Origin of the sequence: Sphingobium sp. B8D3A, from assembly GCF_025961995.1 — a bacterium.
Taxonomy (GTDB): domain Bacteria; phylum Pseudomonadota; class Alphaproteobacteria; order Sphingomonadales; family Sphingomonadaceae; genus Sphingobium.
The window spans coordinates 3,408,205-3,523,547 of record NZ_JAOQOS010000001.1; the positions used below are offsets into that span (position 1 = coordinate 3,408,205).

Below are 115,343 nucleotides of genomic sequence, written 5' to 3' on the forward strand. Positions count from 1 at the left end.
TCCTTGCCCGCGCGCAGCAAATGGCCGTTGAGGCCGGCACTGGCCGTCACCACCCGTGCGACCGGAATGGACACATCCACCTTCGCGGCGGAGAGCTTCGCCGGATCAATCTCCAGCGTGCCGGTGATGTCCCCGAAAATGCCGAAATAGTCGTTGAAGCCGAAGTGGTTGGCGCGCCAGCCGACGAGCGTATGGCCCGCATCAGCCTTGTAGGTGCCGGCTGCGACCCGGCTGACATCCTTCTGCCCGGGCAGTTGCGCATCATTCTGCGCGGCCAGCGGCGCCACGACCAGAATGGCCGGCAGGGCCACCAATGCGGTCGCCAGAGCGATCTTCGTTCTTTTCATCATTCCACGGTCCTCCAACCAGTCAAGAAAAGGCGTAGGGATATCGGGCGCTCAGAGCGGCGAATCCGGATTGAACAAGGTCCGCCACATATGGGCGCTCGGGCTGCTATCGAATCCGAGGCCCTCCGCGGGCTGACGGAAGTGGCGGCCGATCACATCCTCGAACGGATCGAGCGAGACCTGCGCACTGGGATCGAAGGCGTAGAGATCGTTCACGGTCACAAGGCGGGCCGCCATGTACCAGCGGTGCTTGCGGACCATCGCGAATTCGCGCTGCACATGCGGCGGCGGGACATAATCCTCGCCGAACATCTCGCGGTAGATATCGGGATAGGTGTAGCCCGTCTCCGCGTCCGGGAAGAAGCGCAGCGCGGCATGATGCCGGATGGCGAAGGCGACCTTCTCGGAGACATAAGGCTCGAAAAGCTGCGCGCTCCAGAAGCCGTGATTCGCGCGCATCATCGCCATCGACAGGTCATGGACGAGGCAGGCGAAGACGATATCCTCATCCATGTTGCGCTTGCGCGCCTGCGTGGCGCTCTGCAGGCAGTGGTTGGACGTGCTCTGAAAGCGCAGGCGAATGAAATCGGCGAGCTTGGGCTTTTCCGGCATGGGCGCCAACACGTCGACAGTCCCCTGCTCGGCGATGAAGACATTGCCGACACCCCGCCGGTAGTGGCGCGTGGGGATCTGCGCATCGACCTGCGCGACGCTGGGGAAGGTGCGCCCCACTGGACCAAGATTATCCGCCAGCGCATGTTCCAGCGCATCGGCCTTAGCCTCCGCGCTCATCGCCGCGACAGCGGCCGCGCCACCGAGCGAGGCGATGAACGCACGCCGCCCGATTCCGCCGACAATATCCTCCGCTGCTCCCGATTGCATGTGATCCCTCCCCGTCTGCCCCGAGACTTTTCAATTGACTTTGTGAACTCCATTGACGGATTTGCGAACAGATTTGTATCTGGATCATGACGTTGCACTGCGTTTTTCCGTCACTCGGAAAACTGACAGGTGCTGATTGACAGTGCTATCCGAATAGCACGCGCAATGGAGGGGAATGATGGGCGGCACGCAAAGCCGGGGCCGGATCGGCGCGGCATTTTCATGTCCATGGGTTACGCAGCACCGGGCGCACGCACCAACCTCGCGCGCCGCCTGGATGCACGCGGAATGACCAGCCCGCGCGGCTCGGCAGAGCGAGTCATCTATCTCCTCAGGCTGGTGATCGAGGGCAGCGAGCAGTTCACGCTCGGCGAGCTTGCGGAGCGGTCGGGCCTGCCGCTCAGTTCCGTCCACCGCCTGCTGCGCCCTCTGCTCACCGAGGGCATCGTCGAGCGCGGCGATGGCCAGACCTACCGCACCGGGCGCGAACTCACGCGGCTGGCCTCACAGCTGATGGCACAATTCGATCCGGTGCGCAGCGCGCGGCCGCTGCTTGCCGGGCTGGTGCGCAAATGGTCGGAGACGGCCGTGCTATGCCTCTATGCCCCGGTTCGGCGCCGCGCCGTGGTCGCCGCTGTGGCCAATGCCGCCTGCGACCATTGCCCGGCGCTGGAAGAAGGCATCGAGATCGAATTGCCTTGGGGATCGCTCGGCCAAGCCATTCTCGCCAGCCTGCCACCGGGTGAGAGCGAGGCCATCTTCCGGTCCATCACCCGCAGCCCCATCGCGGGCAGACCGCCGGCAAAGCGCGCCCAATTCCTCGAGCAGATGCGGTGCATCCGCGACAAGGGCGTCGCGCGCAATCTGGATGAGGAGCTTGGCCTCGCCGGGGTCGCAGCGCCGGTTTTCGATGGCGCGGGACGGCTGATCGGCTCGCTCGGCGTCGTCATGCCCCTGCCCCGCTTCCACGCGGCGCGCGATGCCGATCTCGTCCGTGACGTGGTGAGGGCCGCGAACAGCTTCGCAGGCCGCGCTGCCGACAGCACAGGGCGCGCCCATCCCTTCCACATTCCGGAATTGCGCCCCGATGTCCATTGAGAGGATTGACGCCATGGGGGCCCCGTCCCTGTCTGGCAGGCAGAGCTGCACACTGTGCGCAATGGGGAGAGGCGGGGTGACACATATTGGCCGATTACAGGGCAAGCGCCGTGCGCCCGATTACTGAGCCGCTGCCCATCGGCCGGGAGAGCGCGGCCGGCCCATCCCCTCTGCCCAAGGAACAGCGGGCGCCCTGGCCCTGGCAATCGACCTGGCCATTCGCAATGCTGATGGTCGTCTCCATCTTCAACTATCTGGACCGGTCCCTGCTCGGCCTCGCCTTGCCGGCGATCAAGGCGGAGATGGGCGTTTCCGACACCGCGCTCGGGCTGGTTTCGGGCGTTGCTTTCATCGTGATCTATTCGCTGATGGGCCTGCCCATCGCGTGGGCGGCCGACCGGTTCAATCGCCGTACGATCATTTCCATCGGACTCGCCTTCTGGAGCGCCGTCACACTCGCGACTGGCTGGGTTACCAACATTTGGCAACTTGCTTTCGCACGCTTCTGCCTGGGCGCGGGAGAGGCCAGCAGCACGGCGCCGGCCAATTCCATGATCGCCGACCTGTTTCACCCCACCAGACGCCCGCTGGCCTTGGCGATCTACGGCGTCGCGGCGACCATTTCGCACATCGTACTGTTCCCGGTCGCCGGCTGGATCGCGGAAACCTATGGCTGGCGCGCCATGTTCATTGCCGCCGGCGTGCCGGGCATCGTGGCAGCGCTGGTCTTTCGGCTCACGGTCCGCGAGCCGGCCCGCACTGCTGCTCGGCCGGCGCACAACCGCTCGCCGATTGCCGCGATCAAAACCGACGTGCGCGCGCTGCTTGCCAACCGCTGCTATGCCTGGATGCTGCTCGGCATGACGTTCATGGGGTCCAACATCTGGGCGACCGGCTCCTGGACGCCGACCTTTTTCCAGCGCGTCCACGGCCTGACCATGGCGGAAGCGGCGACGATCATCGGCCCCTCACGCGGTTTTCTCGGCGCGGCGGGCATTCTGCTGGGCGGCCTGCTGGTCGATCGGCTGCGCAAGAGCCAGTTGCGCTGGCGGGTCGGCATTCCGGCGCTCGCCTGCCTGGCGATCGGCCCCGCGGAACTGCTGTTTCTGCTCGGCGAGGAGACCGCGATCTGGGTGCTGGGCTTTGCCGGCGCCAGCTTCTTCACCCTGCTGCATCAGGGGCCGATCTACGCCGCCGTCGTCAATGTGGTAGCGCCCGACCAGCGCGCGCTGGCCATCGCGATGCTGCTGCTGGGCGGCGGCCTCGTCGGCAACATCATTGGCCCGACGGCGGTCGGCATTTTGAACGATGTGCTGGCGGCGGACTTCGGCCAGTCGGCCATCCGCTATTCCCTGCTGCTCATCGCGATCACGCCGCTCTGTGCCGGTGCCTGCTTCTGGCAAGCCTCGCGCCTCTACGTGCGCACCGCGAATGAGGAGGGTTGAGCAGCACTGCGCGACGAGTTGATTTCGGAAATCATGTTCGCTGCTCAACGCCGCCATGCCCTCCTTCCATATATTAGAAATCCTGCCTTCATCGCGTGACAAAAGAAAATTGATTTTGTATACCGAGACTCATGAAGGGGATTTCTGAAACGGCGCGCAAGAGAATGAGCGCGATGGCAGGAGAGGCAGCCCGGTTCGGCGGATCACGCCAGGGCGCTGCTGTGATTCTTGCGGCGGGCGCAGTTTATCTGGCCGCGCTCGGCGCTGCCTTCCCTGTGCAGGGCGACGAGCCGACCGCCGTGGCGGAGAATGCGCCGCACCCGATGATCGGCAAATACTGCATGTCCTGCCATGATTCGGAGGAGCGCGTGGCTGGCCTCTCCTTCGAGGGCATGGACTTCGACCATACCGGCAAGAATGCGGCCATTTGGGAAAAGGTGGTGCGCAAGGTGAGCGCGGGCGCCATGCCGCCGCTCAACAGCCCTCGGCCCGAGGCGAGCGAACTGGCCTCCTTTCTGGGCCAATTGACCGATCGGCTCGATTCCACGCCCGCGCCACTCCCCTCGGCCAACCTGCGCCGCCTGAACAGAACCGAATATGCCAATGCCGTGCGCGATCTCATCGGGCTGGAAATCAATCCGGCGGACTTCCTGCCGCCCGATGCCGCGACCGGCGGGTTCGACAATATCTCCAGCGTACTGACCACCTCCCCGGCGCTCATTCAGGGCTATCTCAATGCCGGGCTCAAGATCAGCAGCATCGCCACGGGCGCTTCAACGCTCGAACTGACGCGGACTGTTTACAACGCGCCCGGCAAACTCGTGCAGACCAAGCATCTGGAAGGACTGCCGCTCGGCACCCGGGGCGGGATGCGGGTCAACCATTTCTTCCCGGTGGACGGCACCTACGAGATCAGCGTGCGCACCAGCACCGGCGGGTTCATCGCCGGACGCCGGGCGCCGGCCCCCATGCCGGCCGTCAACCTCACCATCGATGGCCGCCGGGTCGCGCTGGGCAAGGGCGACAAGGTCCGCGTGAAGCTGGGCGCCGGGCGGCGCACGATCACGGCGGCGCTGCTCGACGAGGTCGCCGGCGCGGGCGTGAACGACATCTACGCCAATTATCTGACCAAGGGCCTCGTCCTCAACGTCGCGGTCAACGGGCCATTCACGACACAGGGGCCGGGCCGCAGCGCGCCGCGCGCCACGGTCTTCTCCTGCCGCCCCAAAAGCTGGATGGAGGAAAAGCCCTGCGCCCGCGCGATCCTGACGCGCCTCGGCAGCCTTGCCTTCCGCCGCCCGCTCAAGCCGATGGGCGGCGAGGTGGACGCCATCATGAAAATGTATGACGCGGGCCGGGCGCAAGGCACGTTCGAGGACGGTGTCCGCGCGGGCCTCTCCTACATTCTCGTTGATCCCCGCTTCATTTACCGGTTCGAGCAGCCGGTCGCGCAGGACAAGTTTGCGATCAGCGATCTCGACCTCGCCTCGCGCCTCTCCTTCTTCCTGTGGAGCAGCATCCCCGACCAGCAATTGCTCGATCTGGCGGCGCAGAACAAGCTCAGCGACCCGGCCGTGCTGGACCAGCAGGTCAACCGCATGCTCGCGGACCCGAGGGCGGAAGCGCTGGTCGACAATTTCGCGACCCAGTGGCTGCATCTGCGCGAATTGCGCTCGGTCCAGCGCGAGAGCCCGGCGTTCGATGACAATCTGCGCGTCGCTTTCGAGAATGAGACCAAGGGCCTCGTTCGCTATGTGATGCTGCAGAACCGCCCGATCCGCGATCTGCTCGATGCGGACTACACGTTCGTCAACGAGCGGCTGGCCCAGCATTATGGCATTAGCGGCGTGCGCGGCGACTATTTCCGCAAGGTCAGCCTGCCCAAGGACAGCGTGCGCCGTGGCCTGCTCGGGCAAGGTGCGATCCTCACCGTCACCTCCGTCGCCAACAGAACCTCGCCGGTCATTCGCGGTGCGTGGGTGCTGGAGAACATCCTCGGCGTGAAGCCGCCGCCGCCGCCGCCGGGCGTGGAGACCAATCTCGACGCGAATGCCGAGGCCACGAGCCTGCGCCAGCGCCTTGCCGTGCATCGCGAGAACAAGGTGTGCGCCTCCTGCCATAATATGATGGACCCCATCGGCCTGGCGTTGGAGAATTACGATCTGGTCGGCCAGTGGCGGACGCGGGACGGCGCCTTCCCGGTCGATGCCTCCGGCGTGATGTCCGACGGCACCAAGATCAATGGCCCGCGCGATCTGCGCAACGCCATCCTCGCCCGCTCGGACGCCTTCACCCACACCTTCATCGAGAAACTGATGACCTTCGCCATCGGCCGCGAACTTACCTTTGCCGACATGCCGGAAGTACGCCGGATCGCTCGGACCAGCGCCGGCAATGGCGATCGCTTCCAGACGATCCTGCGCGGCGTCGTCACCAGCCGGCAGTTCCGGATGCCGGCGGGCAGCCAGAAAGATCGGCTGCGCGTGTCGCCCAGCCAGTTGACCTGGAACACCAGCCGGCAGCCGCCCGCCATGATTGGGAGAAAGAAGTGATGAACGGCGATGACTTTTCGGGCGATGGCGCGGGCATATTCGACCGGCGCAGCGTGATCGCCGCCGGCTCGCTGCTTTCGCTGGCGCTCTCGTCGGGTGTGGCGATGGCCGCGGAAGCCCTGCGCGGTGACGAACTACCGCTGCGCACCACGGGTCTGGAACATATCGGCATGCTGGTGCCGGACGTGACGAAGGCCGCGCAATTCTATGGCCGCTTGTTCAATCCGGCGGTCCACAAGGAGGCCGATCCGCCGCTGCGTTATTATGTCGTGCTGGGCAAGGGCTATATCGCTCTGGGATCGCGCGCCACCGCGCCCGATCCGGCGATCGACCATTATTGCGTGTTGCTCGAGAAATACGACCGCAAGGCGATGGATGCGCGCCTCGAGCGTGAAGGGCTGGCCCCGGCGATGCGCGGCATCGTCTACGATCCCGATCACATTGGCCTGCAATTGCTGGAAGAACCGGCCGGCCTCGCCAGCACGACGGTGCCGGCCGGAAACATCGTGGAGGGCGCGCCCCTCGTCACCCCGCTCAAGATGGAAAGCATCCTGCTGCGCGTCAGCGATCTGGCTGCGACGAGCAAGTTCATGTCGCTCTTCTTCAAGGAGATGCGCGCGCCGGTGCCGGGCCAGCGCTGGTTCGCCGCCGCGAACACCCCCATCGCCATCCGCCAGACGGTGGGCCGGGAAAAGCCGGCCGTGGATGACTGGACGGTGAGTTGCCGCCGCTTCGACAGTGGCAAGGTCGCCGCCGCGCTCGCGCAGATGGGGGCAGTCATCCTCCCTTCCGCGCCCGGCACGCTGCGCCTGCTCGATCCCAATGGTTTGCCGCTCACGATGAAGATGGCCGGCTGATGCGCCGGCCCGCCCCGCCCTTTTCCGCTTGGCTCTGAGGTCTGGAGACGTCGATGACCTACCTTACCCGCAAATCGCTTTCGCGCCGAACCGTGCTTCGCGGGGCCGGCGCCTGTCTTGCGCTCCCCTTCCTGGAATCGATGATACCCGCCGCATCATCAGGGCTGCCACCGGCGCGGACGCGGCTGGGCTTCTTCTATGTGCCCCATGGCGCGGTGATGGACAGGTTCCGGCCGGCAACGTTGGGGGCCGGCTTCGAGCTGTCGCCCACGCTGCGCCCGCTTGCGGCCTTTCACGACAAGATCAACGTCATCAGCGATCTGACGCTGCCGCTCGCTTACACGCAGGATGCCTCGGCTGCGGCCAATCACAGCAGCTCCTCCGCCGTCTACCTCTCCGGCACGGCGATGACCAAGAATGTGAACAAGCTCGGCATGACGGCGGATCAGGTCGCCGCCAAGCATCTGGGCCAGGATACGCCCCTGCCCTCGCTCGAACTCGGCATCGAGGAGCCCTCGGCGATCTGCGGCGAAGGCTGGAGCTGCGCCTATCGCGACACGATCAGCTGGCAGGACGCCAACACACCGCTGCCGATCCAGCGCAACCCGCAACTGCTGTTCGAGCGCCTGTTCGGCGCCGGTGGCACGCCGGAGGAACGCGCCGCGATCTGGAGTGAATCGCGCAGCATGCTGGACACGGTGACCGACCAGACGCGCAAGCTCTCAGCCGATCTGCCGGCCGAGGACCGGCGGCGGCTCGACCAGTATCTCACCGACGTGCGCGAGGTCGAACGGCGGCTGGAACTGACCCAGGCACAGACCAGCCACGACATCGTGGTGCCGGAAAAGCCCATCGGCATTCCCGAGGATTTCGAAACGCACATCAAGATGATGTTCGATCTGCAGGTGCTGGCGTGGCAGACGGAACTGACCCGCATTTCCACATTGATGCTGGCCGTCGAGAACAGCAACCGCATCTACCCGGGCAGCGGCGTGATGGAGAGCTTCCATCCGCTCTCGCACCACAGCAACGTGCCGGCCAATAAGGACAGGCTGGCGCAGCTCAATGCCTATCACGTCTCCATGTTCGGCTATCTGCTCGAGAAAATGGCCAGCACGCCCGATGGCAATGGCTCGCTGCTCGACAACAGCATTCTGATGTGGGGCAGCGGGATGAGCGATTCCAACGTTCATAATCACGGCCCTCTGCCGATCGTCGTCGCGGGTGGCGGCTCGGGCAAGATCGCTGGCAAGCGCCACATCAGCGGCGGCGTCGGCAAGGATCGTCCGCTCTCCAACCTGCTGCTCTCCATCCTGCAAAAGGCGGGCGCACCGGTGGAAAGCTTCGGCGACAGCGACGGCACGATCGACATCTGATGCCGGCCACAAGCAAACGCATCGCGCTGGCAGGCCTGGCGCTCCTGGCGCTCGCCCTTGTCGCCTTCCTGCTGCTGCGTCCGCAGCGCCCGGTGCTGCCGCCGGCCAAGGCGCAGGAGCTGGGCGTGCAGATGGCCTCGGCGGCGCGCGACAATCAGCTAAAGCGCATGTACGAGCTGGTCGATAGCGGCGCTAATCTCGATGCCCGCTCGCCCGACGGCACGCCTGCGCTGCATTGGCTGGCGCGGCGCAACCTCGCGGACGATGTCGACCGCCTGCTTGATCTTGGCGCCAATGCGGGGCTCGCGAACGAATATGGCCTGACGCCCTTGCATGTGGCCGCCGAATTTGGCGCGTCGGCAGTGCTGCGCCGCCTGCTCAAGGCCGGCGCGCCTGTGGATACCCTCTCCCACACCGGCCAGACCGCGCTCATGATTGCCGCAGGCGAAGGGGACGGCGCCAACGTCAAGGCGCTGCTGGCGGCCGGCGCGAACCCCAATTTCACCGACAAGGCCTATGGCCAGACCCCGCTGATGCTCGCGGTGCGCGGCGGCAGCGTGGAGGCAGTGCAGGCGCTCATCGAGGCCGGCGCCAACGTCAATGCGGCCACGAAGCTGGGCAGGAAGCCCGAGTTCCGCGCGCCCGGCGAAGGCGGCGGCTCGCATGGCGATGGCATCGTGCGCGGCGGCGTGCCGCCCGAGGGTTCGCGCGCCGAGTGGCCCGGCAAGATCACCCCGCTCCACCTCGCCGCGCGCGAGGGCACGGTCGAGATGGCCAAGGCGCTGGTCGAGGCCGGCGCGAAGATCGAGCAGCCCGAGGCCAATGATGCGCGCCCGCTGCTCGTGGCGGTGCTCAATGACAATGTGCCGGTTGCCCAATATCTGCTGGACAAGGGCGCCAATCCCAACGCCGCCGATTGGTACGGCCGCACGCCGCTCTGGGCCGCTGTCGACGTGCGCAACATGGAGCTGGATACCGACACCGCCAAACAGAAGGGCGTGGATCGTTCCCGTGCGCTCAAGTTCATCGGCGCGCTGCTCAACAAGGGCGCCAACCCCAATGCGCGGGTGACGCGCTATCCGCCGACCCGCTTCTGGCTGCTGACGGCTGGCTCTCTGTCCTGGGTCGATTTCACCGGGCAGACGGCGTTTCTGCGCGCCGCCCTCTCCGGCGATGTGGACGCCATGAAGCTGCTCGCCAGCAAGGGCGCCGACCCCAATATCACGACGAACAACGGCACCACGCCGCTCATGGCCGCCGCGGGCATCAACTGGGTGTTCTTCCAGACCTTCGACGAGGGCGAGGACAAGCTGCTCGAAGCCGTGCGCCTTTGCCACGAGCGGTTCGGGCAGGATCTGAACGCGACGAATGCCATGGGGCTGGCCGCCGTTCATGGCGCTGCCAATCGCGGATCGAACAAGATCCTGGCCTATCTGGCGAGCAAGGGCGCGCGCTTCGACATTCGGGATGCCGAGGGCCGCACGCCCTACACCTGGGCGAAGGGCGTGTTCCTGGCGACGACCGCCGCAGAGCCGAAGCCGGAATCCATGAAGCTGATCGAGCAGGTCTGCGCGCGCACCGGGCAATCCTGCGGCATCAACTGACATCGTCCGGACACAGCGGACCGCATCATTCGGGGGATTTTCGTGCAGGACTTCATCTTCTTCCTCGGTCGCTTCCACGTTCTCGTGCTGCACCTGCCGATCGGCATTCTGATGCTGGCGATCGGGCTGGAGATCGCGACGCGCTGGCCGCGCTTCGCCACCCTGCGTCCTGCCGTATCGGCGACATGGCTGATCGGCGCGCTCTGTGCCTTTCTCACGGTGACATTGGGCTATATGCACGCGAGCGAGCCCGGCTTCACCGGCGAGGCGGTCAACTGGCACCGCTGGAGCGGCGTGCTGCTGGCAGCCAGCGCGCTGCTGGTCTGGGCCTGGCAGCGCGAATTCCCGAAAATCTACGACCGAGGCTGGCCACTCGCCTGCCTGATCACCGGCGGGTTGCTCGTGGCCACCGGCCATTTCGGCGGCAATCTGACGCACGGCCCGACCTACCTCACCGAATTCGCGCCCGGCCCGCTACGCTCTGGCCCCGGTGGCCGGCCTCCGGTGACCAATGTTGCCGATGCGGACATCTTCCTCGATGTGGTCCACCCCACCCTGCAGACGCGCTGCGCCTCCTGCCACAGTGATGACAAGCGCCGCGGCGCCCTCTCCATGGCGACCTACAAGAGCCTGATGGAAGGCGGCGAGAGCGGCGCGGTGATCGATCCCGGCGAAAAGCAGCGCAGCGACCTGTATCGCCGCATCACCCTGCCCGCCGACCACAAGGAATTAATGCCCAAGAACGGCCGCACGCCGCTCACCCCGGATGAAGTCGCGGTCATCGGCTGGTGGATCGAGGCCGGCGCCTTGCCGGAAGGCACGGTCGGCAAGCTGAATGCACCGGAGGACATCCGCGCCAAGATCGCCAAGGTGCTCGGCCTTTAACCGCAAGCGGCCAGACGAGACCCGCCGGGCTTGTCTTCAAAATCTCACAACGATCCCGCTGGCCGATGACGGACCCTGCCGATCCACGCCCCCGCCGCCCAGCCGTTCCAAGCCCAGCTCTCATAAAAAACGGGCGGATCGATTACCCGATCCGCCCGCCGCAATGTTGTTAGCGGGTGCCGGGGCACCCGCCCCCGTCAGAAGTCGTAACGGATCGACGCGCCGATCATGCGTGGCTTTCCGCGCACCACCGAGAGCATGTTGCGCGGCGGCGCGCCCACGCCGGTGGGCGTGAAGCTGTCGAAATAGGCGCCGCCGAAGCGGGTGGCACCCGTCGCGTAGGTCTTATCGAACAGATTGTTCGCGAAGACCGAGATCACCACCGGCACATTCTTCGGCATAAAGCGAATGCGGGCGTTGACGAGGCTATAGGCCGGAAGCTGGTACTTCGAATCTGGGTTGTCGAGGTTCAGCGTGGCCTGGTCGTCGGTGTAGCTCCAGTTCATGTTGACCGTGAACTCGCCGAATTCGGCCGGCACGTTGAGCGTTCCGCCGAGGCTCAATTGCTTGCGCGGGATATCCGGGAAGAGGAAGGGTCCGCCATTACGAACCGGATCGAGCTTGACGCCGGTCAGCGAGCCGCTGGCATCGAGCGAGAAGTTCCGCGAGAGGCGCAGGCGGCTATCCAGTTCAAGTCCGTAAACGTCGATGTCGCCGGCGTCGACAACCTGAAGGTTGAACCCCAGCGGGCAGGACGGCCCCGTCGTGCAGGTCACGCGACGCGCTGACTGCCGGTTGCCCCATTGCATGTAGAAGACGGTCGGATTGACGATGAACGCCCGGTTGAAGAGCGCCATACGCAGGCCGACTTCATAGTTACGGACGGTCTCGGGCGGCACGGTCGGCACGCCGTCGCCGCTCTGCGCCGGGCCGGGAATGTTGTCGGCGATCGAGAAGCTATAGAGGCCGGCCTTGTACGCCTTGGAAATCGTCGCATAAGCGAGGATATCCGGCGTAATCTTGTAGTCGATGGTCGCGCGATAATCGACCTGCTGCCAATGTCGCGAACTGTCGACGAAGGTCGATGTTGTGCCGGGCGCCGGTGTGAAGTCCGACGAGGCATATTCGATCGATTCGATCCGCTTGCGGTCATACGCATAGCGCAGGCCGCCCGTAAAATTGAGCCGGTCGGTCACGTGCCAGGTCGCGCTGACGAAGGCACCGAAAGAGTTGGCCACCTGCGTCGTGTCGGCGTCCTGCCGGCGGACCAGGCCGCCATCGGCATTGCCGTTAGGGCTGTTCGGATAGACGCTGGTGCCCTTGCGGGTAATGGTTAGGCCCTGCTCATCCGACTTTTCGTAGAAATAATTGAGGCCACCGACGACATCGAGCGCGCCACCGAACGGCGCCGCGTTGAGCTGCAGTTCCTGATAGAAAACCCTCGACCCGGTATCGAGCTTGCGATTTTCCGTGCCCAACTGCTGATAATCGATCACCCCGTTGAAATCGAGCTTCGACAAGCCCGAGGTCGAGGACAGGGTCACATCATCGGACAGCTCGTAGGACATTCGCAGATCGGCCTGCCAATAGACCGACGTGTTCCGCTGCACGCACTCTTCGCCGAAGTCGGGATTGAAATCATCGAGCAGGCAGATGTCGTGCTGGCGATATTTGTCGCCGGTCACCACGCGCGGATCGTTATAAGGCGCAATCGGCGCCTGACCGACGGACTTGAAGGCATCGTTGAGCCAGTCGCCATAATTGCCCTGAATGCCGACAAAGCCCGGGGCGGGCTCGATGCCCGGTCGCAGATCGAGCTCCTCGGTGACGATCGGCGACCCGTTGGCGCGGGAATCGGTGTAGAGAAAACCCAGCGTGGCACTGAAGCGGTCATTGGGTTCGTACAACGCCTGCACGCGCCCGACATAGTCCGTGGACGCGCCGTTCTTCTCGGTACCGCGCTGCACCCATCCGCCCTGATGCAGATAGGCGCCCTGCGCGCGCACGGCCAGCGTATCGCCGATGGGAATATTGATCGCGCCGACGATATCCGCCCGGTCATAATTGCCGGCCGTCACCTGCGCATAGCCTTCCGTCTCGCCGAGGCGCGGCTGCTTGGTGAAGTAACGCACCGCACCGCCCGTGGAGTTGCGGCCGAACAGCGTGCCCTGCGGGCCGCGCAGCACCTCGATCCGGTCGATATCGATCACTTTGAGAACCGAGCCGGCGGTGCGCGGCATGTAGATGCCGTCGATATACAGGCCCACGCCGCGCTCGCCGAGTGCGCCACCGCCGCCGCCGATGCCGCGGATCGTGAAGGAGGGGGTGGATGTGCTGCCGCCGCGCTGCGGGGCGATGCTGAGATTGGGTGTCTGGTTGGCCAGATCCTCCAGATCCTCAATGCCGCGGGCTTCCACCATTTCTTCGTTCACGGCGACGATCGAGAGCGGGGTATCCTGCAGGTTCATCGCGCGCCGCTCGGCGGTGACGACGATGTCATGGATGACGGAGGTCTTGTCCTCATCGTCATTATCAACGTCTTGCGCGGAAACCGGAGAGACGCCGCCCGCCCCTATCAACGCGGCGCCAGCCAATAGCAATCCATTGCGCCGCAAGGGCGCCCGTCGAACGATCTGCATGTAACCTCCCCTAGATGGAAACCTCTGGCTTCCGGCCCCGCACCTTGTCGGTGACCGAAGCAGGGAGGGGTATTGCAGGCCAATTATCGATGCACAAGAGTTTTGTTGATTTTGATAACGAAATGAAGCATCCGTTCAGGCAGATAGCTTAACGAGGTCCTGAACAGCCATAACAGTTCCCCGGAAATCAGCGGCATTCCAGCCAGAATCAGCACGTCACGCACATCTGCGCGACGCGTTCCTGCCTAAATGCCGTTGTTGATTTGAATACCGCCGAACGATCGCCGGGGACCGGTTGATCGATTGATCAGCCGCGCGCCATCGCGCGGGCATTTTCCATCAGCAAGGTGAGGACGGCGCGATAGCGGGCCTCTTCTCCCGGCTCCAGAACGCCCAGCAACCGCGCATCGCGATCGGCCTCCGCCGTGGTCAGCAGGCGCCACAAACCGCGCCCCTCCGCCGAAAGATCGAGCAGGATATCGCGGCGGCCAGGCACTTTCGTGCGGTTGACCAGCCCGATGCTCTCGATGCGCGTCAACGCGCGCACGATCTGGCTCTTGCTGGCCCCCGTCGTGCGCGTCAGGCTGAGCTGGGTCATCGGCTCGTTCTTGCCGATCAGCACCAGCATATCCGCTTCGAAAGACGAAATCGCTCCGACCCGCTTGGCCAGCAGGGTGGCGGTGCGGTTGAGGTAGGAGGCCAGCGTCGTCAACGGCGGCAGAACCATCACATGCACGCGCGCATCGGCGATGCCCGGCTCGTTCCGCTCATTGGGGCGCCGTTCCGACTTGCGCTCGGCCCCCGGCTCCTGCGTGCCGCCGGACAGCTGGATTTCCGCGTCGAGCATCGCCGCTGCCTCGTCGATCATGAAGCGGGTCGCACGGATGAAAAAGTCCCGCGTCGGCGCATCGAGCCCGCCGCAGACCTCGACGTTACGGGCGATGGCGACCGCGAGGATCTCCTCGTAGACCGCCCGGCCCTTTTCGGTGAACTCCGCCTTCGAGCGCACGTCGGGGCGGTGGACGAGGCCCTTGGCGGTCAAATGCGCCAGCGACCGACTGATCTGCGCACGCTGAATGCCCGAGAGGCGCGCAATTTGCGTGAAGGTCACCTTGCCCCGCCGGCCGATCAACGACAGCAGCCGCCGATCGAGATTGGCCAGATCCAGCTCGGCATCGATCTGCCGCGCGCTGGACATCTGCGCGGTCGCCAGAAGACTGTTGATCAGCCTGCCAAAAGGCGTGCGCTCGGGCGCCTTGCCAGCGGATAATTCCGGTTCTCGCGACATGATGCGCGTTATGCAATGAAACGCGCCAAAGCCAACCGGAAATCGCGAGCGCGGGGAGATCAGGGCGGGACACTGCGGTAGCGAACTGGTCACCAGCTTGCTGCGAAACGTGCTGCTTGGACCTGGCTCATTGCCCCGATGCTGTCCTTCATCCGAAGGACAGACGGCGCGGCGGCGCTTCCATATTGCTCCAGACATCATCTGGAGAAGAGCGGAATGCTGGCTGACAACAAGGTCATAATTACAGTCGCGATCAACGGCGGAATGCAGCAGGACCGCGATGGAGCGGTGGTGCCCAAGCAGCCGGTCGAGATCGGCGAAGCGGCCGCGCGTTGCTATGAGGCGGGCGCGGCGATGGTCCATTTCCACGCACGCGGCCCCGATGGCATGAACAGCGGTGATCCAGCGATCTATGCCGAGGCAATCCGCGAAATTCGCGCCCGCTCGCCGATCCTTGTGCAGACCACCAACGGCATTGGCGTTCGCCGGGACAAACTGACCGGGCAATTGCACTGGCCGTCGGACAAGGAGCGGCTCGGCATCCTCGCCATTGAGCCGTCGCAGGACTTGTTCGGCATCGCCGCGGGCTCGGCGGATTTCTACAATCCGGGCGGCAATTATCCGGGCGAAACGCCCTATGTGAATTCGCCCGAACTGCTCAAGAGCACGATCAAGGCGGTCTATGAACGCGGCTCGGCACTTGAATATGAAGTGGTGGAAGCCAGCGCCCTCCATCGCCTGTTGCGCTATGCCAATGAGGGCATTTTCGATCGTGATCGGGACAATATGTGGCTGCTCCATGGCGGTGGCTTCGGGGCAACGCCGGCCATCGCCCGCAATGTGATCTTCTCGATCGATGAGGGCCTGCGGCTTTTCCCCAAGGCCATCGTCGGCGTCACCGCCACCGGGCAGGACATGTTCCGCTTCGTCACCTTGGGCATCGCCATGGGGTGCGATCTCGTGCGCGTCGGCCTGGAAGACAGCCTGTACATGCCGGACGGCTCGATCGCGCGGGACAATACCGACATGGTGCGCGCCGCCGCGCAGATCGCGGCGCTCTATGGCGCAAAGCCCGCGACTGTCGAGGAAGCCCGGGCAAGGTTCGGCCTCAAATCATGAGGCCGCCTGTCCTTCGGATGAAGGACATATTTCCGCCCGCGGAGCCGCTACGTCGCAAGAATAAATAGAAACAAAGGGAGATTGTATGTCGAGCCGGCTAATCGCGCTGTTATCGGGCACAGCCCTGAGCATCATGCCCGCCCTTGCGCATGCGCAAGTCGTCACGGCTTCTGCCCCACAGGATGGCGCAGCAGGGCTTGAGGATATCGTCGTCACGGCGCAGCGGCGGGAAGAGAATCTGCAGCGCGCGGCCGTCTCTGTCACCGTCCTTTCCGGCGAAAATCTGACGACGCGAGGCGTGACCACGGCAGCGGCGCTGACCCAGGTGGCTCCTGCGCTGCAGGTAACGGCAGGAACCGGGCCCTATACCGTCCTGACGGTCCGGGGCGTCAGCAACTTTGGCGGCAATGCCTTTTCCGACCCGGCCATCGCCGTCAATTTCTCAGGCGTATATCTTGCCAGCCCCACGGCAGTGCAGGGCCTGTTCTATGATCTTGAGCGCGTCGAGGTGCTGAAAGGCCCGCAGGGCACATTATATGGCCGCAACGCGACGGGCGGCGCCATCAACATCCTGCCGCAGCACGCCCGCATCGGTGAGCGTGGCGCGCAACTCAATTTTGAAGTCGGCAATTATGCGCGGGTTGCCGCGTCCGGCGCTGTCAACCTTCCGGTCGGCGAGAACAGCGCCTTCCGCGCCGCATTCCAGATCCTGCAACGCGATGGCTTCTTCTCGGACGGGCTCGACGATGAGCGCGGTCAGGCCGTCCGACTCTCCTATCGGCTCCAGCCGAGCAGCGCCGTCACCATCGACATCGTCGGAGACTATACCCATCAGGGCGGCCGCGGCGGCGGCTCGACCGTGCGCAAGCGCTGCGGACCGGACATCTGCTATTTCGGCGACCCACGCACCAGCCTATCCCAGCAGGATGCGGCATTCGCGCCACTCGCGCGGCAGACCGACAATTCGTTCATCGACAGCGACTATTATGGGCTGCTCGCCAATGTGAATGTCGAGACCGATGCCGGCACGCTGACGCTGATCCCCGCTTATCGGACATCCAGACTGAGCTACAACAGCGCCCAGACCGGCTTCCAGATCATCGAGCAGCAGCAGCCCGAGCAAATCTCCATGGAAGCGCGGCTGGCCTCGCCATCGGGCAATCGCTTTGGCTGGCTGATCGGGGCCTACTATCTCGACACGCATGTCACCGCCCGCTCCAATACGGAAAGCGCGGCCGCCCTCACCTATAGCGATCAGATCATCGACACATCGGGCAAGACCGCCGCCGGTTTCGGCCAATTGACCTTTGCGATCGTGCCCACATTCCGCGTGACCGGGGGCCTGCGCTACACCTGGGAGCGCAAGACCAGCGACAGCGAGCGGTACACCATCCGCAATGCCCCCGGGCCAGACCCGGTCATTCCGCTCGTTCCGGTCGGCGCGCCGGCATTTGTGGTCGATCGATCGCTGACCTTTGAAGCGGTCACATGGCGTGCCGGCCTTGAGTTTGATGCGGGGCCGCGCTCGCTGATCTATGCCAATGTCGGCACCGGTTTCAAAGCGGGCGGTTTCTTCCTCGGCCCGCCGGGCGCCAACAGCTTCGAGCCGGAAAAGGTGACCGCCTATACCATCGGCACGAAGAACCGCTTCCTCGACAACCGCCTGCAACTCAACGTGGAGGCGTTCCTGCTGGATTATAAGGATCAGCAGCTCGGCTATGTGAAGCTCATTCCCCCGGCCGTAGTTCTGGTGACGGAGAATATCGGCCAGGTTCGCACCAAGGGCGTGGAGGCTGAAGCAGAACTGCTGGTCACCCCGACCACCCGGATCGGGCTGCAGGCCCAATGGCTGGATGCCCGGGTGAAAAAGCTCGTCTATAATTCGGTTTCGACCCCCGGCCCGACCTCACAATGCCGCACCGCCGGCACCACGGTCGATTGCAGCGGGCTTCGCGCGCTCAAGTCGCCGGAGTGGGTGGTCGCCGCTTCGCTGGAACAAAGCTTCACGCTCGGATCGGGCGACCGCATCATCGCGAACATCTTCAGCCGCTATGAAGGGCCGCGCGAGCTGGATCTGGCCTACACGCCGGAAACGCGCGTTGGCGGATCGACCCGCACGGACGCGGTGCTGACCTATGCGTTCGAGGGCAAGGGCCTGAGCATCAGCGCATTCGTCAACAACATCGAGGATGACGTCGTCGTCAACAATGTGGCGCCAAACCCGGCCTATTCGACCATTGGTGTGGTCGCGACGTCGCTTCGTCCGCCACGGACCTACGGCGTGCGACTGTCGGGCACATTCTGATTTCACCCGCATCGCTCCAACAGCCCGGCGCAAAAGCCCCGACGCTGCTGATCGTGTCGATCTGCGCGATGGTCTATTTTCTGGATGGGCTGGTCCATACGATCATGGGTCCGCTCGCCCCCGAATTCGCGCCGATGCTGGGCCTTGGCGATGCCGATCTCGGCCCGATCTTCTCGGCCAATCTGATCGGCCAGTGCATCGGCCTGATTGCGTTTCCCCCGCTGGCCGCGAGGTTTGGCGACCGGTGGACGGTGGGGCTGACCCTCGCCGGCTTTGGCGCCGCTCAGGCCTTGACGGGTCTGGCGAACAGTGGCGAGCAGTTGTTCTGGATGCGGCTGATAACCGGCGTCCTGTTGGGTGGCTGTCTGCCGAGTTGCCTGGCAATCGTCACGGCAGCCGCCCCCCTCGAACGCCGTGGCCTGGCGATCGCCTTCCTGTTCACCGGCTACGGCCTCGGCGCCACCATCGCGGGCATCGTCGCCATCGCCTTTACCGGACTAGGCGGCTGGCGCGTGGCGATGGGCGCGGTGGGACTGCTCTGCCTCGCGACATCCGTCATCACCATCATGGTTCTGCGGGACGCCGAGGAGGTGGCACCGCAAAGCGATGCGCCCCAGCCCAGCGCCAGCCCCTTGAGCCTTCTGGCGCCGGACTATCGGCTGGGCACGGCGATGCTGTGGCTCGTCTTCATTGCCATGCTGACCATCAGCTACTGCCTCAGCTCCTGGCTGCCGGTTCTGCTCGTCCGGCTCGGCTATGCGCCGGCCTTCGCAGCCTTGGCGCTGTCCATCTTTTCCTTCGGCGGCATCGCTGCGGCGCTCTGCATGGGGCTTTTGATCGACCGCTACGGCGCCTATCGCGTTCTCGTCTCGTCCCTGCTCATCGCAGCAGCGCTCTTCTTCGTGGCCGGCCAGATTGTGGGCGCGTCCTCGGCCTTGGTCCTTCAACTCGTGCTCGCGGCATGCGGCTTCTTTGCCCTCGGCGCGTATGGCGGCGTGAATGTCATCCTCGCCAGCTTCTACCAACCGCACCTACGATCGACTGGCATCGGATGGGCCAAAAGCGTCGGCCGCATCGGGACGGTCGCGGCGCCGGTGCTGATTGGCGCGCAGCTTGAGGCGGGCATTGCGGAGACCACCATTCTGGCCTCCTTTGCGGTGCCGGCTATCGCGGCAGCGATTGCGTTGACGGCCATGAAAGTGTTCAAGAGGCGTAGAGTCGCGACTGAGGGGCTATAATCCCAGAGGCGGCAGGAGAGCTGAATGTCCTACATCCGCAAGATCGAGGAATGGCGCGCCCCCGTCTCCATGGGTGCCATCTATGAACGCTTGCTGGAAACCGCCGGGACCGACCAGTTCGGCACCGCCGTCCATGATTCGGTCATGACCGTCACCGGTGGCGCGCGCAGAATTTACCTGTTCGAGGCGACGGGCAGAGAAACCAGCGAACTGCAATATTTCTTCGGCGAACCACGCGTGGAAGCAATGCTGCCAGCCTACAGCCAGCATTATCACAATATCGACCCGGTATGCGACGCCTATAGCGCAGCGCCGTGCGTGAGCGACCTCGCCATCCAGCGCATCCGGCCGCCGGACATCAGCTCCGATGAGTTCCGCAGGCGCTTCTTCGATCAAGCCGGCATCGTTGAGCGCGTCTCGATCATCCAGCGCGGACCACAGGCCTGGCGCGTCATCAATGTCGCGCGCCATCGCTCCACCGGCCTGTTTACGGACGGCGAGCTGGACGCTTTGGTCGGCCTGGCTCGGCTGGCGCTGCCGATGCTGCCCCTCAACCGCCGGCGCGCCCTTTCCTGCTTCTCCTCCGCCCAGCACATCGAAAGCCGACTGCGGCACTTGTTCCCAAATCTGACCCGGCGCGAGCGGCAAGTCTGCGCCCGGGCGACCGCCGGCATGTCGGTCGAGGCAACGGCGCTGGATCTGGGTATCGCGAAAACGAGCGTCATGACCTATCGAAAGCGCGCCTACCAGCGATTGGGGATCAGCAGCGTGCCGGAATTATGCGCGCTGGTGGCGCATTGAGCCTGAGCGCGCAGGGCGGCGGGTCGCCGGGTCGGAAACTGGTGGAGTTTCCTGCGAACGTCTGATTGTCGCGCGCACAGAACCCTGAATCGACGGGTGATCTTCCGGGAGGCATATATCAGCCTCAACGATGAATGGCGGAGCGGGAGGCAACTAAACGAGAACACACAAAACCATGAAATTTCGATAGTTTTTTTGTAAATTCTCGTCGATCCTCCGGCGTGATACCATATCGAGTACCATACTAGGTCGTGAACCCATAAATTGGCTTCGTTGCAGATGGGGTGGAAAGGGCCGTCTGGCGTGGTATCGTTGGCCGCATGTTGTTCATGCTGACCATCATGGCCGCAGCGAGTCTCTCTCCGCCCGAGGAACCGTTAGCCGGTCAGCTTCGCGCTGCGATTTGGAACGATCTGCAACTCAACGCCATGATTGGCAACGGTAACTGGCTGGCATCGCTTTGGTACAATGCGGGTCAGGAAGACACCAAGACGCCTGACCTCCACATTCTGGATATGTCCTGTGGCAGCAACCGCGAGGGACATCGTTGCTCCTTTACACTGTTGCGTGACGGCGGCGTGCGGATGGCCTTCAACGAAGCAGCCCCTGACCGACTCAATTGCACTGCGCAGTTCGTTCGTCAGGAAGAATCTGACGGGTGGAAGGTGAAGCATCGACCGCCGCGCGGCTCCGGGCACAGTCGGACGGACATGCAATGCAAAGCTGTGTCTGCAAGCTGATCTTTGGGCGTGCATGGACCAAACTGCGGACTTTACCCGTAATCGGAACTCTGATTCAGCGTCGGCATGAGCCGATATGATCTGACCGACTTTGAGTGGCGCGTGATCGAACCGCTGCTGCCCAATAAGCCGCGAGGCGTCCCACGTGTCGATGACCGACGTGTGCTCAACGGCATATTCTGGGTGCTGCGATCTGGCGCGCCATGGCGCGACCTGCCGGAGCGCTACGGTCCGCGCACCACCTGCTACAACCGCTTCGTGCGATGGCGAAAAGCTGGCGTTTGGGATCGGATGATGGATGCCATCACCGCTGCCCACGACGGCGACCTCCAGATGATCGACAGCACTTCCGTTCGCGCCCATCAACAAGCTGCGACGGCAAAAAGGGGGATCGAGATCATTGTCTCGGTCGTTCCCGAGGCGGCCTCACGACGAAAATTCACGCGGTCGTCGATGGGCAAGGCCTCCCGATCCGGTTGAGCCTGACCGCCGGGCAAAGTCATGACGGGCAAGCTGCTGACGATCTGCTCGAGCATGTTGGTGCCGGAACAATCGTTCTGGCGGACAAGGCCTACGATGCCGACCGCATCCGGGCGTCTCTCCGCGAGAAAGGGGCGTTCGCCAACATTCCGCCCAAGTCCAACCGACGGTCAAAGCCCTACTTCAGCACATGGCTCTACCGCGAACGAAACCTGATCGAGCGCTTCTTCTCCAAGTTGAAGCACTTCCGTAGGGTGGCCACCCGCTATGACAAGATAGCCGAAAACTTCCTCGCCATGGTCCAACTCGCCTCAATGCGGCTGTGGCTGCGTGTTTATGAGTCTACGACCTAAGGGATCGATGTCGCCGCCGCCGAAAGCTCCGGTGTAAACGAGACGCTCTACCAACTGAGCTAATCGCCCCCTCGCGGGAATTCAGGCGCCTTCGAGGTTTTTTGTCGTTCGGTCAAGAGCACAGATGCGGAACGGAAAGGCAACTTCCGACCCCAGGTGGACCTGAGAGTCCCGAACTATTCCCGAAGTCTCTCCGAAAGAGCAGGCTTGAGCCAAATGGCGGCGGATGACGAATAGGCAGACAACGTGGCAGCCAAACCGGTTTGCCGCAATCTCAGCTATCTGTCCTTCCAATGCAGCAACCTAACCGTCTAAAAATCTAACACCCAAGCGGTCCCGCAATGACCAGAGCACCTCAGCTTCGAGGATGATGCTATTGTTCAAACATATTGAGAACTTCGCACCCTCAGGCATTGCGGGCGTGTTCTCAATAATTCCTCCCGTGGCGGAATAAGACGAAATCCGCGCGCGGGCGCTTTCGCCGCGGTAAATTATCGTGACTCTGTCGGCATCGATATCAAACGGGGTGACGGCCACACCCATCTCGGTCCTCCGCTCTTCCTCCAATGCACTGGCGATCTGTGATGACGGGACAGGCCTGCCAATGAAAAAGCCTTGCACCTCATCACATCCAAGCGCTCGGACGAACTCGAATTGTTCTTTTGTCTCGACGCCCTCTGCGACCGCTTCAACTGAAAGGGCTTTAGCCAGACTGACAATCGACTTGATGATCGCGCTCCGGTCATCGCGCGTGTCCAAGCCGCCATCGACAAAGCTCTTATCGATTTTGAATTTGTCGAAGGAGATGCGCCTCAGATAGCTGAAGGAGCTAAAGCCTGTCCCGAAGTCATCAAGGACAAGTCGCAACCCTAAACTTTTGAGTTTTGCAAACTTAGCGCTGACCTCGTCGGCCGTGTAGAAAAGAACACTGCCTTCCGTAACTTCCAACTCGAGGCGTCTGGGCGATAGTCCGCTCTCAGCCAATACGCGTTCCACAACCGCTGGGAAACTGTCGGTTGCAAAGTGGCGGGGGGACACATTGACGGCTATACGAAGGTCTGAGGGCCAGCTGGCGGCATCGAAACACGCCCGGCGTAGCGCCCAATCATCCAGCATGGATATCAGGCCTGCGTCCTCGGCCATCGGGACGAACACCGCAGGCGATATCATGCCGCGCGTTGGATGCTGCCATCGGAGAAGAGCTTCGTATCCTGTGAGCTCACCCGTCGCGCAACTGATGCTGGGTTGGTAGACGAGGTGAAGACTGTCTTCTGCCAAGGCAACGCTGAGATCGGCTTCCAACTCTGTTCGGTCAATTTGACGAAGGCGCATTTCCGGCTCAAAGAAGCACGGGACGCTCGGAGTCGCATTCTCCAGCGCAAACTGTGCGCTGCGCTCCAGCTCGGAGAAATCGAGCCCGTCCCTGGGTGCTCGAGCGACCGACACCAATGGCTCCAGCAAGACGCGCTCATTATCGACCAAATAAAGGCCGGAAACTGCTCGCATGATTTCGTCAGCTCGTATGACAATCTTATCGCGATTCAACGCTGGGGGCAGCGTGATGATGAAATCGTCTCCGTCAACATGCCGCACGAACATATCAGAGCTCGCCTTCTCAAGGCGCCGACCAATCTCAGCGATGAGAAGAGCAACTTTGCGCCGACCAAAGAGCCTGACGTTATTGTTTCCAAAGGCTTTCACATAAACGATGGCTGACGGTGCTGATGCAGTTTGAAAGCTATGCGACCCTAACAAGCGCTCGCTGCTCTCGCGTGAGTACCCATAGTGATTGACCAAAAGTTGAGCGAGAATGGCAATGTTAGCGCTGTCTCGAGCTTGCCCTTCCACTAGGTGATCGACTTTACGTTCGATAGAACTGGTCGCTTTTACGATTTGATCGACGCTACGGGAAATTGTGTTTGCAATATTCTCGGCCGTTAGCTCGCGGCCGAGGATCTCACTCAATTTGGCAGAAACAAACAATCGCGCAAACGCGTCATCGGTTGAAACGACGCGCGCTAATTCTTGTCGGAACGCGTCAAACCAAGATTTTCGGCCGTTGGGAGCCGGTCGCGTCAAAAGCACCATAAAATGAACCGGCAAGTCGACGCCTACTGCTGCTTCGCACCATTTCGCGACAGAGCGTACAGTCTGATCCATCACGACCGCGTTCCAGTTGCTTTCGGCATAGGCGTCCGAGGTCAAAACGTTTGAGAGTGCGGAAATTAGATCTTCTGGAAGCGCTTCTTCTTTAGATGGGAAGCTCGCCCCCAAATGTGCGTGCAGCGCGTCTACGATCGTTCGATCAGAGTAAGTCTCACACTGACCCGCAAGCGTTTCCAAGTGATATTCAAGGCTAGCGCGATAAGCAGCGAGAATCGAGGGAACTAGGCCGGTATCATGATCCCGCGATCTGGTCCTGTCGAAGGCCCCCGACAACGACATGAGCACGCGCATAAAAAGCGCATCTGCACGATTTCCCACGATCGCCGACGCGGTACTCCCAATTGTGATGGAACTCGCAATGTTCGCAATTGCACCAGCGCAAAAGGCTGTGATCGCCTCAATCATGGACCTCTTCCGCGCCGGCTTTATGAAAAGTGCACGGCGTACTAAAGTTTTAACAGCCTTCGTTCCCGCACGGCAAACAATCAACTCCACACAATTTCTTCACCACCGGGCTGGGGAGGCCAACGGTCGGTTTGCCGAGTGGCTAATCTGCGCCCTTAAGCTGACGAAGAAAAGTTTCGCGTAGCGTCGCCATATTTGCAACTTCGCGTTGAACCGGCTCGTGCTTCCTTCGAATTTCTCAGTCTTTTAGGTGAGTGTCGGGAAAACCATAACATTCATAACATGGATGCAATTTCAAAGGCTTACGCCATAACTTCTACCATAATATTACCATAATCTGATTATGTCTTTTCAGAGTGATGCGCGAATTCAAAAAAGCTCTTTATTTTCAATGACATTATATTTTTCGACCGTCGAAGTTATCAAAAATTATGGCAAAAACATAACCTCGGAAATGGCACTTTTCTGAGGGTCTCAAGACTTTTGTACTGAGACATTATGGATATTATGTTTTCCCCGCCCCCCTGCCCCAGCTTTCGCCCGAAGAGCAAAATTCTAAAAAATCATCGACCGAATTCCGGCGCACGGAAGATGGACCGACTTTGCCCAGATGGAGCGCTTTAGGTGCATGAGTTCGCAACTTTTGCGGGGGCGGTAGAATTGCCGGCCCGCCTTAGAGCTGCGTCGATTTCCGGTTGCTAGCATAGTGCATGAATACCGACACAAAAAGTGCGCGGGCGAGGCGGGGGGAAAAGCGCGTTTCGCGGGGGGCCGGCGCGTAGAGGCGCTTGTCGGGCTGCGGATCGATGCTAGTCATGCGATCAGCGCTGGCATCGATGGAGGCCGCCATCTGCAATCACTTCCGGGCCGATCCCTCCAAGCTCTCGACGTGGGCACAATACATCGGCGCCCATCTTCCCGAGTCCGAGGTGCACGAGGCATCCCTCGATATCTGGCCCCGCAAGCCGGCGATCGTGGCGCATCATAGCGAAGGCCGAACCATCGTTGATCAGATGATCTGGGGCGTCCCGCGAAAGATGCCCGGCAAGCGCCCCGGCACGACGATCACCAAGCACATCACCAACGTCCGCAATCTCGATAGTCCGTTCTGGCGATCAATGATCGCCGCGCCGGCGCAGCGTTGCCTTGTGCCCTTCACGCAGTTTGCCGAGCCGAAGATCGGCCAAGGGCGTGAGGAGTGGTGGTTCACGATCAATCAGCAGCCGGTGTCATGCTTCGCCGGGATCTGGCGCCCGAGCGAGGCCGGGATCGTGTTCGCGTTCCTTACTTGCGAACCCAACCCGCTGGTCGCCCCGCTTCACCCGAAGGCCATGCCGGTCATTCTACATCCCAACGACTATCAGGTTTGGCTGACCGGCAATCTGGATGCGGCTCGCGCTCTCGCACAGCCCTTTCCCAGCCAGCTTATGGCAGTCGCCTGAACGTCAGGTGCGGTATCTCCGCAGAGCTTTCTTCCAGACGAGCTCATCTGGAAGCGGGAGCAAGATTGTTTCCCTGTCCTGGCTCGTTTCGATCAGCACGGGCCGCACGCGTCGGCCGCGAGAAGCGGAGCATCGCCGGCAATAAAATCTCATCCGGGCCGCGCGAAACGTGTCGTTCCAATGGCGTTGCTGAAACCACCACCATAGCCCGTGCGGATCGAAGGGCGCCGCATGTCCGCACCGGCACACCACGCGAACGGCGTTGTGCCATGCTGCCGCTTCAAAAATACACGTCGCGACCCTTATGTCGCCAACATAGCGGGCCACTTCATCGCGCAGTGTTCAGCAGCTTCGCGCATGCGAGCGCGCCAAACATAAACGGTCCCTCGTCTCGCGCGCCTGCGCGGATCTCTTCCAAAAACTGGCGGTTACCGTGGCCGCGCTCTTCCAGCGCCTTCGCGACGGCGTCGCGAATGTCGTCAATTCTGTCCATGTGCATGTTCTCCTGATAGAGAACATATGTGGAACATGATACGATTCGGTCAATGGAAGAATCTCGGGAAACTTGGCTGATGCGACCAACTGTCGTAAAAGCAAAACTGCAGGCGCCGACTCTGTTGGCCCTGCTTGGCGGTGCCCATCCCCCCCGGATATAACCGCCAAGAAAGAGGGGCGTCGCTCTGCGGCGCCCCTCAATTCTTATCCGGTAGTCGATATGCCAATCACATATCGCGTGGCCGGAACCGGACAACCTCAGTCCCGACCGCCTCATTCAAATCGAGAAAAACCGACTGCAGCGGCGCCAGCTCCAGCTCGAAAAAGGCGTCCGTCGCCTTCGTCACATCGCCAAAGCCACCCGCGTTCGCCGGCACAATGCCGAGCAGCTGCGGCGGCACCCGGTGAGCGGCCAACACATCATCGCGCGTGGTGTTCTTGATGCCAAGGAACTCATCGCTTGCGCCCATCTGCGCGATGGGCAGCAGCTTGATCCCGTTCTCTTTGCCGTTGGGAGAGTGCACGAACAGGTTCCGGAAATTGCCCGGCCCGCGCGATTTCTTGAGGGCGCTGCGCATCGCGTCCACATCGCCCTCGGCAAATTCGCCGGTCGCGTACATGATGTAGCCCGCATGGCTCCCGTTCTCGTAATAGCGGCGGCGGAACAGGGTGGCGTTCTCATTGAGCAGGGCTGACTGCAGAGCCGAGATATATTCCGGCACGCCATAGATCTCCTGATTGAGATCGGGCGCCAAAAGCTGGTGGACCGCGCCGAGCGGGAACTGCTCTTCATTCTTTAACCCCGGCACCCACCAGAAGGCGCCCGGCTCGACGCCACGCCGCGTATATTTGGCAAGCGGATGATCGAGGCGCAGCAGATCACCAAAGCGGTTGCGGATCTCCTGCGCATAGGCGTTCCCGAGCACGAGATAATCGAGCACCATACCGGCGAACACCTTGCGGCTCAGCCATGGCGTCGGCTCGAGGCTGGCGGCCAGCATGTTGCGCTTGAGCATGATCGCGCTGGAATGGTGCGGCGAGGCACGGAACGCTCGGGACAGGCCATCGAGCGAGATCGGCGGCTCATACCAGCGGCCATTGTGCCAGCATTCGATCATATCGAGCATGGTGGCCCGGCTCAGCACCGGCTCGGGATCGCCGAAGCTGAAGGCCTGCACCTCGCCCCCGATGGCCGGCGTGGCGGCGGACAGGGCGCGGGCAGTCTGGCGGCGAGATAGGCGCTTGCTCATTCGATTATCTCCATTGTGCCCTTGGGCTTTTCTTTGCCGTCGAGCGGCTCATTCATGAGGATGTGCATCGTGGCCCATGCGAGGTCCGCGTGGCCGTCATTGCCGCCGCGCCCGGCCTTGAACGTCATGCTGCGCCCGCTTGCCGTCAGCGTTTTTTTGACGGACACGAATGACGAAACGAGATCGAGCATGGAGGCATCGAATGCGAGGCGGCCCCGGCGCACCACATTCTGCGCCTTCATCACCATCTGGGCTTTCAGCTCGAGCGAATATTCGATCTTCGCGACTGTGCAGCCGGGCATGGCACCCACCTTGGCGAGGAGCTGATAAACGCCCGCGCCCACGCCCTTGGCGTCAACGCCCAGATAGGTGCAATTGTATCGGCTGAGCATCGCCTTGATGAACTCGGCCTGCTGCTCGAAATCGAGGCCGCGCAGTTGATGGCGCTCGAGGATCCTGAAAGGCTCGCCTTCTTTTTCCGGCGGCGCTGCAATCACCAGCGCGGCATTGTCGCCGTCCTCGCTCTCCTGCGGGTCATAGCCGGCCCACACCCGGCGATTGCCATAAGGACGCAGAGCGTCGGGATCGAAATCCACCCACTCCACCAGGCTATCGCAGCCGCAGGCGATCAGATCGTTGAAGCGGAAGGCCGAAAGGCTGTCATCCACGAACTCGCAGAGGAAGAGGTTGGCGAACTCGTCGGGCGCATATTCGTCCTGCAGCTCCTCGATATCGAAAAGATCGCAACCGCCGGCCTCAGCGTCGCGGATGTTGACGATGTGGCGCCACACGCGATCCGGCCCGACCGAACCGATCGCCAGCGCCGCATGGCTCACATCGATCTCGATCCGGTCGGCCTTCTTGCGCCGCTTGTTCCGGCGCTCGCCCGTCCAGTAGGGATAGGCCGGATGCGCCACGCTCGATGGCGTCGAGAAGTAGGTTTTGCGCCACTTCTTGTGCGTCGCCATGCCCGAGGCGACCTTGTTCAGCTCCTCGAATGAGTGGACCCAGAAAAACTCATCGAAATAGAAGTTGCCGTGCCGGCCCTGCGCCGTGCGGAAATTGGTGCCGAGATAGTGCAGCTCGGCCGCCGCTTCCTCCGCCGGGCGCAGATCGGACGTGATCAGCATCGGATCGCCGGTCAGCGCCACGCCGACCAGCTTGGCGAAACTGACGATATAGCTGCGGAACTGATGGGCCTGCGCCTTGGAGGCAGAGAGGAAGATCTGGTTGCGCCCGGTTTCGATCGCGTCGATCAGCGCCTCGAACGCGAAATAATAGGTCGCGCCGATCTGGCGGGACTTGAGGATCATGCGCGTGCGCTGATCCTTCGCCTCCCACCATTGGGCCTGATAATCGTACAGGCCTTCGAGGAAAATCCGCTTCAGCTCGGCGGCCTGCTCCTCTGTGAAGTGGTTCTTCTTCGCCTTCTTGCGCGGCCCGGCGTTGCGATTGGCGACCTTCTCATTGAGGTCGCCCTCATGCCCGCCCTCGGCCTGATAGCGGCGGACGCGGGCCATGGCGGTGATCGAGCGGGAGAGCGCGTCCAGCTCGGCCAGATCCGCGTTGGTTTTCTTCTCCTTGGCGACCAGCACCATGAACCGGCATTCGAGGCTGTCCTCGATCTTGCTGATCGAGGGCGCGTCATCCCAGCGGTCGCGCTGTTTCCAGCTGTCGATGGTCGCGCGCGGGATCGCGCTGCCCTTGTCGTTGACGATGCCGTGCAGCGCGAACTCATCTGCAATCTGCGCGACGCCCCAGCCACGCCAGTAGAGGCTGCGCGCATGCCGGCGCGGATCGAACTGCCAGAAGCTGGGCGGCCCTGCTGGGGCAGTGAAAGGCTGGGCAACAGTCATCGCGCCTGACCATGCCGTCCGCGCCGATCAGATCACGGTTCTCCATCGGGTGAGAAGCTCTCGCCCGATGGACTGGCTTGAGGATCCCGCCCCGTACGGCCCTTCTGGCGCCTGCACCGCCGATCCAAAGCAAGGGAACCCGCCCCCATGGCCAAGAGCAAGTTTTTCCGCATCGCCGTTGAAGGTGAAACCGTCGATGGCCGCGTGATCCAGCGCGAATGGCTCGAGCAGATGGCCGCCAGCTACGATCCCAAGACGTACACGGCGCGGATCAACTGCGAGCATATCGCTGGCTACAGCCCCGATAAGCCATTCAACGCCTATGGCACCATTCGCGCCCTGCGCACGGCCGAGGTTGAGCTGCAGATCAGCGGCCAGACCGTCAAGAAGCTGGCGCTCGAGGGCGAGATCGAGGCGAACGATCAGCTGCTCGCCATCAACAAGGCCGGCCAGAAGCTGTTCACCAGCTGTGAGATCCACCCCAACTTTGCGGACAGCGGCAAGGCCTATCTGGTCGGCCTGGCTGTTACCGATCAGCCGGCATCACTGGGCACCGAACCGCTCAAATTTGCGGCCATGACGCGCCCCAACCTGTTCACCAACGCGCTCGAAACATCGCTCGAGCTGACGGCCGAGCCGATCGAGGCTGCCGGCATCGCCGAGGCGATCAAGTCCGGCTTCGCCGGCGTCGCGGCCTTGTTCACGCGCTCGGAAGAGAAGCCCAAGGAAGAGGCGGCCCCTAAGCAGCAGCCGGCCAACGACAACAGCTTCGATGTGACGGCTTTCGCGAGCGCCATCGGTGATCAGGTCGCGGCTGCCGTCAAGCCCGCCAATGATGCGATCGCGGCGATCAATGCGCGCTTCGACGCGCTCGATGCGAAGCTCGCCAAGACGGAGCAGCCCGGCACGTTCACGCGCACGCCCGCCACCGGCGGCAGCGGCGCGGTGGTCACGGATTGCTGATCACACGCCCCGCTTCCCTTCCCGCACCCGCCCCACTGGAGCCTGACCATGCGTAACGAAACCCGCCTCCTGTTCGCCGCCTATGTGAGCCAGATCGCGCTCATCAATGGCGTGGCATCCGCAGAAACCAAATTCACCGTCGCGCCCGTTGTCGAGCAGAAGCTCGAAGAGAAGATCAAGGAGTCGAGCGACTTCCTCGGCATGATCAACATCCAGCCCGTCGTGCAGCAAAGCGGCAACAAAGTCGGCGTCGGCGTCACCCGCCCGCTTGCCGGTCGCACCAACACCGCTGGCGGCAACCGTCGCACGCCGACCGATCCCACGGACACCTCGGATGAAGGCGGCTATTTCTGTCGCCAGACCAACTACGACCATGCGATTCCCTATGCCAAGCTGGACGCTTGGCGCCACAAGCCCGAATTCCAGACCCTCCTGCGCGATGTGATCATCAAGCAGCAGGGCCGCGACCGGATCATGATCGGCTTCAACGGCATCTCGGCGGCCGCAACCACCAATCGCACTGACAATCCGCTCCTGCAGGATGTGAACGAAGGTTGGCTGCACAAGATCCGCACCAAGGCGCCCGCCCGCTGGCTCGACAGCGGCGCTCTTGTCGACGATCCGGAGAAGGCGATTTACGTCGCAGCGGGGGTTGAAGTGGTCAATGCCGCTGGGACCAACATTCCGACCGCCAAGGCCGATTACGCCAATCTCGATGCGCTCGCCTTCGACGCGCTGGATCTGCTCGACCCCTGGCACCGGGGTGACACCGATCTGGTGGTGATCGTTGGCTGGCAGCTGGTGAAGGACAAATATCTGAACCTGCTGCAGGCGGCGGGCGACACGGCCACCGAACGCGAAGCGGCCCATCGCATCCTCACCTTGCCCAAGCAGCTCGCCGGCAAGCGCGCCATCATCGTCCCCTTCTTCCCGGAGACGAGCCTGCTGGTCACCAGCCTCGATAACCTGTCAATCTATTGGCAGGAAGAGACGCGCCGCCGCCACATCAAGGATGAGCCGGCCCTCGACCAGATCGAGAATTACGAGAGCGTCAATGAGGACTTTGTGGTCGAGGATTACGGCCGCTGCGCCCTCGTTGAGAACATCGTGATGGGCGCCAAGCCGGCCTGATCCGCGGCGCCTTATCCCCTTCGCTCCAACTGACAGGACACGCACAATGAGCCTCGCTCGCCGCCACAGGGATCGCATCCTTGCCGCACAAACCGTTGCGTCCGCTCCCAATGTTGGAGCGGCCACCCCCGCCGTCGCACCTCTCCCGGCGGCGGGGGGCACTGGCGAAGGCCAGGCCAATCGAGGCGCCGCCCAGATCGCCATGCGCCTCACGCATGATCTGCGCCGCCTCCATGAGATCAAGGGCGTGGATCTCAAGATCGCCGCCAAGCGCGAAATGCTGCCCGAATATGCCGATTGGGTGAAAGGCCTGCTCGATGCCGATGCCGGCGTAGGGACGGGCGTTTCTGCCGAAGTTCTGCCCACTGTCATGGTCTGGCTGATCGACGTGGGCGCGTTTGATGATGCGCTCGAGCTGGTGCCCTTCGTTCTGCGCCACAATGTGCAGATGCCGGCGCGCTACAACCGCGATGCCGCCACGATCGTGGTGGAAGAGATCGCGGAGGCAGCCCTCAAGGCGCACAATGCAGGCGCCCATTTCGATCTGGGCGTTCTGCTCGGCGTGGCCGAGCTGACAGACGCGATCGACATGCACGATCAGGCCCGCGCCAAGCTGCGCAAGGCCACCGGCGCGCAGCAACTCTACATTGCAGAGGAAATGGAAGCCAATGCCGAAGGCCGGGCGATGCTCGAGGCGGCGCTCGTGTCCCTCAAGGCCGCGCAGGCGCTCAATGATCGCATCGGCGTGAAGGACAAGATCAAGCGCGCCGAGAAGCTGCTCGCGTCGCAGGACGCCGCTGCGGCGGCCACCACAACGCAACCCAACCACGAAGGCGGCTTAGCCGCCTGACAAGCTCGCCCCCGGCGCTCGGGGGCGGATCGCGCGAGGCGGGAGGTTTTTACAACCGAAGGGCCGCCCTCTGTCCCGATCCTCACCCCCGTAAGCCGGAGAGCCGGAAAGGACGCAGGATGCTGACGCGCTACGATTATCTGCTGCTCGCCCTAATCGGCATCATGGTCGGGGGAATGGCGCCCCTCGCGCGAGCGATCATGGCATGAGCTTCGTCGCCAAGCCCCCGGCGCCCGAGAGCGGCCCGCCGCCGGCGGAAACCGTCATCGAGAATGATGGCTTTTTCCCCGCGATCGATCCACGCGAGATCCGCGAGCTGGCGCGCATCACATCAAGCATCACCGCGCCGCGCCTGCGCGGCGCCATTCTTGCCGCAATGGATGCGACAGAGATCGATCTGCGCGCATGGGTGGCAGAGCAGACGGGGAAGGGACATGCCACGCTGGCGGACGTTCCCGCGCCGCAGCTCGGCGGGGAGAGCCGCAACCTGATCCGCTATCGCCGCATCATCGCTCTGCTCGCCAAGGCCGAGCTGATCGATCGGCACCGCGACTTTGATACCACCGCCGCCGGCGCAAGCCAGGGCGATGAACTCGATGAGAGCGTGCGCGAGCTGCGCCGCGATGCCGCGCATGCCATCCGCGACATGCTGGGCCGCACGCGCACCACCGTGGATCTCATCTGATGGCCCGCATGCAGTCCCTCACGGCCCTGCAAGGCGACACCGTGGATGCACTGATCTGGCGCGAAGCCGGGCTTGGCTCCGGCTCGATCGGCGCGGTGCTCGATGCCAATCCGGGTCTGGCCGATCTTGGCCCGATCCTCCCGCTCGGCACCATTGTCATGGTGCCGATTTCCAAGGCGCCCGAGGCAACCCGCCAGCGCCCTCTCACGCAACTCTGGGACTGATCATGGACCCCAAATCGATCCTGCCGGCCGCCGTGGAAACGATCAGCTCGCTCACGCCCGCGCTCATCGGCTCGGCCGTCGCCCAAGCGTGGAAGCCGGGCCTGAGCTGGCGCCAGCGCTTCGTGCAATGGGTGGTCGGCTCCACGGTGAGCTATTACGCCACGCAAGGCATCGTCGCCTTCACAGGCTGGAATGAGTTTGTCGCGCAGTCGATCGGCTTTGGCATCGCGCTGGTCGCATTCGACGCCACCCCACGCGTGATCGCCTCGGCCTCTGACACGCTCACCCATGCGCCGGGCCGCCTTTCCGATCTCATCTTTGGCAAACGGAAGGACTGAGCCATGCAGCTCTCGCCGAACTTCTCTCTGGCCGAATTCACCGCATCAGCGACCGCCAAGGCCCAGAAGATCGACAACAGCCCCAACGCGCAGCAGATCGCTGCGATGCAGCTGCTCTGCGCCAAGGTGCTCGAGCCGTTGCGCGCCCATTATGGCAAGCCCGTGCGCGTCACCTCCGGCTTTCGATCGCCGGCGCTCTGCCTTGCGGTCGGATCCACCACCTCGAGCCAGCACGCGCAGGGCGAGGCCGCCGATCTCGAGGTGGTCGGCGTCGATAACTTCACCGCCGCCGCCTTCATCCGCGATTCCTTGCCGTTCGATCAGCTCATCCTCGAAAATTATGTGCGGGGCCAGCACGATAGTGGCTGGATCCATGTGAGCTATCGCGCCGGGCGCCTGCGGCATGAGGCCCTCACTTATTCCCGCCGCACCTATTTCACAGGCCTTTTGTCGTGAAGTGGGCGCTTGGGATCCTCAAGGCTGCCTGGGCCATGCTGAGCGGCTCGCGTGAGACGCTGATCCTGCTGGGCCTCGCCAGTGCGGCGGCCGGGCTTTATGCCTGGGGGGCGAGCGGCCGCGCCGAGCGCGACCGCCTGGAAGCATGGGCGCAGCAGCTCTGCCTTGCCGCCGGCAGCGAGTTCACCGGCACCAAGCCCAAGGCCAAAGCCCAGCTGGACGGCTGCACCGCGCTGGTGGCGAGCCTTGCTGCCTATAAGCGGGAATCGCAGAGCATCACCGCTGCCACCCTTGCCCGCGCAGCTGAGCGCACCGAGGCGAAGGCCACCGCCGATCGCACCCTTGCAACCGCGCAGGCCACCCGCCGAACCGCCAATGTTCAAGCCATGGAGAAAGCAGATGAAACGATCGCGCCGAATGATCGCGTCGGGGGTGATTGGTTTGATCGCCTCAATGACCTTGCAGGGCTGCGCCCAGCGCCAGATTGAAACGGCGCCGGCCGTCATTGCGGTGGAAGTGAAAGACACGCCCCAGGCGGATCTGCTGGCCTGCCCGGCGCCGCCTGCGCCATTCCCGCGCGATGCCACGGCCACAATCCCGCCGGCGGTGCGATCGGCGCTCATTGCCTTTGCCACGGCCTATGCGGACACGCGCGACCAGTTGCTGCGCGTCATCCGCTGGCATGAGCCGGGCGCCTGCGCGGATCTGCGCCGATGAAAAAGCCGGCGAGCCTTCGCGCCCACCTCACCGCCTATTTGCCCGAGTTGCAGTCGCACCCGGATCGCCTCGCTATCTACGTCGAGAGCGGCAGCGTGCGCGCCCTCCAGTCGCGCTCCCATAGCTTTGAATATGCCTACAAGCTGCAGGTGGGGCTTTGGGATTTTGCCGGCTCGACCGATAGCCTCATGCTGCCGCTGCTGATCTGGCTGGAGACAGAGCAGCCCGAGCGCCTCCGTGATCGCGATGCAACGCCCTTCACCTTTGAGGCCGAGCTGCTGGACAGCGACACCAGCGATATCCTGATCTCGATCGATCTCACCGAGCGCGTGATCGCCAAGCTCCGCGAGGATGGCACCGGCTTTGACCTAGAGCACCCGGCTGAGCCGCCCACGTTCCAGTCGTTCGCCGACGTCGATAATCCGTTTCTTCAAGGCTGGGGCGGCACCGAGCCGCTTGTGGCAAGCGAAGCGCCAGGCGTCATCCTGACACCGGCAATCCCGCCAGACGCATGAGCGAGGAACTGCTCGAGCTGGAGGCGATGGCCGGCGCGATTGTGCGGGCGCTGAGCGCCGGCGAGCGCCGCTCCATGCTGCGCAAGATGGCCCAGCGCCTCGTCCTGAGCCAGCGCAAGCGCATCGCCGCCCAGCGCGCTCCAGATGGCAACGCGTTCGAGCCTCGCAAGCAAAAGACGCCTGCCATTCCGTCGCGCGGCCCGGCATGTTTCCTCTATCCATCGGGCAGCGGCGTGCGCCGCGTCATCATGCGCGGCTTCTCATGGGACAGCGATCGCAAGATGACCGGCTTCGATGTGGAAGCCGGCGGCATTCGTTCCTTCCGCTTCGACAAGGTGGTGAAGTGGCTTCCCGTGCCCGAGGAATATCGCGGGGGCGGCGGCAGCACATTGCGTCGCAAGGGCGGCCTGCGCCGCCGCGCCATGTTCAGGCGACTCTCATCCGGTCGCTATCTGCGCTCTGGCGTGGACGATCGCGGCTTTTGGGTGGGCTTTAGCGGCAAGGCGAGCGAGATCGCCGGCATCCACCAGCACGGCTTGCGCGATAAGCCGTCGCTGCGCGCTCGTGCGATCTCTTACCCCAAACGAGAACTGATCGGGGCGACCGAGGCGGATCGGGAAATGCTGATTGACATGCTGTATCAACAACTCGGCTCGACGTGATTGGGGTGATCCAAGGGCAGCTTTCGTCAATGCTGGTAAGTTTATCGGACGCCCAGAATGGCGTGGAGACCTGACATTACAAATCTGCGTCGTAGAGGGTCACAAACTTAGATGTCGTAACATCTGGCGACGTGTCGGCATCGATATTGATGATATCGATCCCATATGGTCTGCAGAGATCGTGCATCTTCACGGCGACAGCCACGATGGCAGGCACTGTCTTCTCAACCTCCAGCTTTGGATAGAGAAATCCAAAGTCCCACCCGTCGGTGTTCGCCCATCCTTCCCTGGCGAGAAAATGTGACACACTTTCCAAGTTCAAGAGGGGGCCGGAAAGATAGAACGTCAGCCATAAGCGCTTGTCAGCAAACTCTGGCATGGCTTCCACATCAGCAAAGTAAGTTCTGATCTGTTGAGAGAGCGATTTATATCGATCCATACTCGTTTATAGCGTGCGCCGCTGACATTCGCAAAATGGGCCATTGAACTGCAAATTTTAGCGCGGTCGATCTGATTCCGGGGGTAACTACTTTTGGGAGAAGGGCAGCATCGGGGAACGCCTGCAACAGGGTGGAAAGCGGACATCAATAAATGACAGGCCGCTTTGCTCCCCACGTACCTTCGACACAGCGCCTTTGTTGGCATAAGCCACTCTCGATTACCTCGGTTCGGACAAAGTGAGCACGATCTGACGGAACTTGAGGATTAAACTCCACCCACAGGAGACCGGCGTCCTTTGGCAATTCAGCGTATTGACGGAGGTATGTTTTCAGCTCAGCGTCGCTGATTTGAGTCCCGTTCCACTCAACGATTCCGGCACGAGTGACCCGTAAAACGTGGCCTTCTTGGAAGGCATTATCCGGGCCTTTGGGAATTTCCATAGCATTTGGACTACCACATCCTCCTAGCGCCAAAGCCAAGGTGAGGGTCGTTATCAGCCGCATTCGCGCATCATATTGCGAAATGGCCAGGTCCGCCATCCAAGAACTCCACCGGCCGACGGCGAACGTCCGCAATGTCGTCGTGTCCGGAAAGGCAGCTTTGAGCGCATAAATCCTAAATCGAGACTATCGGCGGAAGGCTGCACGGACGGCGGGTTTTGATGATTGCTGCGGCTGAGTGCTATGGCTGAGATGGCGTGGGAAGTGGCCTGCCAGCTTTCAAGTCGAGCAGGAATCATCTTCGCTCCGCCCCGACTGCCCGCGTTAGCTTCGCTGCAAAGTAGAGTGTGCCCCAGCCACCTACGAAGATCAGCGACCAAGTCGCATTTCCTCGGATCAGATAGTCCGCTGTCAATATTATGCACCAGAGCAACAGGGGAATTGTCCTCGCACCTAGTCGCTTAAAAGAGGTTTTTTCGTTCCCAAACAACAGCCGTCCTTTCCGCCTTTGGCTTATCCTTTCACAACGTGAGAATTTCCGCAATGTCATCGCGTCCGGACCGGCGACTTATAGTGTAAGAACCGCTCGAAGCAGACAGTAATTGTCCGAAAACCTCGACGCTGCCCAAGCCAACCTAGCACTTTCATCGGGCGAGAGCGTCTCGCCCGATGCGCCGCATAGAATAGGGCGCCAGCCTCGGCCGAAATAGCCGGCATGGCCGATGCAACTTTCACCGCAGTCGATCTTTCGCGCCTTCCCGCGCCCGATGTGATCGAAAAGCTCAACTTTGAGACGATCCTCGCCGATGCGGTAGCGCAGATGCAGGCGCGCACGCCTGACTTTGAGGCGCGGGAGAGTGACCCCGCCACCAAGCTTCTGCAAGTCACCGCCTATCTCGCCCAACTGCTGCGTCAGCGCGTCAACGATGCCGCCCGTGCCGTCATGCCGGCCTATGCCACCGGCGCGGATCTCGACAACATCGCTGCCCTGTTCGGCATCGCCCGCCTCACGCTCACGCCCGCCAACACCGCGCTGGGGATCCCGGCCGTCATGGAAAGCGATGCCGATTTCCGCAGGCGCATGGTGCTGGCGCCCGAGGGATATTCCGTCGCCGGGCCGGAAGGCGCCTATATCTTCCATGCGCTGAGCGCCGATGCCGACGTGCTGGACGCCAGCGCCACCAGCCCAAGCCCTGGCGAGGTGATCGTGTCCGTCCTCTCGCGGCAAGGCGACGGCACCGCATCGCCGGCGCTGCTCGCCACCGTCGCCACCTTCGTGTCGGATGAGACGCGCCGGCCGCTCACCGATTTCGTGAGCGTCCAGTCCGCGCAGATCGTGCCTTATGCGGTGCAGGCCACACTCACCACCTATAGCGGGCCGGATGGCAGCGTGGTGGTCGAGGCCGCGCGCCAGCAGCTTGAGGATTATGTGGCGGCCAGCCATCGCCTCGGTCGCGACATCACCCGCTCCGGGCTGTTCGCCGCGCTTCATGCCGAAGGCGTGCAGAACGTCGTGCTCTCTGCGCCGGTGGCGGACCTGATCGTGACGCGCACGCAAGCGCCGCACTGCGCCGGCATATCGCTCACCTATGCGGGCACCGGCGAATGACGGTGCCCAGCATTCTGCCATCTGGCTCCACGCCGCTGGAGAAGGCGCTTGAGCAGGTGGTCACCGGCGCGCTCGATATCCCGGCGCCGATCCGCAAGGTATGGTCGCCCGACGAATGCCCCATCGAGCTATTGCCATGGCTGGCTTGGGGCCTGAGCCTCGATAACTGGTCATCGGACTGGTCAGACGCCATCAAGCGCGAGCGCGTGCGCAAGGCGATCCCGATCGCGCGGCAGAAAGGCACCGCCGCCAGCGTGCGCAGCGTCGTGCAAAGCTTTGGCGGCTCGGTCGCGATCCGCGAGTGGTGGCAGCAGGTGCCGCGCGGGGTCCCGCACACATTCCAGCTTCTGCTCAATCTGGAACAGGCCGGCGCCCCGGCGAGCGCGGCCTTTGTCGATCAGGTCATTGCCGAGGTGAAGCGCGCCAAGCCGGTTCGCTCTCACTTCACATTCACCCAGGGCATCACGGCACGCGGCGGTATCGGCCTTGTCGCGCGCGCGAGGCCTGCTCTGCTCGCCCGGCTCAGCTGCGCCGCGCCGGCCGCCTAATCGGAGGTTCCATGGCTCTCTCAATCATTGTCACCGATGCCGGGCGTGCTGCTCTGGTCAACGCCGCGAACAACGGCACCAATCCGGTGGTAATCACACAGGCGGGTATCACTGCCACCGCCGTCGTGCCTTCGCCCGGCGCCACCGCCGTTCCCGGCGAGATCAAGCGGATCTCGACAATCTCCGGCGATGTGGTGGCCGATGACATGATCCACCTCGTGGTGAGGGACGAAACGGCCGACAGTTATGCGCTGCGTAGCTTTGGCCTCTATCTGGGCGATGGCACGTTGTTCGCCATCTATGGGCAAGCCGAGCCGGTTATGGAGAAGTCATCGCAGGCGATGATGCTGCTCGCGATCGACATTGCTTTTGCCGATATCGATGCCGCCGCAATCAGCTTTGGCGATGCCAATTTCATCAACCCGCCTGCGACCGAGGAAGCGCAGGGCGTGGTGGAGCTGGCCACGCCGGCGGAAACCGAAACCGGCGTGGACGCGACTCGCGCGGTGCATCCCAAGGGCCTCAAGGATGCCGTCACCAGCTGGCTCAATGCCCGCTTCGGCGAGGGCAATCCTTCGGCGTTCATGAAAGGGCTGCTCGCTACCGCCTCGGCAGCTGCAATGCGCGTCGCGCTCGGGATCAAGAGCGGCGCGCTCAAGGATGAAGGCGCCGGCGGCGGCCTCGATGCAGATCTGCTCGATGGTCAGCACGGCGCATATTATGCGGACATTCCCGCCCGCCTCGGCTTTACGCCATGGGGGCCGACCAATGATGGCGCCGGCTCTGGCCTTGATGCCGGCCTGCTGGCGGGCCAGCTCCCCAGCTACTACACGAATATTACCGCGCGTTTGGGTTATACACCTCTCAATTCAACGGCTTACACCGCCGCAGACGTTCGCACGAAACTCCTAACTGTGGACGGCGCCGGCTCCGGCATCGACGCCGATTTGCTCGATGGCCAGCAAGGTAGCTGGTACTCAGACGTCCCCGCGCGCCTTGGTTACACTCCGGCGAATAAGGCAGGTGAAACGTTCACGGGGGCCATCCATCTCCTGCGCGCCGGAAGTCAGGAAATACGGTTTTCGGCGGGCGGCTCGCTTGGGTGGCGGATGATTTCCGCTGTAGGTGCGGGCGCTGGCAGTCTCTATCTGCAATATAGCAACGACAGTTTTTCGTCATCGTTTGTGACCGGGCTCGAGCTTACCTCCACCGGTTATGCCGCGTCACCCAACCAAGGCGTGCTTTGGGGGGCAAGCAATGACGGCTCCGGTTCCGGCATGGATGCCGACCTGCTCGACGGCTACCACGCAGACGCTTTTCTCCGGCTCAATGGGAACACGCGGCTGCAACAAGACCGCGGTTATCTCCTCTATGCAAACGGCATCAAAGAGACGTGGGGTGAGATCGTCCTGAATGCGAATAGCTCTGGCTATTGGGATTATCCGGTGGCCTTCAGCAACTGGGTCCACCCGCAGATCAGTGTCACCGTGGTGAACGGCGAAGATAATGCCAGCCAGGTTACGGGCATCACGTCCGTGGGGCTGACCGGCATCTGGCTCTACACCGCAAGCAATTCGGCGGTCCGCATCTATGTCCGCATTCTGGGAGTGTAACAGGAGGTTGTATGAGCGATTTGGAGATTCGCGTGGGAGCGCTTGATCGCGCTTCTGCCACAGTCCCCGTGACATTTACCCAAGGCGACATTGTGCATCGCCGCGCAGTCAACGCGGTGCTGAAAAACGACGGCACACATGATCGCCCGGCCACGATCGCCCGCGTCGATGAGGTGGCGCGTGGGGTCGCCGAAAAGATCAGGATCGGTATCATCGCAGCACCCCCCTCGCCGGATGCTAAGTAAAACTGCGCCCTAGTTTGACGCGCCATCTGCCTTGGCAGAGGCTTACCGCTTCGCATCGCTGATAAGGATAGCGCCCAAGTGAATTGTTCATTCGACCATTAGATGATGATTCATCAGCATCAGTGAAACTAACATTTGTTAAGTTTGTTCTCCGGAAATGGAGAAATCAACAACCCCTTATGCACTTGTGGTCGACGATGACGCTCTGATCCTCATGCATGCCTGCAATATTCTGGAGGACGCAGGATTTCGCTGTTTCGACGCATCTGATGGGCAAGCTGCAGTCAAAATGCTCGACGGGCATGCCGCATCGATCATTTTGCTTTTTTCAGATGTCGAAATGCCCGGCGGCATCGATGGCTTTGAATTGGCACGTCATGTGGCCGGGAACTGGCCACACATCGAAATTGTCATTGCTAGTGGAAGAATAACGCCTCAGCCGGGCGACATGCCGGAGCGCGCGACATTCGTTGCCAAGCCCTTCAGCACTCAAATGGTCCACGACCATCTTCGTGCCACTCTCCCTGATGGCAAAAAGCCCGAGCCTCTCAAAACTGCAGTTTAGTCTCGAAATCCGCTGGGCTTTTCGCGCCTAAGCGTTGGAAACCGGCGGAGAATTCATGACATCAAGCAACAATGATCCTGAACGTCGTCCCTCTTCCGGTTGCGGAGGGCATTTTGCGTTAGTAGCGGTCTTGCTCGCCATTTCCGTCCTCGCGGTTGTGGCGATGCTCATTTAGTCCTGTCCCACGCTGGACAACAACAGCGGCCGCATGCCGCGGCGGTTTGCTTCCTCCAGAACGGCAGCTTGAAGCGCAGACACGCAATCGGCCGCTGCACTTCGTCGTGCCATCCAAGCCAGCTCATTATCACTCATTTTCTTTGCCATCTCGGCGCAAGCTTGCTTCAATAGGCGCATCCCGGAGTCCCGAACTCGAAGTCTGATCATGAGGCGCAACTAGCCTGATAAGCTGCGCCGCAGTACCTGTCCCTTGGGGCGAAAATCGGCCTCAACTGTATCGGTCAACGTGCCGGAACGCCTCGGATGGGTTTGAGGGGCAACAGCCCCCTGGCTACCACTGTTTGATCTCAATCATCTTCATCGGGCGAGACGTTCTCACCCGATGAAGCCCCGCGCGTGAGCGCTAACCGCGCGGCATGGTCTGGCCATGCGCAACCCTTCCGACCTTGAACAGATGACCGGCGAAGTGATCCAGCTGGGCGCGATTGCCTCCGTGGATCCCGCAAACGCCACTTGCACCGTGGCCCTTGGCGAGATCACCACCGGCGAGCTGCCATGGCTCGCCCAGCGTGCCGGCGGCGTGCGCTCATGGTCGCCGCCGACAGTTGGCGAGCAATGCGTGGTATTGGCGCCCGAGGGCGATCTGGCCAACGGGTTGGTGGTGCTGGGCCTCTACAGCAACGCGCACCCGGCACCCTCGACCAATCCCGATCTTGTCCAGTTGGCGCTAAATGACGGCGCGGTGATCGAATATGATCAGACAGCCCATGCGCTGCGCGCGACGCTGCCCGCCGGCGGCACGGCGCAGATCGAGGCGCCCGGCGGCATCACCATCAAAGGCGATGTGACGATCGAGGGCGATATCAGCCTCGAGGGCGATATCAGCATGAGCGGCACGCTGACGGCCGAGCAGGATGTGCTGGCGGCCGGCAAGAGCCTCAAGAACCACCGGCACAGCGGCGTGACGGCGGGCGGCGCGCAAAGCGGGCCGCCGGCATGAGCGGGATGGATCGCCGCACAGGCGCCCCGCTCGACGGGCCAGACCATATCCGCCAGTCCGTGAGCGACATTCTCGGCACCGCCATCGGCGCGCGCGTTGGCCGCCGTGAATATGGGTCGCTGCTGCCCGAGCTGATCGACCGGCCGATGACCGCGCCCAATATCCTGCGCCTCTATGCAGCCACGGCTCTGGCGCTCTCGCGCTGGGAAAAACGCTTGCGCCTGCGGCGTGTCCAGCTGGTTGCGGGCGATCGTCCTGGCACTGCCTCACTCACCATCGATGCCGAGCGCACGGATGCCCCAGCGCCGAACGCCCGGCTGCGCCTCACTTACCCCCTCAACGCTTAAACTCGAGGAACCGAGCAATGGCTTTCAAGCACGGCATCACCATCACCGAGATCGATACCGGCGCGCGCACGATCAGCGCCGTGGCCACCGCCGTTATCGGCCTTGTCGCGATCGCCAGCGATGCGAACGCGGCGACCTTCCCGCTCGATAAGCCCGTGCTGATCACGGATCTTGCGGATGCGATCAGCAAGGCCGGCACCAATGGCACGCTCGCCAGCTCGCTGCGCGCGATCAGCGCGATCGTGAGCACGCCCGTGGTTGTGGTGCGCGTGGAAGAGGGCGGCGATGCAGCCGAGACGGCCAGCAATGTGATTGGAGGCGACGTGGCCGGCGAAAAGACCGGCATGCAGGCCTTGCTCGCAGCGCGCGCCCAGACGATGGCTCAGCCCAAGATCCTGATCGCGCCCGGCCTCGAGACGCAGGCGGTCACCAAGGCGCTGGCCGTGGTGGCAAAGAAGCTGCGCGCTTTCGCTTATGCCCGCGTCGTCGGCGACACGGTTGCCGAGGCCGGGCTCTATCGCGCCAATTTTGATGAGCGCGAGCTGATGCTCGTCACGCCCGACTGGCTGGTCTGGGATACGGTCACCAGCGCCAACGGCACCGGCCATGCCGCTGCCTATGCCGGCGCCATGCGCGCGCTGATCGATCAGCAATATGGGCCGCAAAAGACCCTCTCGAATGTCCCGGTGCCGAGCGTTCTTGGCATCACCAAGGATTTCTATTGGGACATCGAGAACATGGCGAGCGATGTGGGGGTGCTCAATCAGGCGCACGTCACCAGCCTCATCCGCACCGATGCCGGCTATCGCTTCTGGGGCAACCGCACCTGCGCGGCGGATACCAGCCTCTATAAGTATGAGAGCACGGTGCGCGTGGCGCAGCTGCTCACCGATACGATTGCCAAGGGCATGTTGTGGGCGGTGGATAAGCCGCTCACCCCGTCGCTCACCCGCGATATCATCGAGACGATCAACGGCTTTTTCCGCCAGCTCAAAGCGCAGGGCGTGGTGCTGGGCGCCAATGCGTGGTTCGATTCCGCGCTCAACTCGGTGGAGAGCCTCAAGGCCGGCAAGCTGCGCATCGATTATGATTACACGGTGCCGCCGCCGCTCGAGGATCTCGGCTTCAATCAGCGCATCACGGACAAATATCTGGCCGATTTCAGTGCGGCGCTGAGCGAGGCCTGATCGCCCGCCATCCTCTTTCCCCGATCATAGGAGCAAATCATGGGCCTGCCCCGCACTCTCAAAAATATGATGCTGTTCAACGAAGGCTCGGCCTATCTGGGCGAAGTCAAGGCGGTGACCTTGCCGACGCTCACCCGCAAGATGGAAGAATATCGCGGCGGGGGCATGGCCGCGCCAATCAGCCTCGATATGGGCATGGAGGCGCTCTCGGCTTCCTTCACCGCCGGCGGCCCGCTGCGCGACGCCCTGCGCCAGTTCGGCGTCCAGACCGTCGATGGCGTCTATCTGCGCTTCGCCGGCGCCTATCAGCAAGATGACAGCGCCGCCGTGGACGCGATCGAGGTGGTGATCCGCGGTCGATACAGCGAAATCGAAATGGGCGATCAGGAGGTGGGCGAGCCGGGCGAGTTCAGCGCCACGGTGGCGATCGCCTATTACAAGCTGATCTGGAACGGCCGCACTGAGATCGAGATCGATCCCATCAACATGATCGAGATCGTGGACGGCGTCGATCGTCTCGCAGCCCAGCGCAACGCCATCGGCATCTTCTAAGCCTGAACGGCCCGGCCTCATCGGTCGGGCCGTGTCCCCCTTTGCCTTTTGGAGAGCATCATCATGACCACCCCGGCCGAGCCGATCCTTCGCACCGTCACCCTCGACACGCCTATCCAGCGTGGCGAGCAGTCGATCGAGAGCATCCAGCTGCGCAAACCCAAGTCGGGCGAGCTGCGCGGCCTTTCGCTGGTCGACCTCGGCCAGCTCAAGGTGGATGCACTCACCAAGATCCTGCCGCGTATCTCCAACCCCGTGCTCACGCAGGCCGAGGTCGCCAACATGGATCCGTCCGACCTGCTCGCCTGCGGTGCGGAGATCGGGAGTTTTTTGTTGCAGAAATCGCAGATGGCGGTGCTCCACGACTGATCGAGGATGCCATGGCGGATCTGGCGATCACCTTTCACTGGTCGCCGGCCGTCATGGACGAAATGAGCGTGAGCGAGCTGCTGGGCTGGCGTGAACATGCCGCCCGCCGATCAAGGCCCCCAGAGAAAACCGGAAAGCGCTAGTCATGGCATCGAAGAACCTTCGCCTGCAGGTCATCCTCGAGGGCCTCGATCGCGTGACCGCACCGCTCAAGGCGATCACCGGCGCCAGCTCCAATGCGCGCAAGGATCTGGCCGAGACGCACAAGCAGCTGCAAAAGCTCGATGCGGCACAGCAGCAGGTCGGCAAATACAAGGCGGCCGAGGGCCGCTTTGCCGCCGACACTCAGGCACTGGCCCAACAGCGAGCCAAAATGGAAGAGCTGCGCGCGACGCTCGAAAAGACCGAGGCGCCGACCAAGAAGCTGCGCAATGAGTTCGCGCGCGCTGAAAAGCAAACCACTCTGCTCACGGCCAAGGTGGATAGGGGCGGCGATGAGCTGCAGCAGCTCTCCCGGCAGCTGGGCGAGGCTGGCATTGATGTGGCAGATCTCGCGCGCCATGAGAATGATCTGGCCATCCGCACGCATGATGCCAATCAGGCCCTGAAGCGCCAGACAGAGCAGCTCGACAAGGTGGCGAAGGCACAGCGCAACACCGATCGGCTCAATGAGGTGAGCGCCAAGGCGACCGGCCTTGGCCTCGGCATGGTGGCCGCGGGCACCGCCGCCGGCGCGCCGATCGTCATGGCAACCAAACAGGCCATGACGCTCGAGGCGGTGATGGCTGATGTGCGCAAGGTGGTGGATTTCGATTCCCCGCAGGCCTTTGCTCAGATGACCAGCGATATCCTCGACATGAGCGAGCGGATCCCGATGGCGGCCGAGGGCATCGCTGCGATCGTGGCGGCCGCCGGGCGCGCGAACGTGCCCCGCGAGGAACTGCTGCGCTTTGCGGAGGATGCGGCTAAAATGGGCGTGGCCTTTGAGAGCACGGCCGAGGATGCCGGCGCGACAATGGCCAAGTGGCGGACTGCGTTCGAGCTGCCGCAAGATGGCGTGGTGGAGCTGGCCGATCAGATTAACGCGCTCACCAACACCTATGGCGGCAATGTGAGCGCCGTTACCGAAATGGTGACGCGCATCGGCCCGCTCGGCAAGGTGGGTGGCCTGGCTGCAGCCCAGATCGCCTCCATGGGCCAAGTGCTCTCGAGCGTGGGCGTTGAAAGCGAGATCGGCGCCACCGGCATCAAGAACATGATGCTGGCGCTCACCAAGGGCAGCGCCGCCACCAAATCGCAGCAGAAGGCGTTCGCATCGCTGGGCCTTGATGCCGAGCAGGTGGGCAAAGCCATGCAGAAGGATGCCGGCGGGGCGATCCTCGATGTGCTCGGGCGCCTGCAGGGGCTGTCGAAGGAAGCCCAGGCTTCCACCCTCACGCAGCTTTTCGGATCCGAGAGCGTGGGCGCGATCGCGCCGATGCTCAACAATCTCGATCAGCTGCGGGAGAACTTCGCACTGGTTGGCGATAGCAGCCGCTATGCCGGCTCGATGAACGCGGAATATCTCGGCGCGATCGCCACGGCCGAGGGCGCCACCGGCCTTGCCACCAACGGCCTCAAGGCGCTCAACATCACCATGGGGCAATATCTGCTCCCCACGGTGGTGAAGGTCGCTGGCATGGTCGCCGGTGCGGCAAAAACCATGCGTAGCTGGGCGCAAGAGCATCCGGTGCTGGCCAAGGGCATCATGATGTTCGTCGGCGCCGGCGCGGCGCTGCTGATCCTGCTCGGCACGTTGGCGCTCGGCTTTGCGGCGCTCACCGCTGCCGCCGCGCCCTTGGGAATCGCGCTCGGCCCGCTGCTGCTCATCGTGGCCGCCGTCGCCGCAGTCGCTGCTGCTGCCTATCTCATCTATGACAGCTGGGATGGCATCGTTGCCTATTTCAGCGGCATCTGGAGCGGCATTCTTGACGCGATCCGGAACGCCGTGGGGTTCCTGCGCTCTCTCGACTTCGGCCAGATCGGCCGGGATCTCATTCAGGGCCTGATCAACGGCATGCTCGGCAAGCTGGCTGCACTCAAGGAAACGATCGTCAGCGCGGCGAGCAGCGTGGCGAAGTGGTTCAAGGAAAAGCTCGGCATTCATTCGCCTTCCCGCGTGTTCGCGGGGCTGGGCGGGTTCGTGATGGAGGGCCTCGATCAGGGCCTCGCTGCGAACACCGCTGGGCCGCTGCAGCGTATCTCCCAACTATCGGGCCAGATGACGCGCGCGCTCTCCGTCGGCGCCGGTGGGGCGGCCGTGGCGATCGCTGGACCAGCTGCGGCGCAAGGAGGCGCCAGTGCATCTGCTGCGCCGGCTGCGGCACCCTCCACCTATCATATCGAGATCAAGGTGAGCGGCGTCGGCGTGCCCGAGGACATTGCCGATGCCGTGCGCCGGGCCATTGAGCAGATCGAGCGCGAGAGGCGCGGGCGCGGCTATGGCGACGATTAAGGAGGCGGCGCGATGCATCTGATGGCTCTGGGCATGTTCGTTTTCGAGATGGGGTCGCTCGCCCCCGATGACCTGCAGCGCAAGGCAGACTGGCAACATGCCCGCGCGCCGCGCATGGGCGCGCGCGATGCGGTGCAGTTCACCGGGCCGGGCACCGAAACCATCTCGCTATCGGGCACCACCTATGCCGAGCTGAGCGATGGACAGGTGAGCATCGATCAGCTGCGCGAGATGGCCAGCGCCGGTGATGCCGTTCCACTGGTAAGCGGCGCCGGCGAGGTGCTTGGCAATTTCGTGATCGAGGCGATCGATGAGCGCCATGCCTATCTGATGGCCAATGGCCGACCGCGCCGGATCGATTTCGCAATTGATCTGCTGCGCGTGGATGATCCGGCGCCCGAGGATCCCGAGGCTGCGCAATGAGCGGCCACAATATCGCTGACTGGCGCGTAACCCTCGACGGCGTCGATCTATCCGACCGGCTGCGCCCGCGCCTTGTCTCGCTTAGCCTGTCCGAGCGGCGCGACGATGAGGCCGATCAACTCGATATCGTGCTGAGCGATACCGATGGCGGCCTTGCGATTCCCAGAGAAGGCGCGGTGTTGAGCGTCGAGATCGGGTGGAAGCAGGGTCGCAATGTGCCGATCGGCCTTGTTCACAAGGGTAGCTTCAAGGTGGATGATGTGACCCATGCCGGGCCGCCCGATCAGATCACGATCCGCGCACGGTCGGCGGATTTTACATCCGAGATCCGCAACCGGCGCGAAGGCAGCTGGAAGGATACCACGCTGGGGGCGATTTTGCGCGACGTGGCGGGCCGCAATGGCCTTACCGCGAAGGTGGCGCCGGATCTGTCGTCGATCGCCCTGGCATCGATCGCACAGAGCCGCGAAAGCGATGTGGCGTTCCTGCGCCGGCTCGGCCGCGAGCATGATGCCGTGTCCACAATCAAGAGTGGAAACCTTATCTTTGCGCGCAAAGGCGCCGGCGCCACCACCAGCGGCAAGGCCCTCCCGCAAATCGAGATCCCGCGCAGCCATGTCTCGAGCCATTCATGGCAGCGGCAGAAGCGAGAGGGGCAAGAAGGCGTCGCGGCGAGTTGGCACGATCGCGGCGAGGCGAAACGCAAGAGTGTGACCGTGGGCGCGCAGAAGGACGCCAAGCGCCTGCGCAAGGTCTATCCTGACGAAGCCAGCGCGACGCAAGCAGCGATCGCCGAGCGCGACCGGCTCAAGCGAGCGCCAGCCACGCTCGATCTGACCCTCGCTCTGGGGCGCCCGGATGCGACCCCGGAAGCTGGATTTACGGTGAGCGGCTTCAAGGATGAAATCGATGCCACGAGGTGGCTGATCACCGAGGTAACGCATCGGCTCGACAAGAGCGGCGGTTATACATCGGCGTTGCGAGCGGAATGCATGCCCTAAAGGAATTTCTTACTCGAGATTTCCGGCAGATATTGGGGATCTGAACGAGTGATGATAAGTAGAAGTCATGCAAGATGCGCCCTTGATTTTTTTAAGTTATTCTTCGCCTGATCGCGATCGGGTTTTCGCATGGCATGATTGGCTGTCGGGCAAGGGGTTCGACACTTGGATGGATAAGCGCCGCATCAAGGGCGGGCAAAACTGGGATTTTGAGATTAAGCGGGCTCTTCAAAAGGCTGCGATTGTAATTGTGTTCCTCTCCGCCAACTCGGTCGATCGGCGAGGCTATGCTCAGCGCGAAATTAGGTCCGCGTTGGATCACTCGCGAGACAAGCTGATCGATGATATATATCTTATCCCTGTGATGCTGGATGAAGTACCGATTCCTCCGGAATTGGAATCTATTCACATTATTCGCCCGGCCGATGGGGATGCATTTGAATTGGTGGCAGATGCCATCACCGCTCAGCTTGAACGTCTCGGCGCGGAGATTGCCCGCATTCAGGGCGAGAGCGAACTCAGGTGGTCAATGACTACACACAGGGATAGTTGGGACGGGCTCCCTGGTTACGAGACCTCGTTTGAGCTGCCCTATTTCCAGTCAGAGGTTTATCCTCAGATCAATGAGATCACACAGAGGCTGAAAGGATGGCTTGTCGGCCAGACAATGCAGCAACGACTAGTGAAATTTGAACAGAGTCCGGCAGTTCATAATTTTGGTCAAAGTCGTTTCTTTCGGAAGAACACGTGGGACGCTTCATGCGGCGAGCCGAAATTAAAGGAAAGAGTATTAACTGTAGCATATACAGTGTGGTGGTATTACGCTGGCGCAGCTCATCCGAATTCTTGTTTTAGAACCTTCTCATTCATGTTGGACCCCCTCATTGAGCTAGGAAGCGCAGCTAGCTTATTCGTGGATGCGTCCAAGGCTCTGCCTGTGATTCAACACAGTGTCCGCGCACATTTTCTGTCGAATAAAACCGATGAAAATGAGCGAAGCGGCTGCAATGAATTCTCGAGAGAATGGGTCATCCGGGGCACGGAAGGCTGGGAAGATTTTCAGAACTTCGTATTCAGCGAATCTGGAATTGAATTTCTCTTTCCTCCCTACGCGATTGCATCGTACGCCGAGGGGCCGCAGACGGCGCTAGTGCCTTATGGCTCGCTAACGAAATTGCTCCATCCCCACATCGTGTCCGCGCTAGGTGTTGAGTATCTCGATTATTTGCCGCCCGACTGGCCTTTTCCGTCCGACGAGGGGCAATCCGAACCTGTGGAGCCTGCGAAAGCATAATCGCCAGCTCCATCATCGACACGCAGTTTCGCGGATTGCTTACGTCATCAATCGTCGATCAGCACCAAGGCTCCCGACGGCCGGTCCATGTGCGGGCGAGGCCTTCACTCACGAGCTGATCGCCGAGGGAGTGGCCGTCACGAAGCAAGACGCGGAGTTTGCGATTATACCGGTCTGCATCACGGTCCCCGACCTTGCGGACTTCAAACGGGCCATCGTTGACCAGCTCGAGAAGGCGGCGCTTGGCCTGCTCGCCACGTTCCAGCTCTTGGCTGCAGCGCGGCGAGCTGATTTCGGGGGCGTCGATGTCGGCGATGCGAACTTTCACTTCCCCGATCCAAAGCGTGTCGCCATCCACCACACAGTTCCGGCGGGCGGTGCCGCAGATGTCGTACTGGACGGATGTAGCTGGGGCGAGTTCCTGCGAGACACCGCCCCCTCCCCGGCCCGAAAACGAGCTGAGAGCACCGATGCCCAAGCCGACGATCGCGGCAGCGCCAAGCACTCCGGTCACCTGCAAGCTATTCATGCCTCGATTTTCTCACCAACACCTCTGAACGTAAATCCGTGTTGTGCTCACAACTGAACATTTCTTGCTTTCCTACAGGGAGTTGGCCCATTTAGGCAAGAACGAATCAGGAACAAACGGATAAAGGTTGGTGACGGGAAAGACGTGGCGGTTGACGCCGGGATGCGAGTTTGCGTGCGAGCGATGCAGTGTTCGGTGCGCGACGATTGCGGCGGTCAGGGACGATCTGTGGCGAGAGACCGAGCAGCTTCTGCGGGCGCAATCATTGGGACCTTGCCCTGATCGGGCACGACAGGTCCGATCGCTGCAAAGCCAGCTGGAAGGCGCTGAGCGAGAATTCGCGCGGCTTCGGCCCTCGTTGCGTCCACTGGGACCAGTGCGAGCAAGCTCTGGAACATATCAGCCAGCGCTTCTTCACTAGGCATTACCATCGTGCAGGTCACGAACTGCAGCTGAGGCTGAGCATCTTGAATGTTGCGAACTTCCGGCTCGGTCTCATCCTCTGCGAGACCGGCCAGTTTCATGACCTCAGCGGGATCCACACTGTGGCGAGCAAGCACGGCGGCAATTCGGCGCGTAAGGTCAAGCGGGAGAGTGGCTTTCTTGTACCTGGACGATTCGTAGTTTGAGTAGGTGCCCAATGGCAAATCGAGAGCAGCCGCCATCGACCTGACCGAAAGTCGGGGCATCGCCATCATTCGTAGGTCTCGCAGACGCGCGCTCACAGATGTCATTTGGCGACCATGCGAAAATTTCGCACGCATGCTGTCCTTATTTTGAGATTGACTGCTGTCCGAAAATATCGGACATGCTGTCTTCATGGAAAGCACACCTTCCCTTTTCGAAATGTTCGGCGGCGTTCGACCTATGGCACGCGCCATCCGTGAAGCGCCGTCTAACGTAGCAAGCTGGAAGCGCGCGGGGCGTATTCCGCCCGATAAGCAGCGCTCTGTGCTGGAGGTCGGGGAAGAGTTGGGTCTTCAGATCACCGCCGAGCATGTGGTTTTTCCGTTGGGACGACCAGCTGCCGCCACGCCGTCCGAAATAGCCGCACAAAGCGACTCTGTCTGTTTCGGACGGAAGGCCAAATTGAAGCGTGAGGGGCAAGCCTGATGCTCGCCCTCTGCTCAATCCTTTTTCCACTGGCCGGGGTCGCTGCCCTCGTCACGATCATCAAAACCGGCGCGGATTACCGGGTGCAGGCGCGTGCCGCCCTCTCCGCGCTTTTCCACGGAGGATCAAATCAATGATCAGCAGCCGAATTTACCGGCCCGGCGAGATCATGCCGGCGAACGAGTGCCGCTATTGCCACGGCAAGGGCACATTGCAGAACGTCCACTCGTCCGCCTGGGCCGTGCCGCGGCTTATCCGCGTCCGCTGCACGCACAAGGTTGGCGACCCTTATGGCTTCGCCGAGCAGCAGCGCGATAATTTGCGCTACTGGCTGATTGGCCTTGGAGTTGGCGGCGGTTTGCTCGCCCTTGCCCTTCTGCTGGGAGGCCAAGGCTGATGATCTTTTCCCGTGTCGATCAGGAAACCATCCGCGCCATCGTGCGCGAAGAAATCGCGCTCGATGAGCTGAACAGGCTTGAGGCTCCCGCCTCTCCCACAATCAAGCCTGCCCAGCTCACCTTGCGCGGGGGGGCTGGCGCACCACCCACAGTGCCAGCCCCTACCACAATCGCCAAAGCTGCGGAATTCGTCGCTGCGCTACTTCGTGAGGAGCGGGACCGCCGCTGCGATATTGAGGCCGTGACGGTGCATCACCGGGGGAGGGGGACGGAGGTTCGCCTGATCACTGGCGGCCGTTCGTTCACGCTCACCGTGAATGAACAGCAGGTGATGACATGACCAAGCGCCGCGAACCGCTGAGCTTTGCTGCAGCCGTCAACACCGTGGGATCGCTGGTGGGCTGGGCGCAGCTCGCCCAGATCCTCGGCAAGTCAGAGCGACTGATTCGCTACTGGTCTGATGAAGACCACCGCACGCGGCCATCGCTTGAGCAGGCCATGGCGCTTGATCGCGCCTATCTCGCCGCCGGTGGCAACCATGCCCCGCTGCTCGAGGCCTATGCCGATCAGCTTGACCTGCATAACTGGACGAGCAGTCCCTGCCCTGCCGGTCTGGCATCAGACATATCCACCGCCACGCGCGAGACGGCCGAGGCGATCAGCATCAGCATCAGCATCACCTTGATCCAGCCCGGTGCGACCCTGCCAGACATGCGCAGCGCCCAGCGAGAGGTAAATGAAGGAATTGACGCGCTCAATCGCGTCCGCGCCCGCCTCAACAGCATGATCGTTCATGATGGCGGCGCGAAACAACGGGGAAGCCGCGCGGGGCGGCTTTGTGCATGAGGAGGCCAGTTTGGCACGAGAAAATCACCGGATGCCGGGCGCAAGCTGCCCGGCCTGCGGGGGCGGGGCAAAGGCGCGCCGGGTGGGCAAGGTCGCGCTCACCTATCGCGAAATCTATTATCACTGCCGCGACGAGCTGGGCTGCGGTCATGTTTTCGTGGCCGAACTCACCGCGATCAGGACGGTGCGCGTCAGCCAGCGAAATCCGCCGATCCATCCCCTGCCGATCTCAGAGTGGCGCAGGGGGCCGGCGAACGACGATTCCCCCAATCCTGAGCCGAATGCTGGCGCGCTGAAAGCCTAGCGGCCCCAGCACCTCACAGACTGAATACCGCCGCCCGGAAAGCCTCATTCCGGGAACGCCGCCCCTTTGCCTTTTGGATGCCATCCCGTGCGCGATGAATTGCTCAATGAACTGCTCCCTCGCCTCAAGCGCGACTATGGCTTTGCGGAAAAGGGGGAGTGGCTGCGCGAGGGCAAATGCCCTGAATGCGGCGCCAAGAAATCGCTCTACACCCATGCGGAACACCCGTGGATGCTTCGCTGCGGCCGCCTCGACAGCTGCGGCGCCGAGATCTCGGTCAAGCAGAGCTATCCCGACATTTTCGATGACTGGTCGAAGCGCCACAAGCCGACGCCCGAGAAGCCCAACGCGGCGGCCGATGCCTATCTGCGCAGTGCGCGGGGCTTCAATCTGGCTCCCCTTGCCGGATGCTACGCGCAGGAATGGTACAAGGATCCCGAGCTCAACATCAGTTCGGCGACCGTGCGATTCCCGCTGCCCGGCGGCGGCTACTGGCAACGCCTGATCGATCAACCCGGCCGCTTCGGTGATAAAAAGGCGACCTTCAGCCCCGGCTCAAAGCATCGCGGCCATTGCTGGCTCTACCCCGGCGACAGCTTCGAGGCACTCGCCGCTGAGCGCGAAATCTGGATCGCCGAGGGCATCTTTGACGCCATCGCGCTGAGGCAGGCGGGCATTGCCGCCGTCTCGGCCATGACGTGCAACATCTGGCCTGAGCATTTTCTCGCGGATCTGCGCAAGGCCTGTGCCGATCTCAATCGACCGATGCCAAAGATCATCTGGGCCTTCGATCAGGGCGCTGCCGGCGTGGAATGGTCACGGCGCTTTGCCAAGCAGGCGCGGGAGGCAGGCTGGCCGGTGGGCGCCGCTCAGGTGCGCGTGGATGGCGAAGGCAAGAAGACCGACTGGAACGATCTGTTTCAAGCCGACAAGCTCAAGCCAGAGCACATCGAGGACTATCTTTGGGCAGGCGACGTAACGATTGCGCAAAGCGCCGATGAAAAGGCGTTCCTGATCTACAAGAAGCATCGCTCGGCGTCCTTCCCGTTGGTGTTCAACGGACGCCAACTCTGGGCCACCTTTTCGCTGGAGCGAATCGAACAGCACCTCGAGCAGCTGCGCGAGGCCGATCCTTCAATTGCGGAGCTTCCCTACGGCGAACAATGGGAGCTGGCCGCGCGCCAGTCCGTGGACATTGCCGAGCTGGCGAACTGCACCTTCCGCACGCTCTATTTTCAGCGCGATACGAACATGGAAGAGGGCGCCTATTATTTCCGCATCGACTTCCCCAAGACGAAGGGCGGCCCGCGCAAGGATGCAGTGAAGGCGCCGTTTTCCGGCTCTGCCTGCTCATCCTCGGGCGAATTCAAGAAGCGGCTCGCGGCGGTCGCGCCGGGGGCACAATGGGTTGGTGCGAATTACCAGCTCGATAAGCTGATGCTGCGTCAGTGGACCGATATCCAGACGGTCGAGGCGATCCAGTTCACCGGCTATTCGATTGACCATGAGGGCTGGCTGCTGGGGGATCTGGGCGTCTCCAAAGGCAAGGTCGCCAAGATCAACGAGGACGATTATTTCGTCTTCTCCCGCAAAGCGGTGAAGCTGCGCACCAGCGATCGCCTGCTCTCCATCAAATATGATCCCGACAAGCTCGATATCCGGTGGACTGGCGACATCTATCGCGCGTGGGGCGCCAAGGGCCTCGCAGTGATGACTTTCTGGGGCCTTTCGCTCTTTGCCGAGCAGATCCGCGCCATGCAGGAATCGCTCGCCTTCCTCGAGGTGACCGGCCCGCCCGGCACCGGCAAAACGACCCTGATCGCCTTCCTCTGGAAGCTGATGGGCCGCGTCGGCAACTATGAGGGCTTCGATCCCACCAAGGCGACCAATGCCGGCATCGCGCGCACCTTGGGTCAAGTCGGCAATCTGCCGGTTGTGCTGATCGAGGGCGACCGCAATCAGGACACGCCCCACAGCCGCCGCTTCGAGTGGGACGAGCTGAAGACGGCCTATAACGGGCGGGCCGTCCGGACGCGCGCTATCGCCAATGGCGGCATGGAGACATTCGAGCCGCCTTTTCGCGGCGCGATCGCGATCGTCCAGAATGACGCCGTGGAGGCATCGCCCGCGCTGCGCGAGCGCATCATGGGCCTGTGCATCACCAAGGATGGCTGGGGGCCGCAGACACGCGAGGCGGCCGAGCGGATCAATCGCTATGAGCGCGATCAGGTGAGCGGCTTCATCGTTCACATGGTCAAGCGAGAGGCCGAGATCCTCACGCGCTACCGCGAGCGCTTCGCCGTCCATTATGAGCAGATGCTCAGGCAGGACGGCATCCGCAACGACCGCTTGGCGAAGAATCACGCCCAGCTCGCTGCGATGTTCGATGCGATGCGCATCGTGCTCACCAACATTCCCGACGATGTGGCGAGCGAGGTGCAGGTGCAGTTTCGCGTGATGCTGGCCGAACGCCAGCGCCTTACCGAGAACGATCACCCGCATGTTGAGCTGTTCTGGGAGCGGTTCGATTACATTGAGGGGCAGGAAACCGAGAGCACGACGCACCGGATCAATCACAGCCGAATTGATGGCACGATCGCGGTCAACCTCGTGCAGTTTGAGCAGAAGTGCGGCGACCTGCGCCTCTCGCTGCCGCCTATCAATGAACTCAAGCGCCTGCTGCGTACCAGCAGAAGCCGCAAATTCATCGCCTACAAGCCGATCAATTCCGGCGTGACAGGCAAAACCACAGCCTGCTGGGTGTTCGAGCGCCCCGCCGGCTCCACCAGCAGCCATCCATAGGAGAGCGCAATCATGCAGCCACAGACTTCCACGCCCGTTGAAATGCGGATGATGGCCGTGCCCGATGGCATGGGCGGCACCGTCCACAAGCTTATGCCCGTCTCTCCCTCCGCTGCTGCCGGCAAGGGCAAAAAGAAGGCTCGGCCGGCGCCGGACCCGATCAACGCGAATCCCGATGCGGCAGCGCAGAACCTACGCCAGCTCATCGAACGGCTAGAAACCCTTGAAGGGGAAAAGCGCGGAATCGCTGACGATATCAAGGATGTTTACGCTGAAGCCAAAGCCACCGGCTATGACGTGAAGGCCGTGCGAGCGATCTTGCGGCTGCGCAGCCTTGATCCAAGCACCCGCCTCGAGGACGCGGCCATCCTCGAAACCTACCTGTGCGCGCTGGGAATGGAATGATGCTGGTCGCCCTGCAGCGCACGCTGCTCATCGTCGCGATCATGATCGCAATCCCGTTCCTGTTCGCACGCGGCATCGCCCGCATTTCCGGAGACAAGCGATGAGCTTCGATCTCTTTTTCCGCTGCATGTCAGACGAAAGCGCAGATCCGCTCACGGTGCCCAAAGCGGCGATCGTGGAGGAACTGGCGCGCGAGCTGCACATGCGGCGCCATCATTATCCCGACAGGATCGCTAGCGGCAAAATGACGCGCGAGGGTGCCAATCGAGAGATCAGCATCATGGCCGCCATTCATGCAGATCTGGCCGCTGATCTCCTGCTCACCCCCGGCACTGAGGACGCCGCTGCCAAGGCGAGGCGAGAGGCTGACGAACGTCTCGCGTCGTTCGGCTGGGGTGAGCTGGTGAGTTGCCTGCGCCGCGAGATCGCCATGCGCCGCAAATTCTACCCGCGCATGCTCGCCACCGGCGATCGTTCGCCGGCCGACCTACGAGCCCAGCTGGAGCGGCTCGAGGCCGCCCATTTCTACTACTGGGCACTCGGCCGAGCATGGTGGCCGGATGGGCTGGAACAGCACCGGCAAGATCCCACCAGCATGACAGACCGCGATCATCAGACTTTTCGCGAAGCCTACGCGAAACATCGCGCCCACTTCGTCCCGATCACCCTGGCACCGCGCGGCGCATACTCAACTGTCGCCGAGCCCAACGGAAAGGCCGCATAATGAACAACATTCCTCGCCTTCTCAACATCGCCCAAGTCAAGGAGCGGACCGCGCTGGGCAAAACAGCCATCTATGCCCGGATCAAACTCGGCATATTTCCAGCACCGGTCAGGCTAAGTCAGCGATGCTCTCGGTGGCGTGAAGAGGAGATAAACAACTGGATCATGGGCGAGCATGGGACGTGAGTCTGCCATTTATCGGCGCGAGCCGGGCCTCTTCGGCCCGGTCGCTGCCCATCTCATAGGTTGTCCGAGATGCAACAGCGGTGGCCACATGTCTTGCAGCAGAATTTCGGCCCATTCACAGGCCAGCTCGCGCCGCCTCTCCATATAAGCCGCACGATTGTAGGCGCTTTCGACCCTGTTCTGCGGAATATGGGCGAGCATGAGATCGATTATCGCGCGATCGGGTGAGATGCCCGCATGCCCGCTGCTGCGCCATTGCCGTTCGGCACGCTCATTCATTATTGTGGAAAATGCAGCCCGGAACCCGTGCGGCACGTGACGCTGATAGTAGCCGGCCCGGATGAGCAACGCCCGTATGGTGTTCTCGCTCATCGGGCGATGAGAATGCCGGTCACATGGGAAAATCAATGGTCCGGTGCCGGTCAGGGCGCTTGCCGCCTCGATCACTTCGACGGCCGCCGGTGCCAAAGGCACAAGATGGTCGCCGCCAGCTTCGCGCTTGCGATCTAGATCACCCGTCATCCTAGTAGACGGGATGCGCCAAATAGGTGTCGGGCCATCCAGCCCTTCAAACTCCTCCCACCGCGCCCCATGCAGTTCGCCGGGTCTAACGGCCGTCAGCGCCAGCAGGCGCAGGGCAAATTTTGTGATGGGCCGGCACCGTTCTGCCTCGCAATCAATCAACAGCTGTCGCAGCTCTCGCATATCGGTAATCGCTGGCTGCGCCTTGGCCTTCGGTTTGCGCGGAAGGGCGACCGCAAGGCTCGCTGCAGGATCCGATTCGATCAATCCCAAAGCGACGCCGTAAACGAAGATGCCGCTGATGCGCTGCCGCGTGCGATGGGCGGTCTCGACTGCACCACGATCGGCGATGGGTTGAAGCACGGTCATGATGGCGCGCGCCGTCACTTGGTCGAAAGGCATCGCACCGATGCGTGGAAACACATCTGCTTCTAGGCTCGCTAGTACATCCGCCGCATGGACCTTCGACCATCGCGCCTTCTGCAGCCGATACCATTCGAGGCCGGCTTCCTGAAACGTGAGGACTGTTTCAAGCTGCTTGGCGACCGGGAAAACATTCGCATGTGTCGGCTCGACACCCCGCGCCAGCAGCGCCTTGGCCCGATCACGCGCCTCACGGGCATCCTTTAGTGACATGGCGGGATACTGCCCAATTACCAGCGTTTTCTGGGCCGGCCGACCCGCAGCGTTGCTCCCAAACTTGTAATTCAGGCGCCAGCTGCGCGTGCCATGGACGGTCACCAACAGATAGAGCTGTCCGCCGTCAGTCAACTTATAGGGCTTATCGGCCGCCTTTGCTGCCCGCACCCGAGCATCACTCAACATCAAATACCATACACCGCGAATCGGAAACCATACGGCAGACCATATCACGGTGAGAACAAATGCGAACCATCCTGCACGAGCACGAATGATGGCAGCGGCTTTAAATGGCTGTTTTCCGGTATTTTTGGAACTTTCGCGGCCTGTTGCGAACGGCCTGCTGGCGGAGCGGGAGGGATTCGAACCCTCGATACGCTTTTGACGTATACTCACTTTCCAGGCGAGCGCCTTCGACCACTCGGCCACCGCTCCGCATGCACTGGAGCCGTGCGCCCTAGCGGGGTCGCGCGGCTTTCGCAAGGTGCCTTCGCATCAACGGTGACGAAGCAATGCCGCCCGCCGTTGGGCGCCCCGTCCGGGCGGGTTCGGCAGATTTGCGTAGGGAGAGCCGCGCGCGTCTCGTCCTCCCCCACCCCGCCGGGAACCGCCGCCCGGCGCGAGACGTTAAAACCCTGTCAGCAACAGGAGCCCGTCATGATCCGTCTTGCCATCCTCAGCCTGCTCATTGCCGGTGCGGCCGCCCTGATGGGCTTTGGCGGCGTGGCGGGGGCGTTTGTCGGCATTGCGAAGGTGCTGTTCTTCATTGCCCTTGCGCTGTTCGGGATCTTCCTGGTGCTCGGCATCCTTGCTGGCCGCCGTATGTCCCGCGTGCTCGACTAAGCGGCGCGGTTATCGCCCGCCCAGGGCTTTCTGCCGGCGGCGCTGGACGGACGACCCCAGCCCGATGGCCTCACGATATTTGGCCACCGTGCGCCGCGCGATGTCGAAGCCGCGCTCACGTAGCAGATCGACCAGGGAGTCGTCAGAGAGGATCGCATTTGGCGGCTCATCCGCGATCAACTGTTTGATGTGGCTCTTCACCGCCTCGGCAGAGGCTGCCTCGCCGCCATCGGCCGCGGCGATTGCGCTGGTGAAGAAGAATTTGAGTTCATAGGTCCCGCGCGGGCAAGACAGATATTTGTTGCTCGTCACCCGGCTGATCGTGGACTCGTGCAGCCCCACCGCCTCGGCCACCACGCGCAGCGTGAGCGGCCGCAGATGCGCGACGCCATGGCGGAAGAAGCCTTCCTGTCGCCGCAGAATCTCTTCGGTCACCCGTAAGATGGTGCGCTGGCGCTGGTCGAGCGCCTTGATGAGCCAGTTGGCACTGGCAAGGCAATCCGACACCCAGGCCTTGGACGTCTTGTCCCGCGCGCCGCTCGCCAATTGGTGATGATAGCGGCGATTGACGAGGATACGCGGCAGCGTCGCACCGTTGATCTCCACGGACCAGCCATTACCCGCAGGCGCGATGAGCACATCCGGCACCACGGCGGCAGGCCGATCATTGGCGTAGCGCAGCCCGGGCTTTGGGTCATAGCCGCGCAGCTCGCGGATCATGTCCGCCATATCCTCCTCATCCACCCCGCAAATCCGGCGCAGATGCGCGATCTGGCCCTTGGCGAGAATGTCGAGATTGGCGATCAGCGTTGCCATGGCGGGGTCATAACGGTCCGCCTCTTTGGCTTGCAGCGCGATGCATTCGCTGAGGCTCCGCGCCGCGATGCCGGCGGGATCGAACCCCTGGATGACGGCCAGCACCACCTCCACTTCTGCCAGCGGAACGCCCAGCCGGTAGGCGGTCTCCAGCAGGTCCGCTTCCAGATAGCCGGCATCGTCGATCTGGCCGATCAGCTGCTCGGCGATCATCAGTGCCCGGCCGGAGAGCGCTGCGCCGGCCTGATGCATCAGATGCTCGTAAAGCCCTTGCTCGGGCGCGGCGAAACTGTCGAAGTCCGGTCCGTCCGCACCGAAGTCAGCGGCGGACCGGCCGGGGTCCGCCCCGCCCGGTAGCGCGCGGTCGCTTGGGCCATCATCGATGAAGGTCTCCGCACCGTGATCGACGTCCAGCGGCCCGTCCGCCTCGCCGCTGCCCTTGCCGATCAGCACGTCGGCCGGAGCGTCGGGGCCCGATTGCGGCTCGACGCCGTCCGGCAGCTCAGCCTGCTCGCGCGCGGGCAGCGTGATGTCCGTGCCGGCTTCCAGCAGCGGATTGCGCTCCAACTCGCCGCCGATGAATGCCTCAAGCTCCAGATTGGACAGCGCCAGCAGCTTGATCGCCTGCTGGAGCTGCGGCGTCATCACCAGCGACTGGCTTTGCCGAAGATCGAGGCGAGGCGCCATCGCCATGGGTTGTGCTGCCCCTCAGCCTGTCCGCGACCGGCCCGCCATCACAGCGAGAAACTCTCGCCCAGATAGAGGCGGCGGACATCGGCATTGGCGACCAGTTCGGCGGGGCTGCCGGCAAACAGCACCTTGCCATCGTAGATGATGCAGGCGCGATCGACGATCTCCAGCGTCTCACGGACATTGTGATCGGTGATGAGCACGCCGATGCCGCGCGTCTTGAGATCCTTCACCAGATCGCGAATGTCCGCGATGGAGAGCGGGTCGATGCCGGCGAAGGGCTCATCGAGCAGCACGATGGACGGATTGGCCGCCAGCGCGCGCGCGATTTCGCAGCGCCGCCGCTCACCGCCGGAGAGTGCCATGGCCGAACTCGCGCGCAGCCGCGCCAGGCCGAATTCCTCCAGCAGCGTCTCCAGCTTCTGTGCCCGCGCCGCCTTGTCCGGCTCGGCCAGTTCCAGCACGGAGAGAATGTTCTGCTCCACGGTCATGCCGCGGAAGATGGAGGTTTCCTGCGGGAGATAGCCCAGACCCAGGATCGCGCGGCGATACATGGGCAGGCCGGTGATATCGGTACCTTCCAGCAGGATGCGGCCCGAATCGGGCTTCACCAGCCCCATGATGGAATAGAAGCAGGTCGTCTTGCCTGCGCCGTTCGGCCCGAGCAGCCCGACGACTTCGCCATGGCCGACCTCAAGGCTGACATCGGCGAGGACGGTGCGCTTGTCGTAGCTCTTGGCGATGGAAATGACCTGCAGGCGATGATCCTCTGCCGCGCCGGCGGGGTCGTCCGCGACTGCGGGATCGCGCATCGTGTCTGCCTCACTCATCGCCTTGTCCTCATTTCCAGATCATCCTGATCGCCGGCCCTGTCGAACCGACGTTCCTCCGCAGCTTCCACGATCTGGCAGGAAAATTGCATGGAGACCGAATCGTTCAAGGCAGCGAAAAAGGCAAGCTTTTTGGCGCCGCGTCCGGCCTTTTCCTACTGATCGCCGCTCTGGCGAACCTGGAACGTGCCGGAGACGCGACCACCCGACTGGGTGGTGCCCGGCGCGCCGCCAGCGGCAGAGCCATCCACCGTCGAGCGACCACTGGCGAGATCGATGACGAGCCGCGAGCCGGTGAGGCGGTTGCCGCCCTGATTGAGCTGCACATTGCCGATCATTGTGATCAGCCGGCGATTGAGATCGTAAATGGCGACCGAGCCGCTGGCCCGCTCGTTGCCGCGCGTCACCACGACACCGCCCGAGGCATCGAGTCGGTCGATCTCGATGCCGCCGGTGTTGTGATAGGCCACGGTGAGGCGCTGCGCCGTCATGGTCATCCCGGCCTGCGTCACCTGCACATTGCCGGAGACGACGACGCGGTCGGCGCGATCCTGCACCTCAATGCGGTCCGCCGAGAAATCCACCGGCGCGCGCGTGTTGTGCCCCCGCAGAACCTGCGCATCGGCAACGCCGGCAATCGCGACCAGAGTGGACCCGGCCAGGGCGCCGGCAGCGACAAGAAGGAAGGGTCTGCGCATCGACATTGCCCTTAGCGCCCGACCTGCTCCATGCGCAAGCGGGCGTTGCCCTCCAGCGTGACGGTGCGCCCCTCCAGATCGGCCTTAAGATGATCGGCGCGGAACGTGCCGGTCGGCATCCGCCCCTCGACATCGCCCCGGCTGCGCAAGTCCCGCTCCTGCAGTCGAATGTCGACATCGCGCGTGGTCAGCCGATAGCCATTGGCGCTCTGGAACTGGATCGGCCCGTTGACCGCGACCGTCTCATTCTCGATGTTGTAATTGCCTTGCCGCGCGGTGACGACGGCCCCGCCGCCTTCCATCTGCAACCGCGCCTCAAGCTCGTTGAGCTGCACGATCGGATCGCGCGAGGTTTTTTGCAGCGCAGAGCCGGCACGCAGCGAGAAGGGCCGGCCCTCGCCATCTTCGCCGCGATACAGCGCCTCGGTCACCTTCAACCGCTCGCTCGCAACATCGACCTTGTTCTTGTCGAGCACGAAGCTGACCTCGGTCTGGTGGGTGAACGGCGCCGCCAGCAGGAAGGCGCCCAGCACACCGGCAGAGATCGGCAATACCCGCTTGAGCAGGGTCACCAGCCGGTCGTGACTGCCGCCGGGCGCGGCCCAGCGCTGCAGCCGGCTGTGCTCGGCCCGGGCCAGCGCCGACGGCGCCAGCTCGTCCTCGGACCGGGACGTCCCGCGCAGGGCACGCCCTTTACGCATGGGCGAAAATATCTGTCTCCGGCCAGCCGGCGAGATCCAGGAGCGCCCGGTGTGGCAGGAAGTCGAAACAGGCCTGGGCGAGCGCGGTGCGCCCTTCCCGCTCGAGCCTTATGTCCAGTTCCGCCTTCAACTGGTGGAGAAAGCGCACGTCGGATGCGGCATAATCCCGCTGCGCTTCGCTCAGCACCGGGCCGCCCCAGTCGGAACTCTGCTGCTGCTTGGAGATGTCCATGCCCAGAAGCTCGCGGACCAGCTCCTTGAGGCCGTGGCGATCGGTATAGGTACGCACCATGCGCGAGGCGATCTTGGTGCAGTAGACCGGTGCCGCCAGCACGCCGAGATAATGCTGAAGCGCCGCGATATCGAAGCGGCCGAAGTGGAAGAGCTTGAGTCGCGTGGGATCGGCGATCACTGCCCGCAGATTCGGCGCGGCATAGCTGCTCCCCGGCGAGAAGCGGACGAGATGCTCATCGCCCTGCCCATCGCTGATCTGCACGACGCACAGGCGGTCGCGCGGGGTGATCAGGCCCATCGTCTCGGTATCGATGGCAACGGCGCCCGGCGCGAGCACATCGGCAGGCAGGTCTTCTTCATGAAAATAAACGGTCATGCCGCTCCTCTTAGCTGCATGACTGGGCCAGGGAAACCTCCGAAAAAGGCAAGACGGCAGAGCGCCTCCCCAACGCTGCGGATCGGGCCGATGTCGCCCGCGAGCGGGATCGACGTTCAGCGCGGCAATTGCGCCAAAATCATTCGCGCTTTGCGAAAAAGGCCGCTATAGCGATGCTTGGCCGAGTGTGGCCTTGGTCGAGTCCCTGTGCATGTCGTCCGGCATGGGTGCGGATCGAGAGTGGACGAGCGAAAGTGATTAACAGGGCATGAGTTTTGATAGAGGGCGCCGCGGTCGCGGCAGGGACAAGCGGGACAGCTTCGGAGAACCCCAGTTCGACGCCTTTCCGGAATATGGTGGCAGCAGTTACGGTGGACCTCGCGGCGGCGGTGATCGCGGCGGCTTCGGCGGCGGCGGCGGTTTTGGCGATCGCGGCGGCTTCGGCGGCGGCGGCGGTGGCGGCGGTTTCGGTGACCGCGGCGGTGGCGGCGGCGGTTTCCGCAGCGGCGGCGGCGGTGGCGGCGGCTTCCGTGGCGGTGGTGGCGGCGGCGGCGGTCGTGGCGGCATGCCCGCGCAGGTCGTTGGCGAAGGCTCCGGCACGGTCAAGTTCTTCAATGCCCAGAAGGGCTTCGGCTTCATCGTCCGTGACGATGGCGCGGAAGACGTGTTCGTGCACATCAGCGCTGTCGAGCAGGCTGGCCTGACCGGCCTCGCCGAAGGGCAGCAGCTCAAGTTCACGCTGGTGGACCGTGGCGGCAAGATTTCCGCAACCGATCTGGTGATCGACGGCGAGCCGCTCCCGGTTCCCGAGCGCGCTGCAGACCGCGCGCCGGCCGAGCAGCGTGGCGGACCGTCGCGTCAGCTCACGGGTGAGCGGGCCAGCGGCACGGTGAAGTTCTTCAACGCCATGAAGGGCTTCGGTTTCATCCAGCGCGATGACGGCCAGCCCGATGCGTTCGTGCACATCAGTGCTGTCGAGCGTGCCGGCATGGTTTCGCTGCAGGAAGGCGACCGTCTGGACTTCGAACTGGAAGTCGACCGTCGTGGCAAATACGCCGCCGTGAATCTCGAGCCCAAGTCCGAGTAACAGGCGACTCACTTCGCAAGAAAAAGGGCCGGGATGAAAATCCCGGCCCTTTTTGTGTGTCCATCGCCACAACTGCAGCGCGGCGATGGCTCAGTCCAAATGGATCAGCCGTTGCGGCTCGTTTCGAACAGGAACCACGCCCGCTGCTCGGCCTGATCGGTCCAGTCGTCGATCAGCCCGTCGGTTGCATTGTCGCCGGCGGCCTCGGCCAGTTCCTTGGCGGCACGCAGCGATTCCACCAGCGCCATATTGTCGGCCCGCAGCTCCGCCAGCATGTCCGCAGCGGAGACGAAGTCGTCATTGTTATCCTGAATGCTCTGCTTGCGGGCGATGTCGCCAATGGAGCGCAGCGCAGTGTTGCCGGTCTTGCGAATCCGCTCGGCGATCAGATCCGTCGTCGCAAGAATCTCGGCCGCCTGTTCGTCGAACATCAGGTGATAATCGCGGAAATGCGGGCCGGAGACATGCCAGTGGAAATTCTTGGTCTTGAGGTAAAGCGCATAGCTATCCGCCAGCAGGCCGTTCAGCGCGTCGGCGACGGCCTTGATGGCATTTCCCTTCAGGTCCGTGGGCGTTTTGAGCGCTTTGTCTGTCATGAAAGGCCTCCAATGGTTGATGTGTCTGACGTAAATTTCGGAACGTCGAACGTTCCCCACGCCCCGCTTATGCCAGATGGAACTCGGAATGACGAACAGATAGGCCCGCACAGATTGATCGACGAAATCAATCAACACTTATGCGCCGGCGCAATGAAGCGATCAGCGACACCCCCGCAGGGCGGCCGCGGCAAGGTAGACGCGCGCAGTCTGGGGCGCAGCCGAATCACCCTGGGCAGCGTCCCGCATGAGCGTGAGATAGGTCTGCGCGACCTGGCGGTGGCCGTTATAGGCCACCACCGACTCCAGCAGGCTGGCCAGTCCTTCCACCGCGGCAAAGTCATGCCGGCGCGCGAACAGCCGCAAATCTTCCAGCCGCTCGCACAGGGAGAAGAGGGACAGGCCCGTGCAAGCCCCCTCCAGTGCCTCAATGCGGCCAAGCATCTGATCGCGAACCAGACGGTCCGAGCCTTGATACATCCCGATTCTCCCATCCCGCCTTGTCCATCGCGAATCGGTTCTTGCCAGCCTCGCGAGTCAGGCTTGTGACAACGGCACCATAAGCGCCCATCGTTAAGCTTCGGTTTTGCAGCGAAGAGCGGCGACTGCGGCGACTCCTTCCCTTGACAAGGGCCGGCTTTTCCCGCATTGGCCGCCGCCGAACGGGTCTCGCCAGAGGCGGAGCCCGTCTTTTGCATGTATGTCAGCGCACCGCACCTGCCTGCAGGGAGGTCGCTCAATTATTTGAGGAATTGGCCATGGCGAAGCCCGCCACAGTGAAGATCAAGCTGGTCAGCACCGCTGACACGGGCTTCTTCTACGTGACCAAGAAGAACCCCCGCACGCAGACCGAGAAGTTCACCTTCCGCAAATATGATCCCGTCGTGCGCAAGCACGTCGAGTTCAAGGAAGCCAAGATTAAGTAAGTGCCGCGGCGGGCCTGTCGGTCCGCTCGCTTGTGCATGACGCTTCAGGCTCGGATCGCGCGATCCGGGCCTTTTTGCGTGCGGCAGCGTGACGATGAAGTGGGGCGATGGCGGGCCGGGTAGGCTCAGCTCGCCAGCGCAGTCGGCGCGATGAGTCCGTTGACGACATTCATGAACATGAGCACCGAAATCGGCTTGGAGACATAGGCATTCGCCCCTGCCTCCCGAATCCGCGCTTCATCGCCCGGGGCGGCATAGGCCGTCACAGCCATGATCGGCGTCTCTGCCAGAGCTGCGTCCGCGCGGAAGGAGGCGATGAGGTCCAGACCGTTCACATGCGGCAGCTGGATGTCCGTGATGATGAGATCGGGCTGGAAGGCGGATGCGCGGGCGAAGGCCTCCCGCCCGTCTCGCACCGGCTCTGTCTCATGCCCATGCGCGCGGAGCAGGTCGCAAAAGAGCTTCATGTTGAGCTCATTGTCCTCGACAACCAATATGCGTTTTGACACGAACAGTCCTTATGCCGATGGACGAAGCCATTTTTGCAGCCGCGCAGGGGAGAACCTCCCGCTGCCCGGCATACAGGTGAACAATGCGGACCTATCCGATCCCTCAAGATGATGAAACCATGGCGCTGCGCCTCGTGGGATGGATTGTGGCTGATTCGGTCCGTGCCGAACGGATGCTCAGCCTCACCGGTCTGGAGCCGGATGCGCTGCGGCAAGCCCTTACCGATCCTGCAACGCTGGGTGCGCTGATGGATTTCGTCATCAATCACGAGCCGGACCTGCTGGCGTGCGCGGAGGCACTGGCGGTCGCGCCGGCCGACCTCGTCGCCGCACGCGAGCGGCTCGGCCGATGAGCCGTCCGCTCATCATCAGCGATTGCGACGAAGTGCTGATGCACATGGTCGTCCCCTTCCGGTCCTGGCTGGAAGAGCAGCACGGCATCGACTTCAGCTTCTCCGGCGGCTTCGAGCGCGCGCTGCGCCACAAGACAAGCGGCAACCTGATCGAGCGCGAACTGGTCTGGACCCTGCTCGGCGCCTTCTTCGAGACGGAGATGCATCGCCAGACGCCGATTCGCGGCGCGGTGGAGGCGATGGCCCGAATCGCACAGCGGGCGGACATCGTGATCGTCACCAACATCGGCGAGGAACGCGCGCAGGCCCGCGCCGACCAGATCCATGCGCACGGCCTCCCCTATCCGGTGATCGGCAATCGCGGCGGCAAGGGGCCGGCGGTGCGCAAGCTGCTGGACGAGCGCAAGCCGGGCCTGAGCATCTTCATAGACGATCTGGGCGCCAATCACGTTTCCGTGGCACGGGACGTGCCGGAATGCTGGCGGCTGCACATGGTCGGCGAGCCCGAGTTCGCCCCCCATGTCGAGCCGGTGCGCGAGGCGCATGAGCGGATCGACGACTGGGACCGTGCCGAGGCATGGATCATGGCCCGCATCGACGAGTATGACGCGATTGCCACCGGGGCGTTGTCCTAGCCGGTCTTGACGCATCTGCGGGCTCATGCTCTGGCTCCGCCCATGAGCAAGATCGACCAACACCTCGCCGCGGAGAACATCTCCCTTCCGCAAGCCGCCGCTCCCGTCGCCGCTTATGTGGCTGCGGTGCAGACCGGCAACCTGCTGCACATCAGTGGCCAGCTGCCCTTCGCGGCCGATGGCGCCCTGATGAAAGGCAAGATCGGCGGCGAGCGCGATCTCGATTGGGGCGTCGCGGCTGCAGAACGCTGCGCCCTGATGCTGGTGGCGCAGATGAAAGCGGCGCTGGGCGGCGATCTCGACCGGGTCGAGCGCATCGTGAAGCTCGGCGCCTTTGTCGCAAGCACCGCTGAGTTCACCGATCAACCCAAGGTCGCCAATGGTGCCTCGGAGATGATGGTCCGCATTTTCGGCGATGCCGGCCGCCACGCCCGCAGCGCCGTGAGCGTACCAGTGCTGCCGCTGGATGCATCGGTGGAAATCGACGCCATCGTGCAGATTCGCGACTGAGCTACCGCGCCCAGCCGGCATGTTGGCGGCCTTGGGCGCGATGGACCTGCGGGCACTGGCAATTTTGCGCCAGACGCCCCATGTTCGGCACGTGCTGCACGACGTCGCTCCGTTTCGCTCTCCGCCCTCCTTGGCGCACCGAGAGGCGCCGTCCTCATGAGCGACGCGCTGACCGTCCACCTCACCCAATCCGTCGCGGCGCTGGACAAGGCGCAGTGGGACGCTTGCGCCGGCCCGGATAATCCCTTCGTCAGCCACGACTTCCTCTCCATCCTAGAAGAATCGGGCAGCGTCGGCCCCGGCACGGGATGGTCGCCAGCGCCGATCACCATTCAGGACGGCAGCGGCAAGCTGATCGCCGCAGCGCCGGCCTATCTCAAGGGCCATAGCCAGGGCGAATATGTCTTCGACCATGGCTGGGCGGACGCCTGGGAGCGTGCGGGCGGGCAATATTATCCCAAGCTGCAGATCGCCGCGCCCTTCTCCCCCGTGCCGGGCCCGCGCCTGCTGCTGCGCGACGCCGGTAAAGGCCCCTCACTGATCGCGGGCATCGAGGCGGTGGTGGACCAGAATGAGCTGTCCTCCGCCCACGCGACCTTCATCACGCCGGAGGAATGCGCGCTGTACCGCGCGGCGGGATGGCTCATCCGCCAGGGCAGCCAGTTCCACTGGGCCAATGAAGGCTATGCCAGCTTCGATGATTTTCTCGCCCGCCTCTCCAGCCGCCACCGCAAGGATCTGCGCAAAGAGCGGGCCAAGGCGCAGGCCGGGCTGGACATCCGGCACCTGACCGGCGACGCCATCGAGGAACATCATTGGGATGCGTTCTGGGATTTCTACCAGGATACCGGCAGCCGCAAATGGGGCCGCCCCTATCTCACCCGCGCCTTCTTTTCCCTGCTCGGCGCCCGCATGGCAGACCGGGTCCTGCTGATTTTCGCCTATCGCAACGGACGGCCGATTGCCGGGGCGCTCAACCTCATCGGCGGCGATGCGCTGTACGGGCGTTACTGGGGTTGCAACGAGGAGGTGCCGTTCCTCCACTTCGAGCTGTGCTATTATCAGGCGATCGACGCCGCCATCGCGCGGAGCCTTGCCCGCGTCGAAGCCGGCGCACAGGGCGAGCACAAGCTCTCGCGCGGCTATCGGCCGGTGCCGACCTATTCAGCGCATTACATCCCGCATCCCGATTTCAGGCGCGCCGTGGCCGACTTCGTCGAGCGCGAGGCTGCCGCCGTCGCGGATGAACGCGAATGGCTGGATGAACGCGCGCCGTTCCGCAAGGGCGGAGACGCGGGCTAAAGCCGATCAGGCCGCGACACGCTGACTGGTCTCGATCGTCCAGGCGCGCGCGAGGCGCTGGGCCTCGGCGATTTCCCGCGCGGTCATTTCCTCGGCGATTTCAGCGCGGCAGGTCTGTGCCTCGCGGCTGCCTGCCTGTGCGGCCAAATTGAACCAGCGATGCGCTTCGACAAGATCGACGGACAGGCCGCCGGTGCCGCAACTATAGGCCACGCCAAGATCGAAACAGGCCTGCGCATTGCCGAGCGCGGCGCGCGTGCGGCTTTCGATCAGGACCCTGGCATTGTTCATGCTTGTACCCACGAATTCCCCCCAAAAACAGGTTCGCGATACCGCAACCAAGCACGCCAGCTCTTGCGAAATGGTTAACGTAGCAGAAGGGATGTTTGCGCCCGGATTTGCTCGGGCATGTCTTCAGGGATGAATGGGGATATTATCGATCAGCCGCGTGCTGCCGATCCGCGCGGCCACCAGCAGGCGGGCCGGCCGGTCCAGTCGGGTCATCGGCTCCAGCGTGTCGGCATCGCTGAGCAGAAAATAATCGACCGAATCGAAGCCCGAATCGAGCAAGTAGCGGATCGCCCAGGCTTGCACGGCAGCCACATCCTCACCCGCGCTGATGCCTTCTCCTGCCCCCACCAGCGTCTCCGGCAAAGCCGATGCGCGCGCGCGCTGTTCGGCGGTGAGATAGGCGTTGCGGGATGAGAGGGCGAGGCCATCATAATCGCGCTGCGTCTCGACGCCGACGATCTCGACTCCCAGATCGAGATCGCGCGTCATCCGCCGGATGATGGCCAGCTGCTGATAATCTTTCTCGCCAAAACAGGCGATGTCCGGCCGGACCTGATTGAAGAGCTTGGTGACGACCGTTGCCACCCCCTCGAAATGGCCGGGCCGCCACTCGCCATCGAGACGGGCGGACAGGCCATCGACATTCACATGGCTGGTGAAGCCGGCGGGATACATGGTGGCAACGTCCGGCAGCCACAGGGCAGCGACGCCCGCCTGCGCCAGCATCGCAGCATCGCTCTCCTCGCGGCGGGGATAGGCCGACAGATCCTCATTGGGGCCGAACTGGGCGGGATTGACGAAAATCGATGCGACGACATGGCTCGCCCGACGCCGCGCCTCAGTGATCAGCGCTATGTGCCCATCGTGCAACGCGCCCATGGTCGGGACGAAGGCGATCCGCCCCGCATCCGCCCGCAACGAGGCGAGACCGGTTCTGAGCGAGGGGAGGTCACGGAAGATTTGCACGCGGCACGAGGCTCCGATAAGGCCAGCGGAGAAGGTCGGGGCTGGCTTCGCTTGTCCTGACCGGACGGTCAAGAGGCCGTAACCACCCAGGAAGAGTTTCGACCCAATCCATGTCCAGCGCCGCGCCGCATCTCATCGTCTTTGCCAATGAAAAGGGTGGCACAGGCAAATCCACCACCTGCGTCCACACCGCTGTCGCGCTGGCCGCGCAAGATGTGTCGGTGGCCTTGATCGACCTCGATCATCGGCAGCGCACCTCCGCCCGCTACCTCGAGAATCGTGAGGCGACCGCGCGTCGCCGTGAGGTGGACCTGCCCTCACCCAGCTACGCCGTTTACGATGGCGACAGCACGGCGGGCCTGAACGAGGCCATTGCCAAGGCCGCCAGCCAGGCGCAGGTCGTCATCATCGACACGCCGGGCCGCGACGACCCGATGGCGCGCTATGCGGCGGCGGCGGCGAATACGCTTGTCACGCCGATGAACGACAGTTTCGTCGATTTCGACCTCATCGGGCAGGTCGATCCTGAGAATTTCAAGGTCAAGCGGCTGAGCTTCTACTCCGAGCTGATGTGGGAGACCCGCAAGACCCGCGCGAAGGCGGACGGCGCCTCGATCGACTGGGTGGTGCTGCGCAACCGCCTGCATCACATGGAAGCGCGCAACCAAAAGCGCGTCGGCGATGCGCTTTCCGAACTTGCCCGCCGTGTGGGCTTCCGCGTGATCCCCGGCCTCTCCGAGCGCGTGATCTTCCGCGAGCTGTTCCCCTCGGGCCTGACCTTGCTCGATCGCGGCCATCTCGGCGAACTGGGTGTCAGCCATCTCGCCGCCCGGCAGGAACTGCGTGAAATGATCGCCGGCCTCGCCCTGCCGATGCTCGGCGGAGCACCGCAGAAAAAGAGCGCCGCTTAAGGCATGCTGCTGCTCGCTGTCGCACTTGGCGGGCTGGGCCTCTGGTTCTGGTATCGCCTCCGCAAAAGCGGGCGCAAGGTGCCGGCGGCGTGGCTGGGCATCGCCGGCACGCTGATCGGCACGATCATGATGACCAAGGGCATGCCCGTCATCGGCGCGCTGATCGCGACCGGCTCCGGCCTGTGGCTGCGCTACGGAGAGAGCCTCGTCGGCGGGCGCACAGCTTCGCCTGCCCCGCTCACCGCGCGCGACCTCAGCCGGGCGGAAGCCGCCGACCTGCTCGGGGTGCCGATCGATGCCAGCCGCGAGGAGATCATCGCCGCCCATCGCAAGCTGATCACCAAGAACCACCCAGATGCCGGCGGATCGCCCGGCCTTGCCGCGCGGATTAACGCCGCGCGCGAGACATTGCTAAAATCGCAAGAAACATAAGCTAGTCGGTTCGCTATCGCTCGACATTATCCGGGACTTTTCATGACTCATCAATTCCACTCCACCACTCTGCGCGAATACGATATTCGCGGCATTATCGACGAGACTCTGGGGGAGGCAGATGCCTATGCCATCGGCCGCGGCTTCGGCACCCGCGTCGCGCGGCTGGGCGGTCGGGCCGTCGCTGTAGGCTATGACGGGCGCCTCTCCTCGCCGATGCTGGAGGAAGCGCTGGTGCGCGGGCTCAACGACAGCGGCATTCATGTGGTCCGCATCGGACTCGGCCCGACGCCGATGCTCTATTATGCCGAGGCCGTGCTGGATGTGGACGGTGGCATCCAGATCACCGGCAGCCACAACCCAGCCAATTACAATGGCTTCAAGATGGTGCTCCAGAAGGGCCCCTTCTTCGGCAAGGACATCCAGAGTCTGGGCAGGATGGCGGCGGCCGGCGACTGGGCCGAGGGCAGCGCCGGCAGCGAGCAGGTCGACATTCTCGACCGCTATGTCGCCCGGCTGATGGAGGGCTTCGACGGCCAAGCCTACAAGATCGGCTGGGATGCCGGCAACGGCGCCGCCGGCCCGGTGATCGACCGGCTGGTGAAGCTGCTGCCAGGCGAGCACCACACGCTGTTCACCGAGGTTGACGGCCATTTCCCCAATCACCATCCGGACCCTACCGAGGAGAAGAACCTCGTCGACCTGCGCGCGCTGGTCGCGGAGAAGGGCCTCGATTTCGGTCTCGCCTTCGATGGCGATGGCGACCGGATCGGCGCCATCGATGGCGAAGGGCGCATCATCTGGGGCGACCAGCTACTGGCCATTCTCGCCGAGCCGGTGCTCGCCGCCGAACCCGGCGCCACGATCATCGCGGATGTGAAGGCCAGCCAGGCGCTGTTCGACCGGGTAGCGGAACTGGGCGGCAAGCCGCTGATGTGGAAGACCGGCCACAGCCTCGTCAAATCCAAGATGAAGGAGACGGGCAGCCCGCTTGCCGGCGAGATGAGCGGGCACATCTTCTTCAGGCACGAATATTATGGCTTCGACGACGCCCTGTACGCGGCCGTCCGCCTGATTCGCGCTGCCAGCACGTTGGGGCGCAGTGTCACGCAGCTGCGCGGCGCCATGCCGGCCATGGTCAACACGCCGGAGCTGCGTTTTCAGGTCGATGAGAGCCGGAAGTTCGCCGTAATCGAGGAAGTGCTGCGCCGACTCGCCGAATCCGGCGCGACGATCGACGCAACGGACGGCGCCCGGGTGACCACGCCGGACGGCTGGTGGCTGCTGCGTGCGTCCAACACACAGGACGTTCTGGTCGCCCGCGCAGAGGCGCGCGACGCCGACGCGCTGGACCGCCTGCTGGCGCAAGTCGATGAACAGCTTGCACTTTCTGGTCTGGAGCGTGGTCCCGCCGCTGGGCATTAACGTCAACCAGATGCGTAGACTGAAGAGGTCGATTGCAAATTGTGCAATCAACACTCTTCATTTCGCAATTGCAGGAAATTCGTATGTAACGCATACAGTTCCTGCCTTTCAGGCATCCTCTCCTAAAACTTCCAGGCCGTCCTTCGGGGCGGCCTTTTTTTTGGCTGGCCGCCCGCCATCCGCCACGCAGCGAGGCGCGCCGAACCGGCTGCGCGGCCAGCCGCGAAACTCAGGCGGCGCCCATGCGTTCAATGGGTTTGGAAAATAGGAGAGAAACATGGGCAGCCTCTGGAGCCTCATGACCGTTGTCGGGCCAGTCCTGTTTGCCGCGGTGCTGGTCTACGCGATCTGGCGCAACAAGCGCGATACCAAACCGGGCGACGAAGCGCGAAGCGACCGCGCCGCGAAGGACCTGCGCGACAGTCTCGACCGTGAAGACAAGCGCCGGGATGGTAAGGAGCCCTCTTCCACGCGGGCTTGAGTAAGCATGGCGGGGCATCCACATTGAAGGCATGGCCCCCCGCGCGCACATGACCCCATCCCTGCCGCCCCTCATTACCGAATGGTTCGACCGGCGGGGCTGGTCCGTCCGTCGCCATCAACAGGGGATGCTGGAGGCAGCGCAGGCGGGGCGCCATGCTCTGCTCGTCGCGCCCACAGGAGCCGGCAAAACGCTCGCCGGCTTCCTGCCCACGCTGGCCGACCTCGCGGAGGCGCCGACAGAAGGCCTGCACAGCCTCTATATCTCCCCGCTCAAGGCGCTGGCCGTGGATGTGCAGCGTAATTTGCTCACCCCCGTCAGTGAGATGGGCCTGCCCATCCGCATCGAGACGCGCAGTGGCGATACGCCGTCCGATCGCAAGGCCCGGCAGCGGGCCAAGCCGCCCCACATCCTGCTCACGACGCCCGAATCGCTCTCCCTGCTGCTGACCTACCCCGATGCGGACCTGATCTTCGCGTCCCTTAAAACCGTCATCATCGATGAGATCCATGCCTTCGCGAGCGGCAAGCGCGGTGATCTGCTGGCCCTGTCCCTCGCCCGCCTGCAGAGCATCGCCCCCGGCCTTCGCCGCGTCGGCCTGTCAGCAACCGTGGGCGACCCCGATGCGTATCGACGGTGGCTGGCGCCCGCCGGCGCGCAGGCGGAAGTGGCGCTGGTCGAAGGCGAGCCGGGCGCCGCGCCGGACCTCACCATTTTGATGCCGCAGGACCGCGTGCCCTGGTCCGGCCACAGCGGCAAATATGCGGCGGGGCAGGTGATCGACATCATCCGCCAGCACCGCATGACACTGGTGTTCTGCAACACGCGCGGTCTCGCCGAACTCATCTTTCAGGAATTATGGGCGGAGAATGAGGATACGCTGCCCATCGGCATCCACCATGGCAGCCTCTCCCGCGAGGCGCGTCGCAAGGTGGAGGCCGCGATGGCGGCCGGCAAGCTGCGCGGCCTTGTTGCCACCGCCAGTCTCGATCTGGGCATCGACTGGGGCGATATCGACTGCGTGATCCAGATGGGCGCGCCGAAGGGCAGCTCGCGCCTGCTCCAGCGCATCGGCCGCGCCAATCACCGGATGGACGAGCCGAGCAAGGCGATCGTCATCCCCGGCAACCGCTTCGAATATCTCGAAGCGCAGGCTGCCTGGGATGCCGTGATGAGCGGCGAGCGCGATGCCGACGATTTCCGCCCCGGCGCGCGCGATGTGCTGGCCCAGCACATCATGGGGCTCGCCTGCGCCGGCCCGCTCGATCCTGCGGCGTTACTTGCCGAAATCCGCACCGCCACGCCTTATGATTGGCTGGACGCGGCCCAGCTTGAGGACATTCTCCAGTTCGTCTCCACCGGTGGCTATGCCCTGCGCGCCTATGACCGGTTCCAGCGCCTCGTCCGCACGCCCGAAGGCCTCTGGCGCATTGCCCATCCCCGCCTTGCCCAGCAACATCGGCTCAACGCCGGCATCATCGTGGATCAACCCGCGCTCGACGTGCGCTTCAGCAACGGCCGCAAGCTCGGGACGGTGGAGGAGAGTTTTGCCGCGACGCTCAGCCCGGGCGATCGCTTCTTCTTCTCCGGCCTCTCGCTGGAGCTGGTCCGCCAGACCGAGGCCGAACTGTTCGTCAAGGCGACATCCCAGCAGGCCCGCATTCCCAGCTGGGGCGGCACGCGCATGGCGATGTCGACGCATCTGGCCGGCCGCGTGCGCGCTTTCCTGGCCGATCCGACGCAATGGAACCGCTTTCCGCCCGACGTTCATGAATGGCTGGCGATGCAGGCGGTCCGCTCCGTCCTGCCGCAGCCCGACCAGTTGTTGGTCGAGACCTTCCCGCATGAGGGGCTGCACCATATGGTGGTCTACAGCTTCGAGGGATGGAACGCCCACCAGTCGCTCGGCATGCTGCTCACCCGCCGCATGGAAGAGCGCGGCCTCAAGCCCGTCGGCTTCGTGTCCAACGATTATGCGCTGGCCGTCTATGGCCTGGAGCCCGTTACCGACCCCCGCCCGCTCTTTTCCGCCGACATTCTGGACCGTGAGTTCATCGCCTGGGTCGAGGAAAGCAGCCTGCTCAAGCGGGCCTTTCGCGACGTGGCGGTGATCTCCGGCCTCATCGAACGCCAGCAGCCGGGCGCGCGCAAGACCGGGCGGCAGGTCAGCTTCTCGACCGACCTCATCTATGACGTGCTGCGCCGCTACGAGCCGGAGCATCTGCTGCTCAAGGCCGCCTGGGCCGATGCCCGCGCGCGCATGACCGATGTCGGAAGGCTCGGCGAGCTGATCGACCGGGCCAGCGCCACCATGCTGCACAAGCCGCTCGACCGGGTGAGCCCGCTGGCCGTGCCGGTGCTGATCATGATCGGGCGCGAGCATGTGGCTGGCCCGCAGACCGACGACAGCCTGCTCGCGGAAGCCGAATCGCTCGCCCGCATTGCCATGACGCCCGACGCGCCACCCAGCTAGCGTCGCCCGCGCCCGCCTCGATCCTTTTGGCGGGACCGCAAAATCGTGATAAGCTGCGCGTCTTGGGAGACCTTGGGGATGGTTTTCGGCTCGACGCTTCGGCTGACCCTGGCAAAGGCTGTAATCACGGCCGCTGCGGCTTTGACCGGGCCATTCGGCATCGCGAGCCAGATCCCGAGCGCAAACGAGCATTTCGTCATCGCGCCGCGTGGCCCTGAGATACCGGTCGATCCCAGCACCTTCGACCTCAACGAGCCGGTCATGCCTATCGGCGGCGATCCGGGGATGCGGATGACCATGCCGGTGCGGATCGGCGAGCGCGGCCCTTATCCGTTCATGATCGACACCGGCTCCCAGCGCACCATCGTCGCCACGGAGTTGGCCACGCGACTGATGCTGCCGCCGCTCCAGCCGGTCGAGATCATCAGCATGGCCGGGCGCGTCACGGTCTCATCCGTTCAATTGAGCGATCTGCGCTTTGGCGACCATGCGGTCAGTTCGCTTGCCGCGCTCACTATCGCTCGCGCGGACATGGGCAGCCTGGGGATCATCGGGCTGGACAGCCTCGCGGACAAGCGTCTCATCCTCGACTTCAACCAGCGCCGTATGGAACTCAGCCGCAGCCGCCGCTCATCCGCCGTGCGTGACGAGAAGGATGCCATCGTGGTGCGCGCGCGCAGCCGCTATGGCCAGCTGATCCTGATGAACTCGCGGGTGGACGGGCGTAAGGTAGACGTGATCCTCGACACCGGTGCGGAGCAGAGCGTCGGCAACATGGCGCTGTTCCGCAGCCTCAAGGCCAAGCGGCTGGTGGTGCCGCCAACGCCCACTGTGCTGACCAGCGTCACCGGCGTCGACGTGCCGGCCCAGTTCGCCGTCGTGCGCCAACTCACTATCGGCGACGCAACGCTCGACAATGTGCCGATGCTGTTCCTGGATGCCGCACCCTTTACCGAGCTTGGTCTGGGCGAGCGGCCAGCCATGCTGCTCGGCATGGGGATGCTGCGCCTGTTCGACCGGATCGCGATCGATTTCGGCCAGCGGCATGTCGATTTCCACCTCGCCGGCGGCAATGCCCGGCAGCGTGGCAGGCTAGACTTCGCAGATACCGGTGCAGCGGACGCAAACGGGCGCTGAGCCGCCCTCATCGGCGCCTCCGGCAAGCGGTTGCCCACAGGCCGGGCAGAACGCCGCCGGGACGACCCGCTCCCCATGGGTGATCCCGACGCGCTCATCGAACAGGAAGCAGGCGCCGTCCCACAGGCTCGCGGCCTCCTCGACTTCCGCGAGATAGGCAAGGATGCCACCCTTGAGGTGATAGACCTCCTCGAAACCCTGCGCGCGGGCATAAGCCGTCGACTTCTCGCAGCGTATGCCGCCGGTACAATACATGGCGATCCGGGGCTTGCGGCCTTCCGCGCGCCATTGCGCCGCCTGCGCATCGAACCAGTCCGGGAAGTCGCCGAAGCTCGCCGTCATGGGATCGACCGCGCCGGCGAACCGCCCCAGCGCCACCTCATAATCATTGCGGGTGTCGATGAGGATCGTGTCCGGATCGCTGATCAGCGCGTTCCACTGCGCCGGCGGCACATGCGTGCCCGCGCCCTGCGCCGCATCGACACCGGGCCGGCCCATGGTCACGATCTCGGGCTTCACCTTCACTTTCCAGCGCGCGAACGGATGCCGCTCCGTGCTGTGCAGGCGCGGCGCCAGGGGCGCGAAGCCCGGCTCGGCGCGCAGTCGCGCGAACAGGCGCTCCACTGCTTCGGCCGACCCCGCGATGGTGCCGTTCATGCCCTCCTGCGCGAGGATGATGGAGCCGGAGAGGCCCAGCGTCGCGCCCAGTGCGCGCAGGTCGGTCGCCAGCGCCTCCGGGTCGGGCAAGGGCGCGAAGCGGTAGAAGGCAGCGACGGTCAGCAGGGATGCGGGTTCGTGCGACATGCGCGCGCGCCTACACCAGCCGAGCGGGGAGAGCCAGAGCCTGCGGGACATCACAAAAGTTCCACTTTTGTTCAACTGCCCGATTGCGCCCTGCCCGCTGCGACGGCATAGCAGGGCCATGAGGTCGTCCCCACTCATCGATCAACCCATGCCGCGCGCGGCAGGCTGTGGCCCGGCCTTCAGCTTTGCCGGCCAGAGCTGGCAGGCTTTGCCCCAAGGTGCTTTGTTCTGGCAGGAGCGGGCCGCGCTCATCGTTGCCGATCTTCATTTCGAGAAGGCCAGCGCCTTCGCCCGGCGCGGCCAGATGCTGCCGCCTTATGATAGCCGCGCCACGCTGGATGCGCTGACGGCGGTGATCGCCCTCACCCAACCGCGGGAGATCTGGTGCCTGGGGGACAGCTTCCACGATGGCGGCGCGCACGAGCGGATGAGCGGCGAGACGCGCGCGCGGATCGCGCAGCTGACCGCCACCTATCGCTGGACCTGGATCACCGGCAATCACGACCCCCTCGGCGCCTCGGGCGTTGATTCGCCGCTGGGGGGTGAAAATCGGGCAGAAGCGCTCGTCGATGGCGTCATATTGCGCCATGAAGCCATGCCCGGAGAGGTGCGACCGGAAATTTCCGGACATTTTCATCCCAAGTTGCGGATGAGCCTGCGCGGGCGGCATATCTCGCGGCGCTGCTTCGTGAAGGGCGGCAGCAAGATCATCGTGCCTGCCTTCGGGGCATTCACCGGCGGCCTTGACGCAGCGTCACCGGCAATCGCCTCTCTTGTCGGCCGGAACAGCGAAGCGCTTATCGCGCTGGAGGATCGGCTGCTGCGTTTCGCTCTTTGGCGATGAGCGGCCTCCGCCGGCTGTAACCCTTATGCAACAAACCGCTAAATCCCGGAAATGAGGGAGTTGCGCCCTATGGCTATTGGCATATGCTCTCGAATAACCGGCACAAATGCCGGACCGGACAAACGTGCAGGAGAGCGAATGATGCCCAAGCCATCCCTCATTGCGTCTGCCAGTGTTGCCGCACTGCTATGCGCCCTTGCGACCCCCGCCTTTGCTCAGGACGCCAGCGATGCGACCGCGCAGAGCGACGATGAGAGCAATATGGGCGAGATCATCGTCACCGCCACGCGGCGCGCCAGCCCGCTCTCGGATGTGCCGATCGCCGTCTCAGCCGTGACCGCCCAATCGCTGCAGAACAGCGGCGCGAACGACATTCGCCAGCTCAACCAGCTTGCGCCCTCGCTGCTCGTCTCCTCCACCGGATCGGAAGCCAATGGCGCCGCGCGCATCCGTGGTGTCGGCACGGTGGGCGACAATCCGGGTCTGGAAAGCTCCGTCGCGGTGTTCATCGACGGCGTGTATCGATCCCGCACAGGCGCGGGCTTGACCGATCTCGGCGAGATCGAGCGCGTCGAAGTGCTGCGCGGCCCGCAAGGCACGCTGTTCGGGCGCAATGCCTCGGCCGGCCTGCTCAATATCGTCAGCAAGGCGCCGGAATTCCAATGGGGCGGCAGCGCGGAAGCCAGCTTCGGCAATTATGAAGCTTGGCGGCTCGCCGGCCGGATCACCGGCCCACTCAGTGAGACCATCGCCGCCAGCATCGACGGCGTCTATTCGCGGCGCGACGGGTTCCTGAACATCGTGGATGCCTCGGGCGCCAAAATCGGCGACACCAATGACCGCAACCGCTACTTCCTGCGCGGGCAGCTGCTCTTCGAGCCCTCGGATGCGCTCTCCGTCCGGCTGATCGGCGACTACACCCACCGCGACGAAAGCTGCTGCGGCGCCGTCTATATCGACACCGGCGAGGAGGTGGGCAGCTCGCCCACCAATTATACGCAGAACGCCACCAACCGCATCGTCACGATCCTGAGCGCGCTCGGCACGCGCTTCCCCAATGGCCCCACGCCCTATGCCCAGAACCCCTATCAGCGGAACATCAGCATCACGCCGGGCCGGGACTATGTGAGCAAGCTGGAGGATTGGGGCCTCTCGGGCGAGATCAATTATGATTTCGGCAATGCCAAGCTGACCAGCATCACCGCCTATCGCGACTACAAGTCGTCGGATTACGGCGATTATGACTATTCGACCGCCGACCTGCTCTATCGCGACCCGGGCACCTTCCGCCAGTTCCGCACCTTCACGCAGGAACTGCGCCTGCAGGGTTCGGCGCTGGGCGGCATGCTCGACTGGCTGGTGGGCGGCTATTACGCCAACGAGAAGCTGACGCTGCGCGACAACATCCGCTTCGGCGCTGATTATGGCCGCTTCGCAGCCTGCCGCCTGATGGCCGGCACCGGCGCCGCCAGCAATCTCTCACCCGCCCAGCTCAGCCTGTGCGCCGCGCCGATCGACGGCAACGCGCTCACGCCGGACGTCGGCAACCTGATCAGCGCAACGCAAGCCAGTCTGAATGCTGGCCTCTATGCCTCCATCTACGCCCGGGCGATCAGCCAGGGTGCCTCGCCGACGGTGGCCAATGCGACCGCGACAGCGCAGGCGGGCGCGATCTCGGGTGGCCTCGGTACCGGCCTTACCGCGCTGGCGACCATCCCCAACGGTGCCGGCGATACCGACAGTCGCTATTATCAGCGCAGCGAGAACTGGGCGCTGTTCACCCACAACATCATCCATCTCACCGATGCGCTCGATCTGACCCTGGGCGTGCGCTACACGCGCGAGACCAAACGCTTCTCGGGCGATCTCAACAATAACAATGCGACCTGTGCCGCGTTACAGGCCTCCGCCCTGCCGGGCATCGCGACCAATCCGGCGCTCGGCTCGGCCGCGCAACTGGCCGGCGGCATCCTGACGCTCGGCTGCTTGGGCAATGCCAGCACCGGCCTCAACGCGCTCGACCTGCAGGACCGGCAAACCGAGGGCAAATTCTCCGGCACCGCCGTGCTCTCCTACAAGGTCGGCGGCGGCCTGATGGTCTATGGCGGCTATTCGCGGGGCTATAAGGCGGGCGGTTACAATCTGGACCGGTTCGAGCTGGGCAATACCGGGGTCGGCACCGGCATCGCGCCGATCACCTACTTCTCACCGCGCAGCAATGCCGATGCGGCGAGCCTAGCCTTCGGCGCGGAGACGGTTGACGCTTACGAGATCGGCCTCAAATATGCGCGCCGCGAATGGGGCTTCAACCTCGCCGCCTTCCGTCAGGCGTTCAGCAACTTCCAGCTCAACACCTTCAATGGCACCAGCTTTGTCGTCCAGAACATCAATGGCTGCGATGGCGCCAAGGCCGCGAACGGCACCTGCGCCGAGACCAAGCCCGGCCTCATCAGCCAGGGCGTCGAGATCGAGGCCTATGTCCAGCCGGTTCGCTCGCTCCGCGCCACGGCGGGCGTGACCTATACCCGCGCCAAGTTTGCCGACCAGCTCGTCGGCAATGCGGATGGCTCGGTGCCGCTCGACCCCGCGCTGTTCCTGCTCGAAGGGCAGGATAACAGCAACGCGCCGCGCTGGGTGGCGACCAGCAGCATTGCCTGGACACCGGAGCTGGGCGGTGGCTTCAGCGGCCTCGTCTATGTCGATAACCGGATCACCGGCGACTATAACACCGGCTCGGACCTCTATCCCGAGAAGGCGCAGGACGGCTACATCGTCACCAATGCCCGCATCGGCCTGCGCGGCCCGGGGCAGGCCTGGGCCATCGAGCTGTGGGCGCAGAACCTGTTCGACAGCGACTATAGCCAGGTCGCCTTCAACAGCCCGCTGCAAAGCTCCAGCCCCAATCACCAGTCCCGCGCGCAACTGGGTCGGTTCGGCGCCATGTCGAACCAGCTCTTCTCGGCCTATCTCGCCGAGCCGCGCACTTATGGCATCACGGTGCGCAGCCGCTTCTGAGCGGGCATAGCCAGGACGACGGAAGGGCGCGGTGCGAGCCGCGCCCTTCGACGTTTTTCACAGATCAAAAACGCGGTCGCTCAGGCGGTATAGCGATGCAGGCTACGCCCTTCAGCGCGCAGCCAGGCGCGGGCCGCATCCGGGCAAACCGGCGAAATCGCGCGCACCAGCGCATGGAATTCAGGGCCGTGGTGCATATGCTCCAGATGCGCGACCTCGTGCGCCACGGTGGCCAGCCGCACATGCGGGGGCGCCAGAATGAGCCGCCAGCTGTAGCGGATGTTGCCGTCCACCGAGCAACTGCCCCAACGCGCGCGGGGATCGCCAATCGCCACCTGACGCAGCGGCAGGCCGTGCCGGGTCGCGAGGGCCTGCGTTTCGGTCGTCAGTGCCGAGCGCGCCTGCGCCTTGAGCCAGCGCAGCACTCGTGCGCCGGCCAGATCGACCGGTCCGCCCACCAGTAGCTCGCCTTGCTCTGCCCGCACCTGCCGGGTACGCGCGCCGGTCGCGACGATGCGCAGCGGCGTGCCTTCAAAGGGCACGAGCGCGCCATCGGCCAGCGTGACAAGCCCGCCATTGCGGCCCCGCTGCCCCTCGATCCACGCCCCTTGCGCCCGGACCCAGTCCAAGGCGCGCGGCAGGGAGGCACGCGGGGGAATGGTCAGCAGGGCACGGTCACCCAGCTCATCGAACCGCAGCTTCATCCGCCGCGCCCGCCCATGGCGCATCACGACGACAGACAGCGCCGCCCCGTCCGCCAGCGTGAGCCTGTGCTCAGAGCGCGCGGTCGACAATGTGATTTTCCAGATCGCCCGCGATCGTCTCGGAGATCGTCCAGCCGCGAATGCTCTGGCCGGCACGATGCACCGCCTCGCGATCCCCGCAGATCAGATAATGCCAGTCCGGCAGGGGCTCGTCATGGGCACGCAGGCGATAGGCGCAGGTCTGCGGGAGCCATTCGATCTCCTGCAGATTGGCCCGGCTCAGCCGCAGGCAATCAGGCACGAACGCGCGGCGCTGGCGGTAATTGCTGCACTGGGCGGTGTTCCGATCCAGCAGTCGGCAGGCGACATTGGTCGGGTAGATGCGCCCGGTGTCGGCATCCTCCACCTTGTGCAGGCAGCATTTGCCGCAACCATCGCACAGCGCCTCCCACTGCGCGCGGTCAAGCGTTTCGAGAGGCTGCTCCCAGAAGCTCATCGGACATAGTGGACGAGGAAATCGTGCACGCCCTTGGCCACCGTCTCATCCGCGGAAGCCAGTTCCTCGACCGGCACAAGCGCGATGGGCTTGCCATCCGGCCCGAACAGGAACGGCGTGCGGGTGTGGTTGACAAGATAATCCTGCTTGGCGGCCTGATCGCCCTCCTTGCTGGCGACTACCACGAAGTCCGTCTTCACCTTCTCGATCTGCTCGGGCGTGCCCGTGAGGCCGATGAGCCGGGGATGGAAATGCGCGACATAGCCTTTCACCACATCGACGGTGTCACGCTCGGGATCGACGGTGATGAAGATCGGCTGGATCTTGGCCGCAACCTCGGGATGGTCCTTCTCCAGCATCCGGTAGCCGAGCATGATTCGGTTGAGATCGAGCGGACACACATCCGGGCAGAAGGTGTAGCCGAAATAGACGAGGCGATATTTGCCTTGGAAATCCGCCCAGCGCACGCTCTTGCCATTCTGGTCGGTCAGCGTGAAATCGCCGCCGATCCGGGCGCCGACGAGATTGCCCTCGGCAGGAAGCGACTCACTGCCGCCGGCCTGGTTGCCGCCGCTCTGGCCCTGGCAGGCGGCCAGCGCCAAGCCGATGGAAAGCGCGAGGATTTTTTTGCAGGCTTTATTCATGACAGGGCCAGCCATGCCCTGCTATTGGAGCCAAGGCAACTGCTTGACACGAACGCAAGGCGAAGGGGGTACAGGGTGAAGATCGATCGGCGCAGGGGAATGTTGGTCCGCATGGGCAGCCCACTGGCGCTCGCGCTGGCGCCGCTGATCGGCGCGGTGACGGCACAGCCCGCCATGGCGCAATTCTCCGACAGCTACCGCTTCCTCGAGGCGGTGCGCAAAGGCGATACCGCCAAGATTGCCGAAGTGCTCGAAACGCCGGGCGTCACCCCGATCAACACCAAGGATCGCACCAGCGGCGAGACCGCATTGCTGATCGTGGTCGGCCAGCGCAGCGTGATGATGACCAATTATCTGCTCTCCAAGGGCGCGCGCGCGGACCTGACCGACAATAACGGCCGCACGCCCCTGATGCTCGCCGTGGAACGCCGCTTCGTGGAAGGCGCGCAGCTGCTGCTCGCCCACAAGGCCGATCCCAACCAGACCAACAGCAGCGGCGAAACCCCGCTGATCCGCGCGGTGCAGATGCGCGACATGGAGATGGTCCGACTGCTCATCACCAACGGTGCCGACCCGCTGCGCCGCGACCGACTCGCCGGCATGTCGGCGCTCGATTACGCAAAGGCCGGCGCGCCGATGAGCGGCCTGATCGATCTGCTCAACAGCGCGGAAAAGCCCAAGGTCAGCGGCGCCGTGCAAGGCCCGCGCCTCTAGGCCACCGCCTGACGCTCACAGGACAAGCTGCCTGGCCCGGCCCGCATCGCAAGCGGGACCGGATCGACAGGCGGTGGGGATATTACGCCATATCGGATGCTTCACCGCACGGCTTGCGCCGCGCGACGCGGCCGCGCGCATTCCGTCCGCAGATCAAGTGCTATTGCATCCATTTCGGATCGGCGAGACCTTCCTCCCAAGTCCAAATTTGTTACTTGATGGTTAACGGGACGATAATTTGAGCAGCATCCGTCATGATCCAAATCATGACGGAACTGTTCCAGATTAGAATGATCATCAACGGGGGACGAAATCGATGAACTGGTCTGTATTCGACGAATATGGCTGCCGAAAATATTTGAACCGATCCGAAATGAGCTGCTTCCTCGATAGTGCAAAGACTGCCCCGCCTTCCGTCCATGCTTTCTGCCGCTTGCTCGCCGAAACCGGGTGCCGCATTTCGGAGGCGCTCTGCCTGACCCTCGGGCGGATCGACCCCGCTGCCTGTGTCGTCATCTTCGAAAGCCTCAAGAAGCGGAAGAGAGGCATTTTCCGCCGCGTGCCGATCTCGTCGGGGCTGGTGCGCCTGCTTACCGATATTGCCGGCAATGATCGCGCCGCCCCCCTTTGGCGCTGGTCCCGCACCACCGCCTGGCGCCACGTCCACGAGCATATGGACCGGACGCATATCAGAGGCCCGCAAGCCTGCCCGCGCGGCCTGCGCCATGGCTTTGCCGTCGCCGCGCTCGGAGCTGGCGCGCCGCTTAATCTCGTGCAGTCATGGCTCGGCCACGCCAATATCGAAACCACGAGCATCTATGCGGTAGCGGTCGGCCCCGAGGAGCGTGAGATCGTCGAGCGAATCTGGAGCCGCATCCGCGCCGGCGACCTCGCGCCGCGCCGCGTCCCATCCGCCAACCACCGCAGTGCCGGATCGGTAGCAGCCCGGCGCAATGCCAGCCCTGCCGCAACCGAGCATTATTTCTTCTGATCACCACAATCTTAGCCCCTCCTCGTCAGAGGAGGGGTTGGGGTGGTGCGGCAACCACCCCGTCATGCACCTTCCGCGCGATGCATCTCCCTCAGGACGGACTCTTGATCCGTCCCAGGCTCGTCTCCTCAAGCGCGAGGCGGGAGATGACGTCCTTGATCAGCGCCGCGCAATCGGCCGGAACGCAATAGCCGCGCCGATAGAAGGAGACGATCGGGTCCGGCATATTCTTGTTGCGAAACGCCTTGCGCAGCTCGGACACGAACACCTTGATCGAGCTTTCCGCAAATCCCAGGCTCGCCCGCAGTTCGTGCGGCGCGTGGAACACATCCGGATTAGCCATCAGCCACATGAGCAGGCGCACGGCGCTGGGGCTGCGCAGATTCATATGCGCCTGCAGCATCCGCAGGATTTGCGTGTCGCCCTGACGCGCGGAACGGCGGGCATCGCCTTCTACCGTCCGGCTGTCGATCAGGTCGGTCGCAGAAGCGTGCTCCATCTTCTCGATGGCTTCCGCCAGGGCCCGCGACCAGATCAGCCGCGCATAGGCCGATTCCATCGTTCCCAGCCGCCGCACCATCAGCGCGATTCCGGCGGCCGATCGCGGTACGGCCGCCCCCACGCTCTCGAAGTCACTATCGAATATGGTCATAACCCTGCCCCCAGCATGAAGCGCGAGGCCGCTCCATTGGTCTCCCCGGTTTCCAACTCTTCGCGGGTCATGCCCCCCCGGCCGCGAAGTCGGTCCACATGCGGCGATAGGCGTCTTCCAGCGCGCGCGTGTATCGATCGATGTCGCCGGCCGGCGATGCGGCAAAGCGCGTGCGCAGGCTGCGCTTTTCCTCCAGCAGCGCGGCGCGATCCGAGGCAAGGCGGACGGCGATCTCCACGAACGCATCCTCGTCCTGCGCCACCCATTCGGGCCGGCCGATGGCGCTCATCAGCCCCGCGCCCATGCGCTGGACGAAGCTCTCACCCGCCAGCGTGATGACCGGGGTGCCCATCCACAGCGCCTGGCAACTCGTCGTGCCGCCATTATAAGGGAAGCAGTCGAGCGCGATGTCGATGTCGGCATATTCGGCCATCATCTCATCGAGGCTCGATGGACCGCGAAACTCCAGCCGGTCGGCCGCAACGCCCGCGTCCACGAACAGGTCGCCGAAGCGGTTCACCGCCACCGAATCCAGGAAGCTCGGCCCCTTGAGCACCAGCCGCGATCCCGGCGTGGCGACGATCGCCTTGGCCCAGAGGCGGATGGTATAGGGCGTGAGCTTGGAGACGTTGTTGAACGACCCGAAGGTGAGCGGGCGCTCGAGATGCGCCTTGCCGTAATCGGGGAACGGAAACTCCCGTTCCGGCGCGTAGCAGAACACAAAGCCCGGCACATGCTCGAGCCGCTCGGTGTAGAGATGGGCATGGTCGCTCGGCGAGGTCACCGGATCGCTGATCAGCCAGTCCATATTGGGAATGCCGGTGGTCGAGGGATAGCCCAGGAACATCGCCTGCACCGGCGCCGCCCGGCGGCCGAACAGCGGCGCGCGATTGCGCCCGGTGTGGCCGATCAGGTCGATCAGCACATCGATGCCGTCATCCTCGATCATCTGTGCCAGGCGCGTATTGCTGATGCTCGCGGCATCGCGCCAGCGATCGACATGGCCCCGCGCGCGGCGGGTCATGTCGTCGGTCAGGGGGCTCAGCGAATAGACCGTGATCTCGAAGGCGTCCCGGTCATGCCGCGCCAGCACCGGCCGCATGAACAGGCTGACCGGATGCTCGCCATGCATGTCGGCGGTGACATAGCCGATGCGCAGGCGCCGGCTGCGCCCGGCGGCATCGGCAGCGCCGGCCCCGATCGAGCGATCGTTGGCAAACGAGGTCGCCGCCCTCGCACCCTCGGCCAATGGCGCGAACAGCGTCTGATGGAAGTCGCGGGTCTCCTCCGCCGTCATCGTCTCGCTGTACAGCGCCGCCATCGCCGCCGAGCCACGGAACGGGGATTCCGGGCCTTCTTCCTCGCCCAGCTCCGTATAGATATCGCGCGCGGTATCGACATCACCGCGCTTGCCGGCAATCGAGCCGCGCATCGCCCGCAGGTCAGGCGCGTCATCACCGGCCAGCTCATCCACCTTGGCGAAGCAGGCCTCGGCCTCCTCGGTGCGCATCCCCTCGATGAGCACCTTGCCGAGGTTGAAATGGCCCCGCCAGTTGTCCGGATCCTTCTCGATCCGCGCGCGCAACACTGCGTCGCACCGGTCGAACTGATTGTGCTTCATCAGCGTGCCGGCAAATCTGATCTCATCGTCTTCGTCGAGGTCCGTCGCTTCCAGCTGGGCGAACAGCGGCTCGGCCTGCTCAGTGGCGCCCATCTGCATGAGCGCATCGGCCAGATCGATCCGCGCGGCGTGGAAATCGCTCGCTGCCGTCAGCGCGTGGCGGAAGCCCTCGACGGCGCGGTGCCACTCGCCCCGCTCTGCCCGGCCCAGCCCCATGCGGTGGTGGATATCGGCATGATCGTCCGGCCCCGCGCAATCCAGCGCCTTGAGCCAGGCCAGCACCGCCTCATCCTCCCGCCCGACCTGTTCGAGCGCGCGGGCAACGCTCAAATGCGCGCCATAGCGCGAGGGCGCTGCCTCGGCGGCCCGGCGATAGAAATCGAGCGCTTCGTCCAGCGTGCCATGGTGGCGGCAGACATTGCCCGCTTCCAGCCAGGCGGTGAAGTTGTTGGGGTCGCGGCGCAGCACATCGCTGAACAGCCGCCGCGCCTCCTCATACTCGCCCTGCCGCACTGCGCAGCGGGCGAGCTGGATGGTCGCGGGCACGACGGCCGGGCCATCCGCCCGCTCCAGCGCGAGCGCCTGCTCGAAGGCGGCCTGCGCCTTCTCCCACTTGCTCTTGTCGTAGAGCACATTGCCATAGTTGAACCAGACCGCCGCCGGTGCCTCCGGGCTCTCGATCGCCCGGCCATATTGCACCAGCGCCTCGTCATCCCGGCCAAGCTTGCGCAGCACCTGGCCATGGTTGCCGAGCAACACCGGATCGTCCGGCTGCTCGGCAAGCAGGTCTTCATAAAGCGAGGCCGCCCTGGCCCAGTCGCCACGCGACTGGGCCTTGACCGCCTGCTCCGGATCGGGTCGCTGCCCCTGGAACATGGATCAGCGACCTCAAGCTGCCAGAACGGTCGTCGTGACCGCGTTGTCGATCAACAACTGAACCGCAGCCCCGTTGTAGTTGTACAAGCTGTAGCTGACACCGCCGTCGGTATAGTCCTGGCCGCTGTCTACCCACAGGCCGGCCCCGACCAGTTGCACCGAGTCTCCAGCATCGCCGTCGATCATCAACTGCTGTTTCCCAGTCGCGCCGGTGATGGATTGGAACGCGTTGAACGCGCTTTCGTCCGTATCATGCAGGTTGAGCACATCGGTCAGGTTCAGCTTCAGGGTATTGTTGCTCGCACCGGTGATGTCGATCTTCTCGATGCCCTTGATCACACCGTCCTTCAGGGTGGTGAGGTTGAGGGTGATGATGTCCGTTCCCTCCAGCGCCAGCGTGTCGATGCCCTGACCGCCCCGGATGCTGGAACCGGACTGGCCGAGTTTCACCACATTGTCGGCATTGAGTACGATCCGGTCATTGCCACTACCGCCATAGATCGTATCGATGCCGCCCTTGCCGAAGAGCACGTCGTTGCCCTGACCGCCGATCAGCGAGTCATTGATTGAGGTGCCGGTGAGCGTATCGGCACCGCTGGTGCCCATCTGGCTGACCTTGGTGGTTGAGAAGACACCCGAGGTCGAGCCGTAGACCACGAAGGCAGCACCATTGTCGGTCAGGCCATTCACATCCGCATTGCTGCTGCCAATGATCAGATCGGCCAGGCCGTCGCCGTTGAGGTCGCTGCCGGCCACCGCGCCAAAGGTCAACGTACCGGCCTGATTGCCTTCGATGACAAAGCCCTGTGTGTTGCCAGCCACGCTGAGCGCGGAAAGATCGACCCCGCTACCGTCGGTCTTGCCGAAGACGACATAGACCTTGCCGGCATCGGTCCCAAGGCTGGTATCCGCCTGCCAAGACCCGATTGCGAGGTCGGCCAGACCATCGCCATTCATGTCGCCGATCACCGAAACTCTATTGTGCAAATCGTTCGCGCTGGACCCATTGATGATGAACCCTTGCGTGTTCGTGGCGAGTGAGAGCGCGCTCAGATTAATGCCCGCACCGCCGGTCTTGCCGTAAACGATATAGGTCTTGCCGGCGTCGCCACCGGCGGACGCATCCGCGAGACGGGCCGTCATCACGAGATCCATCTGACCGTCGCCATTGATATCGCCACTGCCGGCGATCGACCATGCTGTATGATCATTGGCAACCGAGCCGCTGATTGCGAAGCCGAGGGTGCTGGTGCCCCCCGCGGTCAGCGCGGTTAGGGCGATGGGCGTTCCGCTGGTACCTGCCCGCCCGAACACTACATAAGCCGCGCCCGCGTCCGTCGTGCCATTCGCGTCGATGTATGGCGAACCGATCAGGAAGTCGGCCAGACCGTCCCCGTTCACGTCGCCAAGTGCGGTCGTACTCCAGCCGAGTTGGTCGTTGGCGCTGGAGCCATCGATCATGAAGCCGAGCGTGTTCGTCGCCACCGTCAGCGCCGACAGGTTGATACTGCTGTTGTTGGCGCGGCCATAGACAACGTAGACCCGGCCCTGAGCGCTAGCGCCGGTCGAGATCGCCCCCACCAGCAGATCTGCATAGCCATCGCCATTGATGTCGCCAGCGGCGGACACGGAGAAGCCGGCTTGTTCATTCGCCGTACCGCCCAGCAATTGGAAGCCTGCCGATACCGCAGTGGACAGGCTCGACAATGCGACCGTCGCGCCACTGGTCTTGCCATAGACGACATAGGCGGCCCCGGCATTCGTACCGACATTGTCGACACCCGTGGCGCCGACGATGAGATCGCCCAGCCCGTCACCGTTCACGTCGCCTGCACTCACCGCATTGGCAAGATAATCGCTTGCCGACGAGGCCAGAATGGCGAAGCCTGCCGTTCCGGTTGCCACCGTGTAGATGCTGTCGATCACGCTGCCGTAGATGTTGTTGGGTCCGCCAAAGACGACATAGGATTTCGAGGCGGTCTGGTTGGCGCCCCCCACCGACACGAGGAAGTCGGCATAGTCGTCCCCGTTCACATCGCCCGCCGCACTCACCGATGCCGCGAAGGACTCGGTGCCGCTGGAACCGGCGATCATATAGCCCAGCGAATTGCTGGCCTGCATGATCGCGCTCGCCTGGATGACGGGCGTCACGGTGAAGCTGTTGGCACTCGGCGAGGAGAGATTGCCCAACGCGTCGACCGCATAGGCCTTGTACGTTCCACTGGCCAGGCCGAGCAGGCTGAGGTTGGTATTGGTATCGGCGGCCGTGATCGCGACCGAGTTCCAGTATTTGCTGTCCTTGCCGGTGATATCGGCCAGCGTGGTGACTGTGGGAATAGCCGTGGTGTTCACCAGATAGAGCGTGCCCACCTCTGTCGAGCGGACAACGGCAAAGTCCGTGCCTGTTCCACTGACGCTTGTGTCCGCAAAGGTCGGCGCCGGAGCAGCATTGTCCTGCACCGTCACGGTGACCTGGTTGTTCACCAGCAACTGCACCGCAGACCCCGCATAATTGTAGATGCTGTAGCTGCGCGTGCCGTCCTGAACGTCCGTTCCGCTGTCCAGCCAGCTGCCGACCAATTGGAGCACGTCCCCGCTGTTGCCATCGACCATCATCTGCTGCTTGCCGACCTTGCCGGTGAGCGCCTCGAACTCGTTGAAGGCGCTCTCTTCCGGATCGTGCAGGTTGAGCACGTCCGTCACGTTCAGCTTGAGCGTATTATTGCCCGATCCGGTGAGGTCGATCTTCTCGATGCCCTTGACGAAGGCATCCTTCAGCGTGGTGAGATCGAGCGTGATGCCCGCGCCGTCCAGCGCCAGCGTATCGGTGCCAAGGCCGCCCTGGATGCTCGATCCCGACTGGCCGAGCTTCACGACGTTGTCCGCGTTGATGATGATCCGGTCATTGCCCGCACCACCATACAGCGCGTCCACGCCACCATTGCCCTGGAGCACATCGTTGCCCACGCCACCGACAAGCGAGTCGTTGCCGGAAGTCCCGGTCAGCGTGTCGGCCCCGCTGGTTCCCATCTGGCTGACCTTGGTCGTGGAGAACACGCCCGAGGTCGAACCGTAGATGACGGATACGCCGCCCCCCTCCACGTTCCAGTAGTCCACATAATGCGCGGTAATCATCAGATCGACCAGGCCGTCGCCGTTGAGGTCGCCCGCCGACACGGACTTGCCCAAAAACGCACTGGCCTGGCCTGATTCGTGGATCGCGAAGCCTTGCGTGTTGCCAGCCACCGAGAGGGCGGAAAGCTCCACGGTGCTGCTGTCCGTCTTACCGAAGACGACATAGGCCTTGCCGGCGTCCAACTGACCGTTCGAATCCGAAACCTGCGAGCCAACGAGCAAGTCGGCCAGTCCATCGCCGTTCACGTCGCCGATCACCGAGATGCTGGAGGCATTATCGTCCGCGCTCGACCCATTGATGACGAAGCCAAGCGTGTTGCCAGCAACCGACAGGGCACTGGCACCGACGCTAGCCCCGTCCGACTTGCCGAAGACTATGTAGAACTTGCCCGGATTCGAGGCAGACGTGTCCGCGTAGGTGGCGGCAAGGGCCAGGTCGGACAGACCATCACCATTGATATCTCCGGAACCCGCGACAGCCAAACCGGTCTGGTCTCCCGCGCTTGATCCGCTGATCATGAAGCCACGCGTGTTGGTTGCGGCCGTCAGGGCAGACACATTCAGGCTGGCGCCATTGATGCCAGTCTGGCCGAACACGACGTATGCCGCCCCGGAGTTGCTCCCAGGGGTATCGGCCGTGAAAGCCGAAACGATGAAATCGCTCAAGCCGTCGCCATTGACGTCCCCGGCATCGCTGACGCTAAGACCCAATTGATCGCTGGTGCTGGACCCCTCGACCATGAACCCAAGACTGTTGCTGGCCGCAGTGAGCGCGGACAGGTCGATGGTGCTATTGTTCGAACGACCGTAGACGACGTAGACGCGCCCGGCCTCATTGGCAGACCCGACATCCTGCTGATGGGCTCCGACGAGGAAATCGGCATAGCCATCGCCATTGATGTCCCCGGCGACCGAGACAGAAATGCCTGCACGACCATCCGTATTGCTCCCGATCAGAACAAAGCCGTTCGACTTTGTCGCGCCGACCGCCCCGGGGAGCGCGGCCAGATCGACAAACGTCCCGCCAGTCTTGCCGTAAACGATGTAGGCGCCACCGGCCAGGTCATTGCCATTGTCGCGTCCCCAAGCGCCAACGAGAAGGTCGTTCAGACCGTCGCCGTTAACGTCACCGGCGTTGGACACGGAATGGCCCGCATATTCATTTCCTTGAGAAGCACTGATGTAGAAGCCCAGCGTGTTGTTGCTGACCGTGAGTTGATTGACATTATACGCGCCATTCAGATTGGTGGGGCCACCGTAGATGACGTAAGCGCGGGCCCAGTTGCCAGTTGCCATGGAGCCGACGATGAAGTCGCCATAGCCATCGCCATTCACATCGCCCGCATAATCGATTGAGTTGCCCACAAATTCATTGCTTGACGAGCCATAGAAGGCAAAACCCACAGAAGCGGAGGCCTGGTTCAAGGCACTGGCCTCGACCACGGCATTGACTGTGTAGGTGTTTGTACTGACTGCAGAAATATTTCCTGCATTATCAACTGAATAAGCTTTGTACGATCCACTCGCCAGACCAAGCATGTTTATGGCCGTGGAACTGTTGGCGGTCGCGATACTGACGGAATTCCAGTACTTCCCGTCAACGCTGGTAATATCCTCAAGTTTGGACACCGTCGGGATCATCGTCGTGTTGACGACGTAGACGGTCCCCAGTTCCGAGGACGTGACACTGGTATTGTTGGTGTTTGCACCGTTACCGGCAGTTAGGGTGACAGTCGGATTGACGGTGTCGAGTGAGAAACTGCCGCTTGCGCTTGTCGCGGAAATGTTGCCCACAGCGTCAGTCGCGGTCGCCGTCACGGTGACATTGCCATTGCCCAGCGTGGTGAGCTGCGAGGCATCCAACGTCACCGCCTGTGCCGAACCGGTGCCGATCACCGTCCGCGTCACAGTACCGAGCGTGCCTGTGAAGGTCACGGCGACCACCGAGCCGGCCTCTGCCGTCACGGTCGCAGCACCAGCGGAACTCAGCGCCTCAGCGGTAGAAGCGCCGCCCGCATAGGACGCCGGCAAGCCAATGACCGGGGCGGCCGGCGCGACGGTATCGAGCTGGAAGGTGAGCGGATCAGCGGTGGTGACGTTGCCCGCGGCATCAGTCACCTGCGCCGAGACGAGCACATCGCCATTGCCCAGGGCGGTGAGATCGGCGGCGGTCAGCACGACGGCTTTTGCCGTGCCATCCGCAGCGACCGTCTTGGTCACCGAACCGGCCGTGCCGATGAACACCGCCTGGATCGTGCCGCCATTTTCTGCCGTGACGGTGACCACACCGCCCGCAGCCGTCGCCTCCGTAGACGACGCGCCGTCGGCAACGCCTGCGCCCAGCCCGATAACCGGCGCGGCAGGTGCCACACGATCCAGCGTGAACTGACGGGTCGAAGAGGCCACCGACAGGTTGCCCGCGCTATCTCGCGCCAGCGCGGAGAAGGTGATGGCACCGTCGGCAAAGGCAGCCACGTCGGTCGCCGTGAGCACGACATCCTGTGCAGCGCCGGTGCCGATCAGGGTCTTGGTGATCTCCACCGAGCCCTGGACGAACTTGACGCTGACGGTCGCGCCCGCTTCGGCCGTGAGAGTCGCCACCGTGCCGGCCGCCAGCGCCGCATTCTTCGACGCCGTGCCGGAGAGCAGCAGCGTGGGGCCGGTCGGTGCCACGGTGTCGATGGTGAATGTGCTGGTGGCGGCTGCCGACTGGTTGCCGACCGCATCCGTCACGAAGCTGGAAACCGACACCGCGCCATTGCCCAGCTTCACCAGATCGTTCGCGGTCAGCGACACCGTCTGGGTGAGGCCATTGCCGGTGAACGTTTTGGTGACACTGTTGGCCCCGGCGGTGAAGACGACCGTGACGAGCGCATTGGCCTCCGCCGTCACCTTGACCACACCCGTGCTCGCCAGCGCCTCGGCAGCGGTAACACCACCGGCGATGCCGTCCGAGAGGGTCATGGTCGGCGTCGCCGGTGGCGTCCGGTCGAGCACGAAGCTGCTGGCCGTTTCGGCCGACTCGTTGCCCGCCGGATCCTTCGCCTGCGCGGTGACGGCAATCGTGCCATCACCCAGCGCCTGCAGGTCCGCGCTGGTGAGCGTCACCGCCTGGGGCGAACCAGTCGCCGTCAGCGTCTTCACAATGCTGTTCGAGCCGTTGGAGAACACCACGGAGATGCTGGAGCCAATTTCGCCGGTGATGCTGATCACACCGCTTGCCGCGGTGGCCTCCGCTGCCGAAGCGATGTCGGCGACGCCCGTGCCCAGCGTGATCGTGGGTGCACCCGGCGCTGCACGGTCCAGCGTGAACTGGACACCCGAGGCGATGGACGAAGCGTTGCCCGCCGGGTCAGTCGCCACCGCCGTGATGGCCACAGTGCCATCGCCCAGGGCGACCACTTCAGCCGCCGAGAGCGCGACGCTTTGTGCGGTCCCAGTTCCGGTGAGGGTCTTCACGACCGTGTTGCTGCCACGCGCGAAGGTGACCTTCACGACCGCACCGGCTTCCGCCGTCACCGTCACCACGCCCGAAGGGGCCGCAGCGCCGGTGGACGACTTGGTGACATCACCCAGCAAGGCAAGCGTCGGCGATGTCGGAGCGACCATATCCAGCGTGAAGCTGGCGGTCACCGGCGTCGAGGCGTTGCCTACCGCGTCCTTGGTTACGGCGGAGACCGAAATCGTCCCGTTGCCGAGCAAGGTGAGATCCGATGCCGAGAGCGTCACCGGGTTCGAACCGCTGGCTGCCACGATCGACTTTTGCACGGTCGCGCTGCCGTTGGTGAATGTCACCGTGACGGTCGTGCCGACTTCCGCCGTCACCACGACGGCGCCGGTCGCAGCTCTGGCTTCCGCCAGCGTGGCGCCATCGCTCATGCCCGCGCCCAAAGCGAGCGTGGGCGGAACCGGCGCGATGCTATCGAGCGTGAAGCTGCTGGTGCTTGCCGGAGACGTGTTCCCGGCGACGTCCTTGGCGCTGGCACTGACGGCAATCGTGCCATCCCCCAGCGTCGCAAGGTCAGCGGCGCTCAGCACCACGGCCTGCGCCGATCCCGTGCCCGTCAGCGCCTTGGTGACGCTCTTGCTGCCATTGGTGAAGGTCACCGTGATGGCGGCGCCAGCTTCCGACTGTACCGTGATGACACCGGTTGCCGCCGTGGCTTCCGCCGCCGAAGCGATGTCGGCCACGCCGGTGCCTAGTACGATGACAGGCGCATTCGGCGCGACATCGTCGATGGTGAAGCTGGTCGTGGCAGCGGTCGAGAGATTGCCGACCGAGTCCTGCACCTGCACCGACACATTCACCGTGCCGTTACCCAGAGCGGAAGCGTCAGCAGCAGAGAGGAGAACCGTCTGCGCCACGCCGGTGCCGACGAGCGTCTTCGTGATCGTACCTGCCGTGCTGGTGAACTTGATCGTCGCCGTAGCGCCCGGCTCGGTGGTGACCTTGACGACACCGCTGGCCCCGGTTGCCTGCGCCGTCGTCTTGGCCGGCGAGCCCACCAGCGCGAGGACGGACGGGTTGGGCGGCGTCATGTCGAGCAGGAAGGTGCGGCTGGCTTCGGCGGATTCATTGCCGACCGCATCCGTGGCGACCGCCGACACCGAAATCGTACCATTGCCAAGCACCGTCAGATCCGCCTGCGTCAGCGTGACAGCCTGGCTGAGACCTGTGGCGACCACATTCTTCACCAGACTGTTGGAACCGTTCACGAAGGTGACGGTAACCAGCGAGCCAGCATCGGCCATCACGGTCGCGACGCCGGTTTCGGCAAGCGCTTCGGACATGGATGCGCCGTCGGCGCTGGCCGCGGCCAGCGTCAGCGTGGGCGCGTTCGGCGCGACCCGATCCAGCGTGAACTGCACCGAACCGCCGCCAGCGGAGACGTTGCCCGCCGTGTCGGTCGCCGTTGCCGCGACGTAAATGGAGCCGTCACCCAGCGTCACCAGATCGGTCGTGCTCAGCGTCACGATCTGCGGGGCGCCTGTGCCGGTCATGGTCTTGGTCACCACATTGGCGCCATTGGTGAAGGTCACGGTGACGGCCGAGCCGAGCTCCGCCGAGACCGTCACGGCCCCTGCAGAACTGCTCGCGGCAGCGCCGGACTTCTCCGTGGAGCCGACCACCGTCAGCGTGGGATTGTTGGGCGGGGTCATGTCGAGCGTGAAGGTCCGGCTCGTCGCCGCCGAGTCATTGCCGACCGTGTCACGGGCCACCGCGGACACCGAGACGGTGCCGTTGCCGAGCGTCGCCAGATTGGCGGCGGTCAGCGTGACAGCCTGGGCCGAGCCCGTACCGGTCAGCGTCTTGGTGACGCTGTTCACGCCATTGGTGAAGGTCACGGTGACGGCAGCGCCAGTCTCGGCCGTGACGGTCACCACACCCGTGGCGGCCTTGGCCTCGGCGAGCGTCGCGCCATTGGAGACGCCAGACCCGAGCGCCAGCACGGGCGCCGTCGGCGGCGTCCGATCCAGCACGAAGCTCGCTGCCGTCGCCGCGGCAGAGGTATTGCCCGCTACATCCTTGGCGATGGCGGAGACCGAGATCGTCCCGTCACCGAGCGCTGCCAGATCGCTGGCGGTCAGCACCACGGCCTTTGCCGTGCCGGTGCCGGTAACCGTCTTGGTCACGGTATTGCCGCTGCGGGTGAAGGTGACAGTCACCGTCGCGCCGTCCTCCGCCGCGACGGTTACGACGCCCGTGCTCGCCGTGGCTTCCGCCAGCGAGGCGGTATCCGCCACGCCTGCACCCAGCTCGATGACGGGGGCAGCAGGCGGCGTGTTGTCGATGACGAAGGTCGCATTGCCGGACTGCGAGATGTTCCCCACCGCGTCGATCGCGGTGACGGACACGGCAATGGTGCCGCTGCCGAGCGATGCGACGTCACCGGCTGTCAGCACAACGGATTGCGCCGCTCCCGTACCGGTGAGCGTCTTGGCCACGCTGTTGATGCCATTGGTGAACGTCACCGTGACAGCCGAGCCATTCTCCGCGGTCACCTGAGCGACGCCCAGCACATTGGCAGCCTGGGTGCTGGTCTTGGCCGAAGCACCGATCAGCGAGACCAGCGGAGCCGCCGGCGCCACCGTATCCAGCGTGAAGCTGGACGTGGCGGCCGTCGAGGCGTTGCCCGCCTCGTCGCGGGCCAGGGCACTGACCGAGATCGTGCCGCTGCCCAGCGTCGCCAGGTCGTTTTCGGTCAGGACTACCGCCTGCGCCGCGCCCGTGGCCGCCACTTCCTTGACGATCTGGTTGCTGCCATTCTTGAACGTGACGCTCACCGTCAGCCCGGCCGTGGCAGTGACCAGAGCCACGCCCCCCTGCGAGGAGGCTTCCGCTGCCGACGCACCGTCTGCGATGCCGGTGCCGAGCGCCAGGGTCGGCGCACTGGGCGCCACCCGATCCAGCGCGAACTCGAGCGACGCGCCCACAGGCGAGGCATTGCCTGCTGCGTCCGTCGCCGTCGCGGTCACAGAGATGGCGCCATCCCCCAGCGTGGTAAGGTCAGCCGCAGTGAGAGTCACCGCCTGAACCGCACCCGTGGCAACCAGTTGCTTCGAGACCGTGCCTTGCGACCCGGCGAAGGTGACCGTGATGGCCGACCCGCCTTCCGCACGCACGGTGACTACACCGGTGCTGGCGAGCGCCTCGGCCTGGGTCGCACCGCCGGCGACGCCGGCGCCGAGGGCGAGAGTGGGCGCAAGAGGCGCCTGCCGGTCCAGCGTGAAGCTGGACGTCGCCGGGGTGGAGACATTGCCGCTGGCATCGCTGGCGACGGCGGACACGGCCACGGCGCCGTCACCGATCGTCTGCAGTTCCAGCGCGGTGAGGACAATCGTCTTGGGTGCGCCATCGCTGACCAGCGTTCTGGTCACGCTGCCGACAGACCCACTGAAGGTCACCGAGACGACGGCACCCGGTTCGGCCGAGAGCGTGAGAATCCCGGTGGGGGCCGTCGCTTCCGCTTCCGTCGCGCCGTTCGCAGCGGCAGTGGCCAAGGTCAGCGTCGGTGCTTCCGGCGCGCCAGCGTCGAGATTGAACGTCAGGCTTTCGAGCGAGGACTGATTGCCCGCCAGATCGGTGACGACCATCGAGACCTGGACAACGCCGTCACCCAAGGCCGCGATCTGGGCTGCCGTCAGCGTCACCGCCTGAGCCGTGCCGGTGCCGATCAGATTGACCGTTTCCGTGCGGCCCGAATAACCGTTGAACGTCACCTTGATCGCCGCGCCGTTTTCGGCAGCGGCGAGCACGACACCGTCCACCGAGAGCGCGTCAGCGGAGGACTTGGTGCTGCCACCGACCAGCGTGAGGCCCGCAACCGGCACGGCCGTGTCGAGAATGAAGGCCGCCTGAGCCGGGTCGGACTGGTTGCCGGCGACATCCGTGGCGACAGCCGTCACCTGGACCTGCCCGTCACCCAGCCGCGCCATGTCGCCGGCCGTGAGACGGATCACCTGCGAGGCGCCGTTGGCCGTGATGGCCTTCACAACCTCATTGCTGCCATGGGTGAAGGTGAGCGTGACGATGGTGCCGGTATCGGCCTTCACCAGCACGGCGCCGGCGCTGGCCTCGGCCGAGGTCGCACCGCCATTTTCCACGCCCACGCCGAGCGTGAGCAGCGGCGCCGCAGGCGGCACCGCATCCAGGCTAAAGTCGAGCGTGGCGGGCGCCGAAGCGTTGCCGGCCACGTCCAGCGCAAGCGCGGTCACGAGGATGGGGCCATCGCCCAGCGTCACAAGATCGCCGGACGTCATCGCGATGATGTCCTCACCGCCGCTCGCTGCGGCAATGACCTTGACGACCGTGCCGCTCACGCCGGTGAAGACGAGGCGGACGCCGAGGCCCGCTGCGGCTGTCACCGTCAGTACGCCGTCGGTCGAGAGGGCGTCGGCCAGCGACTTGGTCTCGCTCCCGACGATTTGCAGCAGCGGCGAGTCAGGCAGCGCCGTCATCAGGGTGAAGCTGGCCGTGCCATTCAGCGAGGTGTTGCCGGCTGCATCGCTGGCCACGGCCGTGACCGCGACCGGACCATCGCCGATCTGGGCCAGTTCGGCAGCCGAGAGGAGGACCGCCTTCGGTGCACCGGTGCCGGTCATCGTCTTTTCCACGACGCCGTCAGCGCCGGTGAACGTCACCACCACGGTGGCCCCGGCTTCCGCAGTGACGCGCACGATACCGCCGCTCGATGTGCCTTCATCCAGCGAGGCGCCATCGGCGACGCCCGCGCCGAGCGTGACCGTCGGCGCGGCAGGCGGCGCTGTGTCGACCGTCAGGCTCATCATCGACGCGGCGGAGAACTTGCCGCTTACGGCATTGAACTGCCGGACCGCCAGCAGGGTCGCCCCGTCCAGATTGCCGATGTCGTAACTCCAGCTTTCGCCGCCATCGAGGCTGTATTGCAGCGCCGTGTCGCTCTCCTGGCCCTCGACGACCAGACTGGCATCGTAGGTCACGCCATCCGTGTTCGAGACGCCGGTATCATTGCCGAGCGAGAGGGACAGCGACGTCAGGGTGATCGAGGGGTCGAGCGTGAACTCCTCCAGCGTCGCCGGCGAGATGTTGCCGGCAACGTCGGTCTGGCGCACCATCACCGAATTGGGGCCAGGATTGGCCGTGAAGCTCTTGCTCCACGTCGCGCCACCATCGACGCTGAACTCGATCAGAGCGCCCGGCTCCTGGCCGGTGATGCTGAGGATTCCGGTATATTCATTGCCTTCGACGACGAGCGCGTCGGGCAGACCCGTGTCCAGAGCGAAGCTCAGCGCGGATGCTGCCGACACATTGCCGGCGCCATCCTTGGCCGTGGCCGAAACGGCGACAGTGCCGTTGCCGAGCGTGGTAAGCTCGGCCTGCGTCAGACTGACTGCGACCGCCGAGCCCGTGCCCTGCACGAGCTTCGTCACCGTCCCGCTGGTGCCGTTGAACACCAGCCGCACGCTGGTGCCGACATCCGCCGTCACCGCCATGGCGCCCTCGGTGCCCGTCGCCTCTGCGGCGGTCTTCTGCGCATCGCCGATCAGGTCGAGAAGCGGTTCGCTTGGGGCCGTGGTGTCGAGCGTGAATGCGCTCGTCGCGACAACCGATGCATTGCCGGATGCATCGGTCGCGATAGCGGAGACCGCCACCTCGCCGTCACCCAGAATGGCGAGATCCGCGGCATCGAGAACGACCGCCTGCGCGGCGCCGATGCCGGAGACGGTCTTCACCACGCTCCCTTGCGCGGTGGCGAAGGTCACCGCGACGGACGTGCCGATTTCGGCCGCCACTTGCACGGCGCCGCCGGAATAGAGCGCTTCCGCAGCGGTCGCCCCATTGGCGACGTTGGCAGCGACGGTGATCGCCGGCGCCTCCGGCGCGAGCGTATCGAGCGTGAACACCAGCAGGACCGGTGGAGAGACGTCTGTCCCGTTCGTCTGGCGGACGTGAACCTGGTTGAGCCCTTCCACCGCCGTAAAGGCGCTGGTCCAGCTCTGCCCGCCATCGACGCTATATTCCACCGTCGCGCCCGCGCTCACGCCGGAGACCTGCAGACTGCCGTCGCTGGTCAGCCCGTCGATCGCCGAAGGGCCGCTGTCCTGCGTCAGCCCGACCGACAGCACGGGCAGCGCCGTCACCAGATCGAAGCTCAGCGACTGGGGCGCCGAGGCATTGCCCGCAGCGTCCACCTCGCGCACCTGAACGGCATTGGTGCCGGCCTGCGCCGCGAAGCTCTGGCTCCAGCTCTGCCCGCCATCGATGCTATATTCGATGGTCGATCCGGCTTCCTGACCGGTGATCGCGATAATCCCGCTCTGCGCATCCGCGCTGGCCACCATCGCGCTGGGCGCGACGGTATCGAGCGTGAAGGCAACCGGCGTCGCCGCCGAGACATTGCCGGCAGCATCCGTCGCCGTGACCGACACGGCAATCTCGCCATCGCCCAGCGTCGCAAGATCTTCTGCCGTCAGCACGACAGCCTGCGCCGTCCCGTCGGCGCTTAGTTGCTTGGTGATGCTGCTGGTGCCGTTGGTGAACGTCACCGTCACGCTGGACCCAGCCTCGGCGGTCACGAGGACCACGCCGTTGGCCGACGTGGCTTCCGCCGCCGTCGCGCCCGTTCCCACGCCCGTGCCCAGAGCCAGCACCGGTGCGCCCGGCGCCTCGCCGTCAATGGTGAAGCTGAGGTCGCTCTGCGCGGACACATTGCCCGCGGCATCGGTGACCTGCACGGAGACCTGCACCGGGCCATCGCCCAGCTCGGCCAGATCGGCGGCGCTGAGCGTGATCGCCTGCGCGGCGCCTGTGCCGGTGACGGTCCGCACGATCACGCCGTTCGCGCTGCGGAATTCGATCTGCACGGTGGCTTGGTTTTCAGCCGTCAGCGAGAACACGCCATCCACAGAGAGCGCCGCGTCGACGCCCTTCACCGCATTCCCGACAAGGTTGAGCGTCGCGGCATCCGGCGCGCCGGTATCAACGCGGATATTGGGCGCCTGGATCGCCGGTGACGTCAGCACGACGGGCAGGCCGCCCTCGCCCTTGAAATCGTCGGTCGTGGCAGTGCCGAGCGCGAGGCTGTCCGCCTTGAGCGTGATGCCGTCGCCATCATAGAGATTGCCGGCCAGCGCCGCTGTGAACTCCAGCCCGCGCACGCCAGCCGCCGTTGCGCTGGTGCCGGTTGCCGTCAGCAGCACTTCCTGCCCGCCGATCAACGCCACGACCGTGACGGTCTTGCCTTCGGCCAGCACGACCGGCTGCGAGAAATTGAGCGTGAGGCTCAGCGTGTCACCGACCTTGAACCAGCTCGGCGCGGCCGGCTGGGCGATGGATTGGATCGCCACGTTGAGGCCGGGCGTCACCGTGGCGGGATCGTAGCCGGACAGGTCGGCGAGGGCGACGGTGGCATTGGCTTTGACCGCTGTGCCCGCGACCTGCGAGCGCACCGCGCCATCGGCGAAGACGAGCAGATCGTTCAGCGTGTTGCCCGCTGCCGACACCGTCACGGTCTCGACGTTATCGCCCACCGTGCGGGTCAGCGTCATACGCGAGCCGCTCACCGTCTTGGTGTAATCGCTCCACCGACCGCGGAAATAGATGACGTCCGTGCCGCCACCCAACGCCGATGCATCGATGGTCGTCCCATCTGCCACATAGACGACATCAACACCGTTGTTACCGAGAATCTGGAAAGTCACACCCGGCTTGGAGAGGGAAATGGTTTCACCATTGGCATCGAAGGACACGACCTTGACGGTGGCGGACAGGTCCGCGCCCGGCGCCGCAGCGCCGGTCGGCGCGGTCGAGTTCTCGCCGGACGGCACCGGGAGCGGGTCGCCCTTCGACACATAATTGTACAGCGCGTTAGTCGCGACCGTGCCGTCCGCGAAAATCAGCGCGTCGGGCGTCGTGGCCGAGTTGGCACTGGCGAGATTGACCGTCTCGACCTTACCTTCGACCGTGCGAGACAGGGTCAGCGTCGCACCGGTCCGCGTTACCGTATAATCCGCCAGCGATCCTTCAAAATAGATGCGGTCCGCGCCCGCACCTGTGCTCAGCGAATAGGTCGCGCCGGGACGGATGAAGATGGCGTCCACAAAAGAGGAGCCCAGAAACTGAATTTCTTGCCCATCCAGAGACAACGTTCCGTAATTCAGCTCGAAATCGATGAAGTTTCCACCATTGGTGGTGTTCATGATGATATATTTCGACGTGATTGCCATGACCTTTGACTCCGGAAGAGAATTTCAAAAAAATTCTGCTAGAAAATGTTCTCGAGGAAACGCGTTAAGGCGGGCCAGATTTCGATCTGGCCCGTCATGATTTAACCGCCTACAAAAAGAGCTGTTTGTGACTGTAGGAAAGCCTGCGCAGCGGCCGGCGAATCTTGCCACTCGCCACCGATATCGAGATCGATCCAGGCCTGACTACTGTTTGGGAATGGCGCAGTTGCGCTGTAGGTGCCGAAGTCGACGCGCGTGTCATTCGGGTTGGCGGCATCGCCGCTTCCGAACGAGGTGCTTGCGAGATCCCACCCACTCGTTCCGTTGTGCTGGTTGTCCAGATAGACGAGATCGTCAGCGCCAAAATTGGTCGCACGGACCCAGAAGTCCCAGGTACCGACCACGCTCGAATCGTCCCTGTCCGTCACAATCAGCGCATAACCATCCGCGGCAAGGCTACCGATCGACGTGGCAGCCGAGACCGCCGTGTTGCCAATACCGTCGAGGCCGACCCATTTGTGGCCTGCGGTCAGAGAGCCATCCGCCACCATGGTCTGCGAAGCCGCAGCGCCGGTAACGAGCGCGGCTCCGGTGCCGCTGGTGTTGGGCGTGACGGTCGAGAAGGTCGCGCCGCTGAGCAAGGCCGCATTGCCGAGACCCGAGGTCGCGCTAACGAGCAGGCCCGCGTCGATCTCGACATGATAATTGTTCGAGAAATCGAGATCATATTTGGGATTGATGATCAGCTTGTCGCCCGAAATGGTGAGGACATCCGCAATGGCAACGGTCGCACCGTTCCAGGTCGCCGAGACCTCGCCGTCGACGACGGTGACGACCAACGTTTGCGTGTTGTCGATCGCTTCACCCAACGAGCCGGAATATCCCGCCTTAGCGGACGTGTTGGCATCGTTGACGATCTTGATCTCATAAACGCCGTCGACAGCGGTCAGAGCGATGTCCTCACTCGAGGTGAAGACGAGGTCGGACCGCACATCAAGGTTGGTCACGCCATCGACATTGGTCGAAAGCAGCGGCACAGGATGCGCTTCGATGGTGAAGTCGTCGGATGCCGACAGGCTCCCATCCGAGGCCGTGACGCGAACGGTGATCGGACTGGCCAGTGCCGGCGCGGACGTGGACGAGAAGGTGCCGGTGGCGCCATCGAAGCTCAGCCAGGACGGCAATGCGGAAAGATTGCCCTGCGCATCGACCAGCTGCGCCGTGTAGGTCAGCGCATCTCCATCCGGGTCCGTGAAACTTCCGGACGCGATACTGTAAGTGAAGGCCTGCCCCTCGACCGTCATCTGATCGACAAGTGCCTCGGCAAGCACCGGCGCCTCATTGAGACCGGGCGTGATCGTCGCTGCATCGTAGCCCGAGATGGCCGCAATCGCGACGTTGGCGTCCGCCTTCACAGCCGTGCCAGCAACCTGTGAGCGCACGGCGCCGTCAGCAAAGACGAGGAGATCGTTGAGCGCATTGCCGGCGGCCGAGACGACAACTGTTTCGAGCTGACCGCCAACTGTCCGGGTCAAGGTCATCTTCGAGCCCGAGACCACTTTGGTGTAATCGGCCCAGTGACCTCGCATGTAGACAATATCGGTGCTGTTTCCGAGCGCCGAGGCATCGACCGTCGCACCATCAGAGACGTAAACGACATCGACGCCGGCATTGCCCAGCACCTGAAATTTCATGCCCGGTTTGGACAGCGCAATCGTCTCGCCGGTCCCGTCGAAAGACACGACCTTGACCGTCGCGGACAGGACTGCCGCCGGCGCGGCCGGTCCGCTCGGCGCGACAGATGTCTCGCCGGACGGCACCGGCAATGGGTCGCCCTTCGAGACATGATTGTACACCGCATTGGCCGCCACGCTGCCATCCGAGAACACCAGCACATCAGGGGTCGTCGCGGAGTTAGCGCCGGCGAGACTGACCGTCTCCACTTTGCCCTGAGCCGTCCGCGTCAGCGTGAGCGTCGCGCCAGATCTGGTGAGCGTATAGTCGGCCAGTGCCCCTTCAAAATATATGCGATCTGCGCCCGCACCCATACTGAGGGAATAAGTCGCGCCCGGTCGGACGAAGACGGCATCGACCAGAGCCGAACCGAGAAACTGCATCTCCTGCCCGTCCAGCGAAAGCGTACCGTAATTCAGGCCGAAGTCGATAATGTTGGAATTATCGGCAGCAGTACTCATAATGATATATTTTGAGGTCGTGGCCATTTTTGCCCCCTACGAAAGTAAAATTGAATATTTCGTCTTTCGATTATCCCACAGTTCCCACTGTTCAGGGCCGGATGCTCATCCGGCCCTGATGGATATTCACCCGCCTACGAAAAGCGGTGTCGCAGATTGGAAATAAGTCTGAACAGCGTCAGGCGTTTCACGCCATTCACCACCAATATCGAGGTCGATGTACGACTGGCTGCTGTTCGGGAACGGCGCCGTCACGTTGTAAGTGCCGAAGCCGACGCGCGTATCGTTGTCATTGGGCGAATCGCCACTTGCAAAGGATGTGGTAGACAAATCCCAGCCCGCAGTGCCGTTCTGCTGATTATCGAGATACACCAGATCGTCGGCACCGAAGTCGGTCGCCCGGACCCAGAAGTCCCAGGTGCCGATGTCAGCGGAGGCGTCGCGGTCACTGACCACCAGCGCATAGCCCGCGGCAGACAGGCTGCCGATGGACGTAGCCGAGGCAACCGCCGTGTTGCCCACGTTATCGATCCCCACCCACTTATGGCTGGCGGCTAGCGTGCCGTCTGCATGCATGATCTGCGAGGCCGCTCCGCCCGAGACCAGCGCTGCCCCCGAACCGGTGGTGTTGGGCGTGACGGTCGCGAAGGTCGCACCGCTCGCCACCGCCGCGTTGCCAAGGCCAGAGGTCTGCCCGATGAACAGTCCCGCGCCGACCTCGACATGGTAATTGTTCGAGAAATCGAGGTCGTAGACCGGATCGATGATCAGCTTGTTGCCAGAGACGGAGAGGACATCGTTGACGTTCACCGTCACGCCGTTCCACTTGGCGGAAGCCACCCCGCCGCTGACAGTGACGACCAGCGTCTGCGTGTTGTCGATGGATTCCCCGAGCGTGCCGGAATAGCCCGTCTTCGATCCGCTGTTGGCATCATTGACCAGCTTGATCGTGTACGTGCCGTCGACCGTCGTTAGTGCGATGTTCTCGCTCGCGCTGAAGACCACGTCGGACCGCACATCCAGATTGGTGACGCCATTCAGGTTGGTGGAGAAGACCGGGACCGAGGCCTGCGAGACGGTGAAGTCGTCCGAGACCGACAGGCTGCCGTCGGACGCGGTCACCCGCACCGTGATCGGGCTGGCGAGCGCCGGCGCGGACGTCGAGGAGAATGTGTGGGTCGCCGCATTGAAGGTCAGCCATGACGGCAAGGCCGACAGGGCGCCGCCGCTGCCCACCAGCTGAGCCGTGTAGGTCAGGGTCGTGCCGGCATCCACGTCCGAGAAGCTGTTGGACGGCACGGTGTAGCTGAACGCTTGCCCCTGCACGGTTGCCTGATCTGCGAGCGGATGCGCGACGACCGGCGCTTCATTGACGTTGGCCAGGTTCACCGTGACAGCCTGCGACGTCATGTTGCCCGCCAGGTCCGTCATGTTGACGTTGATGGTGTAGCTGTGGACCTGCGTCTCGTAATCGCGCGGCGCGGTAAAGCTCAGCGCCCCTGAAGAACTCAGCGTGAACAGGCCAGCATCGCCGCCGGGCGCCAGGGCCCAGCTCACCGCTTCGCTGGCGGAGAGGGTCCCCACCGCAGTGGCGTTCTCATTCACGGTGAGCGTCGCGCTGGTCAGGGCAGGCGCCGTGCTGTCGACAACGAACGGCAGCGCCCCGTAGGTCACGAGCTGACCCGAGTCCGAAGAGACCGGCTCGCCGGACACCAGACCCGTCACGTCCGTGAAGTTCAGTGCCAGGATTCGCACTTCCGTGGTGTCCGTCACCGGCACTTGAGCCGTGAACACCAGCTTCGTCGGGTCGTTCAACGCGGCCGTGGCGGCTCCGTCCAAAGTGGCTGTCGCAAGATATGTGTTGGTCGCAACGAACCGCAGCACAACCTCTGGAGCAGGGCTCGACGGATAAGTGACCCCCTCGCTGAGCGTGACCGTGAACGTCACGGTGCTCGCTCCCATCGCAACCGCCTTGTTCGCGACGATTTCCGTGACGACCGGCGCGCTCGCGATCGACAGGGTAAAATCGTCGGTGGCGGTGAGGCTGCCATCGGACGCTGTCACGCGGATCGTGATCGGGTCGGTCAGCGCCTGGACGGCCGTCGAGCTGAGGGTGCCCGTCTGCGCATTGAACGTCAGCCAGCTCGGCAGGGCCGAGACATTGCCCTGAGCGTCCACAAGCTGCGCGGCGTAGGTCAGCGTATCGCCGTCGACATCGTAAAAGGCGTCGCTGGGGATGATGTAGCTGAACGGCTGATTGGCCGTGGCGACCTGATCGGCGAGCGGATGATCCAGAACCGGCGCTTCGTTGACGTTGCCGACGTTCACGGTGACCGCCTGGACGCTCTGATTGCCCCAGAAGTCCGTCGCTGTGACCTCGATCGACCAGCTGGCGCGATCCTCATAATCGAGGGTCTGGACCGTCTTAATCACGCCGGTCTGTGGATCGATGGTGAAGAAATCCGCGATGTCATAGGCGGCAAAGGGCGCGGGACCGCTGCCCCAGGCGATCGAATAGCTCGTCTTGCCCGAGGGATCGGAGGCCGTCGCGGTGTAGAGCAGCGTACCGGGGGCCGCCGTTTCGAGGACGGACACGATGACCGTGCTGCCGCCGCTGAATGCCGGCCCGGTCGTGTCGTTGATCATGCCGAGTTGCTGCAATTGGGCCTGCGGCAGCGAGGCATTGGCCAAGGCCGGATTGACCTGGGTGACATCGTGAAAACCCTGGATCAGAATGTCGGCGAGCAACTGGCCCTGAGCCTGTCCCAGGTCGGCCAGCGTCGTGTTGGCACCGTTGGCGGTGGTGGTGATGGCATCGACGATTTGCTGGATCGCCTGATCCAGCGTCAGGCCTTCACTATGCGCCCAGCCCTGAAGCGCGGCGAGGTAAACGCCGTAAACGTTCGCGGAGGCCGCAGTGTTGGCCCCATTGCTGTCGATGACCAGCTTTGCCAGCTGTGCTGGCAGCGATGTGTCCACATCGTCGGTGAACAAGGTGGCGACGGTGGCATTGGCCTGCGTGACAGCGGTCGCGGTCAGACCGGTCATGGTCGAGCTGCCGCTCGCAAGCCCCATGAGACGCGCCGCAGCCTCGGTGAACGGCGTGATGTTGACGACAAGATCCTGACCGGCCTCGATCGTCGTCACGACACGCAGCGCCACGTCGATGTCCGCCTGCAGACCGGTCGCTTCGTTCAGATAGCCCTGGGCGTTCGCGAGTGGGTCGGTCGCGACGACCATGACGTAGCCGGTATAGCCTTTGACCGCGATGCTGAACGCGCCATTGCCGTCGGTGACGCCGGAGCCAAGCAGCGTGCCATCGGCCTTATAGGCCTTGATCTCGATGCCGGCGATCACCGGGCCCGCCGCGACCGTGCCGGTGATGTAGTTGCTGCTGTCGACCGTAACCGGTCGTGAGCCTGTTGCGGAGATATTGCCGGCGGCGTCGGTTGCCTTGGCGGTGATGGTATAGGCGCCGTCGGCGGGCAGTTCGTTGGCAGCAAAGCTGGCCGTCCAGGTGCCATTGGCGGCGGTGGTGACCGTCTTGCTGGTGGTGCCCCAGGTGACCGTGATGCTGGTGCCGGCCTCGGCCGTGCCCGAGACGCTGACTGGGGCCTGTGTTTCGGCCTGGTTGACCAGATCGTCACCGGCGACCGCGTTGATGACCGGTGCGGCGGCGGCGGTCTTGTCGACCGTGATGGCGTTGGCGATCTTGCCGGCCTCGCTGGTCTTGCCACTGGTCGCGTCCTTCTGGCGAACCTGCACAGCGCCGGCGGCGTAGCTGCCCTCGGCCAGCGTGAAGCTGGTGCCGGTGCCGGCCGTCCAGGTCGAGCCGCCATTGGTCGAGTATTCCCAGGCGTTGGTGCCGGTGATGGCAGAGACGTTGATCGTGCCGTCCTGGGTGATGTAGTCGGTCGCCGAAGCGCCGGTGTCGGTCTTCAGCGCGAGCTTGGGCGCAGCGATGCTCGCCTCATCGCTGCCGCCGCCGAAGATGGCGAACCCGGCGCCGATCGCACCGGCAGCGCCCAGCACATAAAAGGCGGGCGTGGAGAAGAAGCTGCCCGATCCGCCGCCAGCGCCGGCGCCGGCAGCACCCTGGGCATAGACGCGATCGGCCCACTGGCCTTCACCGACATGACCCTGTCCACCGGCGGCCGAGGCCTGCACGGCGCTTTCGGGCTGATCCGCGTCGGCCTGCGCAGCGTCGGCATCCTTCTGGTCGCCATTTTGGGCGGCTTCGTCCTCGTCGTCCTTCTTGTGCGTCCGTGCCTTCACCTTCTTGGGCGTGGCGCTGTGCGCGGCAAGGGTCGCGTGTGAGGCCGCGGGCGCCACAGGTGCATGACCGGCGGCGGCCTGAGCGGAGGGAGCCGGTGCAGCTTGGGCCACAGCCTGGGCCTGCTCGGCCGGAACGGCTGCGTTTGCCGGAAGCTCTGCCTGCATCTCTGCCTGCATCTCGGCCTGCATCTGGGCCTGCGTCTCGCTCTTGTTGGTCATGTCATTGGCTCCCTGTATTCCAAGCTGTGTCTTCAAAGCTGTGTGCGGTTGAGGTCAGCGCTCGCCGAGCGCCTCATCGACGGTTTTGGTGATGGGTTTGGTGAGGTAGGTGAGCACCGAACGCTTGTGGGTGCGCACTTCCACGGTGGCGGTCATGCCGGGGCTGACCTGAATGGGCTTGCTGCCCGCGTTACCCGCGCCGCGATCCTTCAGGCGGATATGGACGCGGTAATAGAAGTGCTCGCTACCCTGCGGCCCCGGTTCGCTCAGCGCATCCGGGCTGATGTAGACAACCTCGCCGGCAAGGCTGCCGTAGATGCTGGGATCATAGGCATCGAGCTTGACCTGCGCGGACTGGCCGACCTTGACCGAGCCGAGATCGGCGGGGCTGAACTTAGCCTCGACGATCAGTTCGCTGGTCGTGGGCAGCATCTCGATGATGGCATCGCCCGGCCGCACCGAGGCGCCCAGCGTGGTCACGTTGATCTTGCGGATCTGCCCGTCATGCGGCGCGCGCAGCTCGGTAAAGCCGAACACCGCCGAGCGCTCGCGCAGCGCCTCTTCCTGCGTGGCGAGATCCTCCTCGGCCTTGGTCATCTCGGCCTGGGCGTCCTGGAAGTATTTGTTGCGGGCATTGACGATCTGCCCGTCGAGCTCGGCGACCGCGCGCTTGAGGCGGATCACCTCGGCCTGCCCGACATCGCCCGCCGCCAGCAGCGGCTGCGTGATATCGAGCTCGGCCTGCACGAGCCGGCGGCTCTGAACGAGCGCGCCAATGCCCTCGTTGAGTGCCTGACGGCGCCGGTTGAACAGATCGGTCTGGTTCCTGCGGAACGCCGGATAAGCCTCCAGCTCGGGCGGGAACACCAGCGCCTGCCCGTAAACCTCGGCCCGCAGCCGGGCGAGCGTCGCCTTGAGCGCGGCCACCTTGTTGCGGCTGTCGTCATAGGCCGCCGAGGCGCGGCTCTGGTCCATGAGAGCCAGAAGCTGACCCTTGCGGACCATCTGCCCTTCCTCGACCTTCATCTCAGCCAGCACGCCGCTGTCCGCCGCCTGGATGACCTGCGTGCGGGCCAGCGCGATCACCTGTCCCCGGGCGCGGGCCAGCTGGTCGATCTGCGAGACGCTTGCCCAGATCAGCAGCGCCACAATGCCAAGGCCGGTGATCACGATGAACCAGCCCCCCGGCCCCAGCGGAAGCCGAGCCAGCTGCTGGCGCACGCTGCCCAGGCCCGCGCGCATCGCCCTTGGATCTTCCATCTTCATGCCACGCTTCCCTTGTGATGCTCAGCTTGTGCGCCCGGTTGTGCAGCCGGCCCCTGTTGTGCCGCCGGACCCTGGCGCAGCCGCTCGATCACCGCGTCGCGCGGGCCATCGAGCGCGATGCCCTGCGGGGTCAGCACGATCAGCCGGTCGATGAGCTCGAGCAGGCGCAGCTTGTGGGTGACCAGCACCAGCGTCTGGCCAGGCTGAACCGCCGCGCGCAGGGCCGAGAGGCAGCGCTCCTCGGTGCCATCGTCCATCGACGAGGTCGGCTCATCGAGCAGCCACACCTGCGGGCGGGCCAGCAGCAGCCGGGTCAGGCCAATGAGCTGGCGCTGACCGCCCGACAGGCCCCCGCCGCCTTCGGCAATGCGCAGATGCACGCCCTCGGGACGCCCGGCGAGGAAGCCGGCAAGACCAGTCGCCTGGATCGCCGCGACCAGCTCTTCATCGCTCACATAAGGCAGGCCCATGGTCAGGTTGTCGCGCAGCGTGCCGCTGATCATCCGCGCCTGCTGGGGCAGATAGCCGATCAGCTCGGCCCGCCGCTCGCTGGCGATATGCTGCAGATCGAGCCCGTCGAGCAGCACATGTCCCCGCTCAGGCTTGACCAGCCCGGCGAGCAGCTTGAGCAACGTGCTCTTGCCCGATCCCACCGCCCCCAATATGCCCACCCGCTCGCCCGGCGCGATGGTCAGCGCCGGCAGCTTGAGCGGGGCAGGCTGCGAGGCCCAGGCGAACTCCAGATTGGCGACCTCGACCCGGCCCTGGATCGCATCGGGCACCAGCGGCGCATTGATGCCGTCATTGTCCTGCTCCGAAGCGTAAAGCCGCTCGAGATTGTCAAGCGCGACCTTGGCATTGGCGCCCTGCACCAGCAGCCCAGGAATGGCGTTGACGGGGGTGAGGACCCGGCCCGAGACGATCGAGCAGGCGATGATCGCGCCCACGGTCAGGCTGGTGGTCGTCGCGGCCAGATAAGCGCCGGTCGCCACCATGCTGACATAGCTGATCTGCTGGACCAAGCCCGAGATATAGCCCGCTGTCTCGTTGAGATGACGGATCTCGGTCATCTCGTCGGCGGTCCGCCGCGAAAGATCGTTCCAGCGGTTGCGCATCTGCCATTCGCCGCCGCTGGCCTTTAAAAACTCGGCGCCCTGGATGGTCTCGACCAGCAGGCCATAGCGCTGGTTACCGACCAGATTTTCCCGCGCGCTGTGCGCCTCGATCGCCCGGCGCGAGCGCAGCCCGGCAGCGACCGCCACCACGAACGCCAGGGCCGGCACCGCTGCCACGAACGGCCCGCCGATGAGGAAGATGACCGCCAGGAAGAACAAGGCGAACGGCACGTCGGTGAACAGATAGAGCTTGCGCGCGACGATGAACGCCCGCACCCCCTCATAGCCGCGCACCTGCGCCGCGAACGTCCCCACGCTCGGCGGATATTGGTCGAGCCGCGTCGAGAGCATCCGCTGGAAGACGCTCATCGCCGCCTCCAGATCGATGCGATGCACCGCCTTGTCGACAATCGCCGAACGCGCCAGCTTGAGCGCGAACTCAATGCCGATGGCGATCGCCGTGCCGATCGTCAGCACGATCAGCGTCGCCACGCCGCCCTGCCCGATCACCCGGTCATAAACCTGCATCGAGTAGAGCGAGGTTGCCAGCACCAGAATGCTCGCCAGCGTCGAGGCCAGCGCCGCCATCACCACCCAGGATTTGTCGACGGCCATGATCGCCTCGAACACGCCGCGCGCGGTGCGCGCATGGGCGATCTCGCCACGCGGGGTGACGCCGGCGAACATCGTGCCTTCGGGCCATGCCGCCATCCGCTCGCGACCCTGCGGCCCCTCGCACAGCCAGGTGCCGTCGTTGCTCAGGCTCAGCACCATGCGATAGCCGGCGCCGGGCACCAGCGCGATCATCGGCAGGTCCGCCTCATGCGGTTCGCGCCGCCAGCGCGAGAGCTTGAGCCGCAGCGTCTCGCACAGCGCCAGCGCCGCGCGCGCCGCAATGCGGCTTTCCTCGCCGGGAGCGCCAGCACTGAACAGCGCGCGGATGCGGCGACCGTCGCGCCGGGTCAGGCCACCCTGGCACTCCAGCGCCGTCGCCAGGCGCCCGCCCAGCCAGATCACGCCATCGGCAAAGGGCGTCGCGGGCGGCGGCCCCATGAAGAGGACGTCCTCGGACGCACTCTCAGGCGCCCCGGCGGGAGTCTCGGCCGGTGAGGGCCCTGCAATCAGTTCCATGGGAAGGCCCCTTCCTTGAGGCGCAAGCGGTAGCGGGCGATCAAAAGCTGGACCTGCGCATCGCTCAGGCTCCGCTCGATGTCGGTCTGCTCTCGGGTGACATTGAGAACGTCCAGCCAGCTGCGCTTGCCGGCTAGGAACATCCGGTTGTAGGATTCGAAGGTCTGCTGCTGCACGCCCCGGCTGACCTGCAGCTCGCGCACCAGGCTGCGCGCCGCGCGCCAGCTCGCCAGATCGGCCGCGACCTCCGCCGTCAGATCCGCCCGATAGGCATCGCGGGCATTGCGCGCCGCGCTCTCCAGCGCCTGTGAGGCCCGAATGCGCTCCACCGAGGCAAGCCCGGAGCCGAAGGCGAACTTCACGCCCACCACCACCCGCGTGTCAGGCAGCGCCGAGGCATAATAGCGATCGTCCGAGAAGCGCTGTTCGGCCCGCGCATAGATGGTCGGCATCATCGCCCTGGACGCCACCCGCGCCTCGGCCTTGGCGACGCCGATCTCCTGCTCGGCGCGCAGCAGCGCCGGGTTGGTCTCGATGGTGCGCGCCAGCAGATCCTCGCTGCGCACATCCAGCGGCTCGTCGCCTGCCGCCACGTCGAACGCGATCCGCGCCGGATCGATCGGCCGCCCGGTCAGCTGGCTCAGCGCCTCGGTCGCCGATTGCTCGATCGCCTGATAGTTGGTCAGCGTGTTGCGCGAGAGGCTTAGCCGGGTGAGCACCAGATTATGATCGACCGGCGCGGACAGGCCCGTGGCCACCCGCCGGCGCATCATGCCTTCCAG

98 protein-coding genes, 1 tRNA gene and 3 pseudogenes (2 of these 102 only partly in view) are annotated in these 115,343 nt (G+C 63.9%); 66 read left to right on the forward strand and 36 right to left on the reverse strand.

Annotation, left to right across the window (positions count from 1 at the left end; genetic code table 11):
* Both M2342_RS15800 and M2342_RS15805 read right to left on the reverse strand, forming a co-directional pair.
* Window positions 1-350, reverse strand: the 5' portion of a protein-coding gene (locus M2342_RS15800; RefSeq protein WP_264571321.1) for a YceI family protein. 304 nt of this gene lie to the left of the window's left edge; 350 of the gene's 654 nt are visible here — the first part of the coding sequence; its start codon is at window positions 348-350; the stop codon falls past the left edge of the window.
* Window positions 351-398: 48 nt separating this feature from the next.
* Entirely contained in the window at window positions 399-1,229 is an 831-nt protein-coding gene (locus M2342_RS15805) for a hypothetical protein (RefSeq protein ID WP_264571322.1), read from the reverse strand.
* A 165-nt stretch (window positions 1,230-1,394) separates the two neighbouring features.
* Between M2342_RS15805 and M2342_RS15810 the strand changes: the two genes are divergently transcribed.
* From M2342_RS15810 to M2342_RS15840, 7 genes are all read left to right on the forward strand, one after another.
* Window positions 1,395-2,327 (forward strand): IclR family transcriptional regulator, encoded by a 933-nt coding sequence (locus tag M2342_RS15810; RefSeq protein WP_264579777.1) that lies wholly within the window; start codon window positions 1,395-1,397, stop codon window positions 2,325-2,327.
* 110 nt (window positions 2,328-2,437) lie between these two features.
* A complete protein-coding gene (locus tag M2342_RS15815; RefSeq protein ID WP_264579778.1) occupies window positions 2,438-3,772 on the forward strand; it encodes a spinster family MFS transporter in 1,335 nt (444 codons plus the stop codon).
* 173 nt (window positions 3,773-3,945) lie between these two features.
* Window positions 3,946-6,324, forward strand: coding sequence for a DUF1592 domain-containing protein (locus M2342_RS15820; protein WP_264577330.1), 2,379 nt, complete (start codon window positions 3,946-3,948; stop codon window positions 6,322-6,324).
* Window positions 6,324-7,181 carry a VOC family protein gene (locus tag M2342_RS15825; RefSeq protein ID WP_264579779.1) on the forward strand — a complete coding sequence of 286 codons (858 nt, stop codon included), beginning with the start codon at window positions 6,324-6,326 and terminating at the stop codon, window positions 7,179-7,181. The genes M2342_RS15820 and M2342_RS15825 overlap by 1 nt, the downstream gene beginning before the upstream one ends.
* 53 nt (window positions 7,182-7,234) lie before the next feature.
* On the forward strand, window positions 7,235-8,557 hold the full coding sequence (locus M2342_RS15830) for a DUF1552 domain-containing protein (RefSeq protein WP_264579780.1): 1,323 nt from the start codon (window positions 7,235-7,237) through the stop codon (window positions 8,555-8,557).
* Window positions 8,557-10,161, forward strand: coding sequence for an ankyrin repeat domain-containing protein (locus tag M2342_RS15835; RefSeq protein ID WP_264579781.1), 1,605 nt, complete (start codon window positions 8,557-8,559; stop codon window positions 10,159-10,161). Before M2342_RS15830 ends, M2342_RS15835 begins: the two co-directional genes overlap by 1 nt.
* A gap of 42 nt (window positions 10,162-10,203) precedes the next feature.
* On the forward strand, window positions 10,204-11,046 hold the full coding sequence (locus tag M2342_RS15840; RefSeq protein WP_264579782.1) for a c-type cytochrome domain-containing protein: 843 nt from the start codon (window positions 10,204-10,206) through the stop codon (window positions 11,044-11,046).
* A 197-nt stretch (window positions 11,047-11,243) separates the two neighbouring features.
* Here M2342_RS15840 and M2342_RS15845 read toward each other — a convergent pair whose 3' ends face one another.
* Both M2342_RS15845 and M2342_RS15850 read right to left on the reverse strand, forming a co-directional pair.
* Window positions 11,244-13,685, reverse strand: a complete 2,442-nt coding sequence (locus M2342_RS15845) for a TonB-dependent receptor (RefSeq protein WP_264579783.1) — start codon at window positions 13,683-13,685, stop codon at window positions 11,244-11,246.
* A 307-nt stretch (window positions 13,686-13,992) separates the two neighbouring features.
* Window positions 13,993-14,973: a MarR family winged helix-turn-helix transcriptional regulator gene (locus tag M2342_RS15850; protein ID WP_264579784.1), complete on the reverse strand. Its 981-nt coding sequence runs from the start codon at window positions 14,971-14,973 to the stop codon at window positions 13,993-13,995.
* A 216-nt stretch (window positions 14,974-15,189) separates the two neighbouring features.
* Here M2342_RS15850 and M2342_RS15855 point away from each other — a divergent pair, with 216 nt between their 5' ends.
* The 6 genes and pseudogenes from M2342_RS15855 to M2342_RS15880 all read left to right on the forward strand — a co-directional run bounded on the left by M2342_RS15855 (window position 15,190) and on the right by M2342_RS15880 (window position 22,009).
* Window positions 15,190-16,092 (forward strand): 3-keto-5-aminohexanoate cleavage protein, encoded by a 903-nt coding sequence (locus M2342_RS15855; protein ID WP_181560660.1) that lies wholly within the window; start codon window positions 15,190-15,192, stop codon window positions 16,090-16,092.
* An 85-nt stretch (window positions 16,093-16,177) separates the two neighbouring features.
* Window positions 16,178-18,397, forward strand: a complete 2,220-nt coding sequence (locus M2342_RS15860; protein WP_264579785.1) for a TonB-dependent receptor — start codon at window positions 16,178-16,180, stop codon at window positions 18,395-18,397.
* 53 nt (window positions 18,398-18,450) lie between these two features.
* Window positions 18,451-19,635, forward strand: coding sequence for an MFS transporter (locus tag M2342_RS15865; protein ID WP_264579786.1), 1,185 nt, complete (start codon window positions 18,451-18,453; stop codon window positions 19,633-19,635).
* A gap of 24 nt (window positions 19,636-19,659) precedes the next feature.
* Window positions 19,660-20,436 (forward strand): helix-turn-helix transcriptional regulator, encoded by a 777-nt coding sequence (locus M2342_RS15870; protein ID WP_264579787.1) that lies wholly within the window; start codon window positions 19,660-19,662, stop codon window positions 20,434-20,436.
* A gap of 329 nt (window positions 20,437-20,765) precedes the next feature.
* The gene (locus M2342_RS15875; protein ID WP_264579788.1) at window positions 20,766-21,176 is read left to right on the forward strand and encodes a hypothetical protein; all 411 of its coding nucleotides are present in this window, start codon (window positions 20,766-20,768) and stop codon (window positions 21,174-21,176) included.
* A gap of 66 nt (window positions 21,177-21,242) precedes the next feature.
* Window positions 21,243-22,009, forward strand: a pseudogene (locus M2342_RS15880) (IS5 family transposase).
* A gap of 303 nt (window positions 22,010-22,312) precedes the next feature.
* On the opposite strand, the gene M2342_RS15885 reads toward M2342_RS15880, so the two are convergent.
* Window positions 22,313-24,580 carry a putative bifunctional diguanylate cyclase/phosphodiesterase gene (locus tag M2342_RS15885; RefSeq protein WP_264579789.1) on the reverse strand — a complete coding sequence of 756 codons (2,268 nt, stop codon included), beginning with the start codon at window positions 24,578-24,580 and terminating at the stop codon, window positions 22,313-22,315.
* An 815-nt stretch (window positions 24,581-25,395) separates the two neighbouring features.
* Here M2342_RS15885 and M2342_RS15890 point away from each other — a divergent pair.
* Complete coding sequence (locus tag M2342_RS15890) at window positions 25,396-26,022, forward strand: SOS response-associated peptidase (protein WP_264579790.1); 627 nt, start codon at window positions 25,396-25,398, stop codon at window positions 26,020-26,022.
* 328 nt (window positions 26,023-26,350) lie between these two features.
* Here M2342_RS15890 and M2342_RS15895 read toward each other — a convergent pair whose 3' ends face one another.
* The 3 genes from M2342_RS15895 to M2342_RS15905 all read right to left on the reverse strand — a co-directional run bounded on the left by M2342_RS15895 (window position 26,351) and on the right by M2342_RS15905 (window position 29,623).
* Window positions 26,351-26,515 carry a hypothetical protein gene (locus tag M2342_RS15895; protein ID WP_181561007.1) on the reverse strand — a complete coding sequence of 55 codons (165 nt, stop codon included), beginning with the start codon at window positions 26,513-26,515 and terminating at the stop codon, window positions 26,351-26,353.
* 229 nt (window positions 26,516-26,744) lie between these two features.
* Window positions 26,745-27,767 (reverse strand): phage portal protein, encoded by a 1,023-nt coding sequence (locus M2342_RS15900; protein ID WP_264579791.1) that lies wholly within the window; start codon window positions 27,765-27,767, stop codon window positions 26,745-26,747.
* Window positions 27,764-29,623: a terminase large subunit domain-containing protein gene (locus tag M2342_RS15905; protein ID WP_264579792.1), complete on the reverse strand. Its 1,860-nt coding sequence runs from the start codon at window positions 29,621-29,623 to the stop codon at window positions 27,764-27,766. The genes M2342_RS15900 and M2342_RS15905 overlap by 4 nt, the downstream gene beginning before the upstream one ends.
* A 147-nt stretch (window positions 29,624-29,770) precedes the next feature.
* On the opposite strand from M2342_RS15905, the gene M2342_RS15910 reads away from it, so the two are divergent.
* The 11 genes from M2342_RS15910 to M2342_RS15960 all read left to right on the forward strand — a co-directional run bounded on the left by M2342_RS15910 (window position 29,771) and on the right by M2342_RS15960 (window position 36,164).
* A complete protein-coding gene (locus M2342_RS15910) occupies window positions 29,771-30,586 on the forward strand; it encodes a GPO family capsid scaffolding protein (protein WP_264579793.1) in 816 nt (271 codons plus the stop codon).
* A gap of 48 nt (window positions 30,587-30,634) precedes the next feature.
* Window positions 30,635-31,717: a phage major capsid protein, P2 family gene (locus tag M2342_RS15915; RefSeq protein WP_264579794.1), complete on the forward strand. Its 1,083-nt coding sequence runs from the start codon at window positions 30,635-30,637 to the stop codon at window positions 31,715-31,717.
* Window positions 31,718-31,763: 46 nt separating this feature from the next.
* Window positions 31,764-32,567 carry a phage terminase small subunit gene (gpM, locus tag M2342_RS15920; protein ID WP_264579795.1) on the forward strand — a complete coding sequence of 268 codons (804 nt, stop codon included), beginning with the start codon at window positions 31,764-31,766 and terminating at the stop codon, window positions 32,565-32,567.
* 205 nt (window positions 32,568-32,772) lie between these two features.
* On the forward strand, window positions 32,773-33,252 hold the full coding sequence (locus M2342_RS15925; protein WP_264579796.1) for a head completion/stabilization protein: 480 nt from the start codon (window positions 32,773-32,775) through the stop codon (window positions 33,250-33,252).
* Window positions 33,252-33,476 (forward strand): tail protein X, encoded by a 225-nt coding sequence (locus tag M2342_RS15930; protein WP_264579797.1) that lies wholly within the window; start codon window positions 33,252-33,254, stop codon window positions 33,474-33,476. Before M2342_RS15925 ends, M2342_RS15930 begins: the two co-directional genes overlap by 1 nt.
* Before the next feature lie 2 nt (window positions 33,477-33,478).
* The gene (locus tag M2342_RS15935) at window positions 33,479-33,814 is read left to right on the forward strand and encodes a hypothetical protein (protein ID WP_264579798.1); all 336 of its coding nucleotides are present in this window, start codon (window positions 33,479-33,481) and stop codon (window positions 33,812-33,814) included.
* 3 nt (window positions 33,815-33,817) lie between these two features.
* Entirely contained in the window at window positions 33,818-34,270 is a 453-nt protein-coding gene (locus M2342_RS15940) for a D-Ala-D-Ala carboxypeptidase family metallohydrolase (RefSeq protein ID WP_264579799.1), read from the forward strand.
* The gene (locus M2342_RS15945) at window positions 34,267-34,758 is read left to right on the forward strand and encodes a hypothetical protein (protein WP_264579800.1); all 492 of its coding nucleotides are present in this window, start codon (window positions 34,267-34,269) and stop codon (window positions 34,756-34,758) included. Before M2342_RS15940 ends, M2342_RS15945 begins: the two co-directional genes overlap by 4 nt.
* A complete protein-coding gene (locus M2342_RS15950; RefSeq protein WP_264579801.1) occupies window positions 34,724-34,987 on the forward strand; it encodes a hypothetical protein in 264 nt (87 codons plus the stop codon). The genes M2342_RS15945 and M2342_RS15950 overlap by 35 nt, the downstream gene beginning before the upstream one ends.
* Entirely contained in the window at window positions 34,984-35,502 is a 519-nt protein-coding gene (locus M2342_RS15955) for a phage tail protein (RefSeq protein ID WP_264579802.1), read from the forward strand. The genes M2342_RS15950 and M2342_RS15955 overlap by 4 nt, the downstream gene beginning before the upstream one ends.
* A complete protein-coding gene (locus tag M2342_RS15960; protein ID WP_264579803.1) occupies window positions 35,499-36,164 on the forward strand; it encodes a phage virion morphogenesis protein in 666 nt (221 codons plus the stop codon). The genes M2342_RS15955 and M2342_RS15960 overlap by 4 nt, the downstream gene beginning before the upstream one ends.
* 76 nt (window positions 36,165-36,240) lie before the next feature.
* Here the strand turns inward: M2342_RS15960 and M2342_RS15965 are convergent, their stop codons facing one another.
* Window positions 36,241-36,603 carry a hypothetical protein gene (locus M2342_RS15965; protein WP_264579804.1) on the reverse strand — a complete coding sequence of 121 codons (363 nt, stop codon included), beginning with the start codon at window positions 36,601-36,603 and terminating at the stop codon, window positions 36,241-36,243.
* A 1,157-nt stretch (window positions 36,604-37,760) separates the two neighbouring features.
* On the opposite strand from M2342_RS15965, the gene M2342_RS15970 reads away from it, so the two are divergent.
* From M2342_RS15970 to M2342_RS16040, 15 genes are all read left to right on the forward strand, one after another.
* A complete protein-coding gene (locus tag M2342_RS15970; protein ID WP_264579805.1) occupies window positions 37,761-38,654 on the forward strand; it encodes a baseplate J/gp47 family protein in 894 nt (297 codons plus the stop codon).
* Window positions 38,651-39,202, forward strand: a complete 552-nt coding sequence (locus M2342_RS15975; protein ID WP_264579806.1) for a phage tail protein I — start codon at window positions 38,651-38,653, stop codon at window positions 39,200-39,202. Before M2342_RS15970 ends, M2342_RS15975 begins: the two co-directional genes overlap by 4 nt.
* 11 nt (window positions 39,203-39,213) lie before the next feature.
* Window positions 39,214-40,815, forward strand: a complete 1,602-nt coding sequence (locus tag M2342_RS15980; RefSeq protein WP_264579807.1) for a hypothetical protein — start codon at window positions 39,214-39,216, stop codon at window positions 40,813-40,815.
* 11 nt (window positions 40,816-40,826) lie between these two features.
* A complete protein-coding gene (locus M2342_RS15985; protein WP_264579808.1) occupies window positions 40,827-41,060 on the forward strand; it encodes a hypothetical protein in 234 nt (77 codons plus the stop codon).
* Between the two features lie 157 nt (window positions 41,061-41,217).
* The gene (locus M2342_RS15990) at window positions 41,218-41,625 is read left to right on the forward strand and encodes a response regulator transcription factor (protein ID WP_264579809.1); all 408 of its coding nucleotides are present in this window, start codon (window positions 41,218-41,220) and stop codon (window positions 41,623-41,625) included.
* A gap of 604 nt (window positions 41,626-42,229) precedes the next feature.
* Complete coding sequence (locus tag M2342_RS15995) at window positions 42,230-42,802, forward strand: phage baseplate assembly protein V (RefSeq protein ID WP_264579810.1); 573 nt, start codon at window positions 42,230-42,232, stop codon at window positions 42,800-42,802.
* Entirely contained in the window at window positions 42,799-43,149 is a 351-nt protein-coding gene (locus M2342_RS16000) for a GPW/gp25 family protein (RefSeq protein ID WP_181561028.1), read from the forward strand. Before M2342_RS15995 ends, M2342_RS16000 begins: the two co-directional genes overlap by 4 nt.
* Window positions 43,150-43,166: 17 nt before the next feature.
* Window positions 43,167-44,336, forward strand: coding sequence for a phage tail sheath C-terminal domain-containing protein (locus M2342_RS16005; RefSeq protein ID WP_264579811.1), 1,170 nt, complete (start codon window positions 43,167-43,169; stop codon window positions 44,334-44,336).
* Window positions 44,337-44,375: 39 nt separating this feature from the next.
* Window positions 44,376-44,888, forward strand: coding sequence for a phage major tail tube protein (locus M2342_RS16010; RefSeq protein ID WP_264579812.1), 513 nt, complete (start codon window positions 44,376-44,378; stop codon window positions 44,886-44,888).
* A gap of 63 nt (window positions 44,889-44,951) precedes the next feature.
* Window positions 44,952-45,257 carry a phage tail assembly protein gene (locus tag M2342_RS16015; RefSeq protein WP_264579813.1) on the forward strand — a complete coding sequence of 102 codons (306 nt, stop codon included), beginning with the start codon at window positions 44,952-44,954 and terminating at the stop codon, window positions 45,255-45,257.
* Window positions 45,258-45,268: 11 nt separating this feature from the next.
* Window positions 45,269-45,400: a GpE family phage tail protein gene (locus tag M2342_RS16020; RefSeq protein ID WP_264579814.1), complete on the forward strand. Its 132-nt coding sequence runs from the start codon at window positions 45,269-45,271 to the stop codon at window positions 45,398-45,400.
* Between the two features lie 2 nt (window positions 45,401-45,402).
* Window positions 45,403-47,751 carry a phage tail tape measure protein gene (locus M2342_RS16025; RefSeq protein ID WP_264579815.1) on the forward strand — a complete coding sequence of 783 codons (2,349 nt, stop codon included), beginning with the start codon at window positions 45,403-45,405 and terminating at the stop codon, window positions 47,749-47,751.
* Between the two features lie 12 nt (window positions 47,752-47,763).
* Window positions 47,764-48,174 (forward strand): phage tail protein, encoded by a 411-nt coding sequence (locus M2342_RS16030; RefSeq protein WP_264579816.1) that lies wholly within the window; start codon window positions 47,764-47,766, stop codon window positions 48,172-48,174.
* Entirely contained in the window at window positions 48,171-49,175 is a 1,005-nt protein-coding gene (locus M2342_RS16035; RefSeq protein ID WP_264579817.1) for a contractile injection system protein, VgrG/Pvc8 family, read from the forward strand. Before M2342_RS16030 ends, M2342_RS16035 begins: the two co-directional genes overlap by 4 nt.
* A 67-nt stretch (window positions 49,176-49,242) precedes the next feature.
* On the forward strand, window positions 49,243-50,469 hold the full coding sequence (locus tag M2342_RS16040; RefSeq protein ID WP_264579818.1) for a TIR domain-containing protein: 1,227 nt from the start codon (window positions 49,243-49,245) through the stop codon (window positions 50,467-50,469).
* Between the two features lie 58 nt (window positions 50,470-50,527).
* Here the strand turns inward: M2342_RS16040 and M2342_RS16045 are convergent, their stop codons facing one another.
* Window positions 50,528-50,998 carry a thermonuclease family protein gene (locus M2342_RS16045; RefSeq protein WP_264579819.1) on the reverse strand — a complete coding sequence of 157 codons (471 nt, stop codon included), beginning with the start codon at window positions 50,996-50,998 and terminating at the stop codon, window positions 50,528-50,530.
* Window positions 50,999-51,213: 215 nt separating this feature from the next.
* A complete protein-coding gene (locus M2342_RS16050) occupies window positions 51,214-51,696 on the reverse strand; it encodes an XRE family transcriptional regulator (protein ID WP_264579820.1) in 483 nt (160 codons plus the stop codon).
* 121 nt (window positions 51,697-51,817) lie between these two features.
* Here M2342_RS16050 and M2342_RS16055 point away from each other — a divergent pair, with 121 nt between their 5' ends.
* The 9 genes from M2342_RS16055 to M2342_RS16095 all read left to right on the forward strand — a co-directional run bounded on the left by M2342_RS16055 (window position 51,818) and on the right by M2342_RS16095 (window position 57,775).
* The gene (locus M2342_RS16055) at window positions 51,818-52,111 is read left to right on the forward strand and encodes a carph-isopro domain-containing protein (protein WP_264579821.1); all 294 of its coding nucleotides are present in this window, start codon (window positions 51,818-51,820) and stop codon (window positions 52,109-52,111) included.
* 133 nt (window positions 52,112-52,244) lie between these two features.
* Entirely contained in the window at window positions 52,245-52,508 is a 264-nt protein-coding gene (locus M2342_RS16060; RefSeq protein WP_264579822.1) for a hypothetical protein, read from the forward strand.
* Window positions 52,508-52,849 carry a hypothetical protein gene (locus tag M2342_RS16065; RefSeq protein ID WP_264579823.1) on the forward strand — a complete coding sequence of 114 codons (342 nt, stop codon included), beginning with the start codon at window positions 52,508-52,510 and terminating at the stop codon, window positions 52,847-52,849. Before M2342_RS16060 ends, M2342_RS16065 begins: the two co-directional genes overlap by 1 nt.
* On the forward strand, window positions 52,846-53,355 hold the full coding sequence (locus tag M2342_RS16070; RefSeq protein ID WP_264579824.1) for a hypothetical protein: 510 nt from the start codon (window positions 52,846-52,848) through the stop codon (window positions 53,353-53,355). The genes M2342_RS16065 and M2342_RS16070 overlap by 4 nt, the downstream gene beginning before the upstream one ends.
* Window positions 53,356-53,365: 10 nt before the next feature.
* Window positions 53,366-53,659 (forward strand): ogr/Delta-like zinc finger family protein, encoded by a 294-nt coding sequence (locus M2342_RS16075; protein ID WP_264579825.1) that lies wholly within the window; start codon window positions 53,366-53,368, stop codon window positions 53,657-53,659.
* Window positions 53,660-53,746: 87 nt separating this feature from the next.
* The gene (locus M2342_RS16080; RefSeq protein WP_264579826.1) at window positions 53,747-56,461 is read left to right on the forward strand and encodes a toprim domain-containing protein; all 2,715 of its coding nucleotides are present in this window, start codon (window positions 53,747-53,749) and stop codon (window positions 56,459-56,461) included.
* A gap of 159 nt (window positions 56,462-56,620) precedes the next feature.
* Entirely contained in the window at window positions 56,621-56,866 is a 246-nt protein-coding gene (locus M2342_RS16085) for a DUF2312 domain-containing protein (protein ID WP_264580064.1), read from the forward strand.
* Between the two features lie 100 nt (window positions 56,867-56,966).
* Window positions 56,967-57,590 (forward strand): hypothetical protein, encoded by a 624-nt coding sequence (locus tag M2342_RS16090; protein WP_264579827.1) that lies wholly within the window; start codon window positions 56,967-56,969, stop codon window positions 57,588-57,590.
* Window positions 57,590-57,775: a helix-turn-helix transcriptional regulator gene (locus tag M2342_RS16095; RefSeq protein WP_264579828.1), complete on the forward strand. Its 186-nt coding sequence runs from the start codon at window positions 57,590-57,592 to the stop codon at window positions 57,773-57,775. Before M2342_RS16090 ends, M2342_RS16095 begins: the two co-directional genes overlap by 1 nt.
* A 9-nt stretch (window positions 57,776-57,784) precedes the next feature.
* On the opposite strand, the gene M2342_RS16100 is transcribed toward M2342_RS16095, so the two are convergent.
* The gene (locus tag M2342_RS16100) at window positions 57,785-59,122 is read right to left on the reverse strand and encodes a tyrosine-type recombinase/integrase (RefSeq protein ID WP_264579829.1); all 1,338 of its coding nucleotides are present in this window, start codon (window positions 59,120-59,122) and stop codon (window positions 57,785-57,787) included.
* Between the two features lie 158 nt (window positions 59,123-59,280).
* Window positions 59,281-59,371: transfer RNA gene (locus M2342_RS16105), tRNA-Ser, on the reverse strand.
* A gap of 222 nt (window positions 59,372-59,593) precedes the next feature.
* Between M2342_RS16105 and M2342_RS16110 the strand changes: the two genes are divergently transcribed.
* Window positions 59,594-59,779, forward strand: coding sequence for a DUF1328 domain-containing protein (locus M2342_RS16110; protein ID WP_264571939.1), 186 nt, complete (start codon window positions 59,594-59,596; stop codon window positions 59,777-59,779).
* Between the two features lie 9 nt (window positions 59,780-59,788).
* On the opposite strand, the gene rpoN is transcribed toward M2342_RS16110, so the two are convergent.
* The 5 genes from rpoN to M2342_RS16135 form a co-directional block, all read right to left on the reverse strand.
* On the reverse strand, window positions 59,789-61,288 hold the full coding sequence (gene rpoN, locus M2342_RS16115; RefSeq protein WP_264579830.1) for an RNA polymerase factor sigma-54: 1,500 nt from the start codon (window positions 61,286-61,288) through the stop codon (window positions 59,789-59,791).
* Between the two features lie 41 nt (window positions 61,289-61,329).
* Entirely contained in the window at window positions 61,330-62,097 is a 768-nt protein-coding gene (gene lptB / locus M2342_RS16120; RefSeq protein ID WP_264580065.1) for an LPS export ABC transporter ATP-binding protein, read from the reverse strand.
* Window positions 62,098-62,270: 173 nt separating this feature from the next.
* Window positions 62,271-62,813 (reverse strand): LptA/OstA family protein, encoded by a 543-nt coding sequence (locus M2342_RS16125; RefSeq protein WP_264574928.1) that lies wholly within the window; start codon window positions 62,811-62,813, stop codon window positions 62,271-62,273.
* Window positions 62,814-62,824: 11 nt separating this feature from the next.
* The gene (gene lptC, locus M2342_RS16130) at window positions 62,825-63,514 is read right to left on the reverse strand and encodes an LPS export ABC transporter periplasmic protein LptC (protein WP_264573715.1); all 690 of its coding nucleotides are present in this window, start codon (window positions 63,512-63,514) and stop codon (window positions 62,825-62,827) included.
* The gene (locus tag M2342_RS16135; protein ID WP_181558577.1) at window positions 63,507-64,124 is read right to left on the reverse strand and encodes a ribonuclease D; all 618 of its coding nucleotides are present in this window, start codon (window positions 64,122-64,124) and stop codon (window positions 63,507-63,509) included. The genes lptC and M2342_RS16135 overlap by 8 nt, the downstream gene beginning before the upstream one ends.
* 268 nt (window positions 64,125-64,392) lie before the next feature.
* Here M2342_RS16135 and M2342_RS17060 point away from each other — a divergent pair, with 268 nt between their 5' ends.
* On the forward strand, window positions 64,393-65,211 hold the full coding sequence (locus tag M2342_RS17060) for a cold-shock protein (protein WP_319801100.1): 819 nt from the start codon (window positions 64,393-64,395) through the stop codon (window positions 65,209-65,211).
* A 104-nt stretch (window positions 65,212-65,315) separates the two neighbouring features.
* Here the strand turns inward: M2342_RS17060 and M2342_RS16150 are convergent, their stop codons facing one another.
* Both M2342_RS16150 and M2342_RS16155 read right to left on the reverse strand, forming a co-directional pair.
* Window positions 65,316-65,807, reverse strand: a complete 492-nt coding sequence (locus M2342_RS16150) for a Dps family protein (RefSeq protein WP_181558575.1) — start codon at window positions 65,805-65,807, stop codon at window positions 65,316-65,318.
* A gap of 162 nt (window positions 65,808-65,969) precedes the next feature.
* On the reverse strand, window positions 65,970-66,287 hold the full coding sequence (locus M2342_RS16155; protein ID WP_181558574.1) for a hypothetical protein: 318 nt from the start codon (window positions 66,285-66,287) through the stop codon (window positions 65,970-65,972).
* 278 nt (window positions 66,288-66,565) lie between these two features.
* On the opposite strand from M2342_RS16155, the gene rpmG reads away from it, so the two are divergent.
* Entirely contained in the window at window positions 66,566-66,733 is a 168-nt protein-coding gene (gene rpmG, locus M2342_RS16160; protein WP_181558573.1) for a 50S ribosomal protein L33, read from the forward strand.
* 125 nt (window positions 66,734-66,858) lie between these two features.
* On the opposite strand, the gene M2342_RS16165 is transcribed toward rpmG, so the two are convergent.
* Window positions 66,859-67,242, reverse strand: a complete 384-nt coding sequence (locus tag M2342_RS16165; RefSeq protein ID WP_181558572.1) for a response regulator — start codon at window positions 67,240-67,242, stop codon at window positions 66,859-66,861.
* Window positions 67,243-67,325: 83 nt separating this feature from the next.
* Between M2342_RS16165 and M2342_RS16170 the strand changes: the two genes are divergently transcribed.
* From M2342_RS16170 to M2342_RS16185, 4 genes are all read left to right on the forward strand, one after another.
* Window positions 67,326-67,595 carry a DUF3572 domain-containing protein gene (locus tag M2342_RS16170; RefSeq protein ID WP_264579831.1) on the forward strand — a complete coding sequence of 90 codons (270 nt, stop codon included), beginning with the start codon at window positions 67,326-67,328 and terminating at the stop codon, window positions 67,593-67,595.
* Complete coding sequence (locus M2342_RS16175) at window positions 67,592-68,230, forward strand: HAD family hydrolase (RefSeq protein ID WP_264579832.1); 639 nt, start codon at window positions 67,592-67,594, stop codon at window positions 68,228-68,230. Before M2342_RS16170 ends, M2342_RS16175 begins: the two co-directional genes overlap by 4 nt.
* 42 nt (window positions 68,231-68,272) lie before the next feature.
* Entirely contained in the window at window positions 68,273-68,740 is a 468-nt protein-coding gene (locus M2342_RS16180) for a RidA family protein (RefSeq protein ID WP_264571932.1), read from the forward strand.
* Between the two features lie 156 nt (window positions 68,741-68,896).
* The gene (locus M2342_RS16185; RefSeq protein WP_264579833.1) at window positions 68,897-70,042 is read left to right on the forward strand and encodes a GNAT family N-acetyltransferase; all 1,146 of its coding nucleotides are present in this window, start codon (window positions 68,897-68,899) and stop codon (window positions 70,040-70,042) included.
* A 6-nt stretch (window positions 70,043-70,048) separates the two neighbouring features.
* Here M2342_RS16185 and M2342_RS16190 read toward each other — a convergent pair whose 3' ends face one another.
* Together M2342_RS16190 and panC are read right to left on the reverse strand one after the other, a co-directional pair.
* The gene (locus tag M2342_RS16190; protein ID WP_264571930.1) at window positions 70,049-70,345 is read right to left on the reverse strand and encodes a hypothetical protein; all 297 of its coding nucleotides are present in this window, start codon (window positions 70,343-70,345) and stop codon (window positions 70,049-70,051) included.
* A gap of 111 nt (window positions 70,346-70,456) precedes the next feature.
* Window positions 70,457-71,299 carry a pantoate--beta-alanine ligase gene (gene panC, locus M2342_RS16195; RefSeq protein ID WP_264579834.1) on the reverse strand — a complete coding sequence of 281 codons (843 nt, stop codon included), beginning with the start codon at window positions 71,297-71,299 and terminating at the stop codon, window positions 70,457-70,459.
* Window positions 71,300-71,409: 110 nt separating this feature from the next.
* Between panC and M2342_RS16200 the strand changes: the two genes are divergently transcribed.
* The 6 genes from M2342_RS16200 to M2342_RS16225 all read left to right on the forward strand — a co-directional run bounded on the left by M2342_RS16200 (window position 71,410) and on the right by M2342_RS16225 (window position 78,158).
* Complete coding sequence (locus M2342_RS16200; RefSeq protein WP_181558565.1) at window positions 71,410-72,210, forward strand: division plane positioning ATPase MipZ; 801 nt, start codon at window positions 71,410-71,412, stop codon at window positions 72,208-72,210.
* A 3-nt stretch (window positions 72,211-72,213) separates the two neighbouring features.
* Window positions 72,214-72,642, forward strand: coding sequence for a molecular chaperone DnaJ (locus M2342_RS16205; RefSeq protein ID WP_264579835.1), 429 nt, complete (start codon window positions 72,214-72,216; stop codon window positions 72,640-72,642).
* 42 nt (window positions 72,643-72,684) lie between these two features.
* Window positions 72,685-74,067 (forward strand): phosphoglucomutase/phosphomannomutase PgmG, encoded by a 1,383-nt coding sequence (gene pgmG / locus M2342_RS16210; protein WP_264579836.1) that lies wholly within the window; start codon window positions 72,685-72,687, stop codon window positions 74,065-74,067.
* Window positions 74,068-74,344: 277 nt separating this feature from the next.
* Entirely contained in the window at window positions 74,345-74,548 is a 204-nt protein-coding gene (locus M2342_RS16215; protein WP_264579837.1) for a hypothetical protein, read from the forward strand.
* A 49-nt stretch (window positions 74,549-74,597) separates the two neighbouring features.
* Window positions 74,598-77,021 carry a ligase-associated DNA damage response DEXH box helicase gene (locus M2342_RS16220; protein ID WP_264579838.1) on the forward strand — a complete coding sequence of 808 codons (2,424 nt, stop codon included), beginning with the start codon at window positions 74,598-74,600 and terminating at the stop codon, window positions 77,019-77,021.
* Between the two features lie 78 nt (window positions 77,022-77,099).
* Window positions 77,100-78,158: a retroviral-like aspartic protease family protein gene (locus tag M2342_RS16225; protein WP_264579839.1), complete on the forward strand. Its 1,059-nt coding sequence runs from the start codon at window positions 77,100-77,102 to the stop codon at window positions 78,156-78,158.
* Here M2342_RS16225 and M2342_RS16230 read toward each other — a convergent pair.
* Entirely contained in the window at window positions 78,114-78,962 is an 849-nt protein-coding gene (locus tag M2342_RS16230) for a rhodanese-related sulfurtransferase (RefSeq protein ID WP_264579840.1), read from the reverse strand. The two genes, M2342_RS16225 and M2342_RS16230, sit on opposite strands and share 45 nt — an antisense overlap.
* A 118-nt stretch (window positions 78,963-79,080) precedes the next feature.
* On the opposite strand from M2342_RS16230, the gene pdeM reads away from it, so the two are divergent.
* Window positions 79,081-79,806, forward strand: a complete 726-nt coding sequence (pdeM, locus tag M2342_RS16235) for a ligase-associated DNA damage response endonuclease PdeM (protein ID WP_413715149.1) — start codon at window positions 79,081-79,083, stop codon at window positions 79,804-79,806.
* Between the two features lie 138 nt (window positions 79,807-79,944).
* Window positions 79,945-82,821: a TonB-dependent receptor gene (locus M2342_RS16240; RefSeq protein ID WP_264579841.1), complete on the forward strand. Its 2,877-nt coding sequence runs from the start codon at window positions 79,945-79,947 to the stop codon at window positions 82,819-82,821.
* Between the two features lie 80 nt (window positions 82,822-82,901).
* On the opposite strand, the gene M2342_RS16245 is transcribed toward M2342_RS16240, so the two are convergent.
* The 3 genes from M2342_RS16245 to M2342_RS16255 are packed head-to-tail and all read right to left on the reverse strand — an operon-like array spanning window position 82,902 to window position 84,665.
* Complete coding sequence (locus M2342_RS16245) at window positions 82,902-83,615, reverse strand: M48 family metallopeptidase (RefSeq protein WP_264579842.1); 714 nt, start codon at window positions 83,613-83,615, stop codon at window positions 82,902-82,904.
* A complete protein-coding gene (locus M2342_RS16250) occupies window positions 83,596-84,021 on the reverse strand; it encodes a YcgN family cysteine cluster protein (RefSeq protein WP_264579843.1) in 426 nt (141 codons plus the stop codon). The genes M2342_RS16245 and M2342_RS16250 overlap by 20 nt, the downstream gene beginning before the upstream one ends.
* Window positions 84,018-84,665: an SCO family protein gene (locus tag M2342_RS16255; protein WP_413715150.1), complete on the reverse strand. Its 648-nt coding sequence runs from the start codon at window positions 84,663-84,665 to the stop codon at window positions 84,018-84,020. The genes M2342_RS16250 and M2342_RS16255 overlap by 4 nt, the downstream gene beginning before the upstream one ends.
* Window positions 84,666-84,740: 75 nt before the next feature.
* Between M2342_RS16255 and M2342_RS16260 the strand changes: the two genes are divergently transcribed.
* Together M2342_RS16260 and M2342_RS16265 are read left to right on the forward strand one after the other, a co-directional pair.
* On the forward strand, window positions 84,741-85,379 hold the full coding sequence (locus tag M2342_RS16260; protein ID WP_264579844.1) for an ankyrin repeat domain-containing protein: 639 nt from the start codon (window positions 84,741-84,743) through the stop codon (window positions 85,377-85,379).
* Between the two features lie 316 nt (window positions 85,380-85,695).
* Complete coding sequence (locus M2342_RS16265) at window positions 85,696-86,370, forward strand: tyrosine-type recombinase/integrase (protein ID WP_264579845.1); 675 nt, start codon at window positions 85,696-85,698, stop codon at window positions 86,368-86,370.
* 91 nt (window positions 86,371-86,461) lie between these two features.
* Here M2342_RS16265 and M2342_RS16270 read toward each other — a convergent pair whose 3' ends face one another.
* The 9 genes and pseudogenes from M2342_RS16270 to M2342_RS16305 all read right to left on the reverse strand — a co-directional run.
* Window positions 86,462-87,022 (reverse strand): helix-turn-helix domain-containing protein, encoded by a 561-nt coding sequence (locus M2342_RS16270; RefSeq protein WP_264579846.1) that lies wholly within the window; start codon window positions 87,020-87,022, stop codon window positions 86,462-86,464.
* A 67-nt stretch (window positions 87,023-87,089) separates the two neighbouring features.
* On the reverse strand, window positions 87,090-89,519 hold the full coding sequence (locus M2342_RS16275; protein WP_264579847.1) for a tetratricopeptide repeat protein: 2,430 nt from the start codon (window positions 89,517-89,519) through the stop codon (window positions 87,090-87,092).
* A 12-nt stretch (window positions 89,520-89,531) separates the two neighbouring features.
* Complete coding sequence (locus M2342_RS16280) at window positions 89,532-104,360, reverse strand: Ig-like domain-containing protein (protein WP_264579848.1); 14,829 nt, start codon at window positions 104,358-104,360, stop codon at window positions 89,532-89,534.
* A 101-nt stretch (window positions 104,361-104,461) separates the two neighbouring features.
* Entirely contained in the window at window positions 104,462-106,555 is a 2,094-nt protein-coding gene (locus tag M2342_RS16285; RefSeq protein ID WP_264579849.1) for a putative Ig domain-containing protein, read from the reverse strand.
* Between the two features lie 126 nt (window positions 106,556-106,681).
* A complete protein-coding gene (locus tag M2342_RS16290) occupies window positions 106,682-111,049 on the reverse strand; it encodes a putative Ig domain-containing protein (RefSeq protein ID WP_264579850.1) in 4,368 nt (1,455 codons plus the stop codon).
* A gap of 54 nt (window positions 111,050-111,103) precedes the next feature.
* Window positions 111,104-112,315, reverse strand: coding sequence for an HlyD family efflux transporter periplasmic adaptor subunit (locus M2342_RS16295; protein ID WP_264578510.1), 1,212 nt, complete (start codon window positions 112,313-112,315; stop codon window positions 111,104-111,106).
* A pseudogene (locus M2342_RS17135) lies at window positions 112,312-113,007 on the reverse strand (ATP-binding cassette domain-containing protein); the annotation flags it as partial. The gene M2342_RS16295 and the pseudogene M2342_RS17135, both read right to left, overlap by 4 nt.
* Before the next feature lie 237 nt (window positions 113,008-113,244).
* Window positions 113,245-114,561, reverse strand: a pseudogene (locus M2342_RS17140) (ABC transporter transmembrane domain-containing protein); the annotation flags it as partial.
* A protein-coding gene (locus tag M2342_RS16305) for a TolC family protein (RefSeq protein WP_264578508.1) crosses the window boundary here: on the reverse strand, window positions 114,552-115,343 show its 3' portion. The gene runs 576 nt beyond the window's last position; the window shows 792 of its 1,368 coding nt (coding positions 577-1,368); its start codon lies beyond the right edge, outside the window; it ends in the stop codon at window positions 114,552-114,554. The pseudogene M2342_RS17140 and the gene M2342_RS16305, both read right to left, overlap by 10 nt.

Coding starts and splice junctions, on each gene's coding strand:
- M2342_RS15805 (WP_264571322.1), bottom strand. CDS start 1,229: ATGCAATCGGGAGCAGCGGAGGATATTGTCGGCGGAATCGGGCGGCGT.
- M2342_RS15810 (WP_264579777.1), top strand. CDS start 1,395: ATGGAGGGGAATGATGGGCGGCACGCAAAGCCGGGGCCGGATCGGCGC.
- M2342_RS15820 (WP_264577330.1), top strand. CDS start 3,946: ATGGCAGGAGAGGCAGCCCGGTTCGGCGGATCACGCCAGGGCGCTGCT.
- M2342_RS15825 (WP_264579779.1), top strand. CDS start 6,324: ATGAACGGCGATGACTTTTCGGGCGATGGCGCGGGCATATTCGACCGG.
- M2342_RS15830 (WP_264579780.1), top strand. CDS start 7,235: ATGACCTACCTTACCCGCAAATCGCTTTCGCGCCGAACCGTGCTTCGC.
- M2342_RS15835 (WP_264579781.1), top strand. CDS start 8,557: ATGCCGGCCACAAGCAAACGCATCGCGCTGGCAGGCCTGGCGCTCCTG.
- M2342_RS15845 (WP_264579783.1), bottom strand. CDS start 13,685: ATGCAGATCGTTCGACGGGCGCCCTTGCGGCGCAATGGATTGCTATTG.
- M2342_RS15850 (WP_264579784.1), bottom strand. CDS start 14,973: ATGTCGCGAGAACCGGAATTATCCGCTGGCAAGGCGCCCGAGCGCACG.
- M2342_RS15855 (WP_181560660.1), top strand. CDS start 15,190: ATGCTGGCTGACAACAAGGTCATAATTACAGTCGCGATCAACGGCGGA.
- M2342_RS15860 (WP_264579785.1), top strand. CDS start 16,178: ATGTCGAGCCGGCTAATCGCGCTGTTATCGGGCACAGCCCTGAGCATC.
- M2342_RS15870 (WP_264579787.1), top strand. CDS start 19,660: ATGTCCTACATCCGCAAGATCGAGGAATGGCGCGCCCCCGTCTCCATG.
- M2342_RS15875 (WP_264579788.1), top strand. CDS start 20,766: ATGCTGACCATCATGGCCGCAGCGAGTCTCTCTCCGCCCGAGGAACCG.
- M2342_RS15885 (WP_264579789.1), bottom strand. CDS start 24,580: ATGATTGAGGCGATCACAGCCTTTTGCGCTGGTGCAATTGCGAACATT.
- M2342_RS15890 (WP_264579790.1), top strand. CDS start 25,396: ATGCGATCAGCGCTGGCATCGATGGAGGCCGCCATCTGCAATCACTTC.
- M2342_RS15895 (WP_181561007.1), bottom strand. CDS start 26,515: ATGGACAGAATTGACGACATTCGCGACGCCGTCGCGAAGGCGCTGGAA.
- M2342_RS15900 (WP_264579791.1), bottom strand. CDS start 27,767: ATGAGCAAGCGCCTATCTCGCCGCCAGACTGCCCGCGCCCTGTCCGCC.
- M2342_RS15905 (WP_264579792.1), bottom strand. CDS start 29,623: ATGACTGTTGCCCAGCCTTTCACTGCCCCAGCAGGGCCGCCCAGCTTC.
- M2342_RS15910 (WP_264579793.1), top strand. CDS start 29,771: ATGGCCAAGAGCAAGTTTTTCCGCATCGCCGTTGAAGGTGAAACCGTC.
- M2342_RS15915 (WP_264579794.1), top strand. CDS start 30,635: ATGCGTAACGAAACCCGCCTCCTGTTCGCCGCCTATGTGAGCCAGATC.
- gpM (WP_264579795.1), top strand. CDS start 31,764: ATGAGCCTCGCTCGCCGCCACAGGGATCGCATCCTTGCCGCACAAACC.
- M2342_RS15925 (WP_264579796.1), top strand. CDS start 32,773: ATGAGCTTCGTCGCCAAGCCCCCGGCGCCCGAGAGCGGCCCGCCGCCG.
- M2342_RS15930 (WP_264579797.1), top strand. CDS start 33,252: ATGGCCCGCATGCAGTCCCTCACGGCCCTGCAAGGCGACACCGTGGAT.
- M2342_RS15935 (WP_264579798.1), top strand. CDS start 33,479: ATGGACCCCAAATCGATCCTGCCGGCCGCCGTGGAAACGATCAGCTCG.
- M2342_RS15940 (WP_264579799.1), top strand. CDS start 33,818: ATGCAGCTCTCGCCGAACTTCTCTCTGGCCGAATTCACCGCATCAGCG.
- M2342_RS15950 (WP_264579801.1), top strand. CDS start 34,724: ATGACCTTGCAGGGCTGCGCCCAGCGCCAGATTGAAACGGCGCCGGCC.
- M2342_RS15955 (WP_264579802.1), top strand. CDS start 34,984: ATGAAAAAGCCGGCGAGCCTTCGCGCCCACCTCACCGCCTATTTGCCC.
- M2342_RS15960 (WP_264579803.1), top strand. CDS start 35,499: ATGAGCGAGGAACTGCTCGAGCTGGAGGCGATGGCCGGCGCGATTGTG.
- M2342_RS15965 (WP_264579804.1), bottom strand. CDS start 36,603: ATGGATCGATATAAATCGCTCTCTCAACAGATCAGAACTTACTTTGCT.
- M2342_RS15970 (WP_264579805.1), top strand. CDS start 37,761: ATGGCCGATGCAACTTTCACCGCAGTCGATCTTTCGCGCCTTCCCGCG.
- M2342_RS15975 (WP_264579806.1), top strand. CDS start 38,651: ATGACGGTGCCCAGCATTCTGCCATCTGGCTCCACGCCGCTGGAGAAG.
- M2342_RS15980 (WP_264579807.1), top strand. CDS start 39,214: ATGGCTCTCTCAATCATTGTCACCGATGCCGGGCGTGCTGCTCTGGTC.
- M2342_RS15985 (WP_264579808.1), top strand. CDS start 40,827: ATGAGCGATTTGGAGATTCGCGTGGGAGCGCTTGATCGCGCTTCTGCC.
- M2342_RS15990 (WP_264579809.1), top strand. CDS start 41,218: ATGGAGAAATCAACAACCCCTTATGCACTTGTGGTCGACGATGACGCT.
- M2342_RS15995 (WP_264579810.1), top strand. CDS start 42,230: ATGCGCAACCCTTCCGACCTTGAACAGATGACCGGCGAAGTGATCCAG.
- M2342_RS16000 (WP_181561028.1), top strand. CDS start 42,799: ATGAGCGGGATGGATCGCCGCACAGGCGCCCCGCTCGACGGGCCAGAC.
- M2342_RS16005 (WP_264579811.1), top strand. CDS start 43,167: ATGGCTTTCAAGCACGGCATCACCATCACCGAGATCGATACCGGCGCG.
- M2342_RS16010 (WP_264579812.1), top strand. CDS start 44,376: ATGGGCCTGCCCCGCACTCTCAAAAATATGATGCTGTTCAACGAAGGC.
- M2342_RS16015 (WP_264579813.1), top strand. CDS start 44,952: ATGACCACCCCGGCCGAGCCGATCCTTCGCACCGTCACCCTCGACACG.
- M2342_RS16020 (WP_264579814.1), top strand. CDS start 45,269: ATGGCGGATCTGGCGATCACCTTTCACTGGTCGCCGGCCGTCATGGAC.
- M2342_RS16025 (WP_264579815.1), top strand. CDS start 45,403: ATGGCATCGAAGAACCTTCGCCTGCAGGTCATCCTCGAGGGCCTCGAT.
- M2342_RS16030 (WP_264579816.1), top strand. CDS start 47,764: ATGCATCTGATGGCTCTGGGCATGTTCGTTTTCGAGATGGGGTCGCTC.
- M2342_RS16035 (WP_264579817.1), top strand. CDS start 48,171: ATGAGCGGCCACAATATCGCTGACTGGCGCGTAACCCTCGACGGCGTC.
- M2342_RS16040 (WP_264579818.1), top strand. CDS start 49,243: ATGCAAGATGCGCCCTTGATTTTTTTAAGTTATTCTTCGCCTGATCGC.
- M2342_RS16045 (WP_264579819.1), bottom strand. CDS start 50,998: ATGAATAGCTTGCAGGTGACCGGAGTGCTTGGCGCTGCCGCGATCGTC.
- M2342_RS16050 (WP_264579820.1), bottom strand. CDS start 51,696: ATGATGGCGATGCCCCGACTTTCGGTCAGGTCGATGGCGGCTGCTCTC.
- M2342_RS16055 (WP_264579821.1), top strand. CDS start 51,818: ATGGAAAGCACACCTTCCCTTTTCGAAATGTTCGGCGGCGTTCGACCT.
- M2342_RS16060 (WP_264579822.1), top strand. CDS start 52,245: ATGATCAGCAGCCGAATTTACCGGCCCGGCGAGATCATGCCGGCGAAC.
- M2342_RS16065 (WP_264579823.1), top strand. CDS start 52,508: ATGATCTTTTCCCGTGTCGATCAGGAAACCATCCGCGCCATCGTGCGC.
- M2342_RS16070 (WP_264579824.1), top strand. CDS start 52,846: ATGACCAAGCGCCGCGAACCGCTGAGCTTTGCTGCAGCCGTCAACACC.
- M2342_RS16090 (WP_264579827.1), top strand. CDS start 56,967: ATGAGCTTCGATCTCTTTTTCCGCTGCATGTCAGACGAAAGCGCAGAT.
- M2342_RS16095 (WP_264579828.1), top strand. CDS start 57,590: ATGAACAACATTCCTCGCCTTCTCAACATCGCCCAAGTCAAGGAGCGG.
- M2342_RS16100 (WP_264579829.1), bottom strand. CDS start 59,122: ATGTTGAGTGATGCTCGGGTGCGGGCAGCAAAGGCGGCCGATAAGCCC.
- M2342_RS16110 (WP_264571939.1), top strand. CDS start 59,594: ATGATCCGTCTTGCCATCCTCAGCCTGCTCATTGCCGGTGCGGCCGCC.
- rpoN (WP_264579830.1), bottom strand. CDS start 61,288: ATGGCGATGGCGCCTCGCCTCGATCTTCGGCAAAGCCAGTCGCTGGTG.
- lptB (WP_264580065.1), bottom strand. CDS start 62,097: ATGCGCGATCCCGCAGTCGCGGACGACCCCGCCGGCGCGGCAGAGGAT.
- M2342_RS16125 (WP_264574928.1), bottom strand. CDS start 62,813: ATGCGCAGACCCTTCCTTCTTGTCGCTGCCGGCGCCCTGGCCGGGTCC.
- lptC (WP_264573715.1), bottom strand. CDS start 63,514: ATGCGTAAAGGGCGTGCCCTGCGCGGGACGTCCCGGTCCGAGGACGAG.
- M2342_RS16135 (WP_181558577.1), bottom strand. CDS start 64,124: ATGACCGTTTATTTTCATGAAGAAGACCTGCCTGCCGATGTGCTCGCG.
- M2342_RS17060 (WP_319801100.1), top strand. CDS start 64,393: ATGAGTTTTGATAGAGGGCGCCGCGGTCGCGGCAGGGACAAGCGGGAC.
- M2342_RS16150 (WP_181558575.1), bottom strand. CDS start 65,807: ATGACAGACAAAGCGCTCAAAACGCCCACGGACCTGAAGGGAAATGCC.
- M2342_RS16155 (WP_181558574.1), bottom strand. CDS start 66,287: ATGTATCAAGGCTCGGACCGTCTGGTTCGCGATCAGATGCTTGGCCGC.
- rpmG (WP_181558573.1), top strand. CDS start 66,566: ATGGCGAAGCCCGCCACAGTGAAGATCAAGCTGGTCAGCACCGCTGAC.
- M2342_RS16170 (WP_264579831.1), top strand. CDS start 67,326: ATGCGGACCTATCCGATCCCTCAAGATGATGAAACCATGGCGCTGCGC.
- M2342_RS16175 (WP_264579832.1), top strand. CDS start 67,592: ATGAGCCGTCCGCTCATCATCAGCGATTGCGACGAAGTGCTGATGCAC.
- M2342_RS16180 (WP_264571932.1), top strand. CDS start 68,273: ATGAGCAAGATCGACCAACACCTCGCCGCGGAGAACATCTCCCTTCCG.
- M2342_RS16185 (WP_264579833.1), top strand. CDS start 68,897: ATGAGCGACGCGCTGACCGTCCACCTCACCCAATCCGTCGCGGCGCTG.
- M2342_RS16200 (WP_181558565.1), top strand. CDS start 71,410: ATGTCCAGCGCCGCGCCGCATCTCATCGTCTTTGCCAATGAAAAGGGT.
- M2342_RS16205 (WP_264579835.1), top strand. CDS start 72,214: ATGCTGCTGCTCGCTGTCGCACTTGGCGGGCTGGGCCTCTGGTTCTGG.
- pgmG (WP_264579836.1), top strand. CDS start 72,685: ATGACTCATCAATTCCACTCCACCACTCTGCGCGAATACGATATTCGC.
- M2342_RS16215 (WP_264579837.1), top strand. CDS start 74,345: ATGGGCAGCCTCTGGAGCCTCATGACCGTTGTCGGGCCAGTCCTGTTT.
- M2342_RS16220 (WP_264579838.1), top strand. CDS start 74,598: ATGACCCCATCCCTGCCGCCCCTCATTACCGAATGGTTCGACCGGCGG.
- M2342_RS16225 (WP_264579839.1), top strand. CDS start 77,100: ATGGTTTTCGGCTCGACGCTTCGGCTGACCCTGGCAAAGGCTGTAATC.
- M2342_RS16230 (WP_264579840.1), bottom strand. CDS start 78,962: ATGTCGCACGAACCCGCATCCCTGCTGACCGTCGCTGCCTTCTACCGC.
- pdeM (WP_413715149.1), top strand. CDS start 79,081: ATGAGGTCGTCCCCACTCATCGATCAACCCATGCCGCGCGCGGCAGGC.
- M2342_RS16240 (WP_264579841.1), top strand. CDS start 79,945: ATGATGCCCAAGCCATCCCTCATTGCGTCTGCCAGTGTTGCCGCACTG.
- M2342_RS16250 (WP_264579843.1), bottom strand. CDS start 84,021: ATGAGCTTCTGGGAGCAGCCTCTCGAAACGCTTGACCGCGCGCAGTGG.
- M2342_RS16255 (WP_413715150.1), bottom strand. CDS start 84,665: ATGAATAAAGCCTGCAAAAAAATCCTCGCGCTTTCCATCGGCTTGGCG.
- M2342_RS16265 (WP_264579845.1), top strand. CDS start 85,696: ATGAACTGGTCTGTATTCGACGAATATGGCTGCCGAAAATATTTGAAC.
- M2342_RS16270 (WP_264579846.1), bottom strand. CDS start 87,022: ATGACCATATTCGATAGTGACTTCGAGAGCGTGGGGGCGGCCGTACCG.
- M2342_RS16275 (WP_264579847.1), bottom strand. CDS start 89,519: ATGTTCCAGGGGCAGCGACCCGATCCGGAGCAGGCGGTCAAGGCCCAG.
- M2342_RS16280 (WP_264579848.1), bottom strand. CDS start 104,360: ATGGCAATCACGTCGAAATATATCATCATGAACACCACCAATGGTGGA.
- M2342_RS16285 (WP_264579849.1), bottom strand. CDS start 106,555: ATGAGTACTGCTGCCGATAATTCCAACATTATCGACTTCGGCCTGAAT.
- M2342_RS16290 (WP_264579850.1), bottom strand. CDS start 111,049: ATGACCAACAAGAGCGAGACGCAGGCCCAGATGCAGGCCGAGATGCAG.
- M2342_RS16295 (WP_264578510.1), bottom strand. CDS start 112,315: ATGAAGATGGAAGATCCAAGGGCGATGCGCGCGGGCCTGGGCAGCGTG.